Annotated in this window: 69 protein-coding genes and 2 tRNA genes (1 of these 71 only partly in view); 55 read left to right on the top strand and 16 right to left on the bottom strand. The window is 41.6% G+C overall.

Translation table 11 applies throughout. The features are described 5' to 3' along the window. Positions 1-116 precede the first annotated feature (116 nt). Positions 117-192 (bottom strand) — tRNA-Met (locus AAEY94_RS14170). 295 nt (positions 193-487) lie between these two features. Between AAEY94_RS14170 and rlmKL the strand changes: the two genes are divergently transcribed. From rlmKL to rmf, 5 genes are all read left to right on the top strand, one after another. Then, positions 488-2,626, top strand: a complete 2,139-nt coding sequence (rlmKL, locus tag AAEY94_RS14165) for a bifunctional 23S rRNA (guanine(2069)-N(7))-methyltransferase RlmK/23S rRNA (guanine(2445)-N(2))-methyltransferase RlmL (protein WP_101086604.1) — start codon at positions 488-490, stop codon at positions 2,624-2,626. Further along, positions 2,613-2,849 (top strand): glutaredoxin family protein, encoded by a 237-nt coding sequence (locus tag AAEY94_RS14160; protein WP_059744475.1) that lies wholly within the window; start codon positions 2,613-2,615, stop codon positions 2,847-2,849. The genes rlmKL and AAEY94_RS14160 overlap by 14 nt, the downstream gene beginning before the upstream one ends. Position 2,850: 1 nt before the next feature. Then, the gene (locus AAEY94_RS14155; RefSeq protein WP_101086605.1) at positions 2,851-4,767 is read left to right on the top strand and encodes an ABC transporter ATP-binding protein; all 1,917 of its coding nucleotides are present in this window, start codon (positions 2,851-2,853) and stop codon (positions 4,765-4,767) included. 25 nt (positions 4,768-4,792) lie between these two features. After that, the gene (locus AAEY94_RS14150; RefSeq protein ID WP_101086606.1) at positions 4,793-6,682 is read left to right on the top strand and encodes a DUF3466 family protein; all 1,890 of its coding nucleotides are present in this window, start codon (positions 4,793-4,795) and stop codon (positions 6,680-6,682) included. 252 nt (positions 6,683-6,934) lie between these two features. Continuing rightward, positions 6,935-7,111 (top strand): ribosome modulation factor, encoded by a 177-nt coding sequence (rmf, locus tag AAEY94_RS14145; protein ID WP_011638106.1) that lies wholly within the window; start codon positions 6,935-6,937, stop codon positions 7,109-7,111. A gap of 96 nt (positions 7,112-7,207) precedes the next feature. Here rmf and fabA read toward each other — a convergent pair whose 3' ends face one another. Together fabA and AAEY94_RS14135 are read right to left on the bottom strand one after the other, a co-directional pair. Beyond that, the gene (fabA, locus tag AAEY94_RS14140; protein ID WP_101086607.1) at positions 7,208-7,723 is read right to left on the bottom strand and encodes a bifunctional 3-hydroxydecanoyl-ACP dehydratase/trans-2-decenoyl-ACP isomerase; all 516 of its coding nucleotides are present in this window, start codon (positions 7,721-7,723) and stop codon (positions 7,208-7,210) included. A 75-nt stretch (positions 7,724-7,798) separates the two neighbouring features. After that, positions 7,799-9,535 carry an AAA family ATPase gene (locus AAEY94_RS14135; protein ID WP_350979084.1) on the bottom strand — a complete coding sequence of 579 codons (1,737 nt, stop codon included), beginning with the start codon at positions 9,533-9,535 and terminating at the stop codon, positions 7,799-7,801. Between the two features lie 274 nt (positions 9,536-9,809). Between AAEY94_RS14135 and AAEY94_RS14130 the strand changes: the two genes are divergently transcribed. After that, positions 9,810-9,899: transfer RNA gene (locus AAEY94_RS14130), tRNA-Ser, on the top strand. An 820-nt stretch (positions 9,900-10,719) separates the two neighbouring features. Next, positions 10,720-12,864, top strand: a complete 2,145-nt coding sequence (locus AAEY94_RS14125) for a putative bifunctional diguanylate cyclase/phosphodiesterase (RefSeq protein ID WP_101086609.1) — start codon at positions 10,720-10,722, stop codon at positions 12,862-12,864. Between the two features lie 200 nt (positions 12,865-13,064). Here AAEY94_RS14125 and yidZ read toward each other — a convergent pair whose 3' ends face one another. Both yidZ and AAEY94_RS14115 read right to left on the bottom strand, forming a co-directional pair. Then, the gene (gene yidZ, locus AAEY94_RS14120) at positions 13,065-14,039 is read right to left on the bottom strand and encodes an HTH-type transcriptional regulator YidZ (RefSeq protein ID WP_101086610.1); all 975 of its coding nucleotides are present in this window, start codon (positions 14,037-14,039) and stop codon (positions 13,065-13,067) included. Continuing rightward, on the bottom strand, positions 14,014-15,264 hold the full coding sequence (locus AAEY94_RS14115; RefSeq protein ID WP_101086611.1) for an MFS transporter: 1,251 nt from the start codon (positions 15,262-15,264) through the stop codon (positions 14,014-14,016). Before AAEY94_RS14115 ends, yidZ begins: the two co-directional genes overlap by 26 nt. Positions 15,265-15,798: 534 nt before the next feature. On the opposite strand from AAEY94_RS14115, the gene AAEY94_RS14110 reads away from it, so the two are divergent. After that, entirely contained in the window at positions 15,799-17,430 is a 1,632-nt protein-coding gene (locus AAEY94_RS14110) for a methyl-accepting chemotaxis protein (protein ID WP_101086612.1), read from the top strand. Between the two features lie 180 nt (positions 17,431-17,610). On the opposite strand, the gene AAEY94_RS14105 is transcribed toward AAEY94_RS14110, so the two are convergent. Next, positions 17,611-19,077, bottom strand: a complete 1,467-nt coding sequence (locus AAEY94_RS14105; RefSeq protein WP_101086613.1) for a DASS family sodium-coupled anion symporter — start codon at positions 19,075-19,077, stop codon at positions 17,611-17,613. Between the two features lie 399 nt (positions 19,078-19,476). Here AAEY94_RS14105 and AAEY94_RS14100 point away from each other — a divergent pair, with 399 nt between their 5' ends. After that, positions 19,477-19,803 carry a hypothetical protein gene (locus AAEY94_RS14100; protein ID WP_101086614.1) on the top strand — a complete coding sequence of 109 codons (327 nt, stop codon included), beginning with the start codon at positions 19,477-19,479 and terminating at the stop codon, positions 19,801-19,803. A 186-nt stretch (positions 19,804-19,989) separates the two neighbouring features. Here the strand turns inward: AAEY94_RS14100 and AAEY94_RS14095 are convergent, their stop codons facing one another. After that, a complete protein-coding gene (locus AAEY94_RS14095) occupies positions 19,990-20,901 on the bottom strand; it encodes a LysR substrate-binding domain-containing protein (protein ID WP_101087201.1) in 912 nt (303 codons plus the stop codon). Between the two features lie 106 nt (positions 20,902-21,007). Here AAEY94_RS14095 and AAEY94_RS14090 point away from each other — a divergent pair, with 106 nt between their 5' ends. The 7 genes from AAEY94_RS14090 (at position 21,008) to AAEY94_RS14060 (ending at position 32,254) form a co-directional block, all read left to right on the top strand. Next, a complete protein-coding gene (locus AAEY94_RS14090; RefSeq protein WP_101086615.1) occupies positions 21,008-21,445 on the top strand; it encodes a CidA/LrgA family protein in 438 nt (145 codons plus the stop codon). Positions 21,446-21,469: 24 nt separating this feature from the next. Beyond that, on the top strand, positions 21,470-22,159 hold the full coding sequence (locus AAEY94_RS14085; RefSeq protein ID WP_101086616.1) for an LrgB family protein: 690 nt from the start codon (positions 21,470-21,472) through the stop codon (positions 22,157-22,159). A 734-nt stretch (positions 22,160-22,893) separates the two neighbouring features. Further along, positions 22,894-24,189 carry a carbohydrate porin gene (locus AAEY94_RS14080; protein WP_101086617.1) on the top strand — a complete coding sequence of 432 codons (1,296 nt, stop codon included), beginning with the start codon at positions 22,894-22,896 and terminating at the stop codon, positions 24,187-24,189. A 497-nt stretch (positions 24,190-24,686) separates the two neighbouring features. After that, entirely contained in the window at positions 24,687-27,278 is a 2,592-nt protein-coding gene (gene ptsP / locus AAEY94_RS14075) for a phosphoenolpyruvate--protein phosphotransferase (protein ID WP_197708429.1), read from the top strand. A gap of 37 nt (positions 27,279-27,315) precedes the next feature. After that, a complete protein-coding gene (gene ptsG / locus AAEY94_RS14070) occupies positions 27,316-29,067 on the top strand; it encodes a PTS glucose transporter subunit IIBC (protein ID WP_350979082.1) in 1,752 nt (583 codons plus the stop codon). Positions 29,068-29,636: 569 nt separating this feature from the next. Continuing rightward, positions 29,637-30,683: an oxidoreductase gene (locus tag AAEY94_RS14065; protein ID WP_350979081.1), complete on the top strand. Its 1,047-nt coding sequence runs from the start codon at positions 29,637-29,639 to the stop codon at positions 30,681-30,683. Positions 30,684-31,546: 863 nt separating this feature from the next. Then, positions 31,547-32,254 (top strand): hypothetical protein, encoded by a 708-nt coding sequence (locus AAEY94_RS14060; protein WP_101086620.1) that lies wholly within the window; start codon positions 31,547-31,549, stop codon positions 32,252-32,254. Positions 32,255-32,337: 83 nt separating this feature from the next. Here the strand turns inward: AAEY94_RS14060 and AAEY94_RS14055 are convergent, their stop codons facing one another. Beyond that, positions 32,338-32,724, bottom strand: coding sequence for a DUF3301 domain-containing protein (locus tag AAEY94_RS14055; RefSeq protein ID WP_101086621.1), 387 nt, complete (start codon positions 32,722-32,724; stop codon positions 32,338-32,340). Beyond that, positions 32,721-33,734 carry a DUF3549 family protein gene (locus AAEY94_RS14050; protein WP_101086622.1) on the bottom strand — a complete coding sequence of 338 codons (1,014 nt, stop codon included), beginning with the start codon at positions 33,732-33,734 and terminating at the stop codon, positions 32,721-32,723. Before AAEY94_RS14050 ends, AAEY94_RS14055 begins: the two co-directional genes overlap by 4 nt. A gap of 48 nt (positions 33,735-33,782) precedes the next feature. Here AAEY94_RS14050 and AAEY94_RS14045 point away from each other — a divergent pair, with 48 nt between their 5' ends. The 6 genes from AAEY94_RS14045 to AAEY94_RS14020 all read left to right on the top strand — a co-directional run bounded on the left by AAEY94_RS14045 (position 33,783) and on the right by AAEY94_RS14020 (position 40,473). After that, on the top strand, positions 33,783-34,145 hold the full coding sequence (locus tag AAEY94_RS14045) for a YqcC family protein (protein ID WP_101086623.1): 363 nt from the start codon (positions 33,783-33,785) through the stop codon (positions 34,143-34,145). 160 nt (positions 34,146-34,305) lie between these two features. Further along, the gene (gene truC, locus AAEY94_RS14040) at positions 34,306-35,112 is read left to right on the top strand and encodes a tRNA pseudouridine(65) synthase TruC (RefSeq protein WP_192115300.1); all 807 of its coding nucleotides are present in this window, start codon (positions 34,306-34,308) and stop codon (positions 35,110-35,112) included. A 326-nt stretch (positions 35,113-35,438) separates the two neighbouring features. Then, complete coding sequence (locus tag AAEY94_RS14035; RefSeq protein ID WP_101086625.1) at positions 35,439-35,903, top strand: flavodoxin; 465 nt, start codon at positions 35,439-35,441, stop codon at positions 35,901-35,903. Next, positions 35,855-37,333: a PTS transporter subunit EIIC gene (locus tag AAEY94_RS14030; protein WP_162023511.1), complete on the top strand. Its 1,479-nt coding sequence runs from the start codon at positions 35,855-35,857 to the stop codon at positions 37,331-37,333. The genes AAEY94_RS14035 and AAEY94_RS14030 overlap by 49 nt, the downstream gene beginning before the upstream one ends. A 179-nt stretch (positions 37,334-37,512) precedes the next feature. Continuing rightward, positions 37,513-38,385 carry a formyltetrahydrofolate deformylase gene (purU, locus tag AAEY94_RS14025; RefSeq protein WP_174839644.1) on the top strand — a complete coding sequence of 291 codons (873 nt, stop codon included), beginning with the start codon at positions 37,513-37,515 and terminating at the stop codon, positions 38,383-38,385. Positions 38,386-38,559: 174 nt separating this feature from the next. Further along, on the top strand, positions 38,560-40,473 hold the full coding sequence (locus tag AAEY94_RS14020) for an HD domain-containing phosphohydrolase (RefSeq protein ID WP_350979080.1): 1,914 nt from the start codon (positions 38,560-38,562) through the stop codon (positions 40,471-40,473). 125 nt (positions 40,474-40,598) lie between these two features. Here AAEY94_RS14020 and dapD read toward each other — a convergent pair whose 3' ends face one another. Genes dapD through map form a run of 3 tightly spaced genes read right to left on the bottom strand, consistent with a single transcriptional unit; the run spans position 40,599 to position 44,868 of the window. Next, positions 40,599-41,423 (bottom strand): 2,3,4,5-tetrahydropyridine-2,6-dicarboxylate N-succinyltransferase, encoded by an 825-nt coding sequence (dapD, locus tag AAEY94_RS14015; protein WP_101086629.1) that lies wholly within the window; start codon positions 41,421-41,423, stop codon positions 40,599-40,601. 49 nt (positions 41,424-41,472) lie between these two features. Continuing rightward, positions 41,473-44,046 carry a bifunctional uridylyltransferase/uridylyl-removing protein GlnD gene (gene glnD, locus AAEY94_RS14010; RefSeq protein WP_350979079.1) on the bottom strand — a complete coding sequence of 858 codons (2,574 nt, stop codon included), beginning with the start codon at positions 44,044-44,046 and terminating at the stop codon, positions 41,473-41,475. 24 nt (positions 44,047-44,070) lie between these two features. Beyond that, positions 44,071-44,868, bottom strand: a complete 798-nt coding sequence (gene map / locus AAEY94_RS14005) for a type I methionyl aminopeptidase (RefSeq protein ID WP_101086631.1) — start codon at positions 44,866-44,868, stop codon at positions 44,071-44,073. A gap of 352 nt (positions 44,869-45,220) precedes the next feature. Between map and rpsB the strand changes: the two genes are divergently transcribed. The 20 genes from rpsB to AAEY94_RS13905 all read left to right on the top strand — a co-directional run bounded on the left by rpsB (position 45,221) and on the right by AAEY94_RS13905 (position 70,089). Then, a complete protein-coding gene (gene rpsB / locus AAEY94_RS14000) occupies positions 45,221-45,949 on the top strand; it encodes a 30S ribosomal protein S2 (protein WP_011636744.1) in 729 nt (242 codons plus the stop codon). A 117-nt stretch (positions 45,950-46,066) separates the two neighbouring features. Further along, entirely contained in the window at positions 46,067-46,918 is an 852-nt protein-coding gene (gene tsf / locus AAEY94_RS13995; protein WP_162023508.1) for a translation elongation factor Ts, read from the top strand. Positions 46,919-46,986: 68 nt separating this feature from the next. Beyond that, the gene (gene pyrH / locus AAEY94_RS13990) at positions 46,987-47,724 is read left to right on the top strand and encodes a UMP kinase (protein WP_011636746.1); all 738 of its coding nucleotides are present in this window, start codon (positions 46,987-46,989) and stop codon (positions 47,722-47,724) included. Between the two features lie 134 nt (positions 47,725-47,858). Then, positions 47,859-48,401, top strand: a complete 543-nt coding sequence (frr, locus tag AAEY94_RS13985; protein WP_101087203.1) for a ribosome recycling factor — start codon at positions 47,859-47,861, stop codon at positions 48,399-48,401. An 81-nt stretch (positions 48,402-48,482) separates the two neighbouring features. After that, the gene (uppS, locus tag AAEY94_RS13980; protein ID WP_011636748.1) at positions 48,483-49,307 is read left to right on the top strand and encodes a polyprenyl diphosphate synthase; all 825 of its coding nucleotides are present in this window, start codon (positions 48,483-48,485) and stop codon (positions 49,305-49,307) included. A 19-nt stretch (positions 49,308-49,326) separates the two neighbouring features. Beyond that, positions 49,327-50,184: a phosphatidate cytidylyltransferase gene (locus AAEY94_RS13975; protein WP_350979078.1), complete on the top strand. Its 858-nt coding sequence runs from the start codon at positions 49,327-49,329 to the stop codon at positions 50,182-50,184. Between the two features lie 5 nt (positions 50,185-50,189). After that, positions 50,190-51,380 carry a 1-deoxy-D-xylulose-5-phosphate reductoisomerase gene (gene ispC / locus AAEY94_RS13970; RefSeq protein WP_350979083.1) on the top strand — a complete coding sequence of 397 codons (1,191 nt, stop codon included), beginning with the start codon at positions 50,190-50,192 and terminating at the stop codon, positions 51,378-51,380. Positions 51,381-51,392: 12 nt separating this feature from the next. Further along, a complete protein-coding gene (gene rseP / locus AAEY94_RS13965) occupies positions 51,393-52,763 on the top strand; it encodes a sigma E protease regulator RseP (RefSeq protein WP_101086634.1) in 1,371 nt (456 codons plus the stop codon). A 31-nt stretch (positions 52,764-52,794) separates the two neighbouring features. Next, positions 52,795-55,278, top strand: coding sequence for an outer membrane protein assembly factor BamA (gene bamA, locus AAEY94_RS13960; protein ID WP_101086635.1), 2,484 nt, complete (start codon positions 52,795-52,797; stop codon positions 55,276-55,278). A gap of 65 nt (positions 55,279-55,343) precedes the next feature. Next, positions 55,344-55,841, top strand: a complete 498-nt coding sequence (locus AAEY94_RS13955) for an OmpH/Skp family outer membrane protein (RefSeq protein WP_011636753.1) — start codon at positions 55,344-55,346, stop codon at positions 55,839-55,841. Between the two features lie 5 nt (positions 55,842-55,846). Further along, positions 55,847-56,872 carry a UDP-3-O-(3-hydroxymyristoyl)glucosamine N-acyltransferase gene (gene lpxD / locus AAEY94_RS13950; protein ID WP_162023506.1) on the top strand — a complete coding sequence of 342 codons (1,026 nt, stop codon included), beginning with the start codon at positions 55,847-55,849 and terminating at the stop codon, positions 56,870-56,872. A gap of 31 nt (positions 56,873-56,903) precedes the next feature. Next, positions 56,904-57,365, top strand: coding sequence for a 3-hydroxyacyl-ACP dehydratase FabZ (gene fabZ, locus AAEY94_RS13945; protein WP_011636755.1), 462 nt, complete (start codon positions 56,904-56,906; stop codon positions 57,363-57,365). Beyond that, positions 57,362-58,132, top strand: coding sequence for an acyl-ACP--UDP-N-acetylglucosamine O-acyltransferase (gene lpxA / locus AAEY94_RS13940; RefSeq protein WP_101086637.1), 771 nt, complete (start codon positions 57,362-57,364; stop codon positions 58,130-58,132). Before fabZ ends, lpxA begins: the two co-directional genes overlap by 4 nt. 9 nt (positions 58,133-58,141) lie before the next feature. Continuing rightward, positions 58,142-59,290, top strand: coding sequence for a lipid-A-disaccharide synthase (lpxB, locus tag AAEY94_RS13935; protein WP_101086638.1), 1,149 nt, complete (start codon positions 58,142-58,144; stop codon positions 59,288-59,290). A 20-nt stretch (positions 59,291-59,310) separates the two neighbouring features. Continuing rightward, a complete protein-coding gene (rnhB, locus tag AAEY94_RS13930; RefSeq protein ID WP_350979077.1) occupies positions 59,311-59,949 on the top strand; it encodes a ribonuclease HII in 639 nt (212 codons plus the stop codon). A 110-nt stretch (positions 59,950-60,059) separates the two neighbouring features. Beyond that, the gene (gene dnaE, locus AAEY94_RS13925; protein ID WP_162023504.1) at positions 60,060-63,536 is read left to right on the top strand and encodes a DNA polymerase III subunit alpha; all 3,477 of its coding nucleotides are present in this window, start codon (positions 60,060-60,062) and stop codon (positions 63,534-63,536) included. A 9-nt stretch (positions 63,537-63,545) separates the two neighbouring features. Further along, entirely contained in the window at positions 63,546-65,012 is a 1,467-nt protein-coding gene (gene tilS / locus AAEY94_RS13920; protein WP_350979076.1) for a tRNA lysidine(34) synthetase TilS, read from the top strand. 244 nt (positions 65,013-65,256) lie between these two features. Next, positions 65,257-66,846: a M28 family metallopeptidase gene (locus AAEY94_RS13915; protein WP_350979075.1), complete on the top strand. Its 1,590-nt coding sequence runs from the start codon at positions 65,257-65,259 to the stop codon at positions 66,844-66,846. A 633-nt stretch (positions 66,847-67,479) separates the two neighbouring features. After that, on the top strand, positions 67,480-68,829 hold the full coding sequence (locus tag AAEY94_RS13910) for an SNIPE associated domain-containing protein (protein WP_350979074.1): 1,350 nt from the start codon (positions 67,480-67,482) through the stop codon (positions 68,827-68,829). A gap of 12 nt (positions 68,830-68,841) precedes the next feature. Next, positions 68,842-70,089 (top strand): SNIPE associated domain-containing protein, encoded by a 1,248-nt coding sequence (locus tag AAEY94_RS13905; protein ID WP_350979073.1) that lies wholly within the window; start codon positions 68,842-68,844, stop codon positions 70,087-70,089. Between the two features lie 450 nt (positions 70,090-70,539). Here the strand turns inward: AAEY94_RS13905 and AAEY94_RS13900 are convergent, their stop codons facing one another. After that, on the bottom strand, positions 70,540-71,634 hold the full coding sequence (locus AAEY94_RS13900; RefSeq protein ID WP_192115283.1) for a GNAT family N-acetyltransferase/peptidase C39 family protein: 1,095 nt from the start codon (positions 71,632-71,634) through the stop codon (positions 70,540-70,542). Positions 71,635-71,709: 75 nt separating this feature from the next. Here AAEY94_RS13900 and AAEY94_RS13895 point away from each other — a divergent pair, with 75 nt between their 5' ends. Beyond that, positions 71,710-73,161 carry a RimK family ATP-grasp domain-containing protein gene (locus AAEY94_RS13895; protein ID WP_350979072.1) on the top strand — a complete coding sequence of 484 codons (1,452 nt, stop codon included), beginning with the start codon at positions 71,710-71,712 and terminating at the stop codon, positions 73,159-73,161. Positions 73,162-73,247: 86 nt separating this feature from the next. Here the strand turns inward: AAEY94_RS13895 and dgcS are convergent, their stop codons facing one another. After that, on the bottom strand, positions 73,248-74,129 hold the full coding sequence (dgcS, locus tag AAEY94_RS13890) for a diguanylate cyclase DgcS (RefSeq protein ID WP_101086648.1): 882 nt from the start codon (positions 74,127-74,129) through the stop codon (positions 73,248-73,250). A gap of 162 nt (positions 74,130-74,291) precedes the next feature. Between dgcS and AAEY94_RS13885 the strand changes: the two genes are divergently transcribed. From AAEY94_RS13885 to mdoH, 11 genes are all read left to right on the top strand, one after another. Further along, positions 74,292-76,244, top strand: a complete 1,953-nt coding sequence (locus AAEY94_RS13885) for a monovalent cation:proton antiporter family protein (RefSeq protein WP_101086649.1) — start codon at positions 74,292-74,294, stop codon at positions 76,242-76,244. A 194-nt stretch (positions 76,245-76,438) separates the two neighbouring features. Then, the gene (locus AAEY94_RS13880; RefSeq protein WP_192115282.1) at positions 76,439-76,975 is read left to right on the top strand and encodes a sigma-70 family RNA polymerase sigma factor; all 537 of its coding nucleotides are present in this window, start codon (positions 76,439-76,441) and stop codon (positions 76,973-76,975) included. Next, positions 76,972-77,685, top strand: coding sequence for an anti-sigma factor (locus AAEY94_RS13875; RefSeq protein WP_101086650.1), 714 nt, complete (start codon positions 76,972-76,974; stop codon positions 77,683-77,685). The genes AAEY94_RS13880 and AAEY94_RS13875 overlap by 4 nt, the downstream gene beginning before the upstream one ends. 417 nt (positions 77,686-78,102) lie before the next feature. Then, positions 78,103-79,689 carry a DUF4331 domain-containing protein gene (locus AAEY94_RS13870; protein WP_350979071.1) on the top strand — a complete coding sequence of 529 codons (1,587 nt, stop codon included), beginning with the start codon at positions 78,103-78,105 and terminating at the stop codon, positions 79,687-79,689. Positions 79,690-79,699: 10 nt separating this feature from the next. Continuing rightward, positions 79,700-80,242 (top strand): Ig-like domain-containing protein, encoded by a 543-nt coding sequence (locus AAEY94_RS13865; RefSeq protein ID WP_350979070.1) that lies wholly within the window; start codon positions 79,700-79,702, stop codon positions 80,240-80,242. Positions 80,243-80,386: 144 nt separating this feature from the next. Next, positions 80,387-81,553, top strand: a complete 1,167-nt coding sequence (locus tag AAEY94_RS13860; RefSeq protein ID WP_101086651.1) for a tetratricopeptide repeat protein — start codon at positions 80,387-80,389, stop codon at positions 81,551-81,553. A gap of 10 nt (positions 81,554-81,563) precedes the next feature. Beyond that, positions 81,564-82,688: a HupE/UreJ family protein gene (locus AAEY94_RS13855; protein ID WP_350979069.1), complete on the top strand. Its 1,125-nt coding sequence runs from the start codon at positions 81,564-81,566 to the stop codon at positions 82,686-82,688. A gap of 479 nt (positions 82,689-83,167) precedes the next feature. Continuing rightward, entirely contained in the window at positions 83,168-86,380 is a 3,213-nt protein-coding gene (locus tag AAEY94_RS13850; RefSeq protein WP_335691368.1) for a DEAD/DEAH box helicase, read from the top strand. Between the two features lie 220 nt (positions 86,381-86,600). Next, positions 86,601-86,948 (top strand): hypothetical protein, encoded by a 348-nt coding sequence (locus AAEY94_RS13845; RefSeq protein ID WP_174839643.1) that lies wholly within the window; start codon positions 86,601-86,603, stop codon positions 86,946-86,948. 764 nt (positions 86,949-87,712) lie between these two features. After that, entirely contained in the window at positions 87,713-89,260 is a 1,548-nt protein-coding gene (locus tag AAEY94_RS13840) for a glucan biosynthesis protein G (RefSeq protein WP_443024133.1), read from the top strand. Then, a complete protein-coding gene (gene mdoH, locus AAEY94_RS13835) occupies positions 89,257-91,395 on the top strand; it encodes a glucans biosynthesis glucosyltransferase MdoH (RefSeq protein WP_350979068.1) in 2,139 nt (712 codons plus the stop codon). The genes AAEY94_RS13840 and mdoH overlap by 4 nt, the downstream gene beginning before the upstream one ends. 150 nt (positions 91,396-91,545) lie before the next feature. Here mdoH and AAEY94_RS13830 read toward each other — a convergent pair whose 3' ends face one another. After that, a complete protein-coding gene (locus tag AAEY94_RS13830) occupies positions 91,546-92,550 on the bottom strand; it encodes an oxidoreductase (protein ID WP_350979067.1) in 1,005 nt (334 codons plus the stop codon). 9 nt (positions 92,551-92,559) lie between these two features. After that, a complete protein-coding gene (locus AAEY94_RS13825; protein ID WP_101086657.1) occupies positions 92,560-93,174 on the bottom strand; it encodes a LysE family translocator in 615 nt (204 codons plus the stop codon). A 241-nt stretch (positions 93,175-93,415) separates the two neighbouring features. Here AAEY94_RS13825 and AAEY94_RS13820 point away from each other — a divergent pair, with 241 nt between their 5' ends. After that, positions 93,416-93,734, top strand: partial view of a DTW domain-containing protein gene (locus AAEY94_RS13820; RefSeq protein WP_101086658.1) — the 5' portion only. It continues 152 nt past the right edge of the window; only the first 319 of its 471 coding nucleotides appear in the window; its start codon is at positions 93,416-93,418; its stop codon lies beyond the right edge, outside the window.

Below are 93,734 nucleotides of genomic sequence, written 5' to 3'. Positions count from 1 at the left end.
GCGGGAGTAGGACTTGAACCTACGACCTTCGGGTTATGAGCCCGACGAGCTACCAACTGCTCCATCCCGCGTCCGATAAACGCTATCAATTATTTTAATTCTATTGACTAAAGAAATGGTTGCGGGAGTAGGACTTGAACCTACGACCTTCGGGTTATGAGCCCGACGAGCTACCAACTGCTCCATCCCGCGTCCGATTGACGCTGCTTTAATTCATCTTATTAAACTGGCTAGTTAGCGTGTTTAACGGTCTGCTTCAAAGCGGGGCGAACTATAGCGATCCCCGTTTATATTTGCAAGTAAAATCTAGGCGATAGCTATTTGTTTGCTGGTAAAATAAGCGAGTCACTGCTTTATCGTACGATATTGCCAAATTAACCCAAAAATAAGGGATTTTAACCGTCCATTTCGATAAGTCGTTGGGGTTATGTGTTTGAGCAGGTATAATGCTGCACTGAATTTTGCGTAACCGATGACTGACTAATACATGTTTAATTTTTTTGCTGCAGCCCCAAAGGGTTTCGAATATAGCCTTGCTTCTGAACTTAAAGAGTTCGGAGCAACCGACGTTAAAGAAAGTGTTGCTGGAGTATATTTTTCTGCTTCATTAGAGCTGGCTTATCGCATTACATTATGGACTCGTTTAGCGAGCCGTATCGTATTAGTCATCTATAAAGGAGCTTGTGATTCTGCAGAGCAACTTTATAACGCAGCATACTGCATTGATTGGCCATCGCATTTTTCCCATAAAAAAACCTTCAGTATTGATTTTCACGGCACGGGTGGTTTCATTAATAACACTCAATTTGGTGCGCTGAAAATTAAAGATGCTGTAGTTGACCGTTTTCGTGATGATGGTACTCCTCGTCCCGATGTAGAACGTGTCAATCCAGATTTTAAAATTGATGCCCATTATCGTAATGGTCAACTGACTATTTCAATGAATTTCTCAGGCGCTTCTTTACACCAACGCGGATACCGTTCAACTACGGGTGAAGCACCATTAAAAGAAAACCTCGCTGCCAATATGTTGGTACGCAGTGGTTGGCAAGCTAATCCTATTACTGTGCTTGACCCATTTTGTGGCAGTGGCACGGTATTAATAGAAGCGGCATTAATGGCTGCTGATATTGCGCCTGGACTAAAACGTGAGAAATTTGGTTTCGAAAATTGGCAAAGTCACAATAAAGCAATGTGGCAGGTTATTTTTGACGAAGCTCAAGCGCGTGCAACCTTGGGCAAAACTCGTTGTAAGCTTAAATTTTACGGTTCAGACATCGAACCTCACCTGATTTCTATCGCTAAGCGCAATGCTGAGAATGCTGGTGTAGCTGAATTAATTGAATTTAGCGTGTCAGATGCACTCGATGTAACACCTCCTGTAAGTGAAGGCTTTTTGATTTCTAACCCGCCTTACGGTGAGCGTTTGGGTAATGTTACTGAGCTTTTACAACTTTATTACCAACTCGGTGATAAGTTTAAAAAAGAGTTTGGTGGCTGGAAAATAGCTATGTTGTGCAGTGATGTTGAACTTATATCATCGCTTAAACTAAAAGCTGACAAGCAGATGAAAATGTTCAACGGCGCATTAGAATGTGCTTTTAACATTTATACCTTACACGCCAACAGTACCCGCCGCGACGTGCCTGAATTGCCTGAAGGTGTTGATATTATCGACATTGCGCCAGCATTTGCGAATCGTATTAAAAAGAATGTTAAACAGTTTGAAAAATGGGCTAAAAAAGAGCGCATAGACAGTTATCGTTTATATGATGCTGATTTACCTGAATACAACGTCGCCATTGATAGATACGTCGATTATGTTGTTATTCAAGAATATTCAGCTCCAGCAACTATTCCTGAAGCGGTGACTAAACGCCGTATTAGTGATGTGCTATTAGCCTTGCCTGGGGCGTTAGGGATTCATCCTGATCGTATCACCTTGAAAACTCGTGAACGTCAGAAGGGTGCTAACCAATATCAAAAAATTGACGAACGTAAAGTTGAAGTTATCACTGAAGAATATGGTGCTAAATTTAAACTTAACTTAACCGGTTATCTCGATACGGGTTTGTTCCTTGATCATCGAGTTACACGTAAACTGGTTGGCGATAAATCAAAAGGCAAAAATGTCCTTAATTTATTCGCTTACACTGGCTCTGCATCAGTACATGCTGCGATCGGTGGAGCTAAATCAGTTACCACCATCGACATGTCTAATACCTACATCAATTGGGCCAAAGAAAACTTTGCCTTAAATGGTTTGTCTGGCGCTAAATACGACTTTATTCAAGCAGACTGTTTGCAGTGGATAAAAGATAATAGCCATCAGAAATATGAACTCATTTTTATCGACCCACCGACGTTTTCAAATTCAAAACGTATGGAAGACAGTTGGGATGTGCAACGCGATCATGCAGAGATGTTAGGTGGCTTGATTAAGCTACTTTCTCCAAATGGCGAGCTTATCTTCTCAAACAACAAACGTAAATTTAAAATGGATATCGAGGCGTTGAACCAAGCAGGTATCGACGTGACTAATATCGACCATTTATGTTTACCGCTGGATTATAAACGTAATCCACATATCCATAATGTTTGGCTACTGACTCATGCTAAAAAATAGTTCAGTCGCCTATGTGCTATTTCACACCGAGGGTTGTCATCTGTGTGAAATAGCTCAAAAATTGGTTGATCAAACCGCAATACATTATCAGCACATCGATATTTGTGATAACGCATCACTTGCAGAGCGTTATGGCATGAGCATTCCTGTATTTGTACAGGGCGAACGTGAGTTATTCTGGCCTTTCGATGCCGCACAATTACAAGAATTTTTAGGAGTTTAGATTGAGTCTGGTACGCATTAATAATGGCTCGTTAGCCTACGGTTACATTCCTTTGCTGCTAAATGCAGATTTTACCATTGAACCTGGTGAGCGCGTGTGTATTGTTGGGCGTAATGGCGCCGGTAAATCAAGTTTAATGAAAGTATTATCAGGTGATGTATTACTTGATGATGGTGAGTTTAATATTGCAAATGACGTTAACGTCAGTCGTTTACAGCAAGACCCTCCTAAAGCAGAAACCGGATCGGTTTACTCTTATATAGCAGCGGGTTTGAAAGAAATTGGTGAAGCGTTAGAACAGTATCATCAATTATCACACGATGTTGCAGATGCTAATCCTGAGCAGATGGACCGTATGCTGAATCAAATGCAACGTCTTCAGGAAGTGTTAGATCACAATGACGGCTGGCAATTAGATTCACGCATTATCCAAAACTGTCAGTTGTTAGGTCTAGATCCGGATAAGCCATTAAATGAATTGTCTGGTGGTTGGCAGCGTAAAGTGGCGTTAGCTCGTGCCCTTGTTGTTAATCCTGATTTATTACTGCTTGACGAACCTACCAACCATTTAGATATCGATACCATTGAATGGTTAGAGCAATTTTTATTAAGCTTTAAAGGCGCTATCGTATTTGTAAGCCATGACCGTGGTTTTATTCAAAGAATGGCAACGCGTATCGTCGATTTAGATCGTGGTGTAGTGGTCTCATTTCCAGGTAACTATCAAGTTTATTTAGATGGTAAGCAAGAATGGTTACGAGTTGAAGCTGAGAAAAACGCTCATTTTGATAAAAAACTTGCCGACGAAGAAACCTGGATCCGCCAAGGTGTTAAAGCGCGACGTACTCGAAATGAAGGTCGTGTTCGAGCGTTAAAAGCACTACGTACCGAACGTAGTGAACGCTTAAACCGTCAAGGTAACGCCAAAATGTCGGTATCTGATAACGAACGCTCTGGTAAGTTAGTATTTGATATTAAAAATGTTAACTATAATTTGCCTGATAAAAATTTAGTTAAAGATTTCAGTACTACTGTCATACGTGGTGACCGTATCGCGTTAATTGGCCCAAATGGTTGCGGTAAATCAACGCTAATCAAACTGTTAATTGAAAAGCTGCAGCCTCAATCTGGCGAAATTAAAGTCGGTACTAAGCTAGACGTTGCCTATTTTGACCAGTATCGTGAAGCGCTTGACCCAGAAAAAACAGTAGAAGAAAACGTTGGTGAGGGTAAAAGTACCGTCACAATTAATGGCCAAGATCGCCATATTCTTAGTTATCTACAAGATTTCTTATTCTCGCCAATGCGTGCTCGTACTCCGGTAAAAGCACTTTCTGGTGGCGAGAAGAACCGTTTGTTATTGGCGAGATTATTATTACGCCCTGCCAATTTAATTATTCTCGATGAACCAACAAACGATCTTGATATTGAGACGTTAGAATTGTTAGAGTCACTGCTTGCTGATTTTGCTGGTACATTACTTATCGTGAGCCACGATAGAGCATTTATCGACAATACCGTTACCAGCAGTTGGTGGTTTGCGGGCAATGGACAATGGGCTGAGTATGTTGGTGGTTACCAAGATGCTGTTGCTCAAGGTGCAAAGTTTTATTCTGAGGAACCTGTTGCAACTAATGTTGTCCAACCTACCGCAGTGGTTGAAACAAAGCCTGTCAGTATCCCTGAGAAAGCAGTCAAAAAACTGTCTTACAAATTGCAAAAAGAATTAGATACGCTTCCGAGCCAAATGGAACAGCTCGAGCAAGATATTGCCCAATTGCAGCAAACCATAGCGGGTGCTGATTTTTATAATCAACCGCAGGATTTGGTCAATAAAACACTGCAGTTGTTGGCAGAAAAAGAACAGAATTTAGAAGTTTGCTTCGAGCGATGGGAAGAGCTTGAGTCACTGAAGTAAAGCATAATAAAACAGGAATAGTTACATGAAGTTAAAGTTTGATAAAGCCTTATCCCTTGTTGCGATAGGTGTATTAAGTGTGATTGGAACAGTTCAAGCTGCGCCAGTATATGAAATTGTTAATATTGAAGATTTCGACCTAAATGGCACTATTGACGGTACACGTAATGGCTATGCCATGGCGGTGAACAGTCAAGATGAAGTTGTCGGTATTTCAAAAGGTAAAAAGAAACTTAGTACCGAAGACATTGAAGGCGGCATCATTGATGTTGAAGATGGTATTTCTGATGCAGAAGAGATTACCTATTCAGTATTAAAGCCAATAGAGGCAAATAACTTCACTGTCACTACCAGTGCAAATGCCGCTGAAGGCGCTTGGAAGCCTTCATTTTATAGCCTAGCAGGTACGACTAATCCTACTGATGTAGACAGTGATGGTGAACTGGTTGTTAATTCAATTGATACCTTCTTCTATGGTCTTAACAGTAATGGCACCAAAGTGGGTGCTTATACCGGTGAACAAAAGACCTTGGCTTATGAAGGTACAAGCACAACACAAGAGCTTTGGTATTATCGTGATTTTGAACTTCGTGCCATTGCAGTAAAAGATGATGTTGAATTTTCATTGCTACCTCCTTACACAACCTATGTTCGTGAACAAGATGCTGACACTAGTGCAGCTACCGTTGAGTTAGGTGGTTCGTCTGTTGCAGCCGATGTAAATGAAAATAATCTTGTTGTTGGTTATGGAAGTACCGCATTGGCTTCATCAAGTGTTGACCGTGTAGATAGCTGTATTACAAGCGCAGAAGACACTGATGCAGATAATCCTACGCCGCTCGCTATTTGTGTTCAAGATTCTCAGTATCCAGACACTAACAGCCGTCGTTATATTATTTATCAAACACGCGCTTTAGTATGGGATTTAAATAACATAGACGATGCCGGTGTACCTGAGCGTACTGAATTACCGTTAGGCTTAACCCCTGCAACGGATTCAACGCTAATTTACACCGCCCAAGCATTAGGTGTTAACAGCGATGATGATGTGGCTGGCCGCTCACATGTTTATCGTAATGGCGACACCGATAAATTATATTTTGATGCTGCTTACTGGAAAAAGAATGCCAATGGTGAATATCAATATAATTGGGTAGATATGGAGAATGAAGTCACCAGTTCTATCGCATATGATATTAATGATAATGGTATTTTAGTCGGCAGTTATCGTAAATATATTGGTGGCTATTTGCGTGATAAATTCTTCACATTAGACACTAATAATCCTGAACAAGGAATTGTTACGCCGAATGACTTCCAAACCACATTGTCAGATTTAAGTAGCAAACCTAAAGATATCAACAATAAAGGACAAGTTGTCGGTTATGTTGAATCAACTTACGACAAAGAAAAGCCTCGTCCAAAAGTGGGTTTCTTATTTGAAAATAGTACTAGCGAATTTTCTAATTTAAACGATCTCCTTACCTGTGGTTCTAAAGGCTATGTACAGAATACTGATGGAGAGTGGGCTCGTCATCAAGTGAGTATTCAAGATGGTACTGGTGAAATATTAACTTATAACACCGATATTCAAGTTGTAGAAGCCAATAGCATCAATGAAGACGGCACTATTGTAGGGACTGCGTTTATTCGTAAGCCACAATATCAAACCGATGCAACTACTGGTAATGTGCTTGTCGGTGAAAATAATCTACCGCTATTTGAATTAGATGGGAACGGTGCTCCAGTAACAGCATATTTGCCGCGAATGGTTATTTTGAAACCAACCTCTGGTGAAGCATGTACGACTTCAGACACAGTTGAAGAAGTGGCTTATGTACGTCAAGGTGCAGCCAGTTTTGCTTGGTTATTCACTCTGCCATTATTATGGTTGCGTCGCAGAGTAAAAAAATAGGCTTAACTGTCATCATAGACTCAGTGTAGTCACCGTCATCTAGCACCTCAAACAGGGGGTAGTCTAGAACCATAAAAAAATCGAGGAAATATTCCTCGATTTTTTTTTAACCTAATTCTCAATACCTTAATAAAAGATCATTAAAATGATGGTTTTTTTGGTTGATTTTGGTTAAAAAACGATCTATTTCTATATGCAAGGCTTCAGCTTTATCATGTCAAACAAAAGCCTGTTACTGAAGAGGACTCATGCATGAAAAGACAGAAAAGAGATCGTTTAGACAGAGCATTTTCAAAAGGATTTCAAGCCGGAGTAGGAGGGCGTTCTAAGGAGGTTTGTCCCCATTCGAATCTGGATTCACGGTCTCAATGGTTAGGCGGATGGCGTGAAGGTATTGACGGTCGTCTTAATGGCCTATTTAACAAGTAGTACTTAATAAGTAACACTTAATAAAATGCCCTCACGAAGTATATCGGAGGGCATTAAGCTACATTTTCAACGTATTTCGAAGTAAAGTGGCGTTAACTAGAAAGTTGATGTATCACTAAAAATACCTACTTTTAAATCAGTTGCTGAGTAGATTTGACGACCATCAACTTCCATCGTGGCATCAGCTATACCCATAACCAATTTTCGGTGAATTTTGCGTTTAATATTAAGCTTGTAAGTCACTTTCTTTGCATCAGGTAATACTTGGCCGGTAAATTTCACTTCACCCACGCCTAATGCTCGACCTTTACCTTCAGCGCCTTCCCAGCCTAGGAAGAAACCAACAAGTTGCCACATAGCATCCAAACCTAAACAACCAGGCATTACTGGGTCACTGATAAAGTGGCAATCAAAAAACCATAGATCGGGTGTGATATCGAGTTCGGCAATTATTTCACCTTTACCAAATGCACCACCATCTTCATTTATGGTAATGATACGGTCAATCATCAACATATTGTCGACAGGTAAGCGCGGTCTATTTGGGCCTAAAAGATTGCCATGACCACATGCGACAAGTTGCTCTTTATTGAAACTATTAGCTTTTTCCATTTAAATCGATACCACTTAATTGACTGATAATACTAACAAGATAGCGAACACGTGTAAGCTAAACAACTCCGATCACTAAATAATGTGCAATCTAGCTAACAATTTAGCAAAAAAGTTCAGTTCCACGTCATCATCTTGTCCGGCTAATTTATCTAAACGTTGTTGTACTAATCCGTAAAGCGTGTCTGGTGCAAAGTCGTTATCTTCATTCGCGACTCCAGCAGGCATTTGCATCAGCAGTTCAACTGCTTGATCCATATGCTCAATTGCATGGATATGAAATAATCCTTTATCAATGGCTTCAATCACAGTAGGTTCAAGATTTAGCTGTAATACATTGGCCTTAGGCATAATAACACCTTGTTCACCCGTTAAACCGCGGCGTTGACATAAATTAAAGAAACCTTCAATTTTCTCATTCACACCACCAATCGCTTGTACATTGCCAAACTGATCTAATGCGCCTGTAACCGCTAAACTTTGGATAATCGGTTGTTCAGCTATCGCAGACATTAAACAGCAATACTCGGCGAGTGAAGCGCTATCACCATCAATTTCTTGGTAAGACTGTTCAAATACAATATTTGCATTCAAATGAAGAGGCGCGTCACGACCAAAAATACGGTACAAGCAAGCAGATAGGATCATCATGCCTTTTGCATGAATATTGCCACCCAACTCTGATTTTCGTTCAATATCTGCCACTTCGCCATCACCATAATGCACTGATGAGGTAATACGGGCAGGCTCACCATAGGTATAATCGCCTGTATCAATAACCGTAAGGGCATTAATCTGACCTACCATAGCGCCTTTAGTTGGCAGGTTTATAAAATTATCATCAAAACTTTGAGCCGAATATATTTCAGAGCTATTGTGACGGAATTTTAATTTTTCCAGTGCTTTAGCTATAGCTGCAGCATTCAATGTAGCTTGACCTGAATATACTTTTGCTTGACCTAATAGTTGCCTAAACTCCAACATACTTAAACTTAAGCGTTGTTGATGTTCAACCAAACGAGAGCTATACCAAAATAACGGTAACAAACTTGATGGTTCTAATTCAACAGATTCTGCTTGGGCAAGCACGTTCAACCATTGCACATAAGACGATTCAGGATGCTGTGTTAGATCAACTTCATTACTCATTTCAGCCAGCAATGGAAAATGGCGATTAAAATTTCGGTCTTCAACTCTAAGCTGGCTATACGATAAACCAGAGCCCACAAGTACAATTTTACAATTCAGTGGAATAGGAGTTAACTCATTATTAATACGATAAAAGCCATCGTGGATAATTTGCATCAACAAATCCCACAAACTCTCGCGCTGCCATAATGATGCTAAGCAAATAAACACGAAATGATTTTTGGCTAGTGCACCAGGTTTATAAACACTGGATTTATCCGTTTTAAGCATTCTACCGAGCAAATCAGCACGGCGAATAGTCCCTTGTAAATAGCAAGACAATGATTCTTGTTTAGCGATAATGCCGACATGTTCAGGAGGGAGGGTTTGTTGCCACTTAAACTGAATATCTGCATCTTCTTGCTGTTTTTTAGTCGCAACAAGGTAATGATTTGAAGGCGTGTTAGCTTGAGTTACCAACGCATCAATAAATAGTGATCTATCTACCCCTAAAAAATCAGCAAGAAATAAATGTTGCGAATTTGTTTTGCTCATTAATTTGAATGTTTCAACCACTCGTTCTTGACCAAGCAGTATATGACTTGGAAAAGAAACTGAAGTCGATGCATCAGGTAAATGATATTGAGGAGCGAGTTTGGCACTAGGCAGTAGCGTTGAATTCATATAGTGGTAATTTAGCTGCGACAACGAAAAATAATGAGATGATATTAGCATAAAGCACCACAAAAGCCTTAGCAGATTCAACTCTTCTAGCTTACCTGGTGTTGTTGAAGTGATTCAAGTCCATAAAAGAGTCGCCAACGAGTTTTGTGTTGATTAAAAAAGTCTCGATGATGACAAAAATATGAGCATGCTGATTAAATGCTATGCACTCAGGTGTTTTTTTTAACTTTATGGTTTACAAGCAAACGAGTTACTTATATTATTCAGTCCGTTCGGAGGGATGGCAGAGTGGTCGAATGCACCGGTCTTGAAAACCGGCAACGGTTTATCCCGTTCTAGGGTTCAAATCCCTATCCCTCCGCCACATTCAATAAAAAGGCCCGCTATTTATAGCGGGCCTTTTTATTTGGTGAAAGATAGGGCTCTGAACCCCGGGTTCCTCTTTATTAAAAGCAAGCTATCCCTCTTCTAGATTCAAGACTAAATGCCAATCCGACAAATATAAGGCTTATTTATTGGGGCTAAAGATAGGACTCTGAACCCCGGGTTCCTGTTTGTTAAAAGTAAGCTATCCATCCTCAATAACAGTTTTGAGTTTTATCTGCATTAACTGAATACTGTGAGCATTGATACCGAAAACGGCGACAAGGCACCACAAATTGCCAGCGCAGGCTGTGCGTTTAAGTATCCCCTCCAAAAAACACAACACATCCTCATATTTGATTGCTATCAAGTTTCTCAGCTGTGCTGAATTCCGTAGGTGACCGATAGGTTACTAATTCAAAAATAGTTTTTTGATGTTTCGATTGAAGTTGATGAATTGAGTACATCGAGCAGAGCTGTCGCCAAAGCAATGGAAATGAGCTATGTTACTTGTTCAGAGGATGGGTGGCACAGTTTTTTTCTACCGTTTAGGTCTTGGATATAGTGTAAAAAATTGAAGCTCTAATCTCATTTTGTTTTTCGTTTTATTAATATTTTTTTCGCTCATTAACTAAGTGATTTGCTTTGATACTTAATCAAGCTTACCTTATATTAAAGAATATCTGTTCGTTAAAACTGTTTTAGTATTGAAGTTAAAAAACAGTAATAAGTAGACTTTTGTGATTGATTAAAAGGCAAAAAGTTCTTATTTACAAAAGCTGATTAATCCATAACTTTTTATCCCAAACAGTATAAAGGCCATGCACAAGAATACGATAAGCCAAGAGGTTAATGAGTTAGTTTTAGATGCGACTAATGTTGGCGTCTGGGATTGGCGTGTTGAAAATGATGGTCTTGTTTGTAATGAACGTTGGGCTGAGATTATAGGGTATACCTTATCGGAGTTAATGCCTGTTGATTACCAAACTTGGCTAGATGTATTGCACCCAGATGATTTGCCTAGGGCAATTAAAAATTATGATTACCATTGTCAAGGCCAAAGCGAACTTTGTGAGTTAGAAGTTCGTATGAAACACAAAAGCGGTCATTATGTTTGGGTATTGTCTACAGGCAAAGCTATTGCATGGGATGTTGAAGGCAAGCCGACACGAATGATTGGCATGCACCAAGAAATAACCTTTCGTAAGCGGCAGGAAGAACTACTTGCAACCACAACCGAGTTATTGAGAGAATCTCAAGAGATAGGCAAGCTAGGTGGCTGGCAACTCAACTTGCATAACGGTGACTTGATTTGGACAGATGAAACTTACAGAATTTATGAAACAACTCCGCAAGAATATATTCCTACCGTTGAAATGGGGGTAAGTTATTTATTACCCGATTCCAAAAAATTATTCCAAGAAGCGCTTGATGCTGCGATTCAACTTGGCGAAGAGTACGACTTAGAGCTTGAAACTTATACCACCAAAGGACGAAAGATTGACGTTAGAACGACTTGTCATATCACGTATGTCGATGGTGTTGCTGAAAAATTAAGTGGTATATTTCAAGACATTACCGACGAGAAAAATAATCAACGGAAACTTGAAAAAAGTAATCAGGTATTAAAAGAAGTAAATGAGAAGTTAAAGTTTGCAGCCAACTATGATCCACTAACACATTTGCCAAACAGAAATTTGTTAGCTGATCGAATGCAGCAAGCGCTTATCAAAGCGCAGCGTAATAGCAAACAAATAGCTATAGCCTTCCTAGACTTGGATGGCTTTAAAGAGGTAAATGATGCTTACGGTCATGATATAGGAGATGAGTTTCTTTGCCTTGTTGCAAATAGGTTTAAAACTGCAATACGAGAGGATGATACTCTTGCCAGGTTTGGTGGCGATGAGTTTGTTTTGATTCTTGATGATTTAGACTGTCATCATCAAGCAACAGAAATATTACAGCGAATACTTTCTTCAATTACAGAAATATTTATTATTGAAAATAAGCGCCTTTCTATAACGGTGAGTATTGGCGTGACATTTTTCCCACAGGATAATAGTTACCCAGACATACTTATTCGTCATGCTGATCAGGCTATGTATAGGGCTAAAGAGCAGGGAAAGAATTGCATTCATGAATTTGACTTTGAAAATGATGTAGCGATAAAACTCCAGTATCGAGAGTTAGAATACATAAGCAATGGATTTAATAACAATGAGTTTTTGTTATTCTACCAACCAAAAATTAATATGGAAACTAATGATATTATAGGTTTAGAGGCCCTTATTCGTTGGCAACATCCGACAGAAGGTCTTTTGTCACCCTTTCGCTTTTTGCCCTACATTGAAGAAGAGCCTCTAGCAATTGAGTTAGGTAAATGGGTAATTGACCAGGCAATAAAGCAGCATAATGAATGGCGACGCTTAGGAATAGTTATACCTATCAGTGTCAATGTCAGTCCATTACAACTTCAGCATGAAGATTTCATTAAACAATTAAATGAAATCTTATTTCTCAACACGAGTTTTCAAGCGGGTCAGCTTGAATTTGAAATTTTAGAATCCAGTATTATTAAAGATACTCAGCACATCGCTGAGGTTATTAGTCAATGTAAACAGTTAGGGATACGTTTTTCGTTAGATGATTTTGGTACGGGGTTTTCATCTTTAAGCTATTTGAGAAAGTTAAAGACTGATGTTATAAAAATAGATCAATCTTTTGTCATTGACATGTTAGATGATATGGATGATCAAGCCATTGTAAAAAGTGTCATTGAATTATCGAAGACCTTCGGTCGTTCTGTGATAGCAGAGGGGGTTGAAACCCAAGAGCATGGTCGGCAATTACTCAAAATGGGATGTCAATTAGCACAAGGTTTCGGTATAGCAAGGCCAATGCCAGCAAGCTCAATCCCTGAGTGGATTAATTTATGGAATACGTCTCCTCCTTGGATTTGTAAATGAGGGTTATGAGTTAGTCTTTAGTGTGTGTTGATCTTTGTGTGAAAATCATATGAAAGCTATTTTTCAACAACTGTAACCGTCATCTGCGCTTATAAAGTAGTAGGTTATCGATCTCATGTGTTCACCTAAAGTCATGTACGAGATAATAATATCACCTCTATTTAGGTGGCCAAAATAACTATGCCACTTGTATCTCTACACTAACGCAAGTGGGTATTATTAAGGTCTCGATATAAGGCTTTTATCGCATCTCTTAACCATTTTATTTTTGGATTTTGATTGTTTCGTTTATGCCAAATCATGGTGAAGGGAATCATCAATTTATCTTGTAATGCTTTATCTACCGGAATAGGTAAACACACTAAATCTGTGTGTATATTACGACAGTAGTGCTGACAATATTGTGGTGCAGTGGTAATCATGTTGTGACCAGACTGAGCTGTCATAAACAAAGATTGTTCGAACGTGGCCATGGTTAATTCAATATTACGGCTTAAGCCCATTTCTATTAACACTTCATCTAATGCCCAGGTGTCTGACTTTTCCCATGTGATGTTAATTTGTGGGTATTTTACAAAAGTATCAATATTCCAATCTTCTTTTAAGGCTGGGTGATCTTTATGTAAATACACTAAGGGGAGGTCGGTAAATAATACTTCGTAATTGATAAAGTAGGGTAAAAGTTTAATCGATTCTTTTGATCTTGGGTGGCTCTCTCGGCCTGTAAAACCAATGTCGACTTCTCCTCGAATGATCGCCTCAATTGAGTCATAGTCCCAGTTATGAACTTTGACTTTAGCATCTGGATACTGCTGAAAAATTTGCTGTGTAAGTTGATTAAACATCGTCAGTAGTAATGGCGATTCCATCGCAAGATTAAAGCGCACACCATTAGGGATCTCATCGCCGCGTTTTGCGAGTATTTGACTGCTGACTTGTAACCAGTCAGCAAGCTCTTGTTCCATACTGATGGCGAGTGACGTTGGGCTAAATCCATGAGGTGTTTTTATAAACAAAGGGTCGTCAAACCATTCTCGTAACTTGCTGAGAGATTTGCTCACCGTTGACGGCGTCACGTTCAGTTTTTTTGCTGTTTTAGTGACGCTTAATTCTTGTAATAACAATTGCAGAGTGATCAGCAAGTTTAGATCAAGGCGTGCTAATGATTTCTTCATTGGAAATACTCGGCAGTGGTGAGGGAATGAATACTATTAAAACAGCGCTGATAACGCCACCCATTAACAATATTAATATCAGCATATTCAATGCACTTATACCAAGCAAGCCTAATAGCCAAATATACAAAGCTGAACTGCAAATTTGAGCCACTCCGAGCATAGAACTGGCGACACCCGCTCGATAACGATAGGGGCTAAGCGCTTGGCTCATTACCACACCAAACCCAATTGAAAATCCTGCACAGATAAGACTAAGACCAAATAGACTGATAAATTGGCTATCGGCACTGAGTTGAGTCTGCCCGAGGATGATTGCGGCAGACACAAATAATAATTGAGATACCAGCATCAAGCTACGTTGCTTGATATATGACAACGCCAATGGCATAGCAAATGAGGTGAGCATACTAACAAGTGCCGTTAATGCCATCGCAATTGAATACTCGCCGCGACTAAAGCCCATGATATTCATGATCAACATTGGCGATACATTTACAAACGTAAGAATTGCTGTAACGGCAATGGCACTAATGAGTAGTCGGCTTAAAAAGAATCGTTGGTAAAAGGATTCTGTCGCAGTTGTGGGTTGAGTTGTTGATTGAGTGAAGGGGTGGGCTGTCGATGGATCAGTTGTTTCGACTGTTGTTACATTAGCTCGTGATGATTGGCGTGTAGTATTGGTTTCTTTTAAAACAAATACTGACATTAAACACACCACTCCACCCATGGCTGCCATAGTAATAAACAGACTTGGCCATGGAAGGCTAAGCATGATCAAATGACCAATCACCGGGGCGATAACGGGCATGATGCAGGTAATTCCATTGACCATAGATAATATTTTTGCTCTGCGTTTATCGTCCAGCTTGTCACGTAAAATAGCAAACGCGACCACGTAACAACTGCCAGCGCCAATACCTTGAATAAAGCGGACGATTAAAAAAGATTGGCTGTTTTCTACTGTACTGGCCATGAACGAAGCTAATGTAAAAATAATAGCGCCAGTAATTGCTATGGGTCGTCTGCCGATAACGTCTGATAATTTACCGGCAAATACCATCGTTGTGGCCATACCCGCTAAATACACAGAAAAAGCGATATGGAGTTGTGACTCACTTGCACCTAAGTCTTTGGCGATTTGTGGTAAACCAACTAAATAAAGGTCAATTGCAGTGGGATAAAGCAGAACCAGCGCGAAGCTACACAGTATAAATCTAGTCATAAAACCCTCACTTAATGTTGCAAGGATAATAGATTGAAAGGTTTGTAGGTACGAGTTGCCATTTTGACAACAGGTATTTCTATTTACGACATCTTGTTGATTGATTTGAATCTGATGACTTTAAATACATTGATCGAAAAGCTTTAATAAAAAGTGAGCTACGGAGCATCGCTAAGCGTATTGAGTTTGCTGATTTTAGAGCTTTATTCAATCGAGCTCGCGGTTTTTATACGCTCACTCTTTAGATTAGGCCGTAAAAAAGGTTTGCTGAAATTATTGAAACGATGCTCCGGTCTTTATTCATCATGGAGTCCGAAAACTGTTGAGCATCAACTATACCATTAATGATAGAAGTTGATTTTTAGTTATCACCTTAAAAATCAAAGTGTCAATTGTCAATTGTCAATTGTCAATTGTCGATAGCCGTTGTCTTTAGTGCTTGTTATTCATGTTTTTAATTTTACTGACTCAATTTTACGCTTCAAATTTTACCGAAAAGTACCAATACACTTAATTACACAAAAGGTCTTAATAATGAGAATAATAAGCCGTCTTTACTTTGGCTTTGCAAGTTTACTGGTCATTATGGTTGGTATAACCTTGTTTGGTTTACTCAAAATAAGTATCGCAGACAATAATTTAACCAAATTGTCAGAGCAGACAGCAGTTGAACAGCGCCAAGCGATTAATTTTAGAGGCAGTGTGCATGATCGAGCCATTTCAATTCGAGATGCCGTATTAGTCAATAATGCTTCACTGTCACAACAGCATCAAAATGACATTAATCGTCTTAAACAGTTTTATCTCACAGCTGCAAAAACACTTAATACTATGTATGCCAACGTGCAGCACAGCAATGAAGAGTTAAGCTTACTGCAAGCGATTAAAGACATTGAAGTGACCACGCTAGCGGCTACTGAAACCTTGTTACAGATGGTTAATTCGAGCCGTAATGATGCTGCGACAGAGCACCTATTAGTGGTAGTTTCACCTTTATATAGCGAATGGCTAAAAAGAATTAATAAGTTAATTGATTATCAAGAAGCGCAGATTCAACAACAAGTTTCAGCAGCGCGTGAGCAAACAACCAGTTTTCAGTCGGTGATGCTCGTTGTAACCGCCATTGCACTATTTATTGGGTGTATGGTGGCGTTAACTTCTGTAAAGCGCTTAAAAAATATTATTGGCGGCGAGCCGGAATATGCTGCCAATGTGATTCAACAAATCGCTTCAGGTGATCTCACGGTAAAATTAACCGTTAATTCTTCTCAGAGTATATTAAGTGCAGTGCAGGATTTAACCATTAACCTGACCGACATAACCCAAAATTCCATGTTGGCCGCAAATAAGTTACTTGCGGCGTCTAAAGATTTATACCAAACGGCAAAGCAAAACGAACACCTCATCAATAATCAAAAATTAGCGACCGATAATGGTGCTGCAGCGATCACCCAGATGTCGAGTACCGTTTCAGAAGTGGCAAACCATACCAGCGAAGCTGCGCTACTATCACAAACGGCCACAAATGAGTTTAATGCTGGTCAGATTGAAGTGACTAAAACACAGACTGATATTGATGCGTTAGCCGTTAAAGTAAGTGAAGCGGCACAGATCATTGATTTACTATCACAAGACAGTAAAGAAATTGGATCTGTGTTAGATGTGATTCAAGGTATTGCTGAACAAACTAATTTGTTGGCGTTAAATGCGGCCATTGAAGCTGCACGTGCAGGTGAACAAGGCCGAGGTTTTGCCGTTGTTGCTGATGAAGTGCGTAATCTTGCTCAGCGTACACAAGAATCAACAAGACAAATCCAAGCTGTAATTGAAAGCATGCGCGCCAGTTCTGTTAAAGCAGTGACTGTTATGAACGAAGGTCAAGAGCAAGCCAATAGTAGTGTTCAGCAAGCTAAAAACGCTGGAGAATCATTACAGGCTATCAATATATCGGTAATTAAAATAAGCGATATGAATATCCAAATTGCCACAGCCGCAGAGCAGCAGTCTGTGGTTGCTGCGGATATAAATCAAAACTTTATTCAAATTACTCATTCAGCATTATTGGCTCAGCAAGAAGCCGGTAAAATTACCGCGGCCAGTTATCAACTTGAAGAGCTTGCTAAAAGCTTAGAGTTAAATGTAAAGCAGTTTAAGACCGAAATATAGTTATTCGTTCTGTGAAAGGGTTACAGATTAACGCTGACAAATCACTCATGTTATTTGTCAGCGTTAATTTAATCAATTTTGAGTTTAATTAACTTTTGGCTTTATCAATTTTAGGTTTAATCAACTTTTGGCTTTATCAATATGGCTTAAGCACAGGCTGATTTTATTTCTATCTCAACCTTACCAATAACCAAGTACTTTCCACCACAGTCCGCCGACAACACCCCAAATGGTTAAATTGACAACACTCATAATAATGCCCATTACCCACCAGTCTTCCATTGATACGTAACCGGAGCCAAAGATAATCGGTGAGGTGCCAGTGGCATAATGCGTGAGCGACATCATTAAAGATGATGCGCCTGCAAGGAGTAAACCTAGGTATAAAGGTGGGGCACCTAATGCGATGCCAGCGGCGAAGAATGCTGCAAACATGGCGGTAATGTGCGCAGTGGTGCTGGCAAAAAAGTAGTGTGCATAAAAGTAAACCACCACCAATATGATCACTGAAATCATCCAGCTGACACCAATTTGGGCGATATTGGTTTCAACCACACCAGAAAACCAATCGACTAATCCCAACTTATTTAAGAACGTTGCCATCATGACTAATGCTGAAAACCACACCACGGTATCCCAAGCGGTTTTTTCTTTAAGCACATCTTCCCAACTCAGTACCCCGCTAATTAACAAAATGGATAAGCCTAAAAATGCGACTGCAGTGGTATCAACCGCAAAATCCGCCCCTAATATCATGGCAGGTACTCCTGCCCATAAGATCAGTAATAGCGAGAACACACTCACCATGATTTTTTCAGCAAAAGTCATAGGGCCCATGTCAGCCAACTTTGACTTAGCGTAAGCTGTTGCGTCTGGCGTGCGCTTTATTTCTGGGGGGTAAACCGCATAGATAACCAGTGGCATCAGCGCAATACAAAGCAAACCTGGCAATAATGCTGCCAGTGCCCATGTGCCCCAAGTAATACTGATATCTGCACCTGTGGCATCAGCAATCAATTTGACTATTAATGGGTTAGGTGCAGTCGCGGTAATGAACATTGCCGAGGTAATGGGGTTGGTATGATAATTCACTAAGGCAAGATAATGGCCTATTTTGCGTGATGTTCCTTCTTCTGGAGACGAGCCCAAACTCGCTGCAATTGACTTCATTATAGGGTGAATAATTCCGCCGCCTCGTGCCGTATTACTGGGTGTGACAGGTGCAATGACCAGCTCTGATAACGCTAACGCATAGCCAATACCAATGGTTTTTCGCCCAAAAAAAGCAATAAAGTAATAGCCAATACGGTTCCCTAAACCTGTTTTAGCTAATCCGTGTGAGATGATAATCGCAATACCAATTAACCAAATCAGTGAGTTTGAAAATCCACTTAAGGCATCCTTAATGGCATCAGCTGGCTTGTCATTGGTTACGCCTGTTAATGCAACGAGTGTAATGGCTAATATGGCAATAGCCCCAATAGGCATCGCTTTACCAATAATTGCGACAATAGTACCAATAAACAAAGCCAATAAATGCCAGGCATTGGCCGACACACCTTCCGGTGAGGGGACGATGAACCAAAGAAATATAATTATCGCAATTGAAATCAGACCTGGAACAATTCGGATGTCGGTAGTTTTCATTGCAGTATCCTTAGGTTTGAGAATACACCTTTAGCAATGACAATAAATGTCGTTATCATTTGGTCAATTGTTAAAGCGGATCGGAGCAGTAACTTGATACTAAGTCTTTGGGATATTTAAATTTGTGAAGTTATTCTCATTGTTGATATGTGTCATATTAGTGTTCCACTCAATTGTTTATTGACTCGCTGGCTGTGTTGATTGACGTGACTAATTGGCTAGAAAAACAATATATGATTACACCGATAATGCTATTTTTATCGAATTTGGCGATTGGAGGGCTTTTTAACCTCATTAACATTGGTATATACAAAACTGCTGGTTATTCATAATTTCTGCGTAGTTGCTACACATTTCATTGTTAAGCTTTATCTTATATTTACACCTATGAGATATGACATGAATTCTTCACCTTTAAGTTTGCTTACTCTTGCCATCACCTTAGCATTAACCTTGGGGTTAACTGGCTGTGGCGGTTCTGAAGACAGCACCGATGTAACAGATGCAACCAGTTCAACCGATACCGGCACCGATACGGGAACAGAAGATTTAGGCAGTGGCATTTTACATACTGCGTACTATGAGTTTGATGATAACAACGTCAATGTGGTGCTCAGTGGCACGAACATTGTTATTGAAACCAATGGTATGCCTAACCATACATCGCCTTATTGGTCTGCTAGTAATGAGCTGCATGTTGAACCTACTGTTACTTCTTACGCATAAATGCCCCCTGGCTACATTGATGACTTTGTGGGGACCTATACGTTAACGGTAGATAACAGCCCATCTAAAGCAACACCAACCTCTGCTACCGGCTTAGGTGCAATTGTATCTAAATTATTTTGACTCTTCGGTTGATAAAATCTTGGCTAGTTGCTTTCGATAAACATTATGCGTAACGCTGCTGCTTTACTCGTTTTTAGGTTTATTTTCTAGCTGACTTAAATGCTGCTTAATAAGCTTTATCATTGCTTGAGCCGCAAATGATAGATGTTTCTGCTTACGCCAAAACAATGATAACTCCCAGCGTAAATCTTCACTGGCTAAGGGGACATTCACAACCGCTTCGACCCGGTATCGTTCAGCAATAATTTTTGGCAGTATCATTACTCCAGAGCCAGCCGCGACTAGTGCAATGCCAAAATCAGCATGACTGACTCGAGTGATATTTTGGGGTTTAAATCCCGCTTTGGCACAAGCTTCAAGCACTAGCTCATATAAGGCGTATTCTGGCTCAAACATCACTTGGGCCAATTGATCAAGCTCACTTAACTGTAACGTTTCTTTACTCGCAAGTTTATGGCCTGCGGGTAATACAACCACCATTGACTCATTGCGAATACGAATACCACAAAACTCATCATCGAAATCAATAATCCCTGTCGCAAGTTCTATTTCATCTTTGTGTAAGGCTGCCGTTTGCTCTATACCGCCGCGCACCAATAATTGCAGCTCAATACTCGGATATTGTTGTCTAAATTGAGCTATCACAGGGGCAAATAACTCTGCACTGCCTAATGGAGCTAGCCCTAATTTTAGTGAACCACCACTTAAATTACGTAAACAATCCAGTTCAGCCATCATCAGTTGACGGGCTTCCATTAACTTTGAGGCATGGCGATAAACTACTTTCCCTGCTTCAGTTAGCCTGATTTGCGAGCCACGCTTTCCGCGTTCTAGCAATATCATATCAAGCTCTTCTTCCAGTAAGCGTATTGCTTTTGAGAGGGCAGGTTGAGTCACAAATGCTGTGTGACATGCTTTAGCGAAACCGCCAGCATTAACAACCTCAGTGAAATAGTGCAGTGCTTTAAGATCCAATGTCATAACCAAAAGTGATGTAATCAATCATTAATATTCATTTTTTTTATCAATTAAGCAAGGGTAAACTCCGCATATCAACTAAATAACCATTGCGTGAAACTAAATGTTATCTCTATTCACTGGTCATAGTGCCTTTTTAAAGTGCAAAACAACCTTAATCATCCAAGTCAGCGGCCTATGTTTCTTTGCTTGGTTGTGTCAATGGGTTGCTTATTCTGTTCATTCGATTATTCCAGGAAGCGTGATTGGCCTCGGCGTATTGTTGATATTATTGTCTTGCCGATGGATCCCTGAGAAAGTCGTCAAACAAGGTTCGAGCTGGTTAATTGGCGATTTATTGTTATTTTTTATTCCTCCAGTTGTTGCCATTACAAAATATGAGTCATTGCTAGAAAGTTATGGTGCAGAGTTGATTGTGTGCATGTTATTGGCGAGTACGAGTGTGTTATTGGGTACTGCGTTTATTGTCGATAAGCTATTTAAATTTGAACGTCAGCAACGTTTAAACAGCATTACATCTCAGCGCTTACGTGCTGTTTAAAATTGAATATAATGGGGTGTAACAATGAATAGTTCGTTATTAGGTGTATTGTGTTTATTACTCACGTTAGTCGGTTATTATTTTAGTAAGCGCTTGTATTTACGCCAGCAACGCATTTGGTTCGCCCCCATTATTTTAGCCCCTACTATTATTTTGTTGACTGTAGTGATATTTCAAATTCCATTGGTCGATTATTTTCAATTTACCCATTGGCTACCCGCGTTATTAGCGCCTGCGACTATTGCATTTGCAGTGCCAATTTATAGAGAAAGGGCTCTGATTAAACGTTATCCGTTAACCATAAGTGTTGGCGTATTAGTGGGGTTATGTTTAGGCGTTGGTTCATCATGGTTGATTCTCCATTTCACTCATATGCCGGCAGAACTATCTAAAAGCCTAATTGTAAGATCGGTTTCAACTCCCTTTGCTATCGAAGCTACAAGCGCATTTGGTGGCGTCCCTGAATTAACCGCAATGTTAGTGTTAGTGACAGGTATTATGGGTATGCTCATTTGCGATCCTCTTTTTAAAGCTGCCAACATAAAAAGCAGCTTGGCACGAGGTATATCATTAGGCGCGTCAGCCCATGGCGCAGGAGCCGCTAAAGCGAATCAAATTGGCCGAGAAGAAGGCGTCGTCGCAAGTTTAACCATGATTTTTACTGGCATAGCCATGGTGATAACCGCGCCTTTATTTGCGTTACTGTTTAATTAATCTCATATTTGTTTCGACAAATCGTTACGCGATAAAGACTTTCCCTTCGATGGAAATATAGAGTTCTTGCTCACTCGTCACCGCGCTGGAATGCAATTTTATGTACATTATGGCGCAATGTTGATGTTATTAGCATCTTCAAAATCGAATCAAATCGATAGATAAACCTACTCGGATTGATGCTTTCATCACCTATGTTGGTGAGTTAACTGCCCAGGTTAATCAGTCAATCAATATCGTCCGCAATAAGAGCAATAAAACCCACATATTTGGCATGATGATATGGCCTCAGATGTAAGGTTGCGCTTTATTCTTTGTAAGTGGTACTCATAACCGCAAACTCTCCATCACTCCATCACTCCATCTCACATCGGCCTGTATAGCCTCACTAGCACCTGTAACTCCTTCCAAGTGAGTTTTTCTGCCAACGTATCCGTTGGCAATCCTGTTCATCTATGCGCTCCCACTAGAATCTATATTGCGTTAGAAACATTGTTTGTTATGCAAACTAAAAGCCAACTAAATTCAAGAGTGTCTGAAAGAACAGTGGCAATTTTCAACATGAGATCACGCGCTCATAATCAACACATTCAGATTGGTATGTAAATTAATTACTGTATTCTCGTTTTGTAATTACTATTTTTTTTAAACAAAATAACGATTTTGCTACATCAAATAGTGCATTTATTTTTGACGATGCATTGCGCTTTCCAATTGACTAAAAGAAGTATTCAATGAAAAGTATAAATTCTCTCATAACAGCCTCAGTACTGTTAATTATTTGCAGTAGTTCAGTACAAGCCGAAAATTTCTCCGCGGATAACTATTTGTTCGGTGATATTGGTGGTATCCGAAGCCAGATGCATAATGCCGGTATCGACGTTAGCTTAGGTTATACCTTCGAAACCGGAGGCAACTTAACAGGTGGCCAACATCATGCCACTAGTTATGCAGATCAAACCGTTCTTGGTGTTAACTTCGACCTCGAAAAATTATTAGACTTGTCCGATGCCAACTTCCATTTGTCACTGACCAATAGGGGTGGGCAGAGCCAGAATATTAATGATCAAGCTGAAATCGGCCAGTTAATGCAATCTATAGAAGTGTTTGGCCGCGGCAGAGTGACCCGTATTTCTGAGTTTTATTATGAGCAAAAACTACTTAGTGGCGACCTCAATATTAAGTTAGGCCGTATGAATGTTGGCGCTGAATTTGGTGCTTTCCAATGTGAATTTGCCTATCTTGGATTCTGTGGATCCCAATTCGGTAATGTTAATTCCACGGTTTACAACTGGCCTATAAGCCAATGGGCGGGTGTCGTCAAGTATCAGCTAGCGCCAGAATGGTATGTAAAGACCGGGGTTTACCAAATGAACCCAAGCTGGCTTAAAAACAGTCAAAATCTTAATTTGGGCAGTCCTCATGGCACTTTGGGAGTGACGATTCCTGTAGAACTTGCTTGGATGCCCAACCTCAATGACTTACCAGGTACTTATAAACTGGGTTATTGGCATGATACCGTTGGAGGTGAAGATCTTTACTACAATCAAGATGGTAATCCCTTGATTATTGATGGTGGCAAAGCACGTCAACATGACAGTAAAGCTGGCGCTTATTTTGTCGCAGAGCAACAGGTTACTGCTGTAGATGGTGATTCTGTCCGCGGTCTTAGTGTGTTCCTTATGGGGACGTTGAACGATCAAGATATCACTACTGTGGATAAATCATTGGCATTAGGGGTGAATTATCAAGGTCCATTTGCTGCTCGTCCGACAGATAAATGGGGCTTAGCCGCTAAATACCTACATGTGAACGATAGCATAGCTGATAGCGCTCAGCTTTATAATGACAATCACGCACTTTATATGCCTATCCAGGAAACAGAGACGGTCATTGCTAGCTATTACAAATTTCAAGTGACTAAGTATTCTGCTATTCGTCCTGAAATTCAGTACATACATAATCCAGGTGGTATCAGTGAGAATAATGATGCTTGGGTTGTCACTCTCAAAGGTGATATTGCATTTTAACTAAAGCTGAAATACAACATGCACTCTAAAACAGCTTAAATTAACGCTAATATAAGTAACCGTTATTGTAGATGTTTTAGATTCGATTATAGATGAATAAACGCAAGGCTAAATACAGAGGTAACGTTTTCAATCTGCGCTGGGGGTTGTTAACGTTTTGGGATGTTGGTAACAATTAAGTAATTTTGTTACCAATGTCATATCTCGGAGATCTGGTTGGGACATCACATCTTACCTTTGGTAAATTAGTGCCAGATCACTAAGGTATTCACTGCGATTATCCGTGATATTTACCTAAAGAATATCGTCGTCCCTACACATTAAGGAGTGGCAATCGTTGGTCTCCTTAAAAACGTTCATTTAGTTGTGCTAATAGTCAGATTGATAAGGGAGTAGTGAGTAATCATGTAAGCAGCAGCTTTTCATTTTTACTATTTTCACTGCAAAAAATAAAAAACATTAATATTATGCAGTTAAGTGTTTAATTCGGAGTTCCAATGAATAAAAAAACTTCAACCACAATTCAGTTGCTGGCCCCTTTTACGGGGGTGTGCTGTCCACTGAGTCAGGTTCCTGATGCCGCATTTTCCCAAAAGATGGTGGGTGATGGATTAGCGATAGACCCTACAGAAAACATTCTTCACGCCCCATGTGACGCCACCGTTACTCAAATACATCCTTCTAAGCATGCCGTGACTTTATTAACGGCGACTGGCATCGAAATTCTGCTTCATATAGGTGTCGATACCGTTAAATTGAAAGGCGAAGGATTTAAGGCATTAGTGAAAGTGGGTGATGCTGTAAAAGCTAAAACGCCACTGATTGAGCTGGATTTAGATAAAGTGGGTTGCGGTGTAAAAAGTTTGCGTACCGTCATACTGCTCACGGATATGACCAGAATTATTACATTAACACCAACGACTGAACAATTTGTCAACGCGGGCGATCTGTTATTTAGTGCAGAGGTATCAGCGGCAGTTCGTGCTGTAACAAAGTCAGATGACATGGTCAGTTCTGCGCCAATAGTGGTTATTAATCCAACCGGTATTCATGCTCGGCCTGCTGCTGCCATTGTCACTGCGATTAAAGCATTTGACTGTGACGTGATGATTGATAAAGCAGGCAAGCAAGCAAATGCTCGAAGTGTGGTTGGTCTTATGGGGTTAGACATCGCTTTTGGTGAGCAGATTGTTATTCTCGCTAAAGGTAAAGATCAGCAAGCGGCAATAGCAGCATTATCTGAGGCGATAAGCACTGGTTTAGGTGAAGAGGGCGCCGATGCTTCACTTGTGACTAAGAACGTTAAAAGCGACTTCGATCCTTTTTCCGAACCATCACTACTACTACAAACGAGCCAAGATCCACGTCAGCTGATTGGTGTGGAGGCATCTCCCGGTCAAGTTAAAGGGCGTTTATACGTGATTAAAGCTGAAGTGCCTAAGTTTGACACTTTTGCCGACGATGCACAGGTTGAACAGCAAACTTTAGACGATGCAATGAAGGTGGCTAATCAAACCTTAGTCGAACTGGTTGAAGAGCTGCATAACAAGGATATGGGGCAAAAAGCCGATATTTTTGTGGCCCACCAAGAGCTAATGTCAGATCCTGATTTGTACGATGACTGTATTATTGAATTACAGCAAGGTAAGTCGGCCCCTTATGCCTGGAGTAAAAGTATTTGTCGCCAAGCGGACAAACTTGCTGGAATGGACAACCCATTACTCGCAGGACGAGCAACAGACCTTATCGACGTTGGTAATCGAGTTTCACGTATTATGGCGGGATTGTCTCAAGATACTATTCCGGCTGAACTCCCTGAAAATACCATTTTAGTCGCCAAAGATTTAACCCCTTCAGATACAGCCAAACTAAACCCCGCATTTGTTAAAGGAATTTGCACCACTTTAGGAGGGGCATCGAGCCACAGTGCTATTTTAGCTAGAGCAATGGGTATTGCTGCTATGGCTGGTGTTGAAGCTAAGATCATGACCTTGCACGGTACTGAGGTGTTACTCGATACAGCAAAAGGTTATCTATTATTGTCGCCAACAGAAGCTGAAATGGCGCAACTTGATGTGATTAAAAATGCCGCTGAGCAGCAGAAAGCCTTGGCTTTAGCGCACAAAGATGAGACAGCCGTTACCTTAGATGGAGTGCGATTTGAAATTGCCGGCAATATCGCTAAAGTCAGTGATGCCCAAAAATTAGTTGAAATGGGAGGCGAAGCGGTTGGTTTATTGCGTTCTGAATTCCTTTATCAAGACCAATCAGTTGCACCTTCAGAGGATGATCAGGAACAAGTCTATCGTGCGGTATTGCAAACGTTAGGACAGCGTCCTTTAGTTGTGCGTACGTTAGATGTAGGAGGAGATAAGCCGTTAGCCTATTTACCTTTGCCTAAAGAAGATAATCCATTTCTCGGTGAACGTGGTATCCGTGTTGGTTTAGATAAGCCTGCAGTATTACGACAACAAGTTCGCGCACTATTGAAAGCGGCTGGTGCAGGAAACTTACGCATTATGTTCCCGATGGTAGCATCTTTGTTTGAGCTTAAGTTAGCCAAACAAGTTGTAAAAGAAGAAGCCGAAAAATTGGCTATCGATATTAGTGGGATCCAAATTGGCATCATGATTGAAGTGCCATCGGCAGCCGTAATGGCAGATGTGTTGGCTGAACATGTCGACTTTTTCTCTATTGGTACTAATGATTTGACTCAATATACCTTAGCGATTGATCGTGGACACCCTAAGTTAGCCGCCATTGCTGATGGATTGCATCCTGCAGTATTACGCCTGATCGATATGACGGTTAAGGCCGCGCATGCCAAAGGTAAATGGGCTGGCATTTGTGGTGGATTGGCCGGCGAAAAAGATGCTGTGCCTATTTTGGTCGGCTTAGGTATTGATGAACTGTCTGTGAGTGTGCCTTCAATTCCAGAAGTGAAGCATCAAGTGCGTCATTTAAATCAGCAAGCGTGTCAGCTTATCGCTGCTAAAGCGATGAGCTGTGCAGATGCCAAAGATGTTCGAGCATTAATGCGAGATCCTAATACGTTACTTGCCGTTAAAGGCGATATTGAAAAACGTTGATCACTTGGTAATCTATTAAAATTTCTAAGGTTGTATTATGACATCTAAAACAATAACAGCAGCTAAACCGAAGAAGGCTATGATGAGTGGCGCATTTTCGGTTTTACAAAAAGTGGGCAAATCGGTCATGTTGCCGGTTTCCGTATTACCCGTGGCGGGTATCTTATTAGGCGTTGGGAGCGCAGGTTTTAGTGTGCTCCCCGATATCGTCAATGTGTTAATGGTACAAGCGGGCGAAGCCATTTTTAGCAATATGGGATTGCTATTCGCGATAGGTATCGCGTTAGGATTTGCTAAAAATGATGGTGTGGCTGCTATGGCGGCCTTAGTGGGATATGCCATCATGGTTAAAACCATCGGCGTACTTGAACCTGGTACTGATGTGGGCGTGTTTGGCGGTATGATTGCCGGTGCTATTGCTGCAGCGACCTTTAACCGTTTCTTTAAAATTCAATTACCTTCATATCTTGGATTCTTCTCAGGTAAACGAAGTGTGCCTATTATTACTGGTTTTGGAGCGATCTTTGCGGGAGTTATCTTATCGTTCATTTGGCCTCCGATAGGCAATGCTATTGCTGCATTTTCCCATTGGGCGGCATATCAAAATCCAACATTAGCTTTTGGTATTTATGGTGTGGTTGAGCGTTCGTTAATTCCAGCCGGTTTACACCATGTATGGAACGTACCTTTCTTCTTCGAAGCGGGCAATTGTGTTGACAGTTTAGGTAAACCTGCAACTGGCGTACTGACGTGTTATTTGCAAGCAGACGATGCGAGTCGAGCTGCTGGTAATGGCTTCGGTCAACTTGCGGGAGGTTATTTGTTTAAAATGTTTGGTTTACCTGCTGCTGCAATGGCGATTTGGCATACTGCGCGCCCAGAAAATCGTGTCATGGTCGGTAGTATCATGATTTCGGCAGCGTTAACCGCATTTTTAACCGGAATTACTGAACCCATTGAGTTTGCATTCTTATTTGCCGCACCATTACTTTATGTAGTACATGCGTTAATGGCTGGTCTTGCTTATGTGCTAGTAAATATGTTTGGTGTTGTTCATGGAACCTCTTTCTCACACGGTTTGATCGATTTTCTTGTTCTTTCAGGTCATTCGCAAAAAATCTGGTTGCTGGTGGTGTTAGGTCTCATTTATGCGGCTTTGTATTACGTGGTGTTTAGATTCTTAATTTTGAAGTTCGACTTGAAAACGCCAGGTCGAATGGATGTTGAATTAGAGATCGTTTCATCAGAAGGGACAGAAAGAGCGCGTAACTATATCGAAGCCTTCGGCGGACCAGAGAACCTAGTCAATGTGGATTCTTGTATTACCCGCTTACGGATGGATGTGCGCGATACCAGTAAAGTGGATCAAGCTAGATTGAAGCAGTTAGGCGCCAGTGGCGTGTTGATTTCGGGAAGTGCGGTACAAGCTATTGTGGGGACTATCGCCGAAGTGTCACGTACCGAAATTGATGAAATGCTCGCGTCAGGTGGCTATCTTGCTGCGACTCCCACGCCTGTAATAGCAACCGCAACGGTTAACATTTCAGCAAAGGATCGCGAGCAAGCTCAAGCCATCCTGCCACTATTGGGTGACGTGAGTTCATGTCGTGCTATTGCCGATAATCGCTTACGCTTAGAAGTGAAAGATGCCAGTCTATTAGACAGTACCGCCCTTCAAGCCCATGGCATTGAAGCTGTGTTGGTTTTAAATCCGAACTTGGTTCATTTAATTTTTAGTATGAATACAACAGGACTAGCCAGCGTGTTAAATGAGACTTTTGCCGACTGAAGCTGTTAAGAAGAGGTGATTCAGTCAGATATATGAGTATTAAAATATGATGACAGTATTGACCACATGTTGAATAGCCAACAATTGAATTTGAAAAGGCTTTTTAGGACAGTGTTCGATTAGCGTAGAACAGAAAAAGCCTCATCAGAAATGATGGGGCTTTTTAATAATTTTATACTCAAGGTTTATATGAGTAATATGTCGATGAACCCACCGAAGCGGGTGAGGGTAAGTTATTGAAAAATTGATTTAAATGGTTTGAAGACTTTGTAAGCTTGTTGGTAAGTTGCCGGGTGTCAGTAATAAAGACAACGTTCTAACATTAAATTATCGATACCTCACACCACTAGAACCCCCCAGTCTGAAGTTTTACAAACTACAATATTTATGGAGTGGTATTGTGACTCCGACAGGTTAAAAATGTATTTACATAAATAAGGCAGATTCATTTTTATAATATTAACACTTCGGTCAGCAAATTGTTATGTAACGGAATTTACAAAATAGAGCAATTTTTATAGGTAGTGACGATGATCAAATTTTTGGTTGCTCATGCTAGGAATTAATTTATGACAAAGATACTCAAAACAGGCATCGTTGGTTACGGCTATGCCGCAAAAACGTTTCATGCACCATTGATTAAGGCTGTATCGGGCCTACAACTCGCCGCAATATCCTCCAGCAATCCGGCAAAGGTGCATATAGACCAACCTGATTTGGCTGTGTTCTCATCCCCCGAAGAGTTATTTTCCTGCGCTGATATAGATTTGGTGGTTATTCCAACTCCCAATGATACGCATTTTCCTCTTGCGGCAGCGGCTCTAGCAGCCGGTAAGCACGTAGTTTTGGATAAGCCATTCACTCTCACTACTAGTGAAGGTAAGGAGCTTATTAAACTCGCTCATCAATATGATCGGCTGCTATCAGTATTTCATAATCGCCGTTGGGATTCCGATTTTTTGACGTTACAGAAGGTGTTGCGCGAAGGTTCACTAGGCCGTGTGACACATTTTGAATCACACTTTGACCGCTATAGGCCTGAAGTTCAAACGCGCTGGCGTGAGTCGGCTGCTCTAGGCGGAGGTTTGTGGTTTGACTTGGGATCGCATTTACTCGATCAGGCACTGCAGTTGTTTGGTACACCAAAAACAATGTGGTTAGACCTGGCTCAACAACGTGATGGAGCAGTCGCAGATGACTGGTTTCATGCCGTGCTGGGATATGACGAAATGCGGGTAATTCTTCATGGTAGTGCATTGGTTGCTAACCCTGGCCCACGTATGACAGTGCATGGCACTAGTGGCAGCTTTACTAAGTTTGGTCTTGATACGCAGGAGAATGCGCTTAAGTCAGGTCAGCAGCCTGGAACTCCGGGGTGGGGAAACGATCCACTTTCTTGCAAATTATCGCTGAAACACAAAGACGCGATTATCGAGCAAGACATCATAACGACACCAGGCAATTACCAAGCATATTATGAAGGCATTCGCGATGCGATTTGTCTTGGCAGCCCAAATCCAGTAACGGCAGAGCAGGCCCTTTTGGTCATGAGACTTATTGGACTCGGCATTGCCAGTGCTGAAGAAGGTCGTAAGTTGAAAGTGTTTGATCTCTGAGTATACGCACTAAATTTTTATATTATTTTCGAGCAAGAATACTTGCTCGATTATAAATTAACTTATGTTGTGTAGTGGATATAAAAATCGTTAACTTGTTGTTTACCTTTTCTGCTACACACTTTGTGAGATATATCTCACAAAGTGTGTGAGCCGAATCACCTTATTACGGGTTAATATTTCTCCTGAATATTTAAGTTATTGATTGTAAAGTTTATTTAATTTTGTGTTATCTGTGAGGTATTTTAATCATTTAGAGGTACCTGTTTACGTAGAGGTAAATGAATTATTATTTATCTCGTTCCTAGGACGGGAATATTACAAGGTAGTAAAGAGGTCTTGGAAGACCATGAGTATATGGAAATAACGGACGGTATTGAGTTTCAGGATGAAACGTTAAACTTGCTCAATGGACGCAATAGCGGATTAAGCGAGTTTTATAACATTATCAGGATGATAGTGTGCAATGGATGCAAGATTCTACGCAAATGATTTGCGACAGGATACGTTAAGAATTTCATGGATGATATAAGGACACGCTCAGGATGGAGCAGGCTCGGTAAAAGGATAATCGAGTAAGATGGAAAGTACTTAATTGTACAAGGAACATCAAGGATTGAACAAGGATAGAGCAGGAAGCAAGTGATACGCATGGATGGTGCAGGGAGCACATTTATAGCTGGAAAGCTTAACAAGAGATAAAGAGGCCGCGACAGTTACTGTCGCGGCCTTTCTTTTGGTTTTTTTCAGAGCAATGGAACTTTGTAGTGATATGTTGTCCAATTGTAAAGTGCCTATGTGTAGGGTTTGAGTACCTCATTTAAGTACACAACATCTAACTCACCATTGTATAAGGAGATAGCATGAAAGGGTTTAAAGTTGCACTATTGGTAGGTTTTTCATTCGTTTGCTATAACGCCAATGCAGCCGTGAGCGAAGAACAACAGCAATGGGTTGAGCAAGCGTTCAGCGATCTTAATAGTAATAATGACGGTACCAAGGTGCTTTGGCAGTATTCACAGCAAACAGTGATGCCAGACATGACACGTATTGAACAATTCAATGCATCTTTAACTGAAACTGAACGTTGGAGTTTGGTGTCTGAAAATGGTGATACTCCTGGTAAAAAGCGCTTAACTGAATACCGAGAACGTCAACAAGATCTGCATGAAGATAAAGACGAAACTAGCTATGAATTAGCGTTTTCTGATTTAATTGATTTGTCGACATTGGTTTTTGTCGGTGAGGATGACAATAATATGTCATTTACGTTTACACCCAATATTGATGAGCTAGACAATAACGTATTAGCAGGCGTGCTTTATTTGGATAAAACATCCAAGCATTTACGTAAAATTCTCATCAAAAATACTGACGAGTTAAATCCTGCGTTTTCAGTTACGTTAACTAAATTTGAATTAGAGTTAAGTTTTGATGTGTTTGAGGGATTAGTGATGCCAGCTCATACATCAACCACTATAATGGGTACAGCGGCAATTTTTAAGTCACTCGACAGTGTTCAAACTGTTACCTACAGCGATTATAAAATCCTCAACAATCCACAAACTTAATTGCATTTTATGGCAATAAAAAACGCTATTTTTTTGAAAAATAGCGTTTTTTTTGATTCAACATCGACTAATAAATAATGATATTAGTGGCATTTACCAGAATCACAGCTTTTACTGCTGCCACAACTGCCAAATTTACCGCTCGCCATTGGTGCATCCATCCATTCTGGTTCAGGGAAAATTGGCCATTCAATTTTTTTGGCTCGATTACCATGCATTAAAATATGGCCGCGATATTGGTTAATACCATCGGTGCTAAACTCGAACATGAATGTTGCTTTCCAACAAATGCCAGTACTGCCACCAATACTTGGACGGGCTGATTCCATTGCAATAGCCAGTAGTTGTACGTTTTGCTTTTTACAGGCTTGCTCTGTAATCGTTCGGCTTAATTCTGCCATTTGTCGAAGTTGCCAAAAAAAAGCAGCAACGACAACTAAAGCAACAATTAATAAAAAATCAGTCATCATAGGCTGGTAGCTCTAAATAATCCGCCAATTGCGGTTGCTAATTGAACGCTTCTGTCTGGATGTCTTAAGTCGGCTAATAATCCAGAACGTAAGCTGGGTATTGCCACGATATCAGCAAATACTTGATTAAAGAAGTGCTGAGGCTGTTTTGCTAGCGCTTCTAAATAGTGTTTACGAGTGGCATCATCTTTTAACGCTAACCAGTTACGTGCAGCAATTGTTATTAGCGTGTTGTCGTCTAAATGTTGTTGTTCATTGAGCTGGTTAATGGCTGTCGTACTGTATTGAACATCAGATGCTAATGCCGCTAAATACATTACTTTTATATGGTCTTCAGCTTGTTCTAATTGATTAAATAAGTACTCGGCAAGGCGTTTATCAATATTAATGTGTTCTAAGCATTGGCAAAGGGCGGCTTGCACTTCAATAGGTGCATTATCAAGTGCATTTATAATGTCATCAAGATGGTTGAATTGATGTGCGCGAACGCAAATATCGGCTAAACCTTGTAAACCCAGTAGTGGCCATGTGTTTTGCGCTGCTTGGCCAGACAAATACTGCGTAGCAAATTCATATTGGCTCGATGCGGGTTGACCAAGCTGAAGTCTGACCAATGCATTAAATAACGCCAGTTTGTGCTGATTAGGCTTAAAGCTGAAAGGATGATTGGCTAATTGTTCTTGCTGTACATCGGTTAATGCTTGGGTTGGATTACGACCTAGGGCTTCTAAAATCATTTTAATAAACTGAGTTCGAGGCGCAGGTGATAATAAACCTTGCTCATCTAGAGGTAACTTTACAAACCAAATATAAGGTAATTGTTCTTGTTGCCAAAATACGATAGCAAACTGTGCATGGCCTTGAATAGGATAAGGATACGGTGCCAGTAAAGAATCAATTTGCTGAAAAGCTAACATATCGATATGTTGCACTCGGCGACCTAAATCGTATATTTGGAATTGTGTATTTGCGGTCGTCAGAAACTGGCTTAAGGTGGTTATCTCGGTCATGGGGTCGTCACTAAATCAAAGAAGTTGGATGGGTATTCAATGGGCTAAATGATATCATACTCCGACTTAGCCTTTATGTTGTCGTTCATTTTTATGCTTTATTTAGCCAGTCAAAATTATTTAGTTAAATTAGAACAATTGCTTAAGGAATTTCAGCTATGGTCTGATATCTCACCTCCTGCATCTGTTATGGCGAGTACTGCACCTTTTTGCTGTGATGTAATGGCATTCGAGCAATGGTTGCAGTTTATTTTTATTCCAAAGATGACCGAGCTTATTGCGCAACGACAACCTTTACCGACCAATATGGCATTAGCGCCTATGGCCGAGCATGTGTGGCAAGGTATGCACTATGGTGATGTTCTGATTGCTCAATTACAACAATTTGATACTTTGCTCAGTCAGCGTTAAGCGAATGACAAACACCACCACATTCCAACAAAAAAATTAAGCCAATACTGAGTTGGCCAATACAAAATAAGTAAAGTGATAACAAATGATCTTAAAAGATAACGATGCTGAATACTCATTAGATAACGATGACTTATGTGAACCAATAGGCTCAGAATACATGGATGAGACCTCTACTGCAGATACTGAATTAGACAGTGATTTACAACCTCCCCATATCGACATTCTATTTGAAGACGAGCACCTAGTTGCTATCCATAAGCCTGCTGGTTTGTTGGTTCATCGTAGTTATTTAGCCCGTAGAGAGCGTTTTTTTGCGATGCAGATGACTCGTGATTTAGTGGGCTGCCATGTTTTTCCGGTGCACCGCCTAGATAGACCAACATCCGGAGTATTGCTGTTTGCCAAGTCTAGTGAGGTGGCTCGGGCATTATGTGAGCAATTTGCTGATCACAGTATCAAAAAACACTACTTAGCCATAGTCCGTGGCAATATGCATGAGTCTGGCACGCTAGATTATGCCCTAAAACAGGAATTTGATGATTTAGGCGATAAGCATGTTGATCCCAACAAAGCCGCACAAGAAGCCGTGACGGATTATCAACCATTATTGAATACCGAAATACCGTTTAGTTCTGGTCGTTATCCTTCCAGCCGATACGGTTTGGTAAGATTAAGCCCTCATACAGGCCGCAAGCATCAATTACGTCGTCATATGGCACATTTACGTCATCCAATTGTTGGTGATACAACCCATGGCGATGGTAAACAAAATAAGTTCTTTCGCGAACATTTCGGTATTAACCGTTTGTGGTTGATTGCAAAAAGCCTGCAGTTTGTGCATCCGGTAACCCAGCAAGCAATGCATATTGAAACAGAGTTAGAAGCTGAATGGTTGAATGTTTTTAACGCATTTGGCTGGGATGATGATCAATTATCCTCAATGCCAAGTATATTGTTAAGTTAATTCATTCGGTCTGCAAGCAAGGCTTTAAGCTTTTCAAATTCGGGGATATGCGGTATAGGTTCGTGCTGCTTTTGTTCGATGTGGAAATAATAGTTACGACGAATGTGGGCGAATTTATGTTGTAGTTTTAGTCTTCGCTTTCTGCTCACTTGTCGCATCGTCTTGATTCCGTTATTGCGCTATTTCATTTGGGGCAACTGATGTTGACCATATCGATTTAAATTACTTTATAAAGACACTTGCGAGAGACTCAAACAATACAGTAAGGTAAGTCACTAAGACTCAAGGTCTTTTATATCGTATTACATTTAAGGGGAAAGTATACCATGAAAAAGGTCAATGTTGTTTTTGGTACCGTTTATGGTAGCGCACAATTTACAGCCGAAACAGTGACTAAAGCGATTGCAACATTAGGGTTTACAACTAAGCTTTGGCAACCCAATGAATTATCTGGTTTTATACCACCTCAAGATGAACTACTCATAGTAGTGTCATCAACCACAGGGCAAGGTGATATACCCGAGGATATGTCTCCTTGGTTTAATGAACTTAAATCCAGTGCACCGTATTTACCATTATTGCAATACAGCCTAATTGGGTTAGGCGATTCGAGCTATGACACTTTTTGTGGGGCGATAAAACAATTTGATGAGTTGTTAACCGAGTTGGGTGCCAAGCCGCTGACTGAACGATTAGAAATTGATGCCTGTGAAACAATGGAACCCGAAATAGAAGCTAAAACATGGATAGCCACTTGGCACAACGCCGTCATATCGGTAAACGTAGCGTAAGTTTTTTTACGCAACAATGGTTTAAATTCGCACAGCGCCTGAGTCAAGCACTGCTCATACCTATTGCTATTTTACCCGCTGCGGGGGTGATGTTAGGGTTGACGGTTAACCCGTTGCCATTTATCCCTGCAGAATTGAATACAGTATTTTCTGCTGTAGGCAATCTGGTTTTTACCATGATGCCTTTGCTGTTTAGTGTTGCTGTAGCGATTGGTTTTTGTCGAGACCAAGGCATTGCAGCATTTTCAGCTGTATTTGGTTTCGGGGTGTTTTTGTCCACGATGGGTGCCCTAACAAATATTTATGGTCTGGTATCGCGACCGCTATGGGGCATGCAAACGATTGACACTGGTATCGCTGGCGGAATGTTAGTCGGTGCGATGACATGTTTAGCTGTCAATCTTAGTCAACATGTTAAATTGCCTGCTATTTTTTCATTTTTCGAAGGTCGTCGCAGTGCACCAATAATTACTATACCCCTGTCTATGGCACTGGCTTATTTACTTGTGCATGTTTGGCCACCCTTGTCGCATATTATTGAACTCCTTTCTGATTGGGCTGTATATCAAGACCCCGCTATTGCTTTTGGGGTTTACGGAACGGTTGAACGCTTATTAATTCCACTAGGGTTGCATCATATTTGGAATGCGCCATTTTATCTTGAAGTAGGGCAGTACATTAATCAAGGTACAGTCGTTAGGGGTGAGGTGGCGCGTTATTTGGCCGGCGATCCATTGGCGGGAAATCTTGCTGGTGGCTATTTGATTAAAATGTGGGGCTTACCCGCGGCAGCATTAGCGATTTGGCGTTGTGCTGATAAATCCGAGCGTAACAGAGTTGCGGGGATTATGTTATCAGCGGCGACAGCTAGTTGGTTAACCGGGGTGACAGAGCCGATAGAATTTGCCTTTATGTTTGTCGCGCCAATTTTGTTTATTGTGCATGCATTACTCACGGGCATAGCTTACAGCGTGTGTATTTTACTAGAAGTTCATCACAGCATCGTGTTCTCTCATGGGCTGGTAGATTTCACCTTATTGTTTTCTCGCTCTGCTAATACTCATTGGATTTGGATATTGGGCCCGCTTACCACAGTAATCTATTATGCCATTTTTAGGGCCAGTATTTTAGCGTTCAATTTAAAAACACCTGGCCGAATCGAGCAAAGTGATTTACCTGCAGAGCCTAAAGAGAGCTTGCGGGCTATGATTTCTGCATTGGGCGGACGCGAGAATATTGTTGAGATTAATGCCTGTTTAACCCGCTTACGTATAAGTGTTAATCAAGCCAATTTAATCGATAAAGCTAGACTAATGCGTTTAGGAGCTAAAGGCGTGGTTGTTATGGGCAAAGGTGTACAAGTTGTTTATGGCACTAAGGCTGAAACATTACGTAAATTGCTGCAAAAATATTTAGATTCTCGGCGTTAGTACGGACGGTTGTTTCATTAAGCCATAATAGTTGTTGCTTAACTTGTCATACATATTTGAGAGTTTTGTATCTAAAGCAAGAATATTTCTCTTTTATGAGAATTTATCATTAAAAACATCACCCAAAAATCTTTTTAAATGGCACACTGTAAAACAGTATTTTAAGAGGAGTTGTACGCGTGAGTCATCAAGATAAAACTATTTTTACCCCAGCTAATTTACAACGTAAAGTGCTAATAACCGATTGTGCTGATGCTCAGGGGTTGATAGCTAAAATCACCAACGTATGTTTTGCTCATCAATTAAACATTATTAAAAACACCGAATTTGTTGACCACACTCAAGGCCGCTTTTTTATGCGTGCGGAGCTTGAAGGGGTGTTTGATGATGAACGCCTACTGAATGAATTACGTGAAGTATTGCCAGCTAAAAATCATATGAAATTAGTGGATATGGGTAAAAAACGTATCGTGATCATGGTGACAAAAGAAGCCCATTGTTTAGGCGATATTTTGATGAAGTCTTATTATGGCGGTTTAGATGTTGAGATTGCCGCTGTGGTAGGCAATTATGATGTGTTGCAGCCATTAACTGAAAAGTTTGATATTCCATTTCATTATGTTAGTCATGAAGGTTTAAACCGTCAGGAGCATGAACAAGCCATGCTTAAAGTGATAAAACCCTATGATCCTGACTTTGTTGTACTCGCTAAATATATGCGAGTATTAACACCCGAGTTTGTAACAGCATTTGCAGATAAAATTATTAATATTCATCATTCTTTTTTACCTGCATTCATTGGCGCATCACCTTATAAACAAGCGTGGGATCGTGGTGTTAAAATTATTGGTGCAACAGCACACTTTGTGAACAATCACTTGGACGAAGGGCCGATTATTAAACAAGATGTCATTTCAGTTGATCACAGTTATAGCGCAGAAGAATTAGCCCATAATGGCCGTGACGTTGAAAAAAGCGTATTAAGTAAAGCACTGCAATTGGTATTAAATGAACAAGTTGTGGTGTACGGTAATAAAACGGTCGTGTTTTAAAGTTTGTAGATATACATCATTTGACGTTAAATCAAATGGTGTTATCTTTAAAGATAAATAAAGATGAGTGGTTCCTGTAAGTTACTGTATCAACTTATCTATTAGAAATTTGCTATGCTGTATTCCATTGGAATTGATATTTTTAGTCTGTATAAGTAAGAAACGGGAAACTGGATGTTACAAAAAGCTAATTTTTTCTTAAAACCTTCAGAATTACCTAAAACAGTTGGGCTATGTTGGGGCATTCTTAATGATAGGCTTGAATTAATTAAGCTAAGTGAACCGCTATACAAATTAGTCAATAAACCCATCTCGGCTATTCTAAAACAACCATTATCGAATGCTTTTTCAATGCTTACTCATGAGCAAATAGATATTACCAATCATCTTTCTTCACAACTGATCAATTTTGTTGATGATAAAGGGCATGCATTACAAGCGACTGTCACCCCGATAGAAGAAAGCAGTGAGCATTGGTGTATTACCTTCATAGAAATCGAACTCGATAAAGCTTGGTTATCTGATTTACATCCTGATTATCATCAAGCGATCCAGTCTAGTGATGATTGGCTAAATCAAATCGAAGAAGTGATTAATGCCAGCGGTGATATGGTGTTTGCTACGTCATTAAAACAGGCACTTTCACTGACTCAATCTAATGTGGGTTATCTGCATATGTTTGATGAGAAAAACAATCAAATAGTGCGAACCACATGGAGTGAAAACGTCAGTGAATACTTTACGATTACCAAACGACAAACCTATAAAGCAGATTCTGGTATTTGGGCTGAAACCATCCAAACCCGTAAATCGATGGTGCATAATGAATTAGCCAGTATTTCTGAGAATTGTTCGCAACAACAAGGTTTTTTTGCCTTTAGTAATCATCTTTGTGTGCCGATTCATTATCGCAAAAAACTCGTTGGCATTATCGGCGTTGGCAATCGAGATAAACCTTATACCCAAGTAGATGCCAAATCGTTAAGTATTTTTGCGACTATTTTGTGGCACAGCGTCGAATTACCTCGAACCATGAAAGCGGTATCGAGACAATCTAGCATTATTAAAATGCAAAAAGAAAAGATGACCCTCATTTTGGTGCAGTTGATTGGTGCCATTTCAGAAGCGCTAGAATTAAAAGATGCTTATACCGCGGGGCATCAAAAGTCGGTTGCGCAGTTAAGCTATCTTATTGGCGAGAAAATGGGCTTAACACCTGAAGTATTGGAAGGATTAAAACTGGGATCATTGATCCACGATATCGGTAAGTTGGCCATTCCAAGCCAGATTCTATCTAAACCCTCACGGTTAAGTGATGCTGAGTTTGGCTTGGTTAAACAACACCCTGAGCAAGGCGCTTTAATTGTTGATGAAGTGGAGTTTCCTTGGCCTATTAAGCAAATGATCCTTCAACATCATGAACGCTTAGATGGTTCAGGTTATCCAAAAGGGTTGAAAGCGGATGACATTATACTTGAAGCCAAGATCATTGCTGTAGCCGACGTTGCTGATTCGATTCTTAGCCATCGACCTTATCGGCCATCGCTCGGAATGGAGGTGTTAACCCAAGAGTTATTAAAAGGCAGAGGCATAATATTCGATGAGGTCGTTGTTGATACCTGTATTGATATTTTGGCTGTCGAAGACTTTAAACAAGAAGAATATGTTAGCACTTTGTCATTAGCCCCAGTTGTTTTTTTAGAGGAGTATCATACTCTTGAACATGCTGAGTCTATGATGAAAAAAGCTAAAATGGATGTGGCCGTGGTACTGTCAGAAAAAAATCGTAGCCCAATCGGCGTGGTTGATAATAACGTTTTAGCATTTTGGCACAGCCCATTTTTAAATACAGCAGCAGAACGTGCAGCGGATAGAAGCTTACTGAATAAACGTGTACATCAAGTGATGGAACATAAAATAAATATGATTAACGATCGTACCATTTTGAACGATGCTCAACGGACGATGGAAAAAAGTAATGTTAATTATTTGATTGTTCAAAATGACAAGCAGTTGGTGATTGGAATGTTAACCTGGCGAATATTAGCCAATGCATTATTGGTGAATGCACAAGCCAGATCTAATTAGTTATACTATTGATTTGATGAGTTAATGTTATTTTTTGGAACTTATATTTTTTATTTAATGGATGATTTAACAGTAACAAAAAAGGCTCCTAGGAGCCTTTTGTAGATTATCGTTGGATAATAAAATTAATCAACGATACGTAATAGTTCATTGATACCCACTTTACCGCGGGTTTTAGCATCAACTTTTTTGACAATAATCGCTGCATACAAGCTGTATGTGCCACAAGCCGATGGTAGGTTACCTGATACGACAACCGATCCAGCAGGAACACGACCGTAATGTACTTCACCAGTTTCACGATCAAAAATTCGCGTGCTTTGGCCAATGTAAACGCCCATTGAAATGACGCTGCCTTCTTCAACCACAACACCTTCAACGATTTCGCTGCGAGCACCAATAAAACAGTTGTCTTCAATAATGGTTGGACCTGCTTGTAATGGCTCTAAAACACCGCCAATACCAACACCGCCAGATAAGTGTACGTTTTTACCAATCTGCGCACACGAACCAACAGTAGCCCATGTATCAACCATAGTACCTTCATCAACATAGGCACCAAGGTTAACGTAAGATGGCATCAATACGGTATTTTTACCGATAAATGAGCCTTTGCGAACCGTTGCGGGTGGCACAACACGAATACCTTCTGCTTTAAAACGAGCTTCGTCATAATCGGCAAATTTTTGTGGGACTTTGTCGAAATACTTGGTGTCGCCACCTTCAATCACGCCGTTATCAAAAATGCGAAAAGACAGTAGTACCGCCTTTTTAAGCCATTGGTGAACATGCCATTCACCGTCAATTTTTTCAGCAACGCGCACTTGGCCTTTATCGAGCATATTGATCACGGTTTCAACATCAGCGCGAACACTCGGTTCTACGGTTGCAGGTGAGATGTCTTGACGTGTTTCGAATGCAGCTTCAATGCGTTGGCGTAAAGCCTCCATTGTTTTCTCCCGGTATTAAATGATTAGTTGCACAAATTTATGGTTTAAATTAGTTAGATGATTTTAGCGCCAGTGTTAGCGCATCAGCTAATTGTTGCTGTTGTGGCTCATCTAGGGCCGTTCCACTTTGGTTTTTTAATATGAAAAAGTCTTCTGCACGTTCACCAATAGTGGTAATTTTAGCTGCTAATAATGTCACATTACAACGGTAGAAGGTATCACCGACTTTGGCTAATAAGCCTGGGGTGTCGAGAGTGATTAATTCCATCATACTTGTACCATGGCGAGCACTGGGTAAGAAACTCACATGAGTCGCAACATTAAAAGGTTTCATGATCCGGGCTAGTTTTCTAAACTTCGGCAGTTTTGGATTTTCACTTGCCAAGGCTTTTTCAAGTGCTTTGCGGATACTTTGAATGCGTGATAATTGGATAATAGGCTCGCCATCTTGTTCTAAAATCACAAAGGTGTCGAGTGCATAGTTATCTTTTGATGTCATGATGTTAGCGTCATGCACATTGATATTTTTGTTATCTAAAACGGTCATAACGGTGGCGAACAGTTTTGGTTTATCTTTGCTATAGACAAACAGCTCCGTACCACCACGTGTTGTATGCTTAGACATTAATACTAATGGTTCGTCGTGATGATGTTTTAGAATGGCCTCAGCATGCCAGGCCACTTGGGTTGGCTGATGACGTAAAAAATAGTCAGATTTGAACCGAGACCAGAGTTCATCCATGTCTTTTTCTTTCAGGCCACGACGAATAAGTTCTTTTTTAGCTTTGGCTTGGACCTCTTTAACCCGCGCTTTAGCATCAATAGGTTTTTCTTTACCCCGAGCTAATACTCGTTGAGTTGAAAAATACAAATCACGTAATAACGAGCCTTTCCAGTTATTCCATGTTTTTTCATTGGTGGCACAAATATCTGCGACAGTGAGGCAATACAAATAACTTAAGTGTGCAGCATCGCGTACTTTTTCAGCAAATAGTGCAATCACTTCCGGGTCTGAAATATCTCTGCGCTGAGCGGTGATTGACATCACTAAGTGATTTTCAACTAACCAAGCCACTAAGCGACCGTCATGATCATTCATGCCATGCAATTTACAAAAGTCGATAGCGTCTTTTGAACCTAATTTGCTGTGATCGCCGCCACGGCCTTTAGCGATATCATGAAAAATGGCCCCGAGAACTAACAACCCTTTTTTCGGTAACTGATTAATTAAGATGGCACCCAGTGGAAATTCATCTTTTTGTTCAGCTTGTGAAAAACGATCAATATTGAGCAGTAATCTATGGGTGTGTTCGTCAACGGTATAAGCATGAAATAAATCAAACTGCATTTGGCCTTCAATCTTGCGCCAAGCCGGTAAGTAAGACGACAAAATACCGTGCTGGTGCATTAATGAAAATGCGGTAATACCTCGTGGATGTTTTAAGATCTCCATAAACACTTTACGACATGCGGGGTTTTCTTGTAAGGGTGATGTTAATGCTCTACGAGCATTGCGCAGTAATCGTAACGTTGGCGCGTAAATTTCTTGAATGTTTGAGTTTTTAGCCACCAGTAAAAATAAGCGTAATATTTCTTCGTTTTGGCGGCTAAATAAATCGTCATCTAATACTTCAATGTAACGTCCACGCCGTTGATAAACATCGCTTATCGGCTGAATTTCTAGTGCTTGAGTGTGACCTAATGTCGCGCGCTTAAACAATTGCAACAGCATTTGATTAAGCTCCATCACTCGGCGTACCGTGCGATAATAGCGCTTCATCATTTGTTCGACGGCTAATTGGGTAGCATCCTCGTAACCTAATAAACTGGCAACTTGTCTCTGTAAATCAAACAACAAGCGGTTTTCGTTGCGATTAGCGGTGGTGTGAAGTGCAAAACGGATTTCCCACAGAAAATTTTGGCATTCAATTAATTCTGCTAATTCGGCTGGCGCTAGAAAATCGTGCTCGACTAAATCTTCTAATTTAGCAGCATCAAAGTGGCGCATTGCAACCCAAGCGATGGTTTGAATATCACGCAATCCGCCGGGACAGGTTTTGATGTTAGGTTCTAAATCAAAAGCACTGGCTTTACTATGACGAGTCGTTTGTTCATCTTTCTTGGCATTATAAAAGTCATAAGAGGGCCAAAAGTCTTGTTGACGAATAGCATCGTATAACACGTCAAATAGATATTCATTACCAGTGAGCAATCTGGCTTCAATCAGATTTGTGGCAATGGTGATGTCTGATTTACCTTGTTCAATGGTTTGCGCAACTGTGCGTACACTGTGGCCTATTTCAAGCCCAGTATCCCAAAGGTAGGTAATGAGTTGCCCTAACTGAATTTCAGTTTCGGGCGATAATTGTTCATCGTTAACCAAAAAAAGTAAGTCAATGTCTGAATAGGGATGCAGTTCACCACGACCGTAGCCGCCAACGGCAACTAGGGCAAGCTGGCTATTATGTAAGCCAAAATCCCGCCAAGTTTGTGTTAGTAAAGCATCAACAAATTGACTACGGTGTTTAACAATATCAGCAATAGGGTGTTTTGCAGTGTACTGCTCAACTAAGCGCTGGTTTAAGTCAATTAATGCGTTTTTGGTGGCCAGCGCAGTATTCATTGATGTCCTTACTAATTTGAGTCTTTAGTGGTTAATGATACGGGGAAAGTCTTCTTCTTCACGCAAAGTTAACACTTCTACACCGGTTTGGGTCACTAAAAGTGTATGTTCCCATTGTGCTGAGTTTTTACTATCAGAAGTTGTCACTGTCCAATTATCACTTTTATCCAACACAGTAGTATGACGACCTGCATTGATCATTGGTTCAATCGTAAAGCACATACCGGGTCTTAACACGGTTTTATCATTATTTTTATAATGAACAACTTGTGGTTCTTCGTGGAAGCCAGTGCCAATACCATGACCACAATAATCTTGTACGATGGAGTACTTATCAAGCCCTGTTTTACTTGTTTTGATGAATTTTTCGATGGTTGTGCCAATTTCGCCTAATTTTAAACCAGGACGCACTTTACGAATGGCTAAATACAAGCTTTCTTGGGCAATGCGGCTTAAACGTTTGTCTTTTGCTGATACTTCGCCAATTAAAAACATTTTCGAGGTATCACCATGATAACCGTCTTTGATGACCGTAATATCAAGGTTAATCATATCGCCTTCTTTTAACACGTACTCTGAAGGAATACCGTGGCACACGACTTCATTTACCGACGTACAAATAGACTTCGGAAATCCGTGATAATTTAACGGGGCTGAAATAGCACCTTGCTCTTCGGTGTATTTAGCACAGATTTCATCTAATTCATTTGTGGTCACTCCAGCCTTAATGTGTGGAGCTACCATTTCTAATACTTGCGCCGCTAATTTACCCGCTGCACGCATTTTTTCTATCTCGTCTGCATTTTTGATCACAATACTCATGAAAAACTCTCTATCTTTTTGACGGTCAAAATAGGCTTGTTTTATCCAAGGATTTTACGGCAAAAATTTGTATTTACATGCCGTTTATGGTATAAAGCGCGCCGTTATGTGTAAGATCGTTGTTGTACGGTTCGAGTTAATACAATGTCAATCGCTGCTTTTTTTAGCAAGGTATACATTGTGTTCGGCAAATCGTAAAATATGGTGGTCATTATACATGGCAATTAACTTAAATACTAAATCACACACGTATCGACACATTTTTCGGGGTGCTTTCTCATTCTTAACGGAAGTTAGAAAGTCGAAACATGGGATGCGTGGAGGTCTAACCCCTTACATTAAGGTAAATACAATGACTACTGTTTCAATGCGCGACATGCTACAAGCTGGTGTTCACTTCGGTCACCAAACTCGTTACTGGAACCCTAAGATGAAGCCTTTCATCTTCGGCGCTCGTAATGGTGTACACATCATCAACCTTGAGCATACAGTACCAATGTTCAACGAAGCTTTAGCTTTCATTAGCAACATCGCTTCTAAGAAAGGTAAAGTATTATTCGTAGGTACTAAGCGCGCTGCTGGCGAAGCTATCAAAGCATCTGCACTTTCTTGTGATCAGTATTATGTTGATCATCGTTGGTTAGGCGGCATGTTAACTAACTGGAAAACTGTTCGTCAGTCAATCAAGCGTCTTAAAGAGCTAGAAAGCCAGTCTGTAGACGGTACTTTCGACAAGTTAACTAAGAAAGAAGCGTTAATGCGTTCACGCGAATTAGACAAGTTAGAAAAGTCTTTAGGCGGAATCAAGAACATGGGCGGTTTACCTGACGTATTATTCGTTATCGGTGCTGACCATGAGCATATCGCTATTAAAGAAGCAAACAACCTAGGTATTCCAGTTGTTGCAGTTGTTGATACCAACTCTGCACCAGACGGTGTTAACTACATCGTTCCTGGTAACGACGACGCGATGCGTGCTATCCGTTTGTACACTTCTTCTGTTGCTGCAGCTGCTAACGCTGGCCGTGGTCAAGATTTAGCTGTTCAAGCTGAGCAAGACGGTTTCGTAGAAGCTGTTTAATAAGGCGTGATGATTATCATCCCCCTTATTTGCCAATAAGATAATTGGTGAACAGGGGCCTTTTGGCCCCTGTTTTATAAATGCAATATTAGACGAATTAAATTAGAGGATTTAACAATGGCAATTACTGCTGCCCAAGTTAAAGAACTTCGTGACCGCACTGGCGCTGGCATGATGGACTGTAAGAATGCACTGACTGAAACTGACGGTGACATCGAACTAGCGATTGATAACATGCGTAAAAGCGGCGCCGCGAAGGCTGCTAAAAAAGCAGGTAACATCGCTGCTGACGGTACAATTCTAATCAAGAATGGCGAAGGTTTCGCTGCACTTTTAGAAGTTAACTGTCAAACTGATTTCGTTGCAAAAGACTCAAACTTCCTAGCATTTGCTAACGCAGTGCTTGATGTTGCTGCTGCATCTAAAGTGTCTATCGAAGACTTGAAAGCACAGTTTGAAGAAACTCGTGTTGCGCTTGTAACTAAAATCGGTGAAAACATCAACGTTCGTCGCGTTGAGTATATCGATGGTGCAAACCTTGCGTCTTACCGTCACGGTGATCGTATTGGTGTTGTGGTTGCGGGTGAAGCTGATGAAGAAACACTAAAGCATATCGCAATGCACGTAGCTGCTTCTAAGCCAGATTTCGTAAACCCTGAAGATGTGCCTGCTGAACTTGTAGAAAGAGAGCAAACGCTTCAAATCGAAATCGCGATGAATGAAGGCAAGCCTGCTGAAATCGCTGAGAAGATGGTTGTTGGTCGTATGAAGAAGTTCACTGGTGAGATCTCTCTTACTGGTCAAGCTTTCATCATGGAACCAAAGAAAACTGTTGGCGAAGTGCTTAAATCGAAAGGCGCTACAGTAACCAGCTTTATTCGTTTAGAAGTGGGTGAAGGTATCGAGAAGAAAGCAGAAGATTTCGCTGCTGAAGTAGCTGCGCAAATCGCTGCTACTAAAAAAGCGTAATCGCTTTAATCTAAATACCCTAAGACCGCAGCAACCGCTGCGGTTTTGTTATGATCAGGATGAAAATTATGAGCACCAATCCAAAACCAGCGTTTAGACGTATTCTGCTTAAATTAAGCGGTGAAGCATTAATGGGTGAAGAAGGCTTCGGCATTGACCCTAAAGTACTTGATCGTATGGCACAAGAAGTGAAAGAGCTTGTTGAACTTGGTATTCAAGTTGGCGTGGTTATTGGTGGTGGTAATCTATTTCGTGGTGAAGGCTTAGCAAAAGCTGGTATGAACCGCGTGGTGGGCGATCACATGGGTATGTTAGCAACCGTAATGAATGGCTTAGCCATGCGTGATGCCTTGCACCGTGCATATGTTAATGCCCGCCTTATGTCTGCTATCCCACTTAAAGGTGTGTGCGATGATTACACTTGGACAGAAGCAATTAGCCTATTAAAGTCTGGTCGTGTGGTTATTTTTGCTGCGGGTACGGGCAATCCTTTTTGTACAACAGACTCAGCAGCATGTTTACGTGGTATTGAGATTGAAGCTGAAGTAGTACTAAAAGGCACTAAAGTAGATGGTGTATACTCAGCAGACCCAATGAAAAACCCTGAAGCGGTTAAATATGACACGCTTAGTTTTGCCGAAGTCCTTGAATCAGAATTAAAAGTAATGGATCTCGCTGCATTTACTATGGCACGTGATCATAATATGCCGATTCTTGTATTCAATATGAACAAGCCAGGTGCACTTCGCCGCGTTATTATGGGTGAGAAAGAAGGTACGATTATTAGCAGTAAACAACCTGCTTAATCACAGACACAGAAAATATTTATATTATATAATTTAACTGTTTGAGCGGTTTTATTGCATGTGTCATTCTTAGGCTAATGCTCAAACACACATGAATTTGTGACAAAAAGGAAATTATTGTGATTGATACTATTATGTTAGATGCGCAAGAGCGCATGGGTAAATGCGTAGATGCAACTAAAAACCAAATGGCGAAAGTTCGTACTGGTCGTGCACACCCAAGTTTATTAGATTCTATTCAAGTGTCTTGCTACGGTTCTATGTCACCGCTTAATCAAGTGGCTAATGTCGGAGTTGAAGACTCTCGTACACTAACAGTGAACGTATTTGATAGATCGATAGTTCAAGCGGTAGAAAAGGCGATTATGAGTTCAGATTTAGGCTTAAACCCTATGTCTGCAGGTGCAACTTTGCGTATTCCGTTGCCTTCGTTAACTGAAGAACGTCGTAAAGACTTTATCAAAGTGGTACGTAACGAAGCGGAAAATGGTCGTATTGCCATTCGTAACGTTCGTCGCGACGCAATCAGTGAAGTCAAGAAGCTTGAAAAAGCAAAAGCATGTACTGAAGATGATGTTCGCCGTAGTGAAGATGAAGTGCAGAAGCACACTGATTCATCAATCAAAAACATTGATCAAATACTAGCAGCGAAAGAAAAAGAGTTGATGGAAGTATAATCTGTCAATTTAGACGCTAGAGTTAACACGCCGTGTAAGGGTATACTACACGGCGTTTGTTTTTATAAAGGATTGTCGTAGATGTCGTCTACAGTTGAGTTTGAATCAGACCCTAAAGCCGATTCGGAGCAAATGACTTCGCAATTGTTGCCGGGACAATTATCTGATGTAGTAAAACAATCTCTGCCCAAACATGTTGCGATTATTATGGATGGTAATGGCCGTTGGGCACAACTGCAGGGTAAAGCCCGGGTTTTCGGTCATAAAGCCGGTGTTAAAGCTGTGCGCCGTGCGGTAAGTACTGCAAGTCAACTTGGTATTGAATCATTAACCCTATTTGCATTTTCGAGCGAAAATTGGCGCCGACCAGATAAAGAAGTCAGTTTGTTGATGGAATTGTTTTTTACGGTGTTACAACGTGAATTGAAACTGCTCGATAAAAACCAAGTTAAGCTCAATATTATTGGTGATACCAGCAGGTTTTCTAATCGTTTACAGAAACAAATTGCCGGTGCTCAAGAGAAAACAGCAAGCAATACTGGTTTGATATTAAATGTGGCGGCGAACTATGGCGGACGTTGGGATATCTTACAGGCTGCACAAAAATTAGCCGAAAAAGTAGAAAGTGGCGAAATCACCAGCAGTCAGATGACCGAAGAAGCATTAAATGAACATTTGTGCATGCAAAACCAGAGCGAAGTTGATTTAATGATCCGTACTGGCGGTGACTACCGCATTAGTAATTTTGTTTTATGGCAGGCCGCTTATGCCGAGTTGGTGTTTACTGACACCCTATGGCCTGACTTTGATGAGCTAGCATTCCGTGATGCTATTGCCATTTTTGCCAGTCGGCAGCGCCGTTTTGGTTTGACGGGTAGTCAAATTGAAGAGATACGCGCAATATAAATATTAAGAGGATTAGTTTTTGCTAAAACAACGAATAATAACAGCATTGTGGTTAATCCCAATTGTACTCGGGGCAATATTTTTACTTCCAGCAAACTTGTTTGCTTGGGTGTTAGTGCCAGTGTTTTTAATTGCAGCAAAAGAGTGGGGCAGTTTCATTGACCCAAGCTGTAATGTCACCCAGTGGTCTTTTACTGCTACCCTAGGTCTGTTAATGATAGCGCTTAACTTATCAGTACCCTTAGATGTGTTGTGGTTTAAAGGCCAATTACACCCTATTTATTTGGCCATCATCACTATTGGTGTATTTTGGTGGATAGTCAGTAGTGCATTGGTGTTCAGTTTTCCTAAAAGTGCCAAAATATGGAAAGACAGCCCTATGCTGAAATCCATGTTTGGTCAGTTAACACTCATCCCGTGTTTTGCTTCTTTAATCGCTCTCAAATCGTTAAGCAGTAACGTTCATCCCTATTATGGTGGTGCATTAGTGTTTATCGTTATGTTAGTGGTTTGGGCGACTGACACCGGTGCTTATTTTGCTGGACGTAAGTTAGGTAAGCATAAATTGATGCCGAGTGTGAGTCCTGCTAAAACGCTTGAAGGTTTAGCTGGCGGTTTAATTACTACTATGGTCGTGGTTGCGGGCATTATGTATGTTGCGCCAGAACAAGAGTTAGGCTTACTCATTGTGGTGACACTAGTCACTGCCCTGGCTTCTGCTTTTGGTGACTTGTCTGAAAGTATGTTCAAACGTGCTGCAAATATTAAAGACTCTGGCACCATTTTACCTGGTCATGGTGGTATTTTAGACCGTATCGACAGTCTAACGGCTGCATTGCCAGTGTTTACCTTTATCTACATAGCCATGTGGATGTGATGCCAATGCAAAATATGGTGATTTTAGGGGCTACAGGCTCAATTGGCGCTAGCACTTTAAGTGTGATGGTAAATAACCCTGCCGATTTTCATGTCTATGGATTAGTGGCCAATGCCAGTGTTCAAAAAATGCTGGCCTTGTGTATCACTCATCAGCCTGAGTATGCTCATATGGTGGATGAGAGCGCCGCCATGGAGCTTAAATCGTTATTGCCTAATGATTGTGTTACTCAAGTGACGACAGGTGCTGAGGCGTTAAATGCGTTAGTGACCGACAGTCGCACTGATACCGTTATGGCGGCTATTGTTGGCGCAGCAGGTTTAGTACCGACATTTGACGCTGTTAAAGCGGGTAAACGCGTGTTGCTAGCCAACAAAGAAGCATTGGTTATGTCGGGTGAGTTATTTATGCACACGGCTAGAGCATCTGGTGCGACAGTGCTACCTGTCGACAGCGAGCACAATGCCATATTTCAATGTTTACCAACCAATGTCCAAGCGCAACTCGGTTATTGTGACTTAAGTGCTAATGGCATATCACATATTTTATTAACCGGTTCAGGTGGACCGTTTTTAAACACTGATTTAGCCACTCTGAGTGCGATGACACCTGTTCAAGCTTGCAATCACCCTAATTGGTCCATGGGGCCTAAAATCTCTGTCGATTCAGCCACCATGATGAATAAAGGCTTAGAGTTTATCGAAGCTCGCTGGTTGTTTAATACGCAAGCTGAACAGCTCAAAGTAGTGATACATCCTCAAAGCGTGATTCATTCAATGGTGCAATACCGCGATGGTTCTGTTATTGCACAAATGGGCAACCCCGATATGCGTACACCGATTGCTCATTGTATGAGCTATCCGCAAAGAATTGGTGCTGGCGTTGAACCTTTAGATTTTTTCAAAGTCGGACAGTTAAGCTTTTGTGAACCTGACTTTGACCGTTTTCCATGTTTACGCTTAGCAATGCAAGCCTGTGAGCAAGGTCAGGAAGCGACCACAGTGTTGAATGCGGCCAATGAAATTGCTGTCGATTCATTTTTAAAAGGTCACATTCGTTTTACTGATATTGCTAACGTTAATTATCGCTGTTTAGACTCGGTGCAACAAACACGTTTAGACAGTATTGAAGATATAATACAGCTTGATGAGCAAGCACGTGCCACGGCAGTGTCCGTTATCAGCACACTAAATTAATTCAGGGAAATAATGATAGATTTTTTTTGGAGCTTAGGTTCTTTTATCGTCGCGTTGGGTATTTTAATTACCGCTCATGAGTATGGCCACTTTTGGGTTGCCCGTCGTTGTGGTGTTAAAGTCGAGCGTTTCTCTATCGGATTTGGCAAAGCGATTTGGCGTAAAGTGGGTAAAGATGGCACTGAATATGTCGTCGCTATGATCCCACTAGGTGGCTATGTCAAAATGCTTGATGAGCGCGTTGAAGACGTGCCGGAGCATTTACTTGACCAGGCCTTTAACCGTAAAACGGTATGGCAACGTATTGCGATTGTATCAGCCGGCCCGATAGCTAACTTTATTTTTGCAATTGTAGCGTTATATGTCATGTACCTTATTGGTACTCCGTCGATTAAGCCGGTAATAGACAGTACTAAGTTAAATAGTCCTGCCAGTGTTATTCAGTTGGTTGAACCACAACAAATTATAGCGGTATCAGGACAGCCAGTACGTACTTGGGAAGAAGTTAATTTAGCCTTAGTGGGTCATATTGGTGATGACAGTATTGAGTTATCCCTAGCACCATTACCAGCGTTGTCGGGCATGGATATGCCCGTTCGCACCGTCAAACTCGATACGCGAAATTGGGTTTTCGATCCAGAAAAAGAGTCGCCGATTACCGCACTCGGTTTAGGGATATTTCGCCCAGGGATAGATCCAACGATTGCGGCAGTGAGTAAAGACAGTGCGGCAGAGCAAGCGGGCATTAAGATTGGCGATAAACTCGTCAATATCAATGGCACTCAATACAGCGATTGGAATGCGTTTGTTGATGTGGTACAAAGCTCTGCTAACAAAAATATTAATATGACATTGATACGTCAAGGCGAACAAATCAATGTTGATGTTGTGCCAAAAGCACAACAAAATTCTGATGGTAAAACTATCGGAATTGTCGGAATTAGCCCAACCCAAGCTCAGTGGCCTGATAATATGCGCTTTGAGCTTGAGTATGGCATAGTAGATTCTGTTATCGCTGCAGCTGATAAAACATGGCAACTCGTTGTCGTCAGCTTTAAGATGATTGGAAAATTATTTACCGGCGATGTGTCGGTGAAAAACCTTAGTGGTCCTATTTCGATTGCACAAGGCGCAGGCGCCAGTGCAAGTTACGGTTTAGTGTACTTTCTAGGGTTTATCGCGCTCATCAGCGTTAACTTAGGCATTATTAATTTAATGCCTCTGCCAGTGCTCGATGGGGGACACTTGCTGTATTACTTTATAGAAGTGATTACTGGTAAGCCTGTACCCGAAAAGGTACAGGAAATAGGATTCAGGTTTGGCGCAGCTTTGCTGCTAATGTTGATGGGCGTAGCCTTATTCAACGATTTTGCCCGACTCTGAGCAAGGACAGACTAATAATTAGAAGTGCTCTATGAGATTTAATAAAATTTTTGCCTCGATGTTATTCGTCGGCGCGTCTTTTTCAGGGAATGGTTGGGCAGAGTCTTTCCAACCTTTTGAAGTGACCGACATCCAAGTAGAAGGTTTGCAACGAGTTGCTCTCGGTGCAGCACTATTGAGTTTACCTGTGAAAGTAGGTGACACGGTAGATGAAGTTAAATTACAGCAAGCGATTAAGAGCCTTTACGGTTCAACCAATTTTGAAAACATCAGTGTCAGTCATGAAGACGGTATACTCTATGTAACGGTAAAAGAACGTCCAACTATCAGTATTATCTCGTTTGACGGTAATAAAGATATCAAAGACGAGCAGTTACAAGAAAGCCTTGACGGTTCTGGTGTTAAAGCTGGCGAATCACTTGATAGAACCATGTTGTCTGGTATTGAAAAAGGCCTGCAAGATTTCTATTACGGTGTGGGTAAATACGGTGCCAAAGTTGAAGCGCAAATCATCAACTTGCCGCGTAACCGTGTTGAGCTTAAATTTAAGTTTACCGAAGGTTTAGCGGCTGAAATCCGTCAAATCAACGTAGTAGGTAATACTGTGTTCTCAGACTCTGAGCTCATCAGTATGCTTGAGCTTAAAGACTATGTGGCATGGTGGGATTTATTTGGTGAACGTCGCTACCAAAAGCAAAAGCTACAAGCTGACTTAGAAACCATTAAAACTTATTATCATAATCAAGGCTATATTCGTTTTGAAGTGACTTCAACGCAAGTGGCGATGACACCAGACCGTAAAGGTTTGTACATCACTATTAACGTGAATGAAGGTGAAAAGTACAAGGTGAAAGAAGTTAACTTAATTGGTGACCTAATGGGTCGCGAAGAGTTAATGAGATCTATTTTACCAATTAAAGCGGGTAACATGTACAACGGTGCCGACGTGACATTCACCGAAGAAATGTACAGCAAATACCTTGGCCGCTTTGGTTATGCTTATCCTGAAGTTAAAACCTATCCTGAAATTGATGATGAAACCAAAGAAGTGGTACTCAACATCAATGTTAAGCCGGGTAAGCGCGTGTATGTTCGCTCAATTAACTTCACTGGTAACACGGTTACCAAAGATGAGGTAATGCGCCGCGAATTACGCCAAATGGAAGGTGCGTGGTTGAATTCTGCTCAAATTGAACAGTCTAAACTACGTCTTAACCGTTTAGGTTATTTCGAAACTGTTGATGCAGAAACCATTCAAGTACCGGGCAGTGACGATTTAGTTGATGTCGCAGTGACTGTGAAAGAGCAACCGTCAGGTTCGTTCAACGCAGGTGTCGGTTATGGTACTGAATCTGGTGTGAGTTTGCAGTTTGGCGTTGAGCAAAATAACTTCCTTGGTACTGGTAACCAAGCTGGTTTTAGCGTCAACACTAACAAATATTCTAAAAGTGCCAACTTGTCTTATACCGACCCATACTTTACTAAGGATGGTGTCAGTTTAGGTGGTAGCGTTTACTGGAACGAATTTGATGCCAACGAGGCTAACCTTGAGCGCTATAAGAATAAATCTTATGGTGTAGCGTTAAACTCTGGATTCCCGATTAACGAATCTAACCGTTTGAACGGTGGTATTGGTTATCGTCATAATACTATTTCAGAAATCTCTGCTTATGAACAAGCGTTGCGTTTCTATAATGTGTATCGTGAAACTGATGATCCTAATTCAGACTTAAGTTTTGATAACTTTGAATTGAATGCCGGTTGGTACCGCAGCACACTTAACCGTGGTACGTTCCCGACAGATGGTTCGTCGCAACGTTTAAGCGGTAAAATGACCGTGCCAGGTTCTGACTTACAGTACTTTAAAACGGATTTCGATACTAACTTCTACTTCCCTCTGACACCTCAGCATGGGTTTGTATTATTGGCTCGCGCCCGTTTAGGTTATTCAAACGGTTATGGTCAGTTTAACGACAACGATCAAATCTTACCGTTCTGGGAAAACTATTATTCTGGTGGTAGCAGTTCGTTACGTGGCTTTAAGTCTAACTCAGTAGGCCCACGTTCGTTCTATTTATACCGTGGTAGTGAGCAATGTGCGCCTGATGTTTCTGGTGATGGTTGTAGTTTGCCTGGTGACCCAAATACCATTCAGGTGAGTTCTGGCCGTTCAATTGGTGGTAACGCCATTGCAACAGCAAGCTTTGAAATGATTGTTCCGACACCATTCCTTGATGAAGCTTACACTAACTCAGTGCGAACCAGTTTCTTCGTTGATGCGGGTAACGTATGGGATACTGAGTTTGATTATGACTCATATAGGACTTTACCAGCGGATCAGTTCTCTAAGTTAGAAGACTATAGCGATCCAGAACGCTTACGTGCCTCATGGGGTATGAGCGTGCAGTGGTTATCGCCAATGGGACCTATGGTATTCAGTTTAGCTTGGCCACTGAAAGAATATGAAGATGACGAGACAGAGATTTTCTCATTCAATATTGGCAAAACGTTCTAAAACAAATACACTCGGCAGGTTTTGCTGATAACAACAAGTTTAACAAGGAGTCTACTTTGAAAAAGATGGTAAATCGCGCATTAATTACATTGGCATTGTTTGCTACCCCTATGCTAGCCCAAGCGGAAAAACTCGCTGTGGTTGATATGGGTGAAGTGTTCGAGCAGTTGCCACAGCGCGAACAAATTTCTAAATCATTAAAAGCTGAGTTTGGTGACCGTGTTGCTGAAGTCCAAAAAATGCAAGAAGAAATGCGTTCTTTGGTTGAGAAACAACAACGTGACGGCGCCTTAATGAGCGATTCACAAAAGACTGAATTAGTACGTAAAATGGAATCATTAAAGTCTGAATTCCAGTTGAAAGGCAAAGCATTAGATGAAGACATGCGTCGTCGTCAAGGTGAAGAGCAAAACAAACTATTAGTTCAAGTTCAAAAAGCGATTAATACCATTGCTGGTAAAGAAAAATACGACATGGTGCTACAACGTGGCGCAGTTATTTTTGTTAAGCCAGAAGCTGACATCAGCAGCAAAGTGGTAGAAGCCTTAAGCAAAGGCAAATAATAAGTATGCAAAAAGTGACTTTAAAAGAGCTTAGCCAACTATTAGGGGCAACGATTAAAGGCGACGCCACGCTGGAAATAACCAGTGTCGCTACCCTTGAAAGTGCAACTAAAGGCCAACTCTCTTTTTTAGCCAATAGTAAGTACCGTGCTCAGCTTGAGGCAACTCAAGCTAGTGCGGTATTGCTGAGCGAAAAAGAAGCAAGTGGTTATCATGGTAACGCCCTGATTGTTAGCGATCCTTACGTAGGGTTTGCTCGAGTAGCGCAATTACTTGATACCACCCCAAAAGAAACGCCTGGTATTCATCCTTCGGCTCAAATAGATGCATCAGCCATTTTAGGTGACGGTGTGGCTATTGGTGCAAATGCAGTGATAGGTGCCAATGTTATTTTGGGTGAAAATGTTCAGATTGGTCCAGGTTGTGTGGTGGGTGAAACCAGTATTATTGGTTCAAACACGCGTCTTTGGGCGAACGTGAGCGTTTATCATAATGTCCATATTGGCCATCATTGCATCGTCCATTCAGGGACTGTTATTGGCTCTGATGGCTTTGGTTATGCCAATGAGCGCGGTAACTGGATTAAAATTCCACAAACCGGCGGCGTTCGGATTGGCAATCATGTCGAAATTGGCGCATGTACTTCCATTGACCGTGGTGCGTTGTCGCATACCGAGATCCACGATGGCGTGATTATCGACAACCAAGTTCAAATTGCTCATAATGTCATTATCGGCCAAAATACTGCAATGGCTGGCGGCTCTATTATTGCTGGCAGTTCTACCATTGGTAAATATTGTATCCTCGGTGGCGGTAGTGCTGTTGCTGGACACCTGAGTGTCGCTGATGGTGTACACATATCAGGCGGAACAAACGTGACCAGCATTATCCGTGAAAAAGGTGTGTATTCGTCTGCTACCATCGCAATGGAAAATAAATTATGGCGTCGAAACACTGTTCGTTTCCGTCAATTAGATGAATTATTTAGCCGAGTGAAAACCCTCGAGAAAAGTGCTAAGGGCACAGAATAATTGTAATTCTGCCTTATTTAAGGAATGTAGTGTGTCAAACCAATTAAACACCATGGATATTAAAGAGATACTTAAATATCTGCCTCATAGATATCCATTTTTGTTGATCGATCGTGTATTGGACTTTACTGTAGGTGAGCACTTACATGCGATTAAAAATGTCACCATAAATGAGCCTTTTTTTCAGGGACATTTTCCGATACAGCCTGTGATGCCTGGCGTGCTCATTTTAGAAGCCATGGCACAAGCAACGGGTTTACTTGCATTTAAAACCATGAGTACAGAGCCGTCTCCAGAGGTACTGTATTATTTTGCTGGTATTGATAAAGCGCGTTTCAAACGTGTTGTTGAGCCAGGCGACCAAATACATTTTCACGTTAAAATGATTAAAGAGCGTCGCGGTATTGGTGTGTTTGTTGGTGAAGCCTTGGTTGATGGTGAACTGGTTTGTTCTGCTGAAATCATGTGTGCACGTAGAGAGATTAAGAAGTGATAGATAAATTAGCGTTTGTTCACCCAACAGCCAAAATTGGTAATAACGTCACTATTGGTCCTTGGACCTACATTGGTGAAAACGTTGAAATCGGTGACGACACATGGATAAGTTCTCATGTTGTGGTTAAAGGTCCAACGGTTATCGGTAAAGGTAATCGTATTTTTCAATTCTCTTCAGTTGGTGAAGAGTGTCAAGATAAAAAGTACGCAGGCGAACAAACTCGCTTAATTATCGGCGACAATAACATCATTCGTGAGTCGGTTACCATTCACCGTGGTACGACCCAAGATAAAGGTGAAACTCGCATCGGTTCTAACTGTCTGTTTATGGCGTATGTTCATATTGCCCACGACTGTTTTGTCGGTGATAACGTTATTATGGCCAATAATGCTTCAATTGCGGGTCATGTACATGTTGGCGATTGGGTTATTTTGGGCGGCATGACTGGTGTGCATCAGTTTGTACACATTGGCGCGCATGCCTTTACCGCGGGTGCTTCACTTATTTTGCAAGATGTTCCTCCATTTGTGATGGCTGCTGGTTCTCCTGCAGTACCGCGTGGATTAAACTTAGAAGGCTTAAAACGCCGTGGTTTTACCAAAGAAAACCAACGAGCAATCTTGAGTGCTTATAAAGCGGTTTTCCGTAAGAGTTTAACCATTGAAGAAGCTAACGCTGAATTAATCGAGGCCGCTGAAAAAGACATCAATGTGAAAGCATTTATGGAATTTATCAACCACTCTGCTCGTGGCATTATTCGATAGACGGAAACGATGACCAACTCTCCTTCAAAAGTATTCGCCATTGTCGCCGGAGAAATCTCCGGCGATATTTTAGGTGCCGGTTTAGTTAATTCACTCAAAAAACGCTACCCTGATGCACGCTTTATTGGCATTGGTGGCCCTCGAATGCAAGCTCTAGGGTTTGAGAGTTTATTCCCAATGGAAGAACTGTCGATCATGGGCTTAGTCGAAGTGTTATCACATTTACCTCGACTGCTTCATATTCGTTCAAGTCTCGTGAAACAAATTACTGAATTAGCGCCAGACTGTTTTATTGGTATTGATGCGCCCGATTTTAATATTGGCGTAGAGCTTAAATTAAAAGCCAAAGGGATTAAAACAGTCCATTATGTCAGCCCGTCAGTATGGGCTTGGCGTCCAAAACGTATATTTAAAATTGCTAAAGCCACTAATATGGTGTTGTCGTTATTGCCGTTTGAGAAAGCGTTTTACGACCAACATCAAGTACCTTGTACCTTTGTGGGGCACACACTCGCGGACGATATTCCGATGCACAGTGATAAGCTGGCTGCTCGGCAGTTATTAGGATTAGATCCTAATGCTGAATACTTGGCAGTATTGCCAGGGTCCAGAGGCGGAGAGCTAAAGCAATTAGCTGAACCATTTATAAAAGCTGCTCAGTTAGTTAAGCAAACCTTTCCAGACATCAAATTTGTCACCCCAGTGGTTAATGATGCTCGTCGACAACAGTTTCTTGCTGCACTGGAGGAGTTTGCTCCCGATCTAGAAGTCACTATTGTTGAAGGTCAATCTCGCGAAGTCATGGCTGCTGCAGATTGTATTTTATTGGCTTCTGGCACCGCGACATTAGAGGCCATGCTGGTTAAACGTCCTATGGTTGTGTCGTATCGGGTTAGCCCAATTACATACGCCATCGCGATTAAAATGATGAAAATCAAAAATTATTCGTTGCCTAATTTACTCGCAAACGACACCATCGTGCCAGAACTGATGCAAGCTAATTGCCAACCACAGTTAATTGCCGATGCGATAATCAACCAGCTTAATCAAGATTTTGCACCGCTAAATACCCGCTTTGAAGAATTACATCAATTGCTAAAGTGTAATGCCAGCGAGCGAGCTGCAGATGCTGTAGTAGCATTATTACCAGCGCCGTAACCTGACTAGGATAAGCTAATATGTCGACATTATCGGTTGTGATAAAAGATATTACCCCTGAACAAGTAGCCATTATTTCACAAGGGCTTGTTGCTGGTGTTGACGAAGTCGGGCGTGGTCCACTGATTGGTGATGTGGTCACTGCCGCTGTGATTTTAGACCCAAATAAACCGATTGTTGGCCTTAATGATTCTAAGAAGCTTAGCGAGAAACGTCGTAATTCCTTATATCAACAGATAATGGATAATGCGCTAAGTGTCAGTATTGGCCGTGCCAGCCCTGCTGAAATCGATGAGCTGAATATTTTGCATGCCACCATGTTGGCCATGCAGCGCGCAGTAGCCGGGTTATCCATTTTACCTGAACGAGTGCTGGTTGATGGTAATCGGGTACCGGATTTTGGTATTGCCAGTCATGCGATAATTAAAGGCGACGGCTTAGTGGCTGCTATTAGTGCGGCATCCATTATTGCCAAAGTCACTCGTGATGCCGAGATGGACGCGTTAGACAATCTGCACCCGCAGTATGGCTTTGCTAAGCATAAAGGGTACCCAACCAAAGCGCACTTCGAAGCGTTAGCCTTGTATGGCGTATTACCTGAACATCGTAGAAGTTTTAAACCTGTCGCTGAACGTATATTGCTTCAGGATACATTTTGATAATAGCCAAATTAAGCGAGTTTATCGTTGGATAACATCGCGTAGTTTGGTAGTCTAAATCCCGCATTTTCGTGTTGTTTCATTCATCTTTTTCGAAGAAAAAATATTCTATGTCCGATCCTCGTTTTGTTCATTTGCGCGTCCACAGTGATTATTCAATGTCAGATGGCGTTGCTAAAGTTAAACCTATTATTGCTGCTGCTGAAAATCAGGGGATGGCAGCAATAGCGTTAACTGATCAAAACAACTTTTGTGGTTTGGTTAAGTTTTATGGTGCTTGTAATGGTGCGGGGATCAAACCGATCATTGGCGCCGATTTTTGGGTGCAAACACCTGGTTTTGAAAAAGAATTCTGTGCCTTAACCATTATCGCGATGAACAATGAAGGTTACCAAAACCTGACTCAGTTGATCAGTGAAGCCTATCTTCGCGGTCATGTTGATAACCGTGTGGTGATCGACCAAGATTGGTTAGTCAAATATAACAGCGGCTTGATCATTATCTCGGGTGCCAAAGATGGCGATGTCGGTAAGGCATTATTAAAAGGTAATCAAAACCAAGTAGAGTCGCTGATTGCCTTTTATCAACAACACTTTGAAGATCGCTATTACCTCGAGCTTATCCGCACTGGTCGTGCCCATGAAGAACGCTATTTACACATGGCGGTTGAGCTAGCATCAACCAAAGGTTTACCTGTAGTTGCCACTAACCAAGTGGTGTTTTTAAAGCAAGATGACTTTGAAGCACATGAAATCCGGGTGGCAATTCATGATGGTTTTACCTTAGTCGATCCGCGTCGCCCTAAAACATACAGCGATCAACAATACCTGCGCACCGAAGATGAAATGATCGCATTGTTTGCCGATATTCCGTCGGCAATTCAAAACAGTGTTGAAATCGCGAAACGCTGTAATGTCACCATTCGCCTAAATGAATACTTTTTGCCTAATTTCCCTACTGGCGACTTATCCATTGAAGATTTCTTGGTTAATGTGTCCGTTAAAGGCTTAGAAGAACGTCTCGAATTTTTATTTCCAGATCCACAAGTTCGCGTTGAAAAACGTGTCGAATATGACGAACGCCTCGAGATTGAACTGAAAGTCATTAACCAGATGGGTTTCCCTGGTTACTTCCTTATCGTGATGGAGTTTATTCAGTGGGGCAAAGACAACGGCATTCCAGTTGGTCCCGGCCGTGGTTCTGGTGCGGGTTCATTAGTCGCATACGCGCTTAAAATTACCGACTTAGATCCACTAGAATACGATTTACTGTTCGAACGATTCTTGAACCCTGAACGTGTATCCATGCCCGATTTCGACGTCGACTTTTGTATGGACCGACGCGACGAAGTCATTGATCACGTTGCCGAGTTATACGGCCGAGAAGCGGTATCACAGATTATTACCTTTGGTACTATGGCGGCCAAAGCCGTTGTGCGCGATGTTGGCCGCGTATTAGGTCATCCTTACGGCTTTGTTGAACGGTTAACTAAATTAATCCCCGCAGAACCAGGGATGACATTGGCGAAAGCCTTTGAAGTTGAACCCGCGCTTCCTGAAGCCTATGACGGCGATGAAGACGTTAAAGAACTTATCGATATGTGTCGCCGCTTAGAAGGGGTAACACGTAACGCGGGTAAGCATGCCGGTGGTGTGGTTATCGCACCGACTCGAATTACCGATTTTGCACCGCTGTATTGCGATGCCGAAGGCTTAAACCCAGTAACACAATTTGATAAAAATGACGTTGAAACTGCTGGTCTGGTTAAGTTCGATTTCTTGGGCTTACGTACCTTAACCATTATTGATTGGGCATTGCAGATGATTAATCCGCGCCTGATTAAAGAAGGTAAAGAACCCGTTAGTATCGAAGCCATTCCGCTTGCCGATCCTGCCTGTTTTAGATTACTGCAACGCTACGAAACAACCGCGGTATTCCAGCTGGAATCTCGCGGTATGAAAGACCTGATTAAACGTCTGCAGCCCGACTGTTTTGAAGACATGATTGCGCTAGTGGCTCTTTTCCGCCCAGGTCCTTTGCAGTCAGGCATGGTTGACAACTTTATTGAACGTAAGCACGGCCGTGAGGAAGTGTCATACCCAGATGCTGAATATCAGCATGAGTCACTAAGAGAGTTATTGTCACCGACCTACGGCATCATTTTGTACCAAGAGCAGGTCATGCAGATTGCTCAGGTATTGTCGGGTTACACCCTAGGCGGCGCGGATATGCTCCGTCGTGCAATGGGTAAGAAAAAACCTGAAGAAATGGCCAAGCAGCGCGGCACGTTTAAAGAAGGGGCGATTAATAACGGCGTCGACGGCGACTTGTCGATGAAGATCTTCGACTTAGTGGAAAAGTTCGCCGGTTACGGTTTTAACAAATCGCATTCTGCCGCTTATGCACTGGTGTCGTATCAAACGTTATGGCTAAAAACCCATTTCCCATCGCAGTTTATGGCCGCGGTAATGTCTGCCGACATGGACAACACCGACAAAATCGTCACCTTGGTTGACGAATGTGAACGCATGGGCTTGCCGCTAATTCCGCCCGATGTCAACAAAGGCTTATTCAAGTTTACTGTCGATGACGACCTTAATATTGTTTATGGTATCGGCGCGATTAAAGGCGTCGGTGAAGGCCCGGTAGATTCTATTTTAACAGCCCGTAAAAATGGACCGTTTACCGACCTGTTCGATTTTTGTGCTCGAATTGATTTGAAAAAACTCAATAAGCGAGTAATTGAAAAGCTTATCCTTGCAGGCGCCTTAGACACATTAGGCCCGCATCGAGCATCAATGATGGCGACCTTGCCTCAAGCGATTAGTGCTGCGGCGCAACATGCTAAAGCAGAAGCGACTGGTCAAAATGACATGTTTGGTTTACTCAATAGTGAACCTGAAGACAGTAAGCAAAACTTTGTCCATTGTACTCCGTGGCCAGACAAAATCTGGTTGGAAGGTGAGCGCGAAACATTAGGACTTTACCTTACTGGTCACCCTATTAATCAGTATTTAAAAGAACTGAAGCAATACACTAATGGCCGCTTAAAAGACATTCACCCAACCGAGCGCGGTAAAACCGTAAAAGCAGCTGGTCTAGTGGTGGCAACACGGGTGATGATCACTAAGCGTGGCTCTAAAATGGGCTTAGTCACATTAGATGATAAAAGTGCCCGTTTAGAAGTCATGCTATTTACCGAGCCGTTTGAGAAGTTTGGTCATATGCTTGAAAAAGATCGCATTCTTATTTGTGAAGGTGATGTCAGCTTTGATGATTTCTCTGGCGGCAATCGCATGAACGCCCGTAATATCATTGAAATTGGCGAAGCGCGCAGTCACTTTGCCAAAGCGGTTGAAATCAATGTTCATGGCGATGATGTCACGCCAGAGTGGTTACAAACCTTTGAGCAAACATTAACACCGTGGCGTAAGGGCGCTGTGCCTGTGGTGATTAACTACACCAAACAACAAGCCAGTGGCAAAATCGTGTTAGGTGAAGAGTGGCGAGTTAATCCTAGTGATGAGTTAATGTTAGCCCTCGAAAGCATGCTTGGTTCAACTAACGTCAAAATCGTGTTTAATTAGGCGCGCATCATGATTGAAAAGTCTTCGTTATCAGAGCAAATAAGTGCACCACAACTGCTAAGTTTGCTCGAACAAGCGATATTACCCCTTTATCAAATGAATGTAGTTAAAGGTGAATCATCGCCTAAGTTAGTACTGGCTTACAGTGGCGGCGTTGACTCAGAAGTGCTCGCATGTGGATTAAGTGCCTTGGCACACAAGCATCCGCATATTGCTTGCCTGCTTATTCATGTTCATCATGGACTTAGTGTCAATGCTAACACTTGGGTACAGCACTGTATCACTCGAGCTAATCATTATCAGCTTCCAGTGCAGATTGAACGAGTTAAGGTTGAAAAGGGTCCTCGGCAGAGTTTAGAGGCGCAAGCCCGTGATGCTCGTTACCAAGCATTTGACCGTTATCTTAATCCCGGCGATATTTTATTGACCGCACATCATCAAGATGATCAACTTGAAACCTTATTACTCGCGTTAAAACGTGGCCAAGGCCCAAAAGGCTTAGCGGCAATGGGGGCGGTACAAGCTTACAAACAAGCTTGGTTAGTTAGACCATTATTAGATATCAGTCGCGGTCAAATTGAGCAATTTGCGGCGCAAAAACAACTATCCCATATTGAAGATGAAAGTAACCAAGACGACAGCTTTGATAGAAATTTTTTACGCCTCGATATCATTCCAAGATTAAAACAGCGCTGGCCAAGTATTGCGATTACCGCAGGGCGGAGCGCCGCATTATGTGCCGAGCAACAACAGGTTATTGACGACGAAGTGAGTCATCGCTTACCCGAGTGGTTAATAGTGCCAGGCGATACAAATGCATTAATGACCGAATCAACCGGGTTTAAACTCACCGGGTTTGGCCAATTGAGTGCCGCTTGGCAAGCATTACTGTTTCGCGGTTATTTAATTCATTGTGGCGTTAGTTTACCTTCGCAAGCGCAATTACAGCAGATCCTGTCACAACTGTTAGCGGCTAAAGACGACGCGAATATGTCGATTCAGTGGGGCGATTATCAGGTTAAACGTTTTGCTGGCATCGCTTATGTGGTTAGTCATAAAGAGTTAGAGGTTATTGATGCAAGTACAGTGCAACAACCATTTGAGCAACTGCTTAAAGGCGAGCTGCAACAGATAGTGTGCCGCGTTGGGCACAAGCAATACCCGCTGGGTCTGCAAATTGCTGCGGACAATACGCCGCTACTTGCTTTACCCAATAATACCGCCGTGAGCATACGCTTTGGCGCGGCAGGTTCAATTAAATGTCAGCCACAATTTGCCACATCACAACGGCAAAAACCGCGCGAATTAAAGAAACTGTGGCAAGAATGCAATATCCCGCCATGGCGTAGACCACAAATCCCGTTAGTTTTTTATGGTGACACCTTAGTCGCCGCCGTTGGTTTATGGGTCGACAAACGCTATTTAGCGCAAACAGGTGAGCAAGGGATTTGTATACCGCTTTTGAACACCCGATGAAAAGCGGTAACAACAAGCAAAAGCGGTAACCGTCGGTCAAGATGATAACAAGCGGTAACAACGGATAAATCGCTAGGTGCTAGGCCGCTTCGCGACTAGATGCGATAAAAGCGGTAGTACTGCTGATGGCTTCAGACTATATTATTGAATTCGGCCTTTATTGCCGCGAAGCGTTCTAGCAGGACGAAGTCCGCTCTAGTCCCTGGCATCTGTTACAATAAATTTTCTTAATACTCAACAGAGGATGTTGTCTGTGAATACCTTTCGTTTATTAGCTGTGTTTGGTGTGTTACTTCTGCCAAGCGTAAACGCTACCCCATTTCAATTTGATCAAAAAACCTATCGTCAAAATGTGCAAACCTTAGCAAGTGATGAATTTGAAGGCCGTGGGCCGTTATCTCATGGTGAAAAACTGACGGTTGAGTATTTAGAAAACGCCTACAAAGCAATGGGACTCGCTCCTGGTTTTGGTGACAGTTATCGTCAAGCTGTGCCAATGGCTAAAATTACTGCCGATCAAACAATGCAGTTGAGAATGGGTGATTTAGTGTTCAACAACGGCACTGATTTCACTGCCCGTACTGAACAAGTTCAGTCTCAAGTGAGTGTAGATAACAGTGATGTGGTGTTTGTTGGCTATGGTATTAATGCGCCAGAATATCAATGGAATGACTACGCTAACATTGATGTTAAAGGCAAAACCGTGATTATGCTGGTCAATGACCCAGGCTTTGCGACTCAAGATCCTGCCGTCTTTAAAGGCAATGCCATGACCTATTATGGCCGCTGGACTTATAAGTATGAAGAAGCAGCAAGGCAGGGCGCCAAAGCGGTGTTTATTGTCCACGAAACTGCACCCGCAGCCTACGGTTGGAACGTCGTTGAAAACAGCAACACTAATACTAAATACACCTTAGTTGATGATCAAAATAATCAATCACACATTGGCGTCATGGGTTGGATCCAGCACCAAACCGCGCAAAAAGTGTTTCAAGCAGCAGGCTTAGACTTTGATAAAGTCAAACTCACCGCAGCAAAAGCGGGTTTTAAGTCTATACCACTTAAACTCAAAGCCAATTTAGCAGTAAAAAATACCATTGAATTAGCCACCTCATATAACGTAGCAGGGCTGATACCAGGTACCAGCCAAGCCGACGAATGGTTGGTCATGCATGCCCATTGGGATCATTTAGGTAAAACCGTACAAGATGGTAAAACCGTTATTTTAAACGGTGCCGTCGACAATGCCTCTGGCGTGGCAGGTGTGTTACAGCTTGCTCGTCATTTTAAAGCGCAAAACAAAGCACCCAAACGCTCTATTCTGTTTACTGCATTTACCGCAGAAGAAACCGGACTCATTGGTGCGCAATACTTTGCTGCCAACCCACCCGTACCCACAAAACAACTGGTATCGTTTTTAAATATAGATGGCATGAATGTAGGCAAAGGTGTTAATTACATCCTGCGTTATGGCCAAGGCGTATCAGAACTTGAAACCTATTTAGACGATGCCGCCAAAGCACAAGGCCGTACAGTAAAGGCTGATCCTCGTCCACAAAATGGCTTAATGTTCCGTTCAGACCATTTTGCTTTAGCCCAACAAGGCGTCCCCGGGTTAATGTTCATGAGTTTAGGCGACACTGACCCAGACTACATTGCCCATAAGTACCATCAAGGCGCAGACGATTACGATGCCAGCTGGAATTTAGGCGGGGTAGAGCAAGATCTCGCTTTAATCAGCGACATCATTGAAAAGCTTGCCAACAACAACGACTGGCCAAAATGGATAGAAGATTCAGACTTTAAAAAGCGCAGAGCACAAGACGGTAAATAACCGTAGTGTATTTTTATTTGAAATGGCCTACGGCCACTAAGGTCGTAGGCGCTTCGCCCACACCAGACTATTTCAAACTTCGTTTGAAGTAAGATCGCAAGGTTCCACCCTACATGGGCTGATACATATGGCCTGCGGCCACCAACGTCGTGGCGCTTCACCCACACCAGACCAAGAGGAAACCAACGGCTGTTCCCTCTTGGAACTCCCAGCCGCCCCGCAACATTTTCGCTATTTACAAAACAACAGCTGCGAAAAGGTCGCCATGGGGATTGATCCAGCTTTGGGCTTTATTTGGAATCGGCTTCGGACTTATTCGAAAATGCTAACGCTTCCGATGGTACATCCTGTACCGCGAAAGCTAGCCTGACGTCCTGTCAGGCTCACGCTATTTTCTTCAACGTCCTCAAGTTCAGAGTTGAGACCCATTACAAGCAAGGCATATAACTCGTTTCTGCCGCGAAACTAGTTGAAGAGTATTGCCAATGATACAAAAATATAGAGAAAGTTTTGTTTAATGAAATATCGTGGTTAACACTATTTCTTTGCAATATGACTTAATTTTTAAATATTAGAATGCGTTACATAAATATATGAAGTATCTTCGTGTAACAAAATAAAATGGAGAAGCTTATGTTCAAGGATGTCGAACTCTATCAAATTACTCTATTAGTTTTAGCTGTTCTATTGTGTGTGACATTTTTTATGGTTTACTCAACATCACGTAAACGTAAAGAACTAACTATTGAAATTGGACGTAAAGAAAAAGCGCTGAAAAGTAAACCGATTGATCAACTTATACTTGATTTACAGAAATCATATCAAAACATCGAACATAAGCTATCTACAGGGATGCCTGTATATAATGAGTTAAATAAAAAACTAGCTCATATTAATGGACAATTAAAATTTATCGATGTTGGATTGTTTCCTCCTACATTCAATTTTGATGATAGTGAATCACTGAAAAAGCATATTGAAGATTGTTTAGAAGTACAATTCGAATCAATCAGGAATAGTAGAGCGACAACTGCATATTCTAACTGGGAGTGGTTTGGCAGTAAAAGTGAAGGTGCTAAGATGGTTAGTTCTTATCGAAACCTTTTGTTAAAAGCATTTAATGCTGAGTTTGATTTCATTCGAAAGCAAATGCGTCATTCAAGTTATGATATAGCACTGAAAAAACTATATAAGCTTGAAGAGCAATTATCAAAACTTGGTGAAACAGCAAGAGTTGCTATTTCAAGTGATTATTTAAAGCTTAAAGTAAATGAGCTTTCAGTTTGGCATCGTGAGCTCCAACACAAAGAAAACCTTAAACAGCAAAAGAAAGAGCAACAGGCTTTAATTAGAGCGCAAGGTAATCAATCAGGTGATCAAGCAGAGGAAATAGGGGATGAACTTTATTATCGTAAATCTGATTTGATAAAAGCTCAGAAGCTTGCCAGTCAATTACACGGTGCTAATGCCGCAGAAATAGAATTAAAAATTTCCCATATTAATAGTGAAATTAATCAGTTAGAGCGTAAGTTTGAAAGAGCAACATCACAAGCTCAGTTAACAAGAGTTGGTTACATCTATGTCATTTCTAATATTGGTAGCTTTGGTGAAGGAGTTGTGAAGATAGGCATGACAAGGCGCTTAGAACCTATGGATAGAGTTAATGAGTTGGGTGATGCAAGTGTTCCCTTTAAATTTGATGTTCATACACTCACATTCGTTGGTGATGCTCCTGAGATTGAAAGGAAGTTGCATCAAAAGTTTAATGATAGACGTGTGAATGCCGACAATTATCGTAAAGAGTTCTTCAGAGTATCGTTACAACAAGTTACGGAAGCCATGGAAGAATTAGGTATTGAATGTGATTGGTATTTTGATGCAGAAGCAAAAGAATATCGAGAAAGCTTACTCATGCGAAAAGCTCTTAAACATGATGCCTCACAAGCTCAGACTTCATCATATCAGTTACCAGCTTCCATATAGGGGGAATAGCATATGTACATAATTATGTTATTAGCATGTTTATTATCTTATTCAATTTATTTACTTTTGTCATCTCGATCTAAGTTTCTGGCGCTAAAAGAAAAATCTGCTCAGATTCAAATAATGTATCAACCAGTGACGATTGAAGAACAAAAATTAAATGATTTAAACAATAAGTACAGCTCTCTTCAATCAAGTTATCAAGATAATTTAACACTTCTCCGTAAACGTGAAGAATTGTTTTCTAAGTACCATATAAGTATTGGTACATCAGACTCTACGGTATATTCAAAATTGGTTAATAGTAGGGAGCTGAAAGATATAGAAAGTAAATTACACCAGTCCAAAGCTAGACTAAAAGAGATGGTAGGTAAAAAGACTGCTTGTATTTGTAGCATAGGTTCAGATGTTAGAGTTAACGGTAAGAAATCAGAAGCCACTAAATTGTTTAATAGAGAAGTTAAGCTACGACTTCGTTGTTTAGACAATGAATTTAAGGCAGCATCAGCGCTGGTAGCATGGAATAACATAAATCGTTTAATTCAGCGTACTACAGATACATTCAATGAGATTAATGTTTCTGGTACCACAGTTAAAACATATCTGAGTAATGAATACTTAAAGTTAAAAACTGAGGAGTTTCGGTTAAGTTATGAACTAAATCAATTGAATCTAGAAATTAAAGACATTGAACGTGAAGAGGCCAAAATTCTCCGTGAAGCAGAGCGCGAAGAAGGGCGAATAATCGCTGCTGCAGAAAAAGCAGAAAAAGAACGAATTATAATGGAAAAGCTAGTCGCTGAAGAATTGGCTAAATTAGAGTCGAGTACGGAAGAGCAGAAAGCGTTATATAAATTGCATCAGCAGGAATTAGAAATTCTTCGTGAAAAAGAAAGACGAGCTATATCTTTAGCCCAACTGACTCGAGCTGGGTATGTATATGTCATATCGAATGAAATGTCATTTGGCAAAGGAGTCTGTAAAATTGGGATGACTAGAAGGGCTGATCCTAATGATAGGGTAAAAGAGCTTGGTGATGCTTCGGTACCTGAGTTATTCGATGTTCATGCTTTCGTTTTTACCGAAGATGCACCCACCCTTGAAAAATATTTGCACAATAGCTTTGCAGAACAAAGAGTTAATTTAGTTAATAATCGTAAAGAATTCTTCTATGTGATGCCCGCAGACGTGATTGAGCAATTAGAACGGTATGATAAATCAATTAATATCAATTACTTTGACGTTAATTTAAATAAATAGACTGGCTATTGTGTAGTCGTATTACTCTAAACCTAAATGTCAGAGTCATAAACAGTCAGTTAGATTTTTTCCATAAACGAGTTAGTTTTTTATGAAAATGCATAGATTCAACTCTGAACTTGAGGCCGTTGAAGAAAATAGCGTGAAGCTCACATGGATGTGAGCTTAGCTTTCGCGGTACAGGATGTACCATCGGAAGCGTTAGCATTTTCAAATAAGGCCGAAGCAGGCTGCAAACGAAGTCAAAAGCTAGAGCTATTTCCGTCGCAATTTTTTCGCTGCTGTTGTTTGGTTAAAAAGCGAAAATGTTGCCGGAACGGCAGGGGTGATCCAAGAGGGGATTGCTGTTGATCCCCTTTTGGCCCGTGCAGGGTGGAACCTTGCGATCTCAATTCAAACGCAGTTTGAAAAGCCAGTTGTGGTTGCAGGCCATAAAAAAGCTTAACCATCTTAAGCCAAAGATGATTTAACCACTAAACAAGAAACCTGTTTCTGCTTCCCATATTGCATCACCTGCGCCAGTTCTGACTGACTAATCGGTACATATGCAGCGTTAATCGCATCTTTTTGTGCTTCAACAAATGGGTCGTGAATAAACATAAACTGCTCGTTGTAACCGCTTAATACCACCCAATGTGGGCCTTTCTCGCCATTAAAGCGATAAGTACTTATCATCAGCAAAACGGCATAACCGCTGTCAATCCAATGTTTAATTTGAACCAGTGTAGGTGCCGCGTTGTGTATCTCAACACCTTGCGAAATCAATTGTTGGCAAAAGTCGTCATGCACAATGGTGATGACGGCTTTTTTATTGCTGTCACGGACGCTATCAATAAAAGGAACCGAGGTTGATTGGCTGTACATTTCAATTTGTAAGCCACGCTTAATCGCTGCTAAGGCTAAGCCATGAACACTGCAACCGCCGTGGCCGCTGGTCATAAAAATAGTGGTGGCTTCGCGCCAAATGCTCAGCTCATCAACTCGACTTGGATTATATTGCGGCTTTACCGCACTCATGGCCATCATTAAGCAGGCCGCGCCACAGGTAAATGGGGTGGTTTGTACATACAAAGGCATCTTGATGACTTTGCTTGGCCCTGGTGGGTCTAGGCGTTTGTGCATACGCACGCCATCGGCCAAGTCATCATAATAATGCACTAAGGTCTTTAGGACTTTATAACCCATTTTTAAATAAAGATTTTTGGCGGCGATATTGTCGTTTCGTACTTCTAGGCGTAATGTAATGAAACCACGCTCGACCACCGTGTGCTCACATTGTGTGACCAGTTCGAAGGCAATGTTGCGACCTCTAAATTCGCTTGCAACGGCAATAGAGTACAGCCTGGCTAGCCGAGTACCACGATGAAACAACACCAGAGCATAGCCTGCAAGTGTGCCGTCTATTTCGGCCACTAATAAGCTGTCCAGAGGTGAATTGATAAAGCGTTTCATCTGCCGAGAACTGATTTTATCGCCACTAAATGCATTGTTTTCGATGTGGTTTAGTTGGGGCAAATCGCTGGGGGTTGCTTGACGAATAAGCATGAGTCGGCTCGAGTTGGCAAAACATGATAGTGGCTTAATTTACGCGCTAAACCGCACAAGAGGCAACAGATATTTATGGCTCATTTTTTAATTGTCACCGACGATGTTAATGATTGGCGTCCCTATTTGCCCAGTGACCATATGGTCACGGTTCATGATTATTTAGAAATGGGCGCATTTGCAGATCAAAGCGCCATGCAAGTGATTAACTTGTGTCGCAGTTATGATTATTTAAGCACAGGTTATTACTGCTCGTTAATGGCGGAAGCTCGCGGGCATCGCGTGATCCCCCGGGTAATGACCATTAATGATTTATCTCAAGATCGTTTTTTTAGTTTGCCGCAATCAGGCCTAGATAAGTTGCCAGAGTCGGTGAATGAAATCAGCATGAAGCTGTATTTTGGCTATTGTGATAATCCGTTGCTAGACAAGCTTGCGCGTAAAATATTTGAACGCTTTACTGTGCCTGTATTGCAGGTGAATTTGTTAAAAATGTCAGGTAAATGGCAAGTTAACACCATTGAGCCTGCTGCGTTTCAAGATTTAACCGAGCCTGAACAAGATTTATTTGCCAAGTATCTTGAAGTGTTTTCACAAAAAGTATGGCGTTTACCGAAACCGTCGAAACGTTATCGTTACGAAATTGCCATGCTGGTGGATGAGCATGAGAAAATGCCGCCATCAGATAAAGCCGCGTTAAAGTTATTTACCAAGTCGGCTAATCGTATTGGCATGGATTTAGTCCAAATTGGTTCTCATGATCTGGCTCGGTTAAGTGAATTTGATGGTTTGTTTATTCGCTCAACCACTAATATCAGCAACTTTACTTATCGGTTTGCTAAAGCGGCTGAGCAACTTGGGCTAGTGGTAATGGATGATCCTGAATCCATTATGAAGTGCACTAATAAGGTGTTTTTAACCGAACTATTAAACAAGCATAAAGTGCCCGTACCCAAGAGTTTAATCTTTAAAGCCTCAGATAAAAACTGGGCCGATAATGTTATTAACACCATAGGGTTACCAATTGTACTTAAAGTACCCGACGGCGCATTTTCGCTCGGGGTGGTTAAAGTTAAAGACCGTGAAACTTTACTTGAACAAGCAGCGATAATCTTTGAGCACAGTGCGCTAATTTTAGCGCAGGCGTTTATGCCAACCGATTATGATTGGCGTATCGGCGTGTTAAATCGCCAACCTATTTATGCCTGTCGTTACTTTATGAGTCGTGGTCATTGGCAGATTTATCAACATCATCAAAGTGGTCGCGTCAGTAGTGGTGATTTTGACTGTATCGATTTGAAGATGGTGCCACAAAATATTGTCGATGCTGCGGTTAAAGCGTCTAATTTAATTGGTGCTGGCTTGTATGGCGTCGACTTAAAAGAAATCGACGGTAAGGCTTATGTGATTGAAGTCAATGACAATCCGAGTATCGACCATGGCGTTGAGGATTTGTTTTTAGGTGATTTAGTCTATGACCGAGTGATGACTGAGTTTTTAAGGCGTATTCAGCTTCGCGGTATGTAATTACCATACAATAATCAACCAATAAAAAAAGACCTGTTAAGGTCTTTTTTATTAATTAGTTGTTACTACATAAGTATAAGGTTGTGCTAATTAGCGCAAATTCGGTAGCAGTTACGTCCAGCAGCTTTCGCGGAATACATGGCTTTATCGGCACGCTCATATATATTTTCTGCTTGTTGCTGCGGTTTGGACTCCGCAATACCTAAACTGCACTGAATGTTATATTCGGTAAGCTCTGAATGTTTTGGCATCATATCAATGATACGTTGGCATACTATTGCAGCGGCCTGGGCATCCCCTTGGGTAACGATCACAAACTCATCACCGCCAATTCTAAAGGCTTGGTCTGTATTACGAATTGCTTCATTAATTAATGCGGCAAAGCCTACTAATACAAAATCACCGACTTTATGGCCATGCGCATCGTTAAGTTGTTTAAATTTATCTAAATCTAATACAATTAAAGACACTTGGCCTTGCTGGCGATTAGCTCGTGCTAATGCGATGTCGATTGCCTGGCGGTAATAATAACGATTACCTAATTGGGTTAGTGCATCAAACATGGCTTGATTAGACATATTTTGATACTTCAACGCATTATTCAACGGTTGAATTAATATGCCTTCAAGTTGCTCTAAAGTGTGTTTTTGCGCCGAACTAAGTGCTACAGACAACTGATAGGTTATGATAAACGTATCTTGGTTATCGTTAATAGTACGTTGCAGTTCAATACCGTAGTGACGTCCCCAAACAAACTTTTGTTTGTCTAGGTTCAATTGTAGTCCTTTAATCGGCAAATGTTGTCCTAGGATCTTGCCGAAGCAGGCAAAAACTGTCCGAGGATCTAAACTTCCATGTAGTTGTTGAATCACTTGAATAAGGTCCAGTTCGGGTTCCATATTCAAGTAAGCGTCTGAACGGTACCAGTAATCTTCAGGATATAATTCTGTCGCTATTGAAAAATCCATAATATTGGTTCCAGTACGTTACAACTAATTACCATATTGTTAGCAATAATCGTGCCTATGAAAAATTTTCTATAGTTATTAATTGGTTGTTGTTTTACTGTAGTGCTAACAAAACGTTTTATTTCCCTTTCGACAGTTTTTTGACAAGGAGCCAAAGCCACAATGGAACACAGTATTTTTATCCATATTTTGTTGATGCTTGTGATTGCTATTGTGGCGATTGCATTGTTACGTCGACTCGGCTTACCGGCCATTTTAGCTTATTTACTCACCGGGGTTGTTAGCGGCCCCAGCGGTTTTCATTGGTTTACCCAATTACAAATGCAATCTGTGGCTGAGTTAGGCGTAGTGCTACTGATGTTTACCTTAGGACTTGAGTTTTCGGTACCGAGGTTGTGGGCAATGCGCCGAACTGTTTTTGGCCTGGGTAGCGCCCAAATGCTGGTAACAGCCTTTGTGGCTGGCGGCATTGCTATGTTGGTTGGGCAAAACTTAGTGGCTGCGGTGGTGATCGGTTCGGCTATTGCGCTGTCGTCAACGGCCATAGTGTTAAAGCTGCTTAATGAACAAAACTGGTTAAGGCGCAGACACGGCGAGCTGTCGGTTAGTGTATTGTTATTTCAAGATTTAGCGGTGGTGCCGCTATTGATTTTAATGCCGCTATTAGCCAAAGGCGGTGCTGAAATGAGCTTCAATAGTATCGCGTGGGGATTACTCACCGGTATTTTGGCCTTTTTAGGATTAATGTCATTTGGTAAATGGATATTGCCACGTATTTTTGACGAAGTAGCTCGCTCACGTTCAAATGAATTATTTGTATTATCTACCTTAGTTGTCGCTTTAGTGACGGGCGCGTTTACTCAATGGCTTGGATTATCGATGGCGTTAGGGGCATTTATTGCTGGGATGTTACTTGGCGAAAGCCAGTATCGACGCCAGTTAGAGGCTGACATAAGGCCATTTCGTGATTTATTAATGGGTTTGTTTTTTATTTCCATCGGCATGCTACTGAATTTCGATTTAGTGATGCAATATTGGTGGCAAGTGTTATTGATTTTGGCAGGTGTGGTGCTCACCAAAATATTAATCGTGCACGGTTTGCTCAAACTTGTGGGTGAAAATACTAAGGTATCACTCAGTACCGCAATCAGTTTAGGTCAAGTCGGTGAGTTTAGTTTTGTGTTACTGGCATTAGCAGTAAATTATCAATTACTCGATACCGAAGTAAGCACTGTGTTAGTCGCCGTGGCGGTGATATCTATGTCAATGGCGCCTTGGCTGATCCGTCACAGTGTTGATATTGCCAAAAAGGTTAGCGGCAATAAGCTGCCACCTAAAAATGAACCGATAGAAATTGTATTGCCTCATTCTGACGAAAGTGATGTGGTGCTGATTTTAGGTTACGGCCGCGTAGGGCAAACGATTGCACGCTTTTTGAAAACAGAAGCGGTGCCTTATATGGTGCTTGATTTAGATCCCACCAGAGTGACAGAAGCGAGAGCCGCAGGCGAAAATATTCATTTTGGTGATGCTTGCAGAATGGCGCTATTGAAGAAGATGGGCATTCGTCAAGCGAGCTTAGTGGTGGTGACATTTTGCGAACCAAGGCAATCTGAAGAGTGTTTAGCCGTGGCGCGTAAACTGGCTCCCGATGTAAAAATATTGGTGCGCACTCGCGATGATGCGAATCTACATGAGCTTAAAGAAGCGGGGGCGACCCAAGTTATCCCTGAATCACTTGAGGGCAGCTTAATGCTGGTGTCGCAAGTGTTGTTTAAATGTGGCGTCCCCTTAGCGCGGATTATTAAACGCTTGGAATCTGAACGTCGTAATCATTATCAATATTTACACGGTTTCTTTTCCGGCACAGAAACTGATTTTACCTTAGATTTACTCCATGCTGTGTCACTGGCTTCAGGTGCTAGTGCGGTGGGTAAAACCGTTGCAGATATTCCATGGCAAGCTTTGGATGTTGAGCTTAGAGCGGTGCGGCGTAAAGGCGAGGAGATCGATCCACCCCCCCCTGAGTGGATATTAAGGCGTAACGATATTTTAATGCTGGTGGGTAAACCGCGCAGTATCGAGAAAGCTGAAGAGTATTTACTGCAAGGTTAAATATAGCTTCATATTATTGCTACCAAGCACCATGCTGAAAAGTGATGGTGCTTTTTTATTTTATTTTATTTTATTTATTTTGCATCCAATATTAACTTTGGTTCGTATACACGCTATTGGGGCTTTTTTATCAATATATGCGCAATTAGCCTGTATCAACTATATCGAACCATCATAGGGAAACGTGGCAGATTATGGATCAAGACACCTTACTTAACTTATTAAGTGCTAGTGCAGATGGAGATAAACAAGCATTTGCTGATTTATACCAATCTACCAGTGGCCAGTTATTCGCAGTTAGCTTAAAAATGCTCGGTCGACGTGAGTTAGCCGAAGAGGTATTACAAGAAGCCTACGTAAAAATTTGGCATAACGCGACAGAATATCAACACGGAAAAGGATCGGTTCTCACGTGGATGATCAGTATTGTTCGTTACCGAGCCTTAGACATGTTGCGTTATCAAAAGGTCAGAAAGGAAGATCCACTTGAAGATGGCCAAGAAGCCGTTTTTGAAGAGCATATCAATGATGACGGGCCTCAGGTTCATAAAAATAAACTCGACCAGTGTATGGGAGAACTCGAGCCTCAGCAGAAACAAGCAATTCATCTCGCTTACTATAATGGTTTATCGCATCACGAAGTTGTGGGGCACTTAGATTTACCATTAGGCACTATTAAGAGTTGGATCCGTCGTGGTTTACAACAATTACAGAGGTGTTTATCGTTATGAATTATCGTGATCCTCAATTAAAAGACGCATTAGCAGCAGAATATGTGCTGGGTACATTGCGTGGCCAAGCTAGACGTCGGTTTCAAAAATTAATGATGCAAATTCCCAGTCTGCGTGAAAGCACTTGGTTATGGGAGCAACATTTACATGGCATGAATCAATTGTTAACGCCGATAACCCCAGATGAACGGGTTTGGCAACAAATCAGTATGTCGCTAGGGTTTGTTGATAATGTGGCCCAAGCACCATCGCCAGAAACCTCAAATGTGGTGCCTATGGCAACACGTAACCGTTTATGGAAGGGATTGGCTTCAATGGCAAGCGCAGCAGCCATTGTTATGGCTGTTTTAGTTGTGAATAATCAGCCTGTACCAGTTGCTACATCGCAGCAAGTTGCGGTAGTGCAAAGTGCACAATCTAAAGCATTATGGCTGATTGAAGTCACCTCCAATACGATTGAAGTGCGCTCTACTAGTAACCTAAAGCCACTGGCGAATAAAGACTATGAGTTATGGATGGTAGCTAAAGGTGTCGAAAATCCAATTTCATTAGGCTTACTGCCTAAGTCAGGCAAGTTAACATTGGTGAAAAACAGTCAATTTGATGACATGGATATTGTGGCTCTGGCGGTGAGTTTAGAGCCTTTGAACGGCTCACCAAATGGCTTACCAACAGAGGTATTGTATACCGCAGAGCTAGCAATTTTATAAAGCCTTGATGATAGGGTGATGCTTCAAAGCATTGATGTGTTACCACGCTAACATTTAAGCGGCCAATAGTGAGACTATTGGCCGCTTTTTTATGGTTGCAACTATCTATTGGCGATCGATGAATCACCGGTTAACGGGAAATTGTTAACGACTCATTTCTGAGCGTTCACATACTAAAGGATTGTATTGAAGAAATTGTATAGAGGGGCTGTATTGAAAGGACCATATTGATAGTTCATTATGCAGAAATTAACATTTTCATTAAATTAGTAAAAATAGTTTATTTATAAATTCATTTAAATTCAGTGTTTTAATTTTTCATTTAATTTATTTCAACAATAGTTACTAAAACCTGCATCCAAAATGGAACCTGAGCCGTTTACTGATATGACTCTACTACATAACAAGGAAATGGTCATGAAAGTACTAAAAATATCCCTAATCGCCAGTATCGTATGCAGCACTTTATTAGGCGCTAATGCATTTGCGTCAAGTCACCGAGAAGCACCCAATATCACTCGTTTTCCAACATTAGACTCTACCGACTTCTACGCTTTTAATAGCTACGAAGCTGGACGTGAAGATTACGTCACTCTTATCGCCAACTATATTCCACTGCAAGATGCCTACGGCGGACCTAACTATTATGCGATGGATCCTGCTGCGGTATACAGCATTCATATCGATAATGATGGTGATGCTATAGAAGATTTAACCTTCCAATTTAACTTTACCAATGAGCTTGCCAATAATAATCAAGGTATTGCGTTAACGGTTGGTCCTGCTGACAATCAACGTAGTGTGTCAGTACCGCTTAAAAATATTGGTGGCATTACTGCTGCGGATCAAAGTGCGGCAAACTTTAGCGAGTCGTATGAGTTAACACTTGTTAAAGGACCACAAAATAGTGGTAGCGCAACAGCGTTAACCAATACTTCAGGGGCGATGTTCCATAAGCCACTGGATTACATTGGTAATAAGAGTTTCGGTGATAGCAGCGCGTATGCAAGTTATGCGGGTCAATTCATCTACGAATTTAATCTCGATGGTTGTGCAAGTCCTGGTAAAGTGTTTGTTGGCCAACGTAAAGACCCTTTCGTGGTTAACTTAGGCAAAACCTTTGATTTGGTCAACTATGTGCCTGTAGAAGGTGATAGTGCACCGGGCGCTGGCGACCAAGGTGGATTTCCAGGTGGCATCACTCAATCTGTTGATAATGATGATTTGATGGATAAAAATGTCACAGCCATTTCAATTGAAGTGCCAAAGTCTTGTTTAACGACTCAAGGCAACGGCACCATTGGTGCATGGACTACCGCCAGTTTACCGCAAGCGCGTATTTTAAATCCAAATGCCAAAGTGGGTAAAACTGAAGTCAACGGCGGCGCATTAACTCAGGTATCTCGTCTGGGTAATCCACTGGTTAACGAGTTAGTGATTGGCTTAAAGGATAAAGACACTTTTTCGACTTCACATCCTAAAGATGACACTCAGTTTGCTGACTATGTGACGCACCCGAGCTTACCAGAGTTGCTTAACATTCTGTTCAAAGACGCGGTTAATCAAACGTTGGGAACAAACATTGAAACGTTAGCGCCAACTAACTTCCCTCGTACCGATCTTGTTACTGCATTTCTCACTGGTTTTGCTGGTGTTAATCAACTTGAGATGGTGACGCCTTCAGAAATGTTGCGTCTTAATACCGGCATTCCGGCAAAATCACGTGATATGCAGTCAGTTTTTGGTGTGGCTGGTGATGATTTAGCCGGTTTCCCAAATGGTCGTCGTCCGGGTGATGATGTGGTTGATATTGCACTGCGCGTGGTAATGGGACGTTTATGTTACCCCATCCCAGTCAATGGTACTGACACAGATTTAGGCCTTTGTACCAGTGATGATGCCAGCGTTGGTAACGTGCCATTTACTGATGGGGCACCCGTTGACGCGACCATGATGATGGATCACTTCCCTTACTTAGCGACGCCGCTTTCGGGCTCAAAATAAGGAACATAAGATGAATATTTCTATTCGATATGCGACGCGTCAAGCGCTTAATAATCTCGCTAAACCAGTGGTATTAATCAGTGTGCTCAGTGGCGGTTTTTTAGCTGGTTGTAACTCAGATGATGATGCGATGACCATGGCTAAAAACAGTGCGCCAATGGTGAGCAGTGTCATGATCTCCACCGTGACTGAAACGCCAGTGACAGATCAAGTGATAGCCACCGATAAAGATGGTGATGCACTAACGTTTACTGTAATGAGTGAACCCACGCTTGGTACGGTTAGTTTAATGCCAAACGGCGAGTTTACTTATGCTCCCGTCAATGAAGTGACTGGCATGGACAGTTTTACTGTTGCTGTGAGTGATGGCGTAAACGACCCTGTGGTAGCGATGGTGAACATTACCATTGATGCACAGCAAGTGATGTTTTCAAGCTTAAGTCGTCAGGCATTTTTACAACCAAGCCAAGCTGCACCTTTACGTGTTAATGGCCGCATGGTTGAGAACGATGTTTCAACGGCTGATTTTTACGACGACTTATTACTGGATTAATAGTGCGAGTTCTATTCGCTAGCTTAAGTTTATAACACAGGACCAAATATCTATCTTATTCATCCAATGAATGATTATCTCAGCTGAGAAGTAATGATTAATTAGATCGATATTCATAGCCAAGGATGGCATTAAGGAGGCGTTATGCAAGTGATATCAGGGCGATTAACACCAATGATTAAGTACCCTCAATTTAGCCTCAATATTCAATTTTACATCAATATTGTAATGGTTGTCAGTGCATGTTTGTTGATGGTAGGCAACAGTACTGCGGCGCCATATACACCAAAAGATACCAGTGAAGTTATTGCGACCTGGAAAGTGTTTAATGATACCGACAAGCAAATGAGCTTAGACGACATCAGTGATTTTATTGAACAAGGACAATATCCCGGTGAAGCTGACTATCGCTACGGTCGTGCAAAAGCTTGGTTACAAGCCAAAATGGCCAATGCCAGCCCCGATGCGCAGACCTATTATTTATATGCTCGAGTATTACAGCATCAACACCAATTTGATCGGGCGATAAAGGCGTTAGAACGCTCCATTGAATTAAAACCGACTGCGATAAATAGTTGGTTATTAAAAGCCAATATTCATCTGGTACAGGGGGATATTGTCGGTGCAAGGCAAGCGTGTTTAACCCTAATCGGTAAAGCCGATATTTTATTGATTTCTACCTGTGCTTTAGAAGTGACCAGTCAAAATGGCAAACTGGCCGAAAGTTATCAAGAGTTAGCTCGGTTGTACCAGTTGTATCAACCTAATAATGAACCAGAAAAACGTTGGATAGTGCAAATTCTTGCTGACATGGCATTTAAGCAAGGTATGGCAGAAGAAGCATTGAGTTATTTAAATCAGTTAGATATGGACAATGCTCCGGTTAGTTTATTAGCGCTATGGTCTGATATTGAGTTGGCATTAAATCAACATCAACAGGTGTACGATATGCTCTCCAGTGTCGTCAATAATAACGCTGTTCAAGACGACGCACTATTATTGCGCTTAGCGATAGCGGAAAAATCCCTTGGCAATACTGTTAAATGGCAATGGACTTTTGCCCAAAGAGTTAAACTGCGCGAGCAAAGACAAGACAGCTTGCATGCATCCGATCTGGCAAAATATTATTTAACTATTGATATTCAGCCCCAAAAAGCACTTTACTGGGCCAAAATCAACTGGCAGGTAGCACGTCAAGACAATGATCGGATACTTTTAGAACAGGCTAAAGCATTGTTGAGGAAGACTAAAAATGATAAAAAGTCAGTACAAGTCAGTCAGAACCTCGTTGTCGATCATGTAGCAAGTTAAGGATAAACCAGTGAAGGCATTTACACGTTTTTTTTCGGTGATGAAAGGTGGATTATTACTGCTAATGTTACTGTTTAGTCATGGCAGTTTAGCCCATCAAATGAGCACCAGTTATTTGTCTGTTCACCTCGATAAGCACGGGCAAATTCAAGGTGATTGGCAAGTGCGTTTTTTTGACATAAACCAAGTTGTCCCTATTGATGATAACCAAGATGGTGAGCTTACTTGGGGAGAGTTACAAGCTCATCAAATTGCGATAGTGGATTATTTACGTTCATCTTTGGCAATCAGCCGAGAGCAAGATTGCCCACTGAGTTTTAACCCAACGCAGCAAGTTGACCAACACTTTAGTGAAGGTTATCTAGTCAGTTCATTTCAGGCTGAATGTGATAGCCCTGGAGTGTTGACCATTAATTATCAAGCTTTCTTCAATATAGACACTGATCATAAAGTGATTACCACCATTGCAACGCCCGATCATCAATACGCTCGAGTGATCAGTAACGATAACCCGATAATATTGATTAACTTAGCTGAAAGTCAGCTCAGCGATACATTTGCAGAATATGTTTATCAAGGGATTATTCATATTTGGAAGGGCACTGATCATATCTTATTTTTATTGGCGTTGTTATTAACCTGTGTGTTGGTGCGTGAACAACAAAAATGGCACCCGATAGATAAGCCTAAGCAAATATTTAAAGACACAGCATGGATTATTACTGCATTTACATTAGCGCATTCGGTAACGTTAACTGCCACCGCATTGGGACTGATTAATTTTAGTAGTCACTGGGTTGAACTGGGCATTGCATTGTCGGTGTTGTTTGCGGCGCTTAATAATGTCTGGCCGATTGTATTACGCTTAGGCTGGATTACGTTTGCGTTTGGCCTGTTACACGGCATGGGATTTGCTGGAGTATTAGGCGAGCTTGGCTTGCCTGAAAATCAAAAACTATTAGCGATTCTTGCGTTTAATGTTGGCGTTGAAATCGGCCAGCTGGCGATTTTAGCGCTAGTGCTGCCTGTATTGATGTTTCTACGCCATACACTTTGGTATCGACATTGGGGCATGCAGCTCGGTTCAATTGCGATTGGGCTCATGGCGATTCAGTGGTCTGTAGAACGTTTTTAGTGTTTGCCAATGAATAACTAGTCAGCTTTGAATAGTGGCTAGTTATTCATTGAGATTGTATTGCTTAAGTAACCTTGTATTCGACCGTCGCTAACTTATGCTCGGCTTACATTTGGCATAAGTTCTATTTATATTTGAGACGGGTACAAATAACCGACGTCAGTAGCCATTAGTCAGACATTCGCCCACCTTAAATTCCTCTTGGTAATATCTCCCAACGACTCAAGGTTAAAATTGGCTTTAGTGGTAAGCAAACTTTTGTGTATGTTAATTCGTATGATGATACAGATTATTGCTGTATCTGAGCTTTAGCGACCACCCAATATGTGTAATCGCAATAATATAGCGTGTTTGAACGAGTTTTTTGTTCGAAAGATCAGCAAAGCCTAGATATTGCCTGCTTTCTTCCATAGAATGGCAAGTTAACTTTTTTATCAGCAGCCATTGTTTATTTTGCTGCGGTTTTATTAGGTATATTGATGTCGGCGAAACTGTTTAATCTCCCCATTAAGCTTTCATTAGAGATGATTGCGAAACTGTTTTCGGCCACCCAAATTCAAAAAGCGCAAAACTATTTGATCCAAGGTCGAGTTCTAGAAGTTACTGCCAGCAGTAATAATCATGATATTGAGGCCTATGTTGAAGGATCTGCTGCTGAACCCTATCGTCAAGAAATCACCCTAGTTAATGTGAATCACAAAATTGTGATGCGTTCACATTGTACTTGCCCTGTTAGAACAAATTGTAAGCACGTTGCCGCAGCAATGCTGGCACTGGTCGATAAAAAGCCGGTTGAAGAGCAGCGTATCCACCAATGGTTACGCCAACTTGACGAGCAAAAAACGGTTGCCGAGTTTGAAGAAGAGGACGAAGAAAAAGACCGTATTATTTATGTGTTATCTAACGATCCTCATGGCATTTTTGTCGAATTTAAACGCAGTAAATTTAATAAAAAAGGTCAATACAATAAAGGCAGCAAGCTAGCATTAGCCGATATTCGCTATAGCATGCCATGGTGGATTGACCCTGAAGATAAACAGATTATCAGCTTATTATTGTCATCAAATAATCATGGTTCTAAAATTTATATTGAAGGTGAAATTTCATTTTTAGCACTGACTAAAATGCTCACAGCCGAAGTGTGTTTTTGGGAAGAAAATCGTATCCCACTAACATGGGCTAAAGCCGTTGTGCCTGAGTTTGTCTGGTGTGAGATTGATAAAAAACATACCCAAATGCAAATGCGCATGCCTGGGCTGGATAATTGGGAGTTTATTGCTACCGAGCCACCTTTGTATGTTGAATTAGACTATTTGCATTTAGGTAGAATAGATACTGACTTGCCCGTTAAAAAGTTAAGTTTATTGCAACACATGCCGCCAGTGCCCTTGGCTCAAGTGGATGCCATTAGTCATAAAATGCTCCAGCATTTTTCGCCTAAAACCGTGCCTGTGCCGAGTGAAATTGATTTTTGCGAGATAACAGACTCACTGTTAACACGCTTAACCTTTACGCGTGAGCTCATTGCCAACAACCCGATTCTGCAACCGGTTATTCGAGTCGATCATTGTTACGGTGAAATTACCTTTAATGCATCGACTAAACCCGAACGCATAAGCTTAGTCAAAAAAAATCAAGTTCAGTATCAAGTGCATAGACATGTCGAGCAAGAACTCGCGGCATTACAGTCATTAGCGGATATAGGCTTAGTGACGCTTGAGCCAGACGCTACGCTGGCCAGTTCACAACAACCCTACTATGTCAGTGTTGGGTTATTACCTGAGTCGATTTTTGAATGGTCTGAATTGACCGACAATGGTCTTGATGCGTTAACTGCGCTGGGTATGGATATTCACTTTGATGATGACTTCGACTTACAAATTACCGATGCACAGTTAGATGTCGACTTAGTTGACGATGATGAGTCTGGCTGGTTTTCGTTATCGCTCAGTGCCGACATCGATGGTCAAAGTGTACCGTTATTAGCCTTAGTTGCCCGTTGGTTACAACAAAATGGTGAACCAGCAGACGATGATGAATTGCTATTACCTGGCCCTAACGGCGGTTTTATTAAAATCAAAGCCAAAACCATTAAGCCGCTGATTAGTATTATCCAAGAATTATTTAATCGTCATTCTGGCGATGTCATTTCGATACCACGCAACCGTGCGCATATTTTGAATGATTTATCTGCCAGTGACGTGCGTTTACTCAATGGCGAACGTGTGCGCAATTTAGCCACCAAACTCGCAGAATTTAAAGGGGTGGTTCCGGTTGAGTTACCCGATGGCTTAAATGCGACATTACGTGATTATCAAAAACAAGGTTTTGACTGGTTGTGTTTTCTTAAAGAATATCAACTAGGTGGTATTTTAGCCGATGACATGGGCCTGGGTAAAACCGTTCAAGCATTGGCATTTTTACTCAAAGCCAAGCAAGACGCTACCGAGCGTCGTACCAGTTTAATTGTCTGTCCCACTAGCTTAGTGGGTAACTGGTTAAAAGAAGCCAATAAGTTTGCTCCGTCGCTGAATGTAGTGGTGATCCACGGTAATAAACGCCAGCCGTTATTAGATCAAATTAACCAGTTTGATGTGGTCGTAACAACCTATCCATTAATGTTACGTGATGAAGCCATTTATTGTGAATATGTGTTTGAGCATATTATTTTGGATGAAGCACAACAGATTAAAAATGCCCAAGCAAAAGTCACCCAAGTGATTAAAACCCTTAGAGGTAGATTTCGCTTATGTTTATCGGGTACGCCGCTTGAAAACCATTTAGGCGAATTAAAATCATTGATGGATTTTTGCTTGCCAGGTTTATTAGGTCAGCATACTTACTTTAATAAACAGTTCCGTGGTCCGATTGAGAAGCAAGCCGATGTTGAAAAGTCGCAGTTACTGAGCCAGCGTATTGCTCCTTTTATGCTGCGCCGCACTAAAAAAGAAGTGGTATCAGAATTACCTGAAAAAACCGTGATTATTCAAACTCTGGAACTTGAAAGAGATCAACGTAATTTGTACGAGTCTATCCGTTTAGTGATGGAGAAAAAATTGCGTGAACTGTTTGCCAAGAAAGGAGTATCGAGTAGTCATATTGAGTTTTTAGATGCATTGTTGAAGTTGCGTCAAGCCTGTTGCGACCCGCGTTTAGTTAAGCTTGAACAAGCTCAACAGGTAAAAGACAACGCTAAAATGACTTGGTTAATCCAAAACCTGCCTGAAATGATTGAAGAAGGTCGTAAGATCCTTATCTTCAGCCAATTTACCGGCATGCTGGCACTCATTGAAGATGAACTGAAACGCTTAGCTATCAGTTATAGCAAGTTAACAGGCCAAACTCGTGACCGTCAGACCCAAATTGATTCGTTTCAAGAGGGTGATAACTCGGTGTTTTTGATCAGTTTAAAAGCCGGTGGAACCGGACTTAACCTTACTGCTGCGGACACGGTTATTCATTTTGACCCGTGGTGGAACCCTGCCGCGGAGCGCCAAGCGACCGATCGCGCTCATCGTATTGGCCAGTTAAATCCAGTGTTTGTTTATAAACTCATTGCCCAGGGCACCGTTGAAGAGAAAATTCAAGAAATGCAGCAGCACAAACAAGGTTTGGCAGACAGTATTTTATCCGATGGTACTCAAGGTCCATGGCAGGGCAGTGCGAACGATTTATTAGCATTGTTGAGTTAATCGTTGAGTTAATCGTTGAGTTAATAGTTGAGTTAATAGTTGCGTTAATAACACGAAAATCACTTGAACTAGCGTGTAGATTCGCGAAACTCAAGTGATTTAGCGGTTATCAATTACCCTAGATGAACTCGATAACATTGGCTTAAAAACGTTGGCTCGATACACTTTGGCTCGATAAATATGGGCTCGATAAACATTAACTCGAAAATGGAGATAAGCCTTGGTTGCAATGTACTTTAAACGTGGTTCATCAGCGCCAAGACAACGGCGTTCGTCTCGTGCGACGCCTGCTGAGCACACAGCTTATTTTGAACAGGTGTTTACCGTTCTTCGGCTTCATCCTGAGAAAATTGCCATTGTTAGACGTAATATTGCTGAGTTCCAAGCTCAACCTTATTTGAAAAAAGGCCTGCACACGGCAATTGATCGGTTACTGTTGGTGTTTGAAGACGATAACGACATTGAACTGCTATATAGGCAAGTGATGAGTGATGATATTGGCCAACGGGTAAGACGCTACCCGCTGATATTTAAAGGCATAATTTCAATAGATTCAGATGCTGTGTAATTTCATTTAGTGAGTGCCTTATCAAATATAAGCACTCATCGTTATGGCCGTTCAATCATGCCAACAGTCAGACGTTCCACAAGTGGATATGCCAAACCTTTTGCGCTATTCCCATTCACTTTGCCATCATCAATATCGATGTTGTGTACTGCGCCAAATTAAACAACAATCATGTTGCTGCCACTCAATACCTAAACCGATTACCTATATTCGCCCATAACCTTATTGTCATTTATCTTTTAGCTTGAGTCCTTTGACCGCTTGTAGTGGTTCTCTCCAATACCGTGCTTATCTCAAATGGTCGTTAGATTAATTCACCAAATGGCACGCTTTGCTTAGTCGCCCTTATTTAGTCGTATTTATTACTAATAGTCATTATTGGGTTAGATATTGGCCATATATTTCAGCGAAATAGGATTGAGCGTTAAACAATATTCATATTGTGGATAAAATACTCAAAATGTTTACGTTTAATGGTAATACTAGTTAAGTCGTAATGCTCAAGATGATTGGGGTTCATTTTTTTAAATAATTGAAGCTATGCTGATAGTGATCAATATTATCTAAACGAGGTCGTTTAAATGATCTTTGACTAAAATTATCTTCGGTCAACACCAGCCTCGATTAATACCAACCTCGATTAACAGTACAGGGGCAGAACCGTTAGTGAGTACGATGTTGTGGAGCTATTTTGTGAATTTTCAATAAGGAGTTTCAATATGTTAAGGACTGTTAATATGTTTTACGATTCACCGCTAAAAAATATGCTTGATGAGCGCTTTTCTGTGCAAGCTTTGGTTCATCTCGTGGTATCACTCTTTTTAGTTTCATCGGTAAGTATTGCTTATGCAGAAACGCCAGTATCCAAAACTGATGGCAAGCCATTCTCCCATGACACAGTCGTAGAAGTTGCTCAAAAACTGTCCCAGACCCCCTTTGTTGAACCCAAACAAGCCCCCGAAGCGCTGACTAAAATAGATTACTCAACCTATCGTCAAATTAATTTCCAACAACATGCTGCTATTTGGGGCAATGCGCCCACGCCTTTCTCGATACAACTATTTGCTCCTGGGTATATCTATAAACAGTTGATTGATATCGACGTGGTTGAGAATGGTAAATCATTTCCGGTAGCAGTATCTGAATCATCCTTCAGAGTGCCAGATGAATCAATTGGCAAATTACTGGAGCAAGTCGGTAAATATGCAGGGTTTCGTTTGCATTACCCGATCAATCGCGATGATTATAAAGATGAATTTCTTGTGTTTCAGGGCGCCAGTTATTTTCGTGGGGTCTCTAAAGGGCAAGCGTATGGCTTATCTACCCGCGGACTTGCCATCAATGTTGCCGATCCTAAAGGTGAAGAATATCCTTTATTTAAAAAGTTTTGGATTGAACGTCCATCCAGTCATCAAGAGGCGATTGTGGTCCATGCGTTACTAGACAGTGTGAGTGTAACAGGAGCCTATCGTTTTGCTATTTACCCTGGCGATCCGACCCGAATGGGCGTCGATGTTAAGCTTTTCCCAAGGCAGGATGTTAAGAATGTAGGTCTGGCTCCGTTAACGTCAATGTTTATGCATGGCGGCATCGATCGCGCTGATACTGCTGATTACCGTCCAGCGGTACATGACTCTGAAGGCCTGCTAATGGAAAAAGGTAATAATGAGAAAATCTGGCGTCCGCTGAATAATCCTCGTGGATTACAGGTGAGTTCTTTTATGGATGAGAATCCTAAAGGATTTGGTTTGATCCAGCCACATCGAAAATTAGATTATTATCAGGACCTTGAAGCAAATTATCATCTTCGTCCATCGGCGTGGGTTGAACCAACGGGTGATTGGGGTAAAGGTAGAGTTGAACTGGTTGAAATTCCATCTGATTCTGAAGCCAATGACAATATTGTTGCCTATTGGAAGCCAGAACAAGGTTTGAAAAAAGGCCAGCCATTCGCCTATTCATATCAATTGACCTGGGTGGATCAGATCCCTAAAACCGAAGGCAAAGTAAAAGTGGTTCGAACTGCTGGTGGTCGCAAGTTATCGACGGATAAAAATGAGATTGTTATCGATTACAGTCACATTAATGCCGACGATATCAACCATATTCGCGTCGATGCCAGTATCAGCAGCGGCGCTATTTTAGAATCACGTATTGAGTCTAATCCCAGTGTTGATGGTGCCAGAGTTTTTATCACGTTCGATCCGCAAGATGCTGAGGTTGCAGAATTACGTGTACAGCTAAGCAACAAAGATAAACCGCTTGGTATGACATGGCTGTATCGCTTTACTGCAGAGGACTGGCCTTTATGATAGACAATAATAATCCTCTGTCTGCTCACGTTAACAATACCTATCATGATGCACGTGCGTTGCCAGAGGAATCGTCACTGCTGATGTCTCGTCATGAGGTTTCTGAACCAGGTCATAGATTAACTCCGAGTCAACAAACCGTGTGGTTTACGCTGCGCACATTTGTTGCACAGTTATTTGTGTTTATGGTTACAGCAGGCTTATCGACTTATGGCATAAGAGAAATGTATTTGGTGCTTAACACCAATGCCATTACCAGTTTGCAAATGGTTTTTTTGGTGTTGTTTAGCATTAACTTTCTGTGGGTTACTTTTGCTTTTTCACAGGCACTATTGGGTTTTCTGTTGCATCTCAAACCGCGCCTAATTAAAGAGAATGAGACAGAACCAGAGTTCAAAACGGCGGTATTGCTGCCTATTTATAATGAAGATCCGCTGCGTATTCGGGCCACAATAGAGGCGATGAGTGCAGATTTAATCGCTACCGCACCGGGTAAATATGCTTTCTTTATTCTCAGTGACACTAATCGAGCTGATGCATGGATTGCTGAGGAACAGACTTTTGTGGATCTTATCAATAACAGCCAACCACAGTGTCCGGTTTATTACCGTCGTCGTCACCAAAACAGTGAACGTAAAGCCGGTAATATCGGCGACTGGGTTCAGCGTTGGGGTGGTGATTATGAGGCAATGATAGTGCTTGATGCTGACAGTATCATGAGCGCAAAGTCGATGGTGACATTATCACGTCGTTTAGCTGGCGCACCTGGCGTCGGTCTTATTCAAACCTTACCGACACTGGTGTTTGCCAATACGCTTTACAGCCGTTTGCAACAGTTTGCCAATCAATGCTTCGGTCCTATTTATGCCGAGGGTTTGTCGGCTTGGCATGGTTTGTCCTCAAATTTTTGGGGCCACAATGCCATTATTCGTACCAAAGCATTTGCTGAGTCCTGTCATCTGCCTATTCTGTCCGGTAAAGCACCTTTTGGCGGCCATGTATTAAGTCATGACTTTATCGAAGCGGCGTTGCTGCGTCGTGCAGGCTGGGGAGTTCGTTTTGATACCGATATTGAGGCTTCATTTGAAGAAGCTCCACCGTCGTTAATTGATGTGATGATCCGTGACCGACGCTGGTGTCAGGGTAATTTACAGCATTCAGCATTTATGTTTGCTCGCGGTTTCTCATTGCCGACGCGGTTGCATCTTTTGTCTGGGGTGATGTCTTACCTGAGCGCCATTTTTTGGTTAGCCCTGATTATGGTCGGGCTTGCGATTGCGGTTCAGGCGGCATTTATACGTCCAGAGTACTTTGCCAATCCATCGCTGTTTCCAACCTGGCCAGTGTTTGATTCTGAGCGCGCATTAAGCCTGTTTGTGGTGTCAATGGCCATTGTGCTGGCACCTAAAGCATTTGGCTGGTTTGCTGCCTTGATTAATATTCCGCGGTGTTTACGATTTGGCGGGCCAATATTGTTAACCTTGAGTACCTTGTTGGAAATGATCATGTCTGCTCTGTATGCACCTATTCTGATGGTGTCGCAGTTTGGCGTGGTGTTGTCTATATTTCGAGGCAAAGACAGTGGTTGGATGCCGCAATCTCGAGACGATGGTGCATTGAGCTGGATGTCAGTGATGCGTGCTCATCTTGGTCATACCGTGTTTGGGGTTGCGCTGGCTTTGACCGCACTATCGCTCAGTACAGAACTCTTTTACTGGTTATTACCGATTACAATAGGGTTGATGCTATCGATCCCTTTGTCCTGGTTAAGCGGCGGCGCGAGGCGAACTAAATGGATTAAAACAGTCGGATTATTGCGAGCGCCTGAAGAAAAAAAACCAGTTAACATTTTGGTTAAAGTGAAGGAAAACGAGGCTAATTTGCCCCATCTACGACACATGCATCCGTTCAGTCGGTTGGTTAATAATCCTTTATTACTCAAATGGCACCTTGCTCAGTTACCAGACGTAGGTGAACAAAAACCGACGTTTTATGCCCCGAGAATTATTGCGGAATGGAAATTAAACCATGCTGAAAGCTTATCGCAATTAGAATCATGGTTGGAACCCGCAGAGGTGATAGCATTATTAAGCAATGCGGATTATCTACATAAATTGAAAACAATCGGTAACTAATTTCTATCACTCGTCTTTGTAACAAGTACTAAAAAAGCCGCTCAATAACGCGTTATTGAGCGGCTTTTTTAGTACTTAATACTCAGCAATTAAGATTAGATTTAGGCTCTAGATCATTATTTAGGCTGAGCCATTGCTGACGTTACAGCATTATTTATGTTGAGCCATCACTCGGGTTGCAAAATCACTTGGTCCCGCCAAAATAGCCCGGCCTACTGCCACTAAATCGACTTGCTTAGTCGCTAAAATGGTTTCGATGTAATCAATGCTTTCAATACCGCCAACACCAATCACGGCCGCTTTCGTTGTACCTGTCAGCGGCGCTGCATCTTCAACTAAAAAGCCCTCGCCGCGTTTGTCTTTAGGGCGATTCCAGCCCCCAATGCCTGATGAAACATTAAGTATTTCAACGCCCGCATCAACTAGCCATTGGCTAACGTGGCCCATATCGTCATGAGACAAACCACCAGGGTAACCGTCTTGCCCAGGAATGCGGGTCATTACTGCTAATCTTGGCGCCGCTTGTTTTATTTTACTGACTATTTCGATCAATATTCTGGCGCGATTTTCAAGGCTGCCACCGTATTGGTCTTGGCGTTGATTCGTCAGCGGAGATAACCATTGATTAATACCGTAACCGTGGGCACAGTGCAGCTCGACTAAATCAAATCCGGCTTTGTCAGCACGAATGGCAGCACTAACAAAATCTTGCTGCCATTGATTGATATCATCTAATGTCATGGCTCTAGGGGTTGGTAATACACGATCATATGCTGGCACGGTAATGCCTGACGGCCCCATAATATCAGCGCTAATACCTGCACTGTCTTTGCCGCCGCAATGGGTAATTTGTAAGCCAGTTTTTACCCCTGCATTATGTAACGTCGTGGCAATTTGGCTTAAGCCGGGTAAGCAAGCATCATCATGCGCCCCAAGCTGATTAGACTCACTTCGTCCTGCCAAATTTACATGGCTGTATTCTACCATCACCAACCCTGCACCCGACTGGGCTAAATGATGGTAATGATTGATGGTCGTTTCAGTTGCTAAGCCATTTAAGTCTGCGGTTTGTGACGCCATTGGCGGCACCACTAAACGGTTTTTAAAGGTCAGTCCGTTTGTGAGTGTCAGTGGGGTAAAGCGTAACGCGGTCATTGCAACATCCTATATATTTATGGCTATCAATATGCCAGCAATCAACATAATACTGCCTGCAGTACGATTCATTATCGTTGCCGCTTTAGGGGAGGTAAATACCTGTTTTGCACTTGATGCCAAATATGCATAAGTGAGGTTAACGGAACCAAAAGCCAAGGTTGCAGTTGCGAGTATAATCATCACATCGATAAGGTCAACATGGACCATAGGCACAAAAGCAGGAAAAAAGCTGACGTAAAATATCAATGCTTTAGGGTTGCCAAGGGCAATAAGCAGGCCTGTGATTAAATTTTTAAATTGGCTCACTTTCGGTATGGTTGCTAATTGAACGCCTTTGGCGGTTGCACGCAACATACTGAAACCTAACCAGCATAAATAAAGCGCACTGGCGTACTTTATTAGTTCAAACGCTGGCCCCATCGCATTGGCAATGGCAGCCAAACCAAACAAGGCTAATAGGATGTAAACAAAGTCGCCCATCAGCACGCCAAGGGTAATAAAAGCGCCATGCTTGAACCCATTTGAAAATGCTCTTGATACCACGGCAAACACTGCCGGTCCCGGTAGTATCGCCAAAATTAACATAGTGAAAAATAATGCAATAACTTGCTGTAGTATCATTAAATAACCTGAACTTGGGTTTATGGGTAGAATACGGTGGTTATAATCGATTAGGTCGCGACACTAAATCGATTTTTCGAGAGTATATCGTATTTTCATAGCGTTAATGTATTGGTCTATCGTAAGCAGTCGTTTCAGGTTATTGAATTGTGTTTATCGACGTTATGTTTTATTACTTTGGTATTGCGGTATGTCATTACGGCGTTAAGCGGTTCATTTTATAGGTGTTATTTTTAAAATTATGTTGAAAATTATTTTACTAACGCATTCACGAGAAATGGATCGTGCTAATAATACCGGCCAATTAGTCAAACACGTTTTAGGCGATAGCGCGCGGGTGGTTGAGTGGCACCGCAAACAGCCCGATGCTGAATTATTGGCTGCGATTGAAGCGGGTAAAGTAGGCTTAGTGTTTCCAAGTGATGACACTACGCAAGAGGCTGGTTTGTCATTAGCGTCGCCTGAATATTTAGTGATTATCGATGCCACTTGGCAAGAAGCGCGCAAAATGTTTAATCAGAGCCCTTATCTAAAGGAATTGCCTAAAGTGTCTTTAGTGA

It is taken from the genome of Shewanella sp. AC34-MNA-CIBAN-0136, assembly GCF_040309945.1.
Taxonomy (GTDB): domain Bacteria; phylum Pseudomonadota; class Gammaproteobacteria; order Enterobacterales; family Shewanellaceae; genus Shewanella.
The sequence above is the reverse complement of the archived record's forward strand: the minus strand, read 5'-3'. Positions and strand labels throughout refer to the sequence as shown.

What these genes read in the sequence shown, in the direction of transcription:
- rlmKL (WP_101086604.1), top strand. Translation starts at nt 488, where the DNA reads ATGTTTAATTTTTTTGCTGCAGCCCCAAAGGGTTTCGAATATAGCCTT.
- AAEY94_RS14100 (WP_101086614.1), top strand. Translation starts at nt 19,477, where the DNA reads ATGAATTCTTCACCTTTAAGTTTGCTTACTCTTGCCATCACCTTAGCA.
- AAEY94_RS14045 (WP_101086623.1), top strand. Translation starts at nt 33,783, where the DNA reads ATGATATCATACTCCGACTTAGCCTTTATGTTGTCGTTCATTTTTATG.
- rnhB (WP_350979077.1), top strand. Translation starts at nt 59,311, where the DNA reads ATGTCGACATTATCGGTTGTGATAAAAGATATTACCCCTGAACAAGTA.
- rseP (WP_101086634.1), top strand. Translation starts at nt 51,393, where the DNA reads ATGATAGATTTTTTTTGGAGCTTAGGTTCTTTTATCGTCGCGTTGGGT.
- lpxD (WP_162023506.1), top strand. Translation starts at nt 55,847, where the DNA reads ATGCAAAAAGTGACTTTAAAAGAGCTTAGCCAACTATTAGGGGCAACG.
- AAEY94_RS14110 (WP_101086612.1), top strand. Translation starts at nt 15,799, where the DNA reads ATGAGAATAATAAGCCGTCTTTACTTTGGCTTTGCAAGTTTACTGGTC.
- AAEY94_RS13870 (WP_350979071.1), top strand. Translation starts at nt 78,103, where the DNA reads ATGAAAGTACTAAAAATATCCCTAATCGCCAGTATCGTATGCAGCACT.
- AAEY94_RS14080 (WP_101086617.1), top strand. Translation starts at nt 22,894, where the DNA reads ATGAAAAGTATAAATTCTCTCATAACAGCCTCAGTACTGTTAATTATT.
- glnD (WP_350979079.1), bottom strand. Translation starts at nt 44,046, where the DNA reads ATGAATACTGCGCTGGCCACCAAAAACGCATTAATTGACTTAAACCAG.
- AAEY94_RS13905 (WP_350979073.1), top strand. Translation starts at nt 68,842, where the DNA reads ATGTACATAATTATGTTATTAGCATGTTTATTATCTTATTCAATTTAT.
- AAEY94_RS13865 (WP_350979070.1), top strand. Translation starts at nt 79,700, where the DNA reads ATGAATATTTCTATTCGATATGCGACGCGTCAAGCGCTTAATAATCTC.
- rpsB (WP_011636744.1), top strand. Translation starts at nt 45,221, where the DNA reads ATGACTACTGTTTCAATGCGCGACATGCTACAAGCTGGTGTTCACTTC.
- truC (WP_192115300.1), top strand. Translation starts at nt 34,306, where the DNA reads ATGGATGAGACCTCTACTGCAGATACTGAATTAGACAGTGATTTACAA.
- AAEY94_RS13840 (WP_443024133.1), top strand. Translation starts at nt 87,713, where the DNA reads ATGCTTGATGAGCGCTTTTCTGTGCAAGCTTTGGTTCATCTCGTGGTA.
- ptsP (WP_197708429.1), top strand. Translation starts at nt 24,687, where the DNA reads ATGAATAAAAAAACTTCAACCACAATTCAGTTGCTGGCCCCTTTTACG.
- AAEY94_RS14085 (WP_101086616.1), top strand. Translation starts at nt 21,470, where the DNA reads ATGAATAGTTCGTTATTAGGTGTATTGTGTTTATTACTCACGTTAGTC.
- dapD (WP_101086629.1), bottom strand. Translation starts at nt 41,423, where the DNA reads ATGGAGGCTTTACGCCAACGCATTGAAGCTGCATTCGAAACACGTCAA.
- frr (WP_101087203.1), top strand. Translation starts at nt 47,859, where the DNA reads ATGTTAGATGCGCAAGAGCGCATGGGTAAATGCGTAGATGCAACTAAA.
- map (WP_101086631.1), bottom strand. Translation starts at nt 44,868, where the DNA reads ATGAGTATTGTGATCAAAAATGCAGACGAGATAGAAAAAATGCGTGCA.
- AAEY94_RS14090 (WP_101086615.1), top strand. Translation starts at nt 21,008, where the DNA reads ATGTTATCTCTATTCACTGGTCATAGTGCCTTTTTAAAGTGCAAAACA.
- AAEY94_RS13880 (WP_192115282.1), top strand. Translation starts at nt 76,439, where the DNA reads ATGGATCAAGACACCTTACTTAACTTATTAAGTGCTAGTGCAGATGGA.
- AAEY94_RS14060 (WP_101086620.1), top strand. Translation starts at nt 31,547, where the DNA reads ATGAAAGGGTTTAAAGTTGCACTATTGGTAGGTTTTTCATTCGTTTGC.
- bamA (WP_101086635.1), top strand. Translation starts at nt 52,795, where the DNA reads ATGAGATTTAATAAAATTTTTGCCTCGATGTTATTCGTCGGCGCGTCT.
- rmf (WP_011638106.1), top strand. Translation starts at nt 6,935, where the DNA reads ATGAAAAGACAGAAAAGAGATCGTTTAGACAGAGCATTTTCAAAAGGA.
- AAEY94_RS13825 (WP_101086657.1), bottom strand. Translation starts at nt 93,174, where the DNA reads ATGATACTACAGCAAGTTATTGCATTATTTTTCACTATGTTAATTTTG.
- ptsG (WP_350979082.1), top strand. Translation starts at nt 27,316, where the DNA reads ATGACATCTAAAACAATAACAGCAGCTAAACCGAAGAAGGCTATGATG.
- AAEY94_RS14125 (WP_101086609.1), top strand. Translation starts at nt 10,720, where the DNA reads ATGCACAAGAATACGATAAGCCAAGAGGTTAATGAGTTAGTTTTAGAT.
- AAEY94_RS14030 (WP_162023511.1), top strand. Translation starts at nt 35,855, where the DNA reads ATGGATAGCCACTTGGCACAACGCCGTCATATCGGTAAACGTAGCGTA.
- tilS (WP_350979076.1), top strand. Translation starts at nt 63,546, where the DNA reads ATGATTGAAAAGTCTTCGTTATCAGAGCAAATAAGTGCACCACAACTG.
- uppS (WP_011636748.1), top strand. Translation starts at nt 48,483, where the DNA reads ATGTCGTCTACAGTTGAGTTTGAATCAGACCCTAAAGCCGATTCGGAG.
- lpxB (WP_101086638.1), top strand. Translation starts at nt 58,142, where the DNA reads ATGACCAACTCTCCTTCAAAAGTATTCGCCATTGTCGCCGGAGAAATC.
- AAEY94_RS14160 (WP_059744475.1), top strand. Translation starts at nt 2,613, where the DNA reads ATGCTAAAAAATAGTTCAGTCGCCTATGTGCTATTTCACACCGAGGGT.
- AAEY94_RS14050 (WP_101086622.1), bottom strand. Translation starts at nt 33,734, where the DNA reads ATGACCGAGATAACCACCTTAAGCCAGTTTCTGACGACCGCAAATACA.
- AAEY94_RS14105 (WP_101086613.1), bottom strand. Translation starts at nt 19,077, where the DNA reads ATGAAAACTACCGACATCCGAATTGTTCCAGGTCTGATTTCAATTGCG.
- AAEY94_RS13860 (WP_101086651.1), top strand. Translation starts at nt 80,387, where the DNA reads ATGCAAGTGATATCAGGGCGATTAACACCAATGATTAAGTACCCTCAA.
- fabA (WP_101086607.1), bottom strand. Translation starts at nt 7,723, where the DNA reads ATGGAAAAAGCTAATAGTTTCAATAAAGAGCAACTTGTCGCATGTGGT.
- AAEY94_RS14055 (WP_101086621.1), bottom strand. Translation starts at nt 32,724, where the DNA reads ATGATGACTGATTTTTTATTAATTGTTGCTTTAGTTGTCGTTGCTGCT.
- AAEY94_RS13955 (WP_011636753.1), top strand. Translation starts at nt 55,344, where the DNA reads ATGGTAAATCGCGCATTAATTACATTGGCATTGTTTGCTACCCCTATG.
- AAEY94_RS14150 (WP_101086606.1), top strand. Translation starts at nt 4,793, where the DNA reads ATGAAGTTAAAGTTTGATAAAGCCTTATCCCTTGTTGCGATAGGTGTA.
- AAEY94_RS13885 (WP_101086649.1), top strand. Translation starts at nt 74,292, where the DNA reads ATGGAACACAGTATTTTTATCCATATTTTGTTGATGCTTGTGATTGCT.
- ispC (WP_350979083.1), top strand. Translation starts at nt 50,190, where the DNA reads ATGCAAAATATGGTGATTTTAGGGGCTACAGGCTCAATTGGCGCTAGC.
- AAEY94_RS14115 (WP_101086611.1), bottom strand. Translation starts at nt 15,264, where the DNA reads ATGACTAGATTTATACTGTGTAGCTTCGCGCTGGTTCTGCTTTATCCC.
- AAEY94_RS14035 (WP_101086625.1), top strand. Translation starts at nt 35,439, where the DNA reads ATGAAAAAGGTCAATGTTGTTTTTGGTACCGTTTATGGTAGCGCACAA.
- AAEY94_RS13915 (WP_350979075.1), top strand. Translation starts at nt 65,257, where the DNA reads ATGTTGTCTGTGAATACCTTTCGTTTATTAGCTGTGTTTGGTGTGTTA.
- tsf (WP_162023508.1), top strand. Translation starts at nt 46,067, where the DNA reads ATGGCAATTACTGCTGCCCAAGTTAAAGAACTTCGTGACCGCACTGGC.
- yidZ (WP_101086610.1), bottom strand. Translation starts at nt 14,039, where the DNA reads ATGAAGAAATCATTAGCACGCCTTGATCTAAACTTGCTGATCACTCTG.
- AAEY94_RS13895 (WP_350979072.1), top strand. Translation starts at nt 71,710, where the DNA reads ATGGCTCATTTTTTAATTGTCACCGACGATGTTAATGATTGGCGTCCC.
- AAEY94_RS13910 (WP_350979074.1), top strand. Translation starts at nt 67,480, where the DNA reads ATGTTCAAGGATGTCGAACTCTATCAAATTACTCTATTAGTTTTAGCT.
- AAEY94_RS13850 (WP_335691368.1), top strand. Translation starts at nt 83,168, where the DNA reads ATGTCGGCGAAACTGTTTAATCTCCCCATTAAGCTTTCATTAGAGATG.
- AAEY94_RS14020 (WP_350979080.1), top strand. Translation starts at nt 38,560, where the DNA reads ATGTTACAAAAAGCTAATTTTTTCTTAAAACCTTCAGAATTACCTAAA.
- dgcS (WP_101086648.1), bottom strand. Translation starts at nt 74,129, where the DNA reads ATGGATTTTTCAATAGCGACAGAATTATATCCTGAAGATTACTGGTAC.
- dnaE (WP_162023504.1), top strand. Translation starts at nt 60,060, where the DNA reads ATGTCCGATCCTCGTTTTGTTCATTTGCGCGTCCACAGTGATTATTCA.
- AAEY94_RS13900 (WP_192115283.1), bottom strand. Translation starts at nt 71,634, where the DNA reads ATGCTTATTCGTCAAGCAACCCCCAGCGATTTGCCCCAACTAAACCAC.
- AAEY94_RS14065 (WP_350979081.1), top strand. Translation starts at nt 29,637, where the DNA reads ATGACAAAGATACTCAAAACAGGCATCGTTGGTTACGGCTATGCCGCA.
- pyrH (WP_011636746.1), top strand. Translation starts at nt 46,987, where the DNA reads ATGAGCACCAATCCAAAACCAGCGTTTAGACGTATTCTGCTTAAATTA.
- AAEY94_RS13875 (WP_101086650.1), top strand. Translation starts at nt 76,972, where the DNA reads ATGAATTATCGTGATCCTCAATTAAAAGACGCATTAGCAGCAGAATAT.
- AAEY94_RS13830 (WP_350979067.1), bottom strand. Translation starts at nt 92,550, where the DNA reads ATGACCGCGTTACGCTTTACCCCACTGACACTCACAAACGGACTGACC.
- AAEY94_RS14135 (WP_350979084.1), bottom strand. Translation starts at nt 9,535, where the DNA reads ATGAATTCAACGCTACTGCCTAGTGCCAAACTCGCTCCTCAATATCAT.
- mdoH (WP_350979068.1), top strand. Translation starts at nt 89,257, where the DNA reads ATGATAGACAATAATAATCCTCTGTCTGCTCACGTTAACAATACCTAT.